At 71.7% G+C, this 109,842-nt stretch carries 99 protein-coding genes and 7 pseudogenes (1 of these 106 cut by a window edge); 38 read left to right on the plus strand and 68 right to left on the minus strand.

Features of this window, described 5'->3' with window-relative positions; translation table 11 throughout:
- On the minus strand, positions 1-105 hold the beginning of the coding sequence (locus HDC93_RS02305; protein WP_185006609.1) for a 4a-hydroxytetrahydrobiopterin dehydratase. The gene continues 201 nt to the left of window position 1, outside the view; the window shows 105 of its 306 coding nt (coding positions 1-105); the start codon lies at positions 103-105; the stop codon falls past the left edge of the window.
- Positions 106-233: 128 nt separating this feature from the next.
- On the opposite strand from HDC93_RS02305, the gene HDC93_RS02310 reads away from it, so the two are divergent.
- The gene (locus HDC93_RS02310) at positions 234-1,040 is read left to right on the plus strand and encodes a helix-turn-helix domain-containing protein (protein ID WP_185006611.1); all 807 of its coding nucleotides are present in this window, start codon (positions 234-236) and stop codon (positions 1,038-1,040) included.
- Here the strand turns inward: HDC93_RS02310 and HDC93_RS02315 are convergent.
- On the minus strand, positions 1,022-1,447 hold the full coding sequence (locus tag HDC93_RS02315) for a hypothetical protein (protein ID WP_185006613.1): 426 nt from the start codon (positions 1,445-1,447) through the stop codon (positions 1,022-1,024). The genes HDC93_RS02310 and HDC93_RS02315 overlap by 19 nt on opposite strands.
- Positions 1,448-1,686: 239 nt before the next feature.
- Here HDC93_RS02315 and HDC93_RS02320 point away from each other — a divergent pair, with 239 nt between their 5' ends.
- Both HDC93_RS02320 and HDC93_RS02325 read left to right on the plus strand, forming a co-directional pair.
- Positions 1,687-2,550: a helix-turn-helix transcriptional regulator gene (locus HDC93_RS02320; protein WP_185006615.1), complete on the plus strand. Its 864-nt coding sequence runs from the start codon at positions 1,687-1,689 to the stop codon at positions 2,548-2,550.
- A gap of 133 nt (positions 2,551-2,683) precedes the next feature.
- A complete protein-coding gene (locus HDC93_RS02325; RefSeq protein WP_097221858.1) occupies positions 2,684-3,151 on the plus strand; it encodes a nitrate reductase molybdenum cofactor assembly chaperone in 468 nt (155 codons plus the stop codon).
- 161 nt (positions 3,152-3,312) lie between these two features.
- Here the strand turns inward: HDC93_RS02325 and HDC93_RS02330 are convergent, their stop codons facing one another.
- Complete coding sequence (locus tag HDC93_RS02330) at positions 3,313-3,699, minus strand: helix-turn-helix domain-containing protein (RefSeq protein WP_185006617.1); 387 nt, start codon at positions 3,697-3,699, stop codon at positions 3,313-3,315.
- A gap of 103 nt (positions 3,700-3,802) precedes the next feature.
- Between HDC93_RS02330 and HDC93_RS02335 the strand changes: the two genes are divergently transcribed.
- Positions 3,803-4,648, plus strand: a complete 846-nt coding sequence (locus HDC93_RS02335; RefSeq protein ID WP_185006619.1) for an NAD(P)H-binding protein — start codon at positions 3,803-3,805, stop codon at positions 4,646-4,648.
- A gap of 6 nt (positions 4,649-4,654) precedes the next feature.
- Here the strand turns inward: HDC93_RS02335 and dnaK are convergent, their stop codons facing one another.
- The 6 genes from dnaK to HDC93_RS02365 all read right to left on the minus strand — a co-directional run bounded on the left by dnaK (position 4,655) and on the right by HDC93_RS02365 (position 11,312).
- Entirely contained in the window at positions 4,655-6,538 is a 1,884-nt protein-coding gene (gene dnaK, locus HDC93_RS02340; protein ID WP_185006621.1) for a molecular chaperone DnaK, read from the minus strand.
- 67 nt (positions 6,539-6,605) lie between these two features.
- On the minus strand, positions 6,606-7,346 hold the full coding sequence (locus HDC93_RS02345; protein WP_185006623.1) for a glycerophosphodiester phosphodiesterase family protein: 741 nt from the start codon (positions 7,344-7,346) through the stop codon (positions 6,606-6,608).
- The gene (locus tag HDC93_RS38060; protein WP_260419350.1) at positions 7,343-7,720 is read right to left on the minus strand and encodes a hypothetical protein; all 378 of its coding nucleotides are present in this window, start codon (positions 7,718-7,720) and stop codon (positions 7,343-7,345) included. The genes HDC93_RS02345 and HDC93_RS38060 overlap by 4 nt, the downstream gene beginning before the upstream one ends.
- 434 nt (positions 7,721-8,154) lie before the next feature.
- Positions 8,155-8,583: an OsmC family peroxiredoxin gene (locus tag HDC93_RS02355; RefSeq protein WP_030843761.1), complete on the minus strand. Its 429-nt coding sequence runs from the start codon at positions 8,581-8,583 to the stop codon at positions 8,155-8,157.
- A 139-nt stretch (positions 8,584-8,722) separates the two neighbouring features.
- On the minus strand, positions 8,723-10,798 hold the full coding sequence (locus HDC93_RS02360; RefSeq protein ID WP_185006625.1) for a phage holin family protein: 2,076 nt from the start codon (positions 10,796-10,798) through the stop codon (positions 8,723-8,725).
- Positions 10,799-10,910: 112 nt separating this feature from the next.
- Complete coding sequence (locus tag HDC93_RS02365) at positions 10,911-11,312, minus strand: hypothetical protein (RefSeq protein WP_185006627.1); 402 nt, start codon at positions 11,310-11,312, stop codon at positions 10,911-10,913.
- Positions 11,313-11,395: 83 nt separating this feature from the next.
- Here HDC93_RS02365 and HDC93_RS02370 point away from each other — a divergent pair, with 83 nt between their 5' ends.
- Together HDC93_RS02370 and HDC93_RS02375 are read left to right on the plus strand one after the other, a co-directional pair.
- Positions 11,396-12,169, plus strand: a complete 774-nt coding sequence (locus HDC93_RS02370) for an MBL fold metallo-hydrolase (protein WP_185006629.1) — start codon at positions 11,396-11,398, stop codon at positions 12,167-12,169.
- Complete coding sequence (locus tag HDC93_RS02375; RefSeq protein WP_185006630.1) at positions 12,166-12,828, plus strand: VTT domain-containing protein; 663 nt, start codon at positions 12,166-12,168, stop codon at positions 12,826-12,828. The genes HDC93_RS02370 and HDC93_RS02375 overlap by 4 nt, the downstream gene beginning before the upstream one ends.
- Before the next feature lie 2 nt (positions 12,829-12,830).
- Here HDC93_RS02375 and HDC93_RS02380 read toward each other — a convergent pair whose 3' ends face one another.
- The 4 genes from HDC93_RS02380 to HDC93_RS02395 form a co-directional block, all read right to left on the minus strand.
- Positions 12,831-13,892, minus strand: a complete 1,062-nt coding sequence (locus tag HDC93_RS02380; RefSeq protein ID WP_185006633.1) for an MBL fold metallo-hydrolase — start codon at positions 13,890-13,892, stop codon at positions 12,831-12,833.
- Positions 13,889-15,136, minus strand: coding sequence for an aminotransferase class I/II-fold pyridoxal phosphate-dependent enzyme (locus tag HDC93_RS02385; protein ID WP_185006635.1), 1,248 nt, complete (start codon positions 15,134-15,136; stop codon positions 13,889-13,891). Before HDC93_RS02385 ends, HDC93_RS02380 begins: the two co-directional genes overlap by 4 nt.
- Before the next feature lie 211 nt (positions 15,137-15,347).
- Positions 15,348-16,049 carry a hypothetical protein gene (locus HDC93_RS02390; protein WP_185006637.1) on the minus strand — a complete coding sequence of 234 codons (702 nt, stop codon included), beginning with the start codon at positions 16,047-16,049 and terminating at the stop codon, positions 15,348-15,350.
- A 460-nt stretch (positions 16,050-16,509) separates the two neighbouring features.
- A complete protein-coding gene (locus HDC93_RS02395) occupies positions 16,510-17,304 on the minus strand; it encodes an RNA polymerase sigma factor SigF (RefSeq protein WP_185006639.1) in 795 nt (264 codons plus the stop codon).
- Between the two features lie 240 nt (positions 17,305-17,544).
- Here HDC93_RS02395 and HDC93_RS02400 point away from each other — a divergent pair.
- The 4 genes and pseudogenes from HDC93_RS02400 to HDC93_RS02415 all read left to right on the plus strand — a co-directional run.
- Positions 17,545-18,171 (plus strand): annotated as a pseudogene (locus HDC93_RS02400) (thiamine pyrophosphate-binding protein); the annotation flags it as partial.
- A gap of 262 nt (positions 18,172-18,433) precedes the next feature.
- Positions 18,434-18,835 (plus strand): DUF2795 domain-containing protein, encoded by a 402-nt coding sequence (locus HDC93_RS02405; protein ID WP_185006641.1) that lies wholly within the window; start codon positions 18,434-18,436, stop codon positions 18,833-18,835.
- Positions 18,836-18,907: 72 nt separating this feature from the next.
- Entirely contained in the window at positions 18,908-19,339 is a 432-nt protein-coding gene (locus HDC93_RS02410; protein ID WP_185006643.1) for a CBS domain-containing protein, read from the plus strand.
- A gap of 246 nt (positions 19,340-19,585) precedes the next feature.
- The gene (locus tag HDC93_RS02415; RefSeq protein WP_185006645.1) at positions 19,586-20,128 is read left to right on the plus strand and encodes a type 1 glutamine amidotransferase domain-containing protein; all 543 of its coding nucleotides are present in this window, start codon (positions 19,586-19,588) and stop codon (positions 20,126-20,128) included.
- Positions 20,129-20,220: 92 nt separating this feature from the next.
- Here the strand turns inward: HDC93_RS02415 and HDC93_RS02420 are convergent, their stop codons facing one another.
- Positions 20,221-20,508 carry a DUF6158 family protein gene (locus tag HDC93_RS02420; RefSeq protein ID WP_185006647.1) on the minus strand — a complete coding sequence of 96 codons (288 nt, stop codon included), beginning with the start codon at positions 20,506-20,508 and terminating at the stop codon, positions 20,221-20,223.
- 119 nt (positions 20,509-20,627) lie between these two features.
- Here HDC93_RS02420 and HDC93_RS02425 point away from each other — a divergent pair.
- Positions 20,628-20,834, plus strand: a pseudogene (locus HDC93_RS02425) (hypothetical protein); the annotation flags it as partial.
- A gap of 127 nt (positions 20,835-20,961) precedes the next feature.
- Here the strand turns inward: HDC93_RS02425 and HDC93_RS02430 are convergent.
- Both HDC93_RS02430 and HDC93_RS02435 read right to left on the minus strand, forming a co-directional pair.
- Complete coding sequence (locus HDC93_RS02430) at positions 20,962-22,626, minus strand: ATP-binding cassette domain-containing protein (protein ID WP_185006648.1); 1,665 nt, start codon at positions 22,624-22,626, stop codon at positions 20,962-20,964.
- A 63-nt stretch (positions 22,627-22,689) separates the two neighbouring features.
- On the minus strand, positions 22,690-23,208 hold the full coding sequence (locus HDC93_RS02435; RefSeq protein WP_221516115.1) for an MOSC domain-containing protein: 519 nt from the start codon (positions 23,206-23,208) through the stop codon (positions 22,690-22,692).
- On the opposite strand from HDC93_RS02435, the gene HDC93_RS02440 reads away from it, so the two are divergent.
- Positions 23,207-24,028 carry a methyltransferase domain-containing protein gene (locus HDC93_RS02440; RefSeq protein ID WP_185006650.1) on the plus strand — a complete coding sequence of 274 codons (822 nt, stop codon included), beginning with the start codon at positions 23,207-23,209 and terminating at the stop codon, positions 24,026-24,028. The genes HDC93_RS02435 and HDC93_RS02440 overlap by 2 nt on opposite strands.
- Positions 24,029-24,069: 41 nt before the next feature.
- Positions 24,070-24,240: a hydrophobic protein gene (locus HDC93_RS02445; RefSeq protein WP_185006652.1), complete on the plus strand. Its 171-nt coding sequence runs from the start codon at positions 24,070-24,072 to the stop codon at positions 24,238-24,240.
- Positions 24,241-24,295: 55 nt separating this feature from the next.
- Here HDC93_RS02445 and HDC93_RS02450 read toward each other — a convergent pair whose 3' ends face one another.
- From HDC93_RS02450 to HDC93_RS02510, 13 genes are all read right to left on the minus strand, one after another.
- Complete coding sequence (locus HDC93_RS02450; protein WP_030843810.1) at positions 24,296-24,559, minus strand: gas vesicle protein K; 264 nt, start codon at positions 24,557-24,559, stop codon at positions 24,296-24,298.
- A gap of 38 nt (positions 24,560-24,597) precedes the next feature.
- Positions 24,598-24,786, minus strand: a complete 189-nt coding sequence (locus tag HDC93_RS02455) for a gas vesicle protein (RefSeq protein WP_103813386.1) — start codon at positions 24,784-24,786, stop codon at positions 24,598-24,600.
- 16 nt (positions 24,787-24,802) lie between these two features.
- Positions 24,803-25,558: a GvpL/GvpF family gas vesicle protein gene (locus HDC93_RS02460; protein ID WP_185006654.1), complete on the minus strand. Its 756-nt coding sequence runs from the start codon at positions 25,556-25,558 to the stop codon at positions 24,803-24,805.
- A complete protein-coding gene (locus tag HDC93_RS02465; RefSeq protein WP_185006656.1) occupies positions 25,555-25,893 on the minus strand; it encodes a gas vesicle protein in 339 nt (112 codons plus the stop codon). The genes HDC93_RS02460 and HDC93_RS02465 overlap by 4 nt, the downstream gene beginning before the upstream one ends.
- Positions 25,890-26,999 (minus strand): SRPBCC family protein, encoded by a 1,110-nt coding sequence (locus HDC93_RS02470; protein ID WP_185006658.1) that lies wholly within the window; start codon positions 26,997-26,999, stop codon positions 25,890-25,892. Before HDC93_RS02470 ends, HDC93_RS02465 begins: the two co-directional genes overlap by 4 nt.
- On the minus strand, positions 26,996-27,811 hold the full coding sequence (locus HDC93_RS02475; protein ID WP_185006660.1) for a histone H1-like repetitive region-containing protein: 816 nt from the start codon (positions 27,809-27,811) through the stop codon (positions 26,996-26,998). Before HDC93_RS02475 ends, HDC93_RS02470 begins: the two co-directional genes overlap by 4 nt.
- Positions 27,808-28,071 (minus strand): gas vesicle protein GvpG, encoded by a 264-nt coding sequence (locus tag HDC93_RS02480; RefSeq protein WP_185006661.1) that lies wholly within the window; start codon positions 28,069-28,071, stop codon positions 27,808-27,810. The genes HDC93_RS02475 and HDC93_RS02480 overlap by 4 nt, the downstream gene beginning before the upstream one ends.
- Before the next feature lie 4 nt (positions 28,072-28,075).
- The gene (locus HDC93_RS02485) at positions 28,076-28,849 is read right to left on the minus strand and encodes a GvpL/GvpF family gas vesicle protein (RefSeq protein ID WP_185006663.1); all 774 of its coding nucleotides are present in this window, start codon (positions 28,847-28,849) and stop codon (positions 28,076-28,078) included.
- On the minus strand, positions 28,846-29,280 hold the full coding sequence (locus HDC93_RS02490) for a gas vesicle structural protein GvpA (RefSeq protein ID WP_184851842.1): 435 nt from the start codon (positions 29,278-29,280) through the stop codon (positions 28,846-28,848). Before HDC93_RS02490 ends, HDC93_RS02485 begins: the two co-directional genes overlap by 4 nt.
- Before the next feature lie 105 nt (positions 29,281-29,385).
- Complete coding sequence (locus HDC93_RS02495) at positions 29,386-29,757, minus strand: gas vesicle protein (RefSeq protein ID WP_185006665.1); 372 nt, start codon at positions 29,755-29,757, stop codon at positions 29,386-29,388.
- Positions 29,758-29,851: 94 nt separating this feature from the next.
- Positions 29,852-30,811, minus strand: coding sequence for a non-homologous end-joining DNA ligase (gene ligD / locus HDC93_RS02500; RefSeq protein WP_185006667.1), 960 nt, complete (start codon positions 30,809-30,811; stop codon positions 29,852-29,854).
- The gene (locus HDC93_RS02505; protein WP_185006669.1) at positions 30,808-32,655 is read right to left on the minus strand and encodes a transketolase; all 1,848 of its coding nucleotides are present in this window, start codon (positions 32,653-32,655) and stop codon (positions 30,808-30,810) included. The genes ligD and HDC93_RS02505 overlap by 4 nt, the downstream gene beginning before the upstream one ends.
- Positions 32,652-34,625, minus strand: a complete 1,974-nt coding sequence (locus tag HDC93_RS02510) for an FAD-dependent oxidoreductase (RefSeq protein WP_185006672.1) — start codon at positions 34,623-34,625, stop codon at positions 32,652-32,654. The genes HDC93_RS02505 and HDC93_RS02510 overlap by 4 nt, the downstream gene beginning before the upstream one ends.
- A gap of 170 nt (positions 34,626-34,795) precedes the next feature.
- Here HDC93_RS02510 and HDC93_RS02515 point away from each other — a divergent pair, with 170 nt between their 5' ends.
- Together HDC93_RS02515 and HDC93_RS02520 are read left to right on the plus strand one after the other, a co-directional pair.
- Positions 34,796-35,749 (plus strand): LLM class F420-dependent oxidoreductase, encoded by a 954-nt coding sequence (locus HDC93_RS02515; RefSeq protein ID WP_185006674.1) that lies wholly within the window; start codon positions 34,796-34,798, stop codon positions 35,747-35,749.
- 132 nt (positions 35,750-35,881) lie between these two features.
- Positions 35,882-36,232: a hypothetical protein gene (locus HDC93_RS02520; protein ID WP_185006955.1), complete on the plus strand. Its 351-nt coding sequence runs from the start codon at positions 35,882-35,884 to the stop codon at positions 36,230-36,232.
- Here HDC93_RS02520 and HDC93_RS02525 read toward each other — a convergent pair.
- A pseudogene (locus tag HDC93_RS02525) lies at positions 36,215-36,696 on the minus strand (SDR family NAD(P)-dependent oxidoreductase); the annotation flags it as partial. The gene HDC93_RS02520 and the pseudogene HDC93_RS02525 sit on opposite strands and share 18 nt — an antisense overlap.
- A 48-nt stretch (positions 36,697-36,744) precedes the next feature.
- Positions 36,745-37,233: a phage holin family protein gene (locus tag HDC93_RS02530; protein ID WP_185006676.1), complete on the minus strand. Its 489-nt coding sequence runs from the start codon at positions 37,231-37,233 to the stop codon at positions 36,745-36,747.
- A gap of 48 nt (positions 37,234-37,281) precedes the next feature.
- Between HDC93_RS02530 and HDC93_RS02535 the strand changes: the two genes are divergently transcribed.
- A complete protein-coding gene (locus tag HDC93_RS02535; protein ID WP_185006678.1) occupies positions 37,282-37,629 on the plus strand; it encodes a VOC family protein in 348 nt (115 codons plus the stop codon).
- Between the two features lie 16 nt (positions 37,630-37,645).
- On the opposite strand, the gene HDC93_RS02540 is transcribed toward HDC93_RS02535, so the two are convergent.
- The 11 genes from HDC93_RS02540 to HDC93_RS02590 all read right to left on the minus strand — a co-directional run bounded on the left by HDC93_RS02540 (position 37,646) and on the right by HDC93_RS02590 (position 52,923).
- The gene (locus tag HDC93_RS02540; protein ID WP_185006680.1) at positions 37,646-38,206 is read right to left on the minus strand and encodes a GNAT family N-acetyltransferase; all 561 of its coding nucleotides are present in this window, start codon (positions 38,204-38,206) and stop codon (positions 37,646-37,648) included.
- Positions 38,207-38,250: 44 nt separating this feature from the next.
- The gene (locus HDC93_RS02545; protein ID WP_185006682.1) at positions 38,251-40,092 is read right to left on the minus strand and encodes a CocE/NonD family hydrolase; all 1,842 of its coding nucleotides are present in this window, start codon (positions 40,090-40,092) and stop codon (positions 38,251-38,253) included.
- 72 nt (positions 40,093-40,164) lie between these two features.
- Positions 40,165-41,097 (minus strand): LD-carboxypeptidase, encoded by a 933-nt coding sequence (locus HDC93_RS02550; RefSeq protein WP_185006684.1) that lies wholly within the window; start codon positions 41,095-41,097, stop codon positions 40,165-40,167.
- Entirely contained in the window at positions 41,094-43,058 is a 1,965-nt protein-coding gene (locus HDC93_RS02555; protein ID WP_185006686.1) for a prolyl oligopeptidase family serine peptidase, read from the minus strand. Before HDC93_RS02555 ends, HDC93_RS02550 begins: the two co-directional genes overlap by 4 nt.
- 4 nt (positions 43,059-43,062) lie before the next feature.
- Positions 43,063-44,376: a M20/M25/M40 family metallo-hydrolase gene (locus HDC93_RS02560; protein ID WP_185006688.1), complete on the minus strand. Its 1,314-nt coding sequence runs from the start codon at positions 44,374-44,376 to the stop codon at positions 43,063-43,065.
- A complete protein-coding gene (locus tag HDC93_RS02565) occupies positions 44,369-45,202 on the minus strand; it encodes a M55 family metallopeptidase (protein WP_185006690.1) in 834 nt (277 codons plus the stop codon). Before HDC93_RS02565 ends, HDC93_RS02560 begins: the two co-directional genes overlap by 8 nt.
- 74 nt (positions 45,203-45,276) lie before the next feature.
- A complete protein-coding gene (locus tag HDC93_RS02570) occupies positions 45,277-46,374 on the minus strand; it encodes an SGNH/GDSL hydrolase family protein (protein ID WP_185006692.1) in 1,098 nt (365 codons plus the stop codon).
- A 116-nt stretch (positions 46,375-46,490) separates the two neighbouring features.
- Entirely contained in the window at positions 46,491-47,213 is a 723-nt protein-coding gene (locus HDC93_RS02575) for a class I SAM-dependent methyltransferase (protein ID WP_185006694.1), read from the minus strand.
- A 122-nt stretch (positions 47,214-47,335) separates the two neighbouring features.
- On the minus strand, positions 47,336-49,774 hold the full coding sequence (locus HDC93_RS02580) for a SpoIIE family protein phosphatase (RefSeq protein WP_185006696.1): 2,439 nt from the start codon (positions 49,772-49,774) through the stop codon (positions 47,336-47,338).
- A 164-nt stretch (positions 49,775-49,938) separates the two neighbouring features.
- Positions 49,939-52,323 (minus strand): MFS transporter, encoded by a 2,385-nt coding sequence (locus HDC93_RS02585; protein ID WP_185006698.1) that lies wholly within the window; start codon positions 52,321-52,323, stop codon positions 49,939-49,941.
- A gap of 156 nt (positions 52,324-52,479) precedes the next feature.
- Positions 52,480-52,923 (minus strand): SRPBCC family protein, encoded by a 444-nt coding sequence (locus tag HDC93_RS02590; protein ID WP_185006700.1) that lies wholly within the window; start codon positions 52,921-52,923, stop codon positions 52,480-52,482.
- A gap of 169 nt (positions 52,924-53,092) precedes the next feature.
- Between HDC93_RS02590 and HDC93_RS02595 the strand changes: the two genes are divergently transcribed.
- From HDC93_RS02595 to HDC93_RS02610, 4 genes are all read left to right on the plus strand, one after another.
- A complete protein-coding gene (locus HDC93_RS02595; RefSeq protein WP_185006702.1) occupies positions 53,093-54,133 on the plus strand; it encodes an Rv2578c family radical SAM protein in 1,041 nt (346 codons plus the stop codon).
- A 184-nt stretch (positions 54,134-54,317) separates the two neighbouring features.
- Positions 54,318-55,913, plus strand: coding sequence for an alpha/beta hydrolase (locus HDC93_RS02600; protein ID WP_185006704.1), 1,596 nt, complete (start codon positions 54,318-54,320; stop codon positions 55,911-55,913).
- 56 nt (positions 55,914-55,969) lie between these two features.
- Positions 55,970-56,407: a RidA family protein gene (locus HDC93_RS02605; RefSeq protein ID WP_185006706.1), complete on the plus strand. Its 438-nt coding sequence runs from the start codon at positions 55,970-55,972 to the stop codon at positions 56,405-56,407.
- Positions 56,408-56,427: 20 nt separating this feature from the next.
- Complete coding sequence (locus tag HDC93_RS02610) at positions 56,428-56,931, plus strand: GNAT family N-acetyltransferase (protein ID WP_260419353.1); 504 nt, start codon at positions 56,428-56,430, stop codon at positions 56,929-56,931.
- 67 nt (positions 56,932-56,998) lie between these two features.
- On the opposite strand, the gene HDC93_RS02615 is transcribed toward HDC93_RS02610, so the two are convergent.
- Positions 56,999-57,574, minus strand: a complete 576-nt coding sequence (locus tag HDC93_RS02615; RefSeq protein ID WP_185006711.1) for an adenylosuccinate lyase — start codon at positions 57,572-57,574, stop codon at positions 56,999-57,001.
- A gap of 396 nt (positions 57,575-57,970) precedes the next feature.
- Between HDC93_RS02615 and HDC93_RS02620 the strand changes: the two genes are divergently transcribed.
- The 9 genes from HDC93_RS02620 (at position 57,971) to pssA (ending at position 69,065) form a co-directional block, all read left to right on the plus strand.
- Positions 57,971-59,776 carry a 3-hydroxyacyl-CoA dehydrogenase family protein gene (locus tag HDC93_RS02620; RefSeq protein WP_185006713.1) on the plus strand — a complete coding sequence of 602 codons (1,806 nt, stop codon included), beginning with the start codon at positions 57,971-57,973 and terminating at the stop codon, positions 59,774-59,776.
- A gap of 142 nt (positions 59,777-59,918) precedes the next feature.
- A complete protein-coding gene (locus tag HDC93_RS02625) occupies positions 59,919-60,746 on the plus strand; it encodes a TetR family transcriptional regulator (RefSeq protein WP_185006715.1) in 828 nt (275 codons plus the stop codon).
- 382 nt (positions 60,747-61,128) lie between these two features.
- A complete protein-coding gene (gene ccrA, locus HDC93_RS02630; RefSeq protein WP_185006717.1) occupies positions 61,129-62,472 on the plus strand; it encodes a crotonyl-CoA carboxylase/reductase in 1,344 nt (447 codons plus the stop codon).
- 122 nt (positions 62,473-62,594) lie between these two features.
- Positions 62,595-64,661: a protein meaA gene (locus HDC93_RS02635; RefSeq protein ID WP_260419384.1), complete on the plus strand. Its 2,067-nt coding sequence runs from the start codon at positions 62,595-62,597 to the stop codon at positions 64,659-64,661.
- Positions 64,658-65,671, plus strand: coding sequence for a CoA ester lyase (locus HDC93_RS02640; protein WP_260419354.1), 1,014 nt, complete (start codon positions 64,658-64,660; stop codon positions 65,669-65,671). Before HDC93_RS02635 ends, HDC93_RS02640 begins: the two co-directional genes overlap by 4 nt.
- 5 nt (positions 65,672-65,676) lie before the next feature.
- Positions 65,677-66,189 carry a MaoC family dehydratase gene (locus tag HDC93_RS02645; protein ID WP_185006721.1) on the plus strand — a complete coding sequence of 171 codons (513 nt, stop codon included), beginning with the start codon at positions 65,677-65,679 and terminating at the stop codon, positions 66,187-66,189.
- A 2-nt stretch (positions 66,190-66,191) separates the two neighbouring features.
- Complete coding sequence (locus tag HDC93_RS02650) at positions 66,192-67,397, plus strand: acyl-CoA dehydrogenase family protein (protein ID WP_185006723.1); 1,206 nt, start codon at positions 66,192-66,194, stop codon at positions 67,395-67,397.
- Positions 67,398-67,567: 170 nt separating this feature from the next.
- The gene (locus HDC93_RS02655) at positions 67,568-68,224 is read left to right on the plus strand and encodes a phosphatidylserine decarboxylase (RefSeq protein ID WP_030843916.1); all 657 of its coding nucleotides are present in this window, start codon (positions 67,568-67,570) and stop codon (positions 68,222-68,224) included.
- Positions 68,225-68,282: 58 nt separating this feature from the next.
- Positions 68,283-69,065: a CDP-diacylglycerol--serine O-phosphatidyltransferase gene (gene pssA, locus HDC93_RS02660; protein WP_185006959.1), complete on the plus strand. Its 783-nt coding sequence runs from the start codon at positions 68,283-68,285 to the stop codon at positions 69,063-69,065.
- Positions 69,066-69,145: 80 nt separating this feature from the next.
- On the opposite strand, the gene HDC93_RS02665 is transcribed toward pssA, so the two are convergent.
- Positions 69,146-70,264 carry a glycerate kinase gene (locus HDC93_RS02665; protein WP_185006961.1) on the minus strand — a complete coding sequence of 373 codons (1,119 nt, stop codon included), beginning with the start codon at positions 70,262-70,264 and terminating at the stop codon, positions 69,146-69,148.
- A gap of 213 nt (positions 70,265-70,477) precedes the next feature.
- On the opposite strand from HDC93_RS02665, the pseudogene HDC93_RS02670 reads away from it, so the two are divergent.
- A pseudogene (locus tag HDC93_RS02670) lies at positions 70,478-70,642 on the plus strand (ATP-binding protein); the annotation flags it as partial.
- Between the two features lie 67 nt (positions 70,643-70,709).
- Here HDC93_RS02670 and HDC93_RS38065 read toward each other — a convergent pair.
- From HDC93_RS38065 to HDC93_RS02695, 6 genes and pseudogenes are all read right to left on the minus strand, one after another.
- Entirely contained in the window at positions 70,710-71,222 is a 513-nt protein-coding gene (locus HDC93_RS38065; RefSeq protein WP_398983615.1) for an RICIN domain-containing protein, read from the minus strand.
- Positions 71,199-72,800, minus strand: a pseudogene (locus HDC93_RS02675) (glycoside hydrolase 43 family protein); the annotation flags it as partial. The gene HDC93_RS38065 and the pseudogene HDC93_RS02675, both read right to left, overlap by 24 nt.
- Positions 72,801-72,865: 65 nt before the next feature.
- Positions 72,866-73,006 (minus strand): annotated as a pseudogene (locus HDC93_RS02680) (IS701 family transposase); the annotation flags it as partial.
- A 40-nt stretch (positions 73,007-73,046) separates the two neighbouring features.
- On the minus strand, positions 73,047-74,153 hold the full coding sequence (locus HDC93_RS02685; protein ID WP_185006727.1) for a ricin-type beta-trefoil lectin domain protein: 1,107 nt from the start codon (positions 74,151-74,153) through the stop codon (positions 73,047-73,049).
- Between the two features lie 364 nt (positions 74,154-74,517).
- Positions 74,518-75,987 carry a non-reducing end alpha-L-arabinofuranosidase family hydrolase gene (locus HDC93_RS02690; RefSeq protein ID WP_221516118.1) on the minus strand — a complete coding sequence of 490 codons (1,470 nt, stop codon included), beginning with the start codon at positions 75,985-75,987 and terminating at the stop codon, positions 74,518-74,520.
- A 189-nt stretch (positions 75,988-76,176) separates the two neighbouring features.
- Positions 76,177-77,601 (minus strand): non-reducing end alpha-L-arabinofuranosidase family hydrolase, encoded by a 1,425-nt coding sequence (locus HDC93_RS02695; protein WP_185006730.1) that lies wholly within the window; start codon positions 77,599-77,601, stop codon positions 76,177-76,179.
- Positions 77,602-77,963: 362 nt separating this feature from the next.
- Here HDC93_RS02695 and HDC93_RS02700 point away from each other — a divergent pair, with 362 nt between their 5' ends.
- Together HDC93_RS02700 and HDC93_RS02705 are read left to right on the plus strand one after the other, a co-directional pair.
- Positions 77,964-78,458, plus strand: coding sequence for an NUDIX hydrolase (locus HDC93_RS02700; protein ID WP_185006732.1), 495 nt, complete (start codon positions 77,964-77,966; stop codon positions 78,456-78,458).
- An 80-nt stretch (positions 78,459-78,538) separates the two neighbouring features.
- Complete coding sequence (locus tag HDC93_RS02705; RefSeq protein WP_185006734.1) at positions 78,539-79,270, plus strand: Sir2 family NAD-dependent protein deacetylase; 732 nt, start codon at positions 78,539-78,541, stop codon at positions 79,268-79,270.
- On the opposite strand, the gene HDC93_RS02710 is transcribed toward HDC93_RS02705, so the two are convergent.
- The gene (locus HDC93_RS02710; RefSeq protein ID WP_185006736.1) at positions 79,267-79,770 is read right to left on the minus strand and encodes a methylated-DNA--[protein]-cysteine S-methyltransferase; all 504 of its coding nucleotides are present in this window, start codon (positions 79,768-79,770) and stop codon (positions 79,267-79,269) included. The two genes, HDC93_RS02705 and HDC93_RS02710, sit on opposite strands and share 4 nt — an antisense overlap.
- Positions 79,771-79,779: 9 nt before the next feature.
- Positions 79,780-81,249 carry an AlkA N-terminal domain-containing protein gene (locus HDC93_RS02715; protein WP_185006965.1) on the minus strand — a complete coding sequence of 490 codons (1,470 nt, stop codon included), beginning with the start codon at positions 81,247-81,249 and terminating at the stop codon, positions 79,780-79,782.
- A 142-nt stretch (positions 81,250-81,391) separates the two neighbouring features.
- On the opposite strand from HDC93_RS02715, the gene HDC93_RS02720 reads away from it, so the two are divergent.
- Positions 81,392-81,754 carry a metalloregulator ArsR/SmtB family transcription factor gene (locus tag HDC93_RS02720; RefSeq protein WP_142157517.1) on the plus strand — a complete coding sequence of 121 codons (363 nt, stop codon included), beginning with the start codon at positions 81,392-81,394 and terminating at the stop codon, positions 81,752-81,754.
- A 27-nt stretch (positions 81,755-81,781) separates the two neighbouring features.
- Here the strand turns inward: HDC93_RS02720 and HDC93_RS02725 are convergent, their stop codons facing one another.
- Positions 81,782-85,678, minus strand: a complete 3,897-nt coding sequence (locus tag HDC93_RS02725) for a glycoside hydrolase family 2 TIM barrel-domain containing protein (protein WP_185006738.1) — start codon at positions 85,676-85,678, stop codon at positions 81,782-81,784.
- Between the two features lie 224 nt (positions 85,679-85,902).
- On the minus strand, positions 85,903-86,733 hold the full coding sequence (locus tag HDC93_RS02730) for an alpha/beta fold hydrolase (protein ID WP_260419355.1): 831 nt from the start codon (positions 86,731-86,733) through the stop codon (positions 85,903-85,905).
- A 153-nt stretch (positions 86,734-86,886) separates the two neighbouring features.
- Here HDC93_RS02730 and HDC93_RS02735 point away from each other — a divergent pair, with 153 nt between their 5' ends.
- Entirely contained in the window at positions 86,887-88,932 is a 2,046-nt protein-coding gene (locus tag HDC93_RS02735) for a SpoIIE family protein phosphatase (protein ID WP_185006742.1), read from the plus strand.
- 67 nt (positions 88,933-88,999) lie between these two features.
- On the opposite strand, the gene HDC93_RS02740 is transcribed toward HDC93_RS02735, so the two are convergent.
- Together HDC93_RS02740 and HDC93_RS02745 are read right to left on the minus strand one after the other, a co-directional pair.
- Positions 89,000-89,419, minus strand: a complete 420-nt coding sequence (locus HDC93_RS02740) for a hypothetical protein (RefSeq protein WP_185006744.1) — start codon at positions 89,417-89,419, stop codon at positions 89,000-89,002.
- 32 nt (positions 89,420-89,451) lie between these two features.
- The gene (locus HDC93_RS02745) at positions 89,452-89,922 is read right to left on the minus strand and encodes an SHOCT domain-containing protein (RefSeq protein ID WP_185006746.1); all 471 of its coding nucleotides are present in this window, start codon (positions 89,920-89,922) and stop codon (positions 89,452-89,454) included.
- Between the two features lie 188 nt (positions 89,923-90,110).
- Here HDC93_RS02745 and HDC93_RS02750 point away from each other — a divergent pair, with 188 nt between their 5' ends.
- The 3 genes from HDC93_RS02750 (at position 90,111) to HDC93_RS02760 (ending at position 93,592) form a co-directional block, all read left to right on the plus strand.
- Positions 90,111-90,686, plus strand: a complete 576-nt coding sequence (locus HDC93_RS02750; protein WP_185006748.1) for a potassium channel family protein — start codon at positions 90,111-90,113, stop codon at positions 90,684-90,686.
- A gap of 3 nt (positions 90,687-90,689) precedes the next feature.
- Positions 90,690-92,099 carry a DUF2252 domain-containing protein gene (locus HDC93_RS02755; RefSeq protein ID WP_185006750.1) on the plus strand — a complete coding sequence of 470 codons (1,410 nt, stop codon included), beginning with the start codon at positions 90,690-90,692 and terminating at the stop codon, positions 92,097-92,099.
- 659 nt (positions 92,100-92,758) lie between these two features.
- On the plus strand, positions 92,759-93,592 hold the full coding sequence (locus HDC93_RS02760; RefSeq protein ID WP_185006752.1) for a class II glutamine amidotransferase: 834 nt from the start codon (positions 92,759-92,761) through the stop codon (positions 93,590-93,592).
- Between the two features lie 19 nt (positions 93,593-93,611).
- On the opposite strand, the gene HDC93_RS02765 is transcribed toward HDC93_RS02760, so the two are convergent.
- The 4 genes from HDC93_RS02765 to HDC93_RS02780 all read right to left on the minus strand — a co-directional run bounded on the left by HDC93_RS02765 (position 93,612) and on the right by HDC93_RS02780 (position 98,463).
- The gene (locus HDC93_RS02765) at positions 93,612-94,121 is read right to left on the minus strand and encodes an O-acetyl-ADP-ribose deacetylase (protein WP_185006754.1); all 510 of its coding nucleotides are present in this window, start codon (positions 94,119-94,121) and stop codon (positions 93,612-93,614) included.
- On the minus strand, positions 94,118-95,527 hold the full coding sequence (locus HDC93_RS02770) for an NAD(P)/FAD-dependent oxidoreductase (protein ID WP_185006756.1): 1,410 nt from the start codon (positions 95,525-95,527) through the stop codon (positions 94,118-94,120). Before HDC93_RS02770 ends, HDC93_RS02765 begins: the two co-directional genes overlap by 4 nt.
- Before the next feature lie 178 nt (positions 95,528-95,705).
- On the minus strand, positions 95,706-96,551 hold the full coding sequence (locus HDC93_RS02775; protein WP_185006758.1) for an inositol monophosphatase family protein: 846 nt from the start codon (positions 96,549-96,551) through the stop codon (positions 95,706-95,708).
- An 85-nt stretch (positions 96,552-96,636) separates the two neighbouring features.
- The gene (locus HDC93_RS02780) at positions 96,637-98,463 is read right to left on the minus strand and encodes a gamma-glutamyltransferase family protein (RefSeq protein WP_185006760.1); all 1,827 of its coding nucleotides are present in this window, start codon (positions 98,461-98,463) and stop codon (positions 96,637-96,639) included.
- A 334-nt stretch (positions 98,464-98,797) separates the two neighbouring features.
- Between HDC93_RS02780 and HDC93_RS02785 the strand changes: the two genes are divergently transcribed.
- Positions 98,798-99,466, plus strand: coding sequence for a hypothetical protein (locus HDC93_RS02785; protein ID WP_185006762.1), 669 nt, complete (start codon positions 98,798-98,800; stop codon positions 99,464-99,466).
- Between the two features lie 24 nt (positions 99,467-99,490).
- Here HDC93_RS02785 and HDC93_RS02790 read toward each other — a convergent pair whose 3' ends face one another.
- The 8 genes and pseudogenes from HDC93_RS02790 to HDC93_RS38070 form a co-directional block, all read right to left on the minus strand.
- Positions 99,491-101,011 (minus strand): NCS1 family nucleobase:cation symporter-1, encoded by a 1,521-nt coding sequence (locus HDC93_RS02790; protein ID WP_185006764.1) that lies wholly within the window; start codon positions 101,009-101,011, stop codon positions 99,491-99,493.
- 147 nt (positions 101,012-101,158) lie between these two features.
- Positions 101,159-102,181, minus strand: coding sequence for a TIGR03842 family LLM class F420-dependent oxidoreductase (locus HDC93_RS02795; RefSeq protein WP_185006766.1), 1,023 nt, complete (start codon positions 102,179-102,181; stop codon positions 101,159-101,161).
- Positions 102,182-102,192: 11 nt separating this feature from the next.
- Entirely contained in the window at positions 102,193-103,596 is a 1,404-nt protein-coding gene (gene hydA, locus HDC93_RS02800; RefSeq protein WP_185006768.1) for a dihydropyrimidinase, read from the minus strand.
- A 94-nt stretch (positions 103,597-103,690) separates the two neighbouring features.
- Positions 103,691-104,533, minus strand: a complete 843-nt coding sequence (locus HDC93_RS02805; protein WP_031109741.1) for a nitrilase-related carbon-nitrogen hydrolase — start codon at positions 104,531-104,533, stop codon at positions 103,691-103,693.
- A gap of 155 nt (positions 104,534-104,688) precedes the next feature.
- Positions 104,689-106,254 carry a PucR family transcriptional regulator gene (locus HDC93_RS02810; RefSeq protein ID WP_185006770.1) on the minus strand — a complete coding sequence of 522 codons (1,566 nt, stop codon included), beginning with the start codon at positions 106,252-106,254 and terminating at the stop codon, positions 104,689-104,691.
- A 28-nt stretch (positions 106,255-106,282) separates the two neighbouring features.
- On the minus strand, positions 106,283-107,569 hold the full coding sequence (locus tag HDC93_RS02815) for an aspartate aminotransferase family protein (RefSeq protein WP_185006772.1): 1,287 nt from the start codon (positions 107,567-107,569) through the stop codon (positions 106,283-106,285).
- Positions 107,566-108,408 (minus strand): nitrilase-related carbon-nitrogen hydrolase, encoded by an 843-nt coding sequence (locus HDC93_RS02820; protein WP_031111208.1) that lies wholly within the window; start codon positions 108,406-108,408, stop codon positions 107,566-107,568. Before HDC93_RS02820 ends, HDC93_RS02815 begins: the two co-directional genes overlap by 4 nt.
- 170 nt (positions 108,409-108,578) lie before the next feature.
- Positions 108,579-109,842, minus strand: a pseudogene (locus HDC93_RS38070) (hypothetical protein); the annotation flags it as partial.

Genomic DNA, 109,842 nt, shown 5'->3' on the forward strand with positions numbered 1-109,842 from the left:
GCCCAGCCGGTAGGAGCGGATGAGGTGGTCCTTGTCGAGCGACCAGCCCGGCAGCTCGGCCAGCCGGTCCTCGACCTCCTTGTGCGACAGCGGTTCGACGGGCATGGGCTGCGCTCCTCTCCGTGGCCGCGGTGTCCTCGGTGTCTTCTCAGCCTGCCACAGAGGAGCGGCCGAAGCCCTGGTCAGAGGGGTGCGTCTGTCCGGGACGACCGGTTCTCGACTACGGTCCCGGCATGACCACTCACCCGTCCACCGCCGGGCAGGGCGTGGGCCCGCTGCTGCGGGCCTGGCGGGAGCAGCGGCGGGTCAGCCAGCTGGAGCTGGCCCTGCGCGCGGACTCCTCGGCCCGCCACATCAGCTTCGTCGAGACCGGCCGCTCCCGGCCCAGCGAGGAGATGGTGCTGCGGCTGGCCGAGCATCTGGACGTCCCCGTGCGGGAGCGCAACGCGCTGCTGCTGGCGGCCGGTTACGCCCCTCGCTATCCGGAGACCCCGCTGGACGACCCGGCGCTGGGCGCGCTGCGCGAGGGCATCGAGCGGCTGATCGGCGGCTACGAGCCGTATCCGGCGCTGGTGGTGGACGCGCTGTACAACGTGGCGGCCGCCAACCGGGGGATCATGACGCTGGTCGACGGTGTCGCCGAGTCGCTGCTGGAGCCGCCGCTGAACGCGATGCGGCTGGCCCTGCACCCGCAGGGCCTCGCGCCCCGGATCCGCAATCTGCGCGCCTGGCGGGGGCATCTGCTGGAGCAGATGGAGCGGCAGATCGCGCTGCACCGCTCGGAGCCGCTGCGGGCGCTGTACGAGGAGGTGGCGGCGTATCCGGTGCCCGACGCGGATCCGGCGCAGGAGCCGTCGGAGCCGGTGCCGTACTTCGCGCTGCCGCTGCGGATCGAGCACGAGGGGCGGACGCTGTCGTTCATCTCCTCGATCTCCACGTTCAACACCCCGATGGACGTGACGGTCGCCGAGCTGGCCATCGAGACGCTGCTCCCGGCCGACCCGGCAACGGTCAAGTACCTTCAGGCGATCATGCCCTGACGGGCCTTCAGGGACATGTGCTGGAGGCCGGCGAATCCGGCCACGACCAGCGCCTGGAGCACCGTCCAGACGGCGCCCGGCGTGCTCGGCGTGAGCCACACCGCCAGGGCCACGAGGCTCACCGCCGCCCAGGCGATGTTGGCCTCGACGACGGCCCGCACGCCGAGCACCGGCGGCTGCCTGCGGGCGGCCAGCAGGCCCACGCCCGCCGCGTAGAGGGCGAGGAACGCGCCGAGGGCGAGCAGCAGCGTGGCGTCGGTTCCGAGGAATCGCCCCAGCGGGCCGGAGAACGCCAGGTAGGCGAGCGCGTTGCCGCCGGTCACGACGGCGTCCAGGGCGAGGAAGCGGCGCAGCATCGACTGCGGCTCGGTGGTCCGGGCGAGTGCGGCGAGCTGGATCGCGGACATGGGGAATCACCCTCCGTCGGGTCGGGGTGCGGGGCTGGGGCCGGTTCCCGGGGCGGAGTGCGCCGCCCGGGAACCGGTGGGTTCACGATCCCGTTCCGGCGGCGTCCGGTCGATTACCCGAGGGGTAATGCCCGGCCCGCTCCTCCGTTTCCGGGGATCTTCTTGGGTTGAGCCCTGTGATGCCGCCGACCGGACGTGACAGACTGATCACAGGCGTGGGCGCGTTGGGGAGGCGTGGCGTGAGTGAACGGCGGGCCGCACCCACCGTGGGCCAGGTGGTCCTGGGCAAGCGGTTGCAGGAGTTGCGCGAGGCCGCGGGCCTCAGCCGTGACGAGGCCGCCAAGGTGCTGCGGGTCGCCCCCGCGACCGTCCGGCGGATGGAGACGGCCGACGTCGCGTTGAAGATCCCGTACGTGCAGATCCTGCTGACGGCGTACGGGGTGGCCGAGGACGAGGTGACCGCGTTCGTCGACCTCACCGAGGAGGCGAACCGGCCGGGCTGGTGGCAGCGGTTCCACGACGTGCTGCCGGAGTGGTTCAGCCTGTACGTGAGCCTGGAGGGCGCCGCCCGGATCATCCGGTCGTACGAGCCGCACTTCGTGCCGGGGCTGCTGCAGACCGAGGGGTACGCGCGGGCCGTGATGCAGTCCGGCACCATCGCGAACGCCGGGCCGGAGGCCGTGGACCGGCATGTGTCACTGCGCATGGAGCGGCAGCGGCTCCTGGACCGCCCGGACCCGCCGCACCTGTGGGTCATCATGGACGAGACGGTGCTGCGCCGCCCGGTGAGCGTGGACGGCCGGGTGATGCGCGACCAGCTGGACAAGCTGCTGGAGTACGCCGCGCGCGACCGGGTCACCCTCCAGATCGCCGAGTTCGCCGACGGCCCGCATCCGGGGACCTACGCCCCCTTCTCGCTGTTCCGCTTCGCCGAGCCGGAACTGCCCGACATGGTCTTCACCGAGTATCTGACCGGCGCGCTGTACCTGGACTCCCGCAAGGAGGTCTCGGCGCATCTGGAGGTGCTGGACCACATGACGGCCGGGGCGGGCTCCGCGCAGCGCACGGAGGAGCTGCTGCGGGAGTACCGCGAGCGCTACTGAGCCGCTCCCCCGCGCCCTGACGTCATGGCACGGGTTCTGACCCGTACGGGCGCCGTCGGCAGGTGTGCTCCCCGGGCCACCCCTAGCGTCGGGATGACGTGGCAGGCAAGGGAGCGCACGCGAAGGAGGTCCGATGCCCGGATTCGAGGTGCTGTACCAGGCGGCGGCGCTGTGCCTGATGTACCCCGACGACGACTTCCGCGCCCGGCTGCCGCTGCTGCGCGAAGCGGCCCCGCAGCTGCGGGAGTTCGCCGACCACGCGGCCGTCACCCCGCCGATGGAACTGGCCGCGCACTACGTCGAGGTGTTCGAGGCCGGGCACGACCACAGCCTGTACCTGAGCGTCTGGCGCGAGGCCGCCCCGGCGCCCTCCGAGGAGCTGTACCGCGCGCACGGCCTGGAGACCACCGGCGAGGAGCCACCGGACTTCCTGCCCGCGGTCCTGGAGTTCGCGTCCCGCACCGGCAACACCGGACTGCTGGCGGAGCACCGGGACGGCCTGGACCAGCTCCGCTCGAAGCTCACCGACTTCGGCACGCCGTACGCGACGGTCCTGGACGCGGTGTGCGCGACGCTGCCGCCGGTCGCCACGGGACGCTAGTGCCGCGGCAGGCAACGTTTGCCCGTCAAGGAGCGGCGTCCGGTGCGTGCTCTCGGCGTGCCGGGTGCATGCCCTCGTACTGGATGTACTTGGGTTTGTGCCCGGTGCGGCGAGAGTGCGTGCCGGGCGTCGCGACGGGGCGAACGTTGCCTGCCGCAGCACTAGCTCTCGCTGTCGTAGGTCTGGCGGGCCTGCTCGACCTCGCCCAGGTGAGTGGCCGACCAGTCGGCGAGGTGGGCGAAGAGCGGGGCGAGGCTGCGGCCGAGCTCGCTGATCTCGTACTCGACCCGCGGCGGGACCTCCGGGTGGTAGGTGCGCACGACCAGGCCGTCGCGCTCCAGTTGCCTGAGGCGCTGGGTCAGCACCTTCGGCGTGATGGTGCCGATGCGTCGCTCCAGCTCGACGAAGCGCTGCCGGCCGTGGGTGTGGAGCGTCCACAGGATCGGCGTGGTCCACCGGCTGAACACGATGTCCACGACCGCGCTGATCGGGCAGGCGAGTTCCGGGACGGTGGCGGCGGACGCCGCCCGGGTCGTCTCCACACCCATGCGCACCCCTTCGGGATAGTCACTTTCCTCTAGGTACCTACTATACCGACGGTGTTAGCGTCCACGGCATCGTCAACAAGGCCGCAAACCAGAGGAGTTGCTCATGATCGTGGTGACCGGTGCTACCGGGAACGTGGGCCGAGCGCTCGTCCATGCCCTCGCCGGGGCCGGGGAGAAGGTGACGGCGACATCGAGGAGAGTCTCGGACTCGGACCTGCCGGACGGGGGCCAGGCCCGCCCGGCGGACCTGACCGACGCCGGCAGCCTCCGACCCGTGCTGGACGGCGCCGACGCGCTGTTCCTGCAGAACGGCGGGGCCGACGCCCATCTGCTGGACCCCGGTCGGATCCTCGACGCGGCCCGGGACGGCGGGGTCCGGCGTGTCGTGCTGCTCTCCTCCCAGGCAGTCGCGACCCGGCCGGAGTCGGCCTCCCACGGAGGTGTCGGACGGGCCATCGAGGAGGCCGTGCGGGGGTCGGGCCTGGACTGGGTGATCCTGCGCCCCGGGGGTTTCGACTCCAACGCCTACGCCTGGGCCGAGTCCGTCCGCGCCCTGCGGACCGTCGCCGCGCCGTTCGGTGACGTCGGGCTGCCCACCGTCGACCCGGACGACATCGCCGAGGTCGCCGCGGCGACGCTGCGGGAGAACGGGCACACCGGACAATTCTACGAGCTGACCGGACCCGCCCTGAGCACGCCCCGGCAGCGCGCCGGGGCGCTGGCGGATGCGCTCGGCGAACCGGTCCGCTTCGTGGAGCAGACCCGGGACGAGGCCCGGGCGCAGCTGCTGCGGTTCATGCCCGAACCTTTGGCGGAGACGACGCTGGCCATCCTGGGTGAGCCCACTCCCGCCGAGCGGCGCATCAGCCCCGACATCGAGCGGGTCCTCGGCCGCGCGCCGCGCACCTTCGCCGACTGGGCCCACCGCCACGTCGCCGCGTTCCGCTAGGGCCGGTCAGCCCTGGCCCGGCCCGCTCTTCCCGTCCCGCCCGGCGCCCTGATCCTTCTCCTCGTCCACGATCTCCGCGTCGACCACGCCCTCCTCGTCCTGCGGGGTGCCGTGGGATTCCTCGGCGGGGGTCTGCTGGGACGCCTGGGCGTACATCGCCTGGCCCATCTTCTGGCTGACGGAGGCGAGTTTTTCGACGCCGGTGCGCAGGGCGGCGGTGTCCGCCTGCTGTTCGAGATGCTCCTTCACCTCGGCGACGGCCGACTCGACCTCCAACTTCGTGTCGGCCGGGACCCGGTCGCCGTTCTCGCGGAGGAAGCTCTCGGTCTGGTAGACGAGCTGCTCGGCCTGGTTGCGGGTCTCGGCGGCCTCGCGCCGCTTGCGGTCCTCGTCGGCGTACTGCTCGGCATCGCGCATCATGCGGTCGATGTCGTCCTTGGGCAGGGCCGAGCCGCCGGTGACGGTCATCTTCTGCTCCCGGCCGGTCGCCAGGTCCTTGGCGGAGACATGCATGATGCCGTTGGCGTCGATGTCGAACGCCACCTCGATCTGCGGCACACCGCGCGGCGCCGGCGGCAGCCCGGTCAGGTCGAAGACGCCCAGCTTCTTGTTGTACGCGGCGATCTCGCGTTCGCCCTGGTAGACCTGGATGCCGACGGAGGGCTGGTTGTCGGCCGCCGTGGTGAAGATCTCCGAACGCCGGGTCGGGATGGTGGTGTTGCGCTCGATGAGCTTGGTCATGATGCCGCCCTTGGTCTCGATGCCCAGGGACAGCGGGGTGACGTCGAGCAGCAGCACGTCCTTCACGTCGCCGCGGATGACGCCCGCCTGGAGCGCCGCGCCCACGGCCACGACCTCGTCGGGGTTGACGCCCTTGTGCGGCTCCTTGCCGGTCAGTTCCTTGACCAGGTCCGTCACCGCGGGCATCCGTGTGGAGCCGCCGACGAGGATCACGTGGTCGATCGCCGAGAGCTGCACGCCGGCGTCCTTCACCGCCTGGTGGAAGGGCGCCTTGCAGCGGTCCAGCAGATCGGCGGTGAGCTCCTGGAACTGGGCCCGGGTCAGCTTCTCGTCGAGATGCAGGGGCCCTTCTGCGGAGGCCGTGATGTAGGGCAGGTTGATCGTCGTCTCGGTCGAGCTGGACAGCTCGATCTTGGCCCGCTCGGCCCCTTCGCGCAGCCGCTGCACCGCCATCTTGTCGGTGCTGAGATCGACGCCGTTCTGGCCCTTGAAGCGCTTGATCAGGTACTCGACGATCCGCTGGTCCCAGTCGTCGCCGCCGAGGTGCGTGTCGCCGTTGGTGGCCTTCACCTCGATGACGCCCTCACCCATCTCCAGCAGCGACACGTCGAAGGTGCCGCCGCCGAGGTCGAAGACGAGGACCGTCTGGTCGTTCTCCTTGTCCAGGCCGTAGGCGAGGGCCGCGGCCGTCGGCTCGTTGATGATCCGCAGGACCTTCAGGCCCGCGATCTCACCGGCCTCCTTCGTCGCCTGCCGCTGGGAGTCGTCGAAGTAGGCGGGCACGGTGATCACCGCGTCGGTGACGTCCTCGCCCAGGTAGGACTCCGCGTCCCGCTTCAGCTTCTGCAGCACCCGCGCGGACAGCTCCTGCGCCCGGTACCGGGTGCCGTCCACGTCGCCCTCGTCGGGGAAGCGCCAGTGCGCGTCGCCCATGTACCGCTTGACCGAGCGGGCGGTGCGCTCCACGTTGGTCACGGCCTGCCGTTTGGCCACCTCTCCGACCAGCACCTCGCCGTTCTTGGCGAACGCCACGACCGAGGGTGTGGTTCTGGCACCCTCCGCGTTGGCGATGACGGTGGGCTCGCCGCCTTCCAGCACGGCGACCACCGAGTTCGTGGTTCCGAGGTCGATCCCGACCGCTCGTCCCATCGCTGTCCCCTTCCGCCAGGGCGACGACTCGTCCCACTCTCCAGCACAAAACTTGAGTGCGCTGTTGTCAATGCCGCGAGAGGGTGATCGGGCCGCGCAGGGCCACCGCGCGCCGGGGCCGGTCGGTGACGAGCACGTCGACGCGCGGGTGGGCGAGGAAGGCCCGCATGAGGGCGTCGTCGTTGACGGTCCAGACCATGGTGAACAGGCCGTGCCTGGTCGCCTCACGCAGCACGTTCGTCCTGGCCAGCCGCTGGTGCACGGCGACGCCGTGCGCCCCGCAGGCCCGGATGCGGCGGGCCGGGAACAACTCGCTCAGCCGGGTCCCGGGCAGCCGGGCCAGGGCCAGCTCCCTGCGGTCGCGCCCGAGGGACAGGGCGGTGCGCACGCCGGGGAAGACCCGGGTGACGGCGGCGACGGAACGGTCCTCCAGCGTGGTCACGACCAGCCCGTCCGCGCCGAGCAGGGCGACCGCCCGGTCGACCATCTCCCGCTCGTAGCCGCTCTCCTTGAGGTCCAGGTGGGCCACGAGTTTCCCGGCGATCAGCGCCATGACCTCGTCCACCACGGGCACGGCGTACCCGGCCCGCTCGCACAGCTCGGCATGCGTGAGCACGGACAGCGGCGGCCCGGCGGGGCCGACCCGGGGGTCGTGGTAGACGACGAGGACCCCGTCCCTGGTACGGCGGATGTCGAACTCGACGTACTCGGCGCCCGACTTGATCGCGTCCTCGTACGCCTCCCAGGTGGCGGGACCGGCGTGCTCGGAACCGCCCCGGTGGGCGGAGACGGCGGGGTGTGGCGTCATGGTCGTGGGTTCCCGGAGGGCGAGCGGGGAGGCGGGACGGGGGCGAAGGTGCCGTCGGGCGCGGGCAGCAGCGATCCGGAGCGGGTGCGGACCCGTCCGAGGAGGACCCGGCCGATCACCACGAGGACGACGAAGGGCAGCCAGGCCAGCGAGGCCGTGCCGTAGGCGCTCAGGTCGAGGATGGAGCGGTGCTCGTCGACGTTCGTGCCGTTCACGCCACAGAATGCCAGCAGCAGCGTCGGCGCCAGGGCGATCAGCGTGGCCGCGGCGACCAGGCCGGAGACGGTGCGCTCACGGCGGTCGTCGCGCTCGGCGAGTTCGGCGTCCAGGGCGGCGGAGCGGGCGCTGATCACCGAGGTCAGGCGCTCGACCATGCGGGCCGAGTTCTCCAGGCTGTCGCGGATGACCAGGGCGTCGCCCAGCGAGGACTGGAAGGCCTCGGTCGCCGTGCGGCAGCCGCAGCCGCCGGGGCGCGACCTGCTCGTCGAGGACCGGGACGGGCAGTACGTCCTGGCTGGTCATCAGGTGGGAGGTGAAGCGACCGTAGGGGTAGCGGTCGACCAGGGCGCCGAGGGCGGTGTCCCGGGGGCGCAGCCGTCCGGAGAGGCTGAACAGCAGCAGGAGGCGGGTCCGGTCACGGGTGGCGGAGTCGAGCACCGTCGCGTTCGGGGACGTTCCCGGCAGCATCGCGTTCCTTCCGGCCCGGCGGTTCGAGGCGTCTGGTTCATACCCCGGCCGGGGGTGGTGAACCGACGACGACGCGCGGGCCGCCCTGGTGGGCGGGCCCGCGCGACGGGCGTGCGGCAGATCAGGCGAGCTTGGCGGTCAGCGTGATGGGCGTGGCCTTGAGGGCCTGGCTGACCGGGCAGCCGGTCTTGGCCTCGTCGGCGGCGGCCTGGAAGGCAGCCTCGTCGATGCCGGGGACGGTGCCCTCGACGGTGAGGTGGATGCCGGTGATGCCCTCACCGGGCTGGAAGGAGACGTCGGCCGAGGTGATGAGCTTGGTGGGCGGCGTCCCGGCCTTGTTGAGGATGTTGGAGAAGGCCATGGAGAAGCAGCTGGAGTGGGCGGCCGCGATCAGCTCCTCGGGGCTGGTCTTGCCGTTCGCCTCCTGGGCGCGCGAGGCCCACGTGACCGGCTGCTCGCCGATGGCGCCGGAGGAGTCGAAGGTGACGACACCGTTGCCCTCGAGCAGGTTGCCTTCCCAGACCGTGTGTGCGGAGCGCGTGGTAGCCACGAGTTCTTCCTTTCGCGTGCGGACTCGCGTGCGGGCCCGTCTCCGGGCCCCGGTGTCCCCCATCCGATCACACTACGGCTCAACTCACGCGGAGGACCTGCCCTCTGGCAGCCTGCGGCAAGGCTGGCGCAGCCGGATGTCAGGCGGCCTGCTCCTCCTCGGTGGCCTCCAGCGGCACCTGCGGTCCGTTCGCCTCGCGCAGCCAGCGCCGCAAAACCCGGTGCACGTGTTCGGCGCCGACGAGCTCCTCGCCCTCGGCGACCGGTGCGGAGACGCCCAGCGGGGACAGCAGGAAGGGTCTGCCCTGGGCGCCGCCGAGGCCGCCGTGGGAGCCGATCTGCTCCTCGAAGGCGAGGACTTCGCCGTCGGCCGGGTCGTGGATGGAGTTGACCATGATGTCGGCGGTGTGCGGGAACGCGTGCGTACGCCGTATCGCGTCGGCGGCGCCCGGGCCGAACGGGGCGAGCGGGCCCGGGTCGTCGTCGAGGTCGGCCAGCGGGATCTCGGCGCCGTACGCGCCGAGGACGACTCCGCCGTGCCGTTCGCTGCGGACCAGCAGGAAGCCGATGCCGGGGTGGTTGGCGAGGGTCGGCAGCAGCGCGGGGTGACGGGCGTCGATCTCCTCCTTGCTCATCCGGTGCGTGACGTCCGGGAAGGAGACCAGGCCGAGGTTGCCGGACGCCAGCACGATCGGCTCCGAGCCGGGCTCGGGGCGGTGCTGGCCGCCGCCCTCCGCGACCGGGAAGCGCAGCGCGGCGCGCACGGCGGCGCGGGCCTCCGCCCCGCTGCGGGTGTGCTCCGCCTTGCGCGACACGGGCATGCCGCAGCCGGCCCGCACCAGGTCGCCGAGCGTGAGGCCGTAGCGGGAGCGGAAGGTCTCGCCGGGGCTCTGGCCGTGATCGGACAGCACGACGATCCGGTACGGGCGCGGGGCGTGCTCGGCGACGTTCTCGATCAGGGCCAGCGAGCGGTCGAGGCGTTCGAGGACCTTCTGCGCGTCGCGGCTCGCCGGGCCGGAGTGGTGGGCGACCTCGTCGTAGGCCACCAGGTCGGCGAAGACGGCAGTGCGGCCGACGAGCATGTCGCCCGTCACCGCGGCGACGACGACGTCCCGTTCGACGACCGTCGCGAAGGCCCGGACGAGGGGGTACAGGCCGCCTCGGGAGACGCGCGGGCGTTGCTTGCGCAGGCGCCCCCGGGTGGACTGGCCGATCTCCCGGCCGACCTCGGCGAAGAAGGACAGTGCGGTGCGCACCGCGTTGGCCGGGTCGGAGAAGTAGGCGAAGTAGCCCGCGCGGGAGCGGTTCTCGCGGCTGCGGCGGCGGGCCGCTATGGACAGGACGAGGGCCTGCTGTTCGGCGCCGCCGCTGAACAGGTTGCCGCGGCTGGCGCCGTCGACGGTGAGCAGCCCGCCGTGCCCCGCGTACTCGACGGCGCGGCGCTGGAGTTCGGCCGCGCTGGTCGGGCGGTTGCAGACGACCACCTCGCCGGTGTCCTTCTCGTACCAGCGGAAGGCGGGGACGTCGTGGTTGCTGCCGTGCAGGATGCCGAGCTGGCTGGCGCCGGTCTGGCTGGACCAGTCGGTGCGCCAGGGGGTGAGCCGGTGAGTGGGGCGGCCGCCGTCACCGATGTCGAGCCAGCGCGCGACGGTGGGCATCAGGCCCGTGCCGACCGCGTCGAGCAGGGTGTCGTGGCCGACGCCGTCGAGCTGCACGAAGACCATGCCCGGGCCGGCGGGGGCCGGCGGCCCGGAGCGGCGGCGGCGGTCGGAGAGGCGGTACAGCCTGCGGCGGTAGGCGTCGTCGTCCCGCACGGCCAGGGCGGCACCGGTCGCGGACGCCACGGCGGACATCACGGCGGCGACCACGACGGCGGTCTCGGGCGCGGCGGCGCCGCGCTCGGCGGGGTTGAGGTGCAGGGCGAGCAGCAGCAGGGCGCCGTTGAGGAAGAACACCAGCAGCCCCAGCACGAGCGCCGGTACGAGCAGCAGCAGCCGGACGAGCAGCGGCCACACCACGGCCGACAGCAGACCGAAGGCGCCGGCACCGAAGGCCGCCGTGACGGCTATGTCCGTGGCGCTGTCGCCGTTCTCCGAGCGGAGCCGGAAGTCCGGGAGGATCCCGGCGAGCACGAGCATGGTGACGGTGGAGACCGCCCACACGGCGACGCTGCGCCCCACCTGACTCGCGACCCGCCGCCACCGCACGCCCCGCACGCCCAGCCACCTCACGTCCCTGGCCCGCAGCCGTCGCGGGTCCTCCCCCACAGTGTCTCAACGCCCGGCCTGGCGGTTTCGTCCCCAGGTCACACCCCGGTGAGGGAGGACGTCAGCGGCCGTCGTAGCCGGCCGTCGGCATCGACAGCCGCCGATGCACGCAGGCCTTCATCGCCGCGTCGTACGCAGGTTCCGCATGCCCCACCGTCTCGACGCGTACACCACGCCGCGCGCACTCGGCGGTGAACTCCTCGACGGAGGCGAGCGCGCTCTCCAGCACCCGCCGGCTGGGCGCGACGAACAGGTCGAGGCCGGGCCGGACGCCGTCCCACAGGGCGTCGTGGTCGGGCCGCAGTCCCCGGACCAGTAACTCCCGGCTGACCACGTAGCCCCGCTCGGCGGCCCAGCGGGCGCACATCGCGTGCTGACTGCGGGAGTCGACCAGGAACGGATCGTCGTCCAGCTCCTCGAGCGGCGTCAGACTCGCGATCGCCGTGACCCGCACCGGCACCATGGCGTCCCCCTCACCTCCGGTTTCGCCGCCGACCCTACTCCTGCACGTAGGCTTCGGGGGAGTCGCGCGAAGGGGGCAGAGAAGTGCCGGTGGAGATCACCTGGTGGGGTCACGCCACTTGCACCGTCGAGGATTCGAACGTGCGCGTGCTCACGGATCCCCTGTTCGCACGCCGGCTCGCGCACCTGCGGCGCCGGCGCGGAGCGCTGCCGCCCCCGGGCGCCCCGCACGCCGACGTGGCGCTGGTGTCGCATCTGCACGCCGACCACCTGCACGTGCCGTCGCTGATGCGGCTCGCTCCGGGCACGCGCCTGCTCGTGCCCCGGGGCGCGCGCCGGGCGGTGCCGGGTCTGCGCCGGCTCTCGCACCTGCGGGTGAGCGAGGTGGCCCCCGGGGACGAGACCCCGGTCGGCGACATCGTCGTACGGGCCGTGCCCGCGCGGCACGACGGGCGGCGGCTGCCGTTCGGACCGCACCGCTCCCCCGCCCTCGGCTATGTCATAGCCGGCGAGGCCCGGACGTACTTCGCCGGGGACACCGGGCTGTTCGACGACATGGCGAAGGAGGTCGGGCCGGTCGAGGTGGCGCTGCTGCCGGTGGGCGGCTGGGGGCCCTACCTGGGCGAGGGGCACCTCGACGCGGGCCGGGCGGCGCAGGCACTGGCGCGGCTTGCGCCGCACAGCGCGGTGCCGGTGCACTACGGCACGTACTGGCCGATCGGCATGGACGCCGTGCGCCCCCACGAGTTCCACGCGCCGGGGGAGGAGTTCGTCCGGCTGGCGGCCCGCGAGGCGCCCGGCGTGGCGGTGCACCGGCTCGGGCACGGGGAGAGCGTGCGCGTGAAGGCCGCGCGGTGAGCTGGTCCGCGCCTCTGGCGCCGGCGTTCCTGCTCGCGGCGTCGGCCGTCACACCGGCGTCAGTGGTTCCGGAGTCCACGCAGCAGGCGATCGGGTATCCGACGCTCTTCGTGCTGGTGCTGGCCGGGGCGCTGGTGCCGGTGATTCCGACGGGGGCGCTGGTGAGTTCGGCGGCGGTGGTCGCCGTGCACCGGACGGCTCCCTTCTCCCTGGTGATGGTGTTCGTGACGGCGTCGCTGGCGGCGTTCCTGGGCGATGCGGCGCTGTACTGGCTGGGGCGTCGCGGGCTGACGTCGAAGAACGGGTCGCGGTGGCTGGAGGCGATCCGGTCGCGGGCGCCGGAGGACCGGCTGGAGCAGGCGCAGGCGAAGCTCTCCGCCCACGGGGTGGCGGTGCTGGTGCTGTCCCGGCTGGTGCCGGCGGGGCGCATCCCGGTGATGCTGGCCTGTCTGCTGGCCGAGTGGCCGCTGCGTAGGTTCTCCCGGGGGAACCTGCCGGCCTGTCTGGCCTGGGCCGGCACGTACCAGTTGATCGGGATCCTCGGGGGGTCGCTGTTCGCCGAGCCGTGGCAGGGCGTGGTGGCGGCGATCGCGTTGACCCTGTTGCTCAGCGTGGTGCCGGCGGTGTGGCGGCGGGTGCGCAGTTCCTCCCGCTCCTGAGGTCAGTCCCCGGTCAGCACCCGGGAGGCGCCCACCGGCATGTCCCAGAGGTTTTCGCGGGGCAGCCCCGCCCTCTCCCATGCCGCTCGCACCCGCGTCAGGGGCTCCATGACCGGTTCCGCCGACAGGACGAACGTCGCCCAGTGCATGGGGGCCATCCGGCGTGCGCCCAGGTCCTGGGCCGCGCGGACCGCCTCCTCCGGGTCGCAGTGGACGTCGCGGAGCCACCAGCGCGGGTCGTAGGCGCCGATGGGCAGCAGGGCCAGGTCGATGCCCGGGTAGCGGCGGCCGATGCGGGAGAACCAGTGGCCGTAGCCGGTGTCGCCCGCGAAGTAGACGCGTTGGCCGCCTCGGTCGGTGAGAACCCAGCCGCCCCACAGGCTGTGGCAGGTGTCGGTGAGGCTGCGCTTGGACCAGTGGTGGGAGGGGACGAAGTCGAAGCGGACGCCGTCCAGTTCGGCCGCCTCCCACCAGTCGAGCTCCGTCACGCGCGTGAAGCGGCGGCGGTGGAACCAGCGGGCGAGCCCGGCCGGGACGAACACCGGGGTGTCGCGCGGGAGGCGGCGCAGCGTGGGGGCGTCGAGGTGGTCGTAGTGGTTGTGGCTGATGACGACGGCGTCGACGCCCGGCAGGTCCTCCCAGGGGACGCCCACGGGCGTGATCCGGGCCGGGGTGCCGAGGATGCGGCGGGACCACACCGGGTCGGTGAGGACGGTCAGTCCGCCGATGCGCAGCACCCAACTGGCGTGCCCCGCCCATGTGACGGCGACGGTGCGGGCGTCGACGCGGGGCAGCGGGGCGGGGGCGTAGGGCAGCCGGGGGATGTCGGCGAGGCCCTCCGGGCCCGGTCTCACCGCGCCCTCCCGGGCGAAGCGGGCCATGGCCTTCAGGCCGGGGAGCGGCGCGGTCAGCCGGTCGTGGAAGGTGCGCGGCCACACCCGCCGCTCGGCCAGCGGCCGGGGTTCGGCCAGGGGCGGGTACGGGGGCGCGAGGGGTGACGGGATCCCGGGCTCGTCGGCTTCCCGGGTGGTCGGGCCGGTAATCGACTCGGACTGCTGCGTCATCGAGGAGGCTCCCATCGCCGAGCTTCGTCGCGGAGATCGTCGAAGACCGACTTCAGCCGGCTCGACGCGCGGTGCACCTGCGGCAGTTCCAACGGTGTGGGTGAGGTGAGGCATTCCGCGCGTTCCGTGTCCGAACCGGCCACCAGTGCGCCGGTGGAGAGCCGCACGCGCGGGGCTTCGAGGTCGTCGCCGAAGCGGTGCCCGCCCGGGGCGGGCATGCCGAGGCGGGCGCTGAGGAAGTCCTCCAGTTCCTGTGCGTCGCCGACGCCGTGCGCGGTCAGCGCGGGGCGCAGCGGCGCCAGGTCCACGTACAGGTGGCGGCCGGAGCGCGGGGGCCGGGCGAGGGCTCCCGCGGCGACGACGGCGGCGTGCGCCTCGGCGGCCAGGAGCGCGTGCAGCCGCACGGTGGCCGCCACGCGCGCGGTGACCGCTTCCGGCTCCCCCAGGGCGTATCCGGACGCCGCGGCGATGGGCGCGGCGACCCGGGCGTCGAGGGCGGTGAGGATGTCGAGCACGCGCGCGTGGAGGTCCTCGCCGTCCGCACCGGCCGGGAAGCGGGCGACGGCGGCCGGCCAGCCGGGCGGGAGCAGGGCACCGGCCAGGTCGGTGACGACGGTGACCCGGTCGGGCACCATCTCGGCGGGGCTGAGCAGCACGGTGTCGTGGGGGTCGTGCAGCGTGTCGCGCCAGGTCTCGTCGCTGACGAGGTGCAGGCCCTCCCCCTGGGCGGCCTCGACGGTCTCGTGGAGCAGTTCGGGAGGGGCGACGGTCGCGGTGGGGTCGTCGGCGACGGACAGTACGAGCAGCCGCGGGTCACCGCCCTCGGCGCGGACCCGGCGCACGGTCTCCAGCAGGGCGTACGGGTCCGGAACGCCGCCGCTCTCCGGCGGGGTCGGCACATGGAAGACGGGGCGCCCCAGCAGGCGTGCGTACGGCGCCCACCAGGCGGCGCAGGGTCTCGGTACGAGGACGTCGCCGCCGAGAGCGGCGGTCAGCGCGAGCAGCAGGGCGTGCGAGCCGGGGGCGGCGGCCACCCGGTCCGGGTCGCAGTGCAGTCCGCGCCGGTCCCAGTGGCCGCAGGCGGCTTCGCGCAGGGCCCGGCCGCCGCCGACGGGCTCGTGGGCGCCGCGGGACGCCGCGGCGGCGAGCACCGCGGACAGTTCCGGCAGGACGGGCAGCCCGTCCTCGGGGAGCGGCGGCCCGAACCGGACGGGGCCGTGACCTTCCGGGGCCGTCCGCCGCATCCGTACCTCCGCAGTGCCAGTGCCTGGTGCCGCCGTGTGATGTCTCCCTCGGCGCGTGTGCCGTACGGTGCGGCTCGTGCCCTCGGGCACTGAGTACCCAGGGTGCCGCCGCCCCATGGGCGCCCGGCCGGGTTGTGACGGTCACAGCATGAGCGGGCCGGGCCGGGGGAAGCCAGGGCCCCTCCGGGGGCGGTGGAACGGGCCCGGAGGGTCAGCGGTGGGGGTCGCTCTCCCGGTGGCGCAGCCGGTGCGCGGCGGCACCGAACGCGCCCGCGATCAGCACCCCGCCCGCGACCAGGGCGGGCACGGAGTCGGTGAAGGCACCGCCGTCACCGGCCCGCACACCGCGCGGCGGTCCGCCGCACTCGGTGTCGTGCGATTCGCGGTGCTGCGAGGGCTCGGGGCACGGCTTGTGGGTGGGTGGGGGTGGGTACGTGGGGTCGTACGGGGGCTCGTGGGTGGGCTTGTGCGACGGCTTGTGGGGCCCGGAGCCGTGGGCCACGGTGAACGTCGCGCTCCAGGTCGCGCCCTCGCCGCCGGGAGCGGCCGGGCAGGTGCCCTCGACGCTCCAGGCCGAGTCCTCCCCCGGGGCGTCCGGGTCGCCCTCGAAGTTCTCGGCGGAGGCGATCCGGGCCGTGCCGCGGTAGGCGGGGCCGGACACCTCGTCGTCGTTGCCGATGACCCGTTGCAGCGGCACCGTGCCCTCGTCGAAGGCCTGCGAGGTGGCGTCGATGGTGTCGGGCGGCGGTCCCCCGGTCGGATCGCAGCTGACCGAGACGGTGAGTGTGCCGCCGGGCTGGACGGTGGCGGGACTGACCTCGGCGGCCGGTTCGGCGAACCCGGCCGGCGCGAAGCCCACCAGGGCTGAGCCGGCCAGGACGGCGACGGACAGGGTGTGCAGGCTGCGGCGCATCGAGGGGACTCCTTCGGTAGTCATACCCCTCTGCCATGACAGCCCGCCGCCGACGGGCCCGCGCGGGACCGGACCCCATTAGCGGGACGGCGCCCTCCAACCGGGTGAACGTCCCTGGACCCCGTGCCGGGCCGCGACGCCGGCCCAGGGCTGTGTGTCGGACCGCGTCGCGCAGACCCCGGAGGGTGCGTCGGGCCGCGTCCCGGAGGACCGGGGTCGTGCGTCAGGCCGCGCCGCGCAGGCCGCGGGGACGTGCGCCAGACAGGGTCCCCCGGGCCCAGGGCCGTGGGTCAGGCCGCGCCCCACAGACCCAGGACCCCGTGCACCAGGCCGCGCCCCACAGACCCAAAACCCGTGCACCAGGCCGCGCCCCACAGACCCAAAACCCGTGCACCAGGCCGCGCCCCACAGACCCAAAACCCGTGCACCAGGCCGCGCCCCACAGGCCCAGGGCCGTGGGTCAGGCCGCGTCCCGCATGACCTGCTCCCGCACCCGCCCGCAGCACCGGCTGATCAGCCGGGACACGTGCATCTGCGAGATCCCCAGTTCCTCGGCTATCCGGCTCTGCGTCATGTCCCCGAAGAACCGCATGTACAGGATCGCCCGCTCCCGCTCGGGCAGCGCCGCCAGCCGGGCCTTGACGGCCTCGCGGTCGACGACCGTGTCCAGCGCCGGGTCGTAGGACCCCAGCGCGTCGCTCAGGGAGTAGCCGTCCTCGCTGCCGGGCAGTTCCGCGTCCAGGGACAGCGCCGTGAAGCTCTCCAGTGCCTCCTGGCCGGCCCGCACGTCCTCCTCGCTCAGGTTCGCGTGCTCGGCGATCTCGGCCACGGTGGGCCGGCGTCCGGAGATGGTCTGGGACAGGTCCTGGCCGGCGGAGCGCACGCGGTTGCGCAGGTCCTGGACGCGGCGGGGTACGTGCAGGGTCCACATGTGGTCGCGGAAATGCCGCTTGATCTCGCCGGTGATGGTCGGTACGGCGTAGCTCTCGAAGGCGTTGCCCAGCTCTGGGTCGTACCGGTCGACAGCCTTGACCAGGCCGAGGGCCGCGACCTGGCGCAGGTCATCGGCGTTCTCGCCACGGTTGCGGAAGCGTCCGGCGAGGCGGTCCGCCATGGGCAGCCATGCCTCGACGATCCCGTCGCGGAGCGCGTCGCGCTCCGGGCCGGCGGGCATGGAGGCGATCCTGCGGAAGGCCTCGGCGGTGTCGGGGGCGTCGTCGTGGGGGTGCTTCTTCGTACTGGATCGTGTCGGCATGATACGTCGCAATTCCCTTGAAAGGACTTCGGGTTGGACGGGCACCGTGGAAGCGCGATCACTGTGGACAGGGGCGCCGGTGCGGCTCGCTCGCCGCTCCCACGGACGTGCCTCCTGTCCGAAGCACTCATGTGCGCCTGCCCCCGGCCCCCACCCGCAAACCCGGAGAGGTCTTCCGCTGTCGCGCAGGGTGACTCGTACTGCCGGCTCTGTCCCCCCCCTACGTCCGGGCGGTCGTACATGGGCACCAAGGTCGCCGACCATGTCCTGCAGAGGCTGCGTGAATGGGAGTGGAGCAGGATTTCGGCTATCCCGGTGACGGCATCAACGGCCTGCTCGCCGCGTGGGGCAGGGCGGAGAACGAGCCGCGTTTCGTGCAGGCGCGGCACGAGGAGATGTCCGCGTTCCAGGCGGTCGGCTACGCCAAGTTCAGCGGCCGGCTCGGGGTGTGCGCCGCGACGTCGGGACCGGGTGCCATCCATCTGCTGAACGGCCTGTACGACGCCAAGCTGGACCAGGTGCCGGTGCTGGCGATCGTCGGCCAGACCCACCGCACCGCGATGGGCGGCTCCTACCAGCGGGAAGTCGATCTGCACACGCTGTACAAGGACGTCGCCTCACGAGTTCGTGGAGACGGTGACGGTGCCGGAGCAGCTGCCGAACGTGCTGGACCGGGCGGTCCGCACGGCGTATGCGCGCCGCTGCCCGACCGCGATCATCATCCCCGGCGACGTCCAGGAGCTCGACTACGCGCCGCCGACGCACGAGTTCAAGATGGCGCCCTCCAGTCTGGACCGCAGCGCGTGGACCGCCGTGCCGTCCGACGAGTCGGTGCGGCGGGCCGCCGAGATCCTCAAATCCGGTGACCCCGGTCGGCGTCCTCCTGCGGCAGCAGCAACTCCTCGTATCGGCCCAGCACCAGCACCACTCCGAGCATGAGCAGCGGGATGAGCACAGCGAGCATCGCCATGACGTGTCCTTCCCCAGAGAGGTGTGGGGGGTGGGAACCGGGTCACCCGCAGGGCATGGCGCAAACCAGTGCGGACGGCGGCGATCGGGCCGGCGGAACCTGTGTCGCCCTCCGGTGTACGGGTACGCGGTCCGGGCCCCCGAACGTCTGGAGGGAGACATGCAGCGAGGCAGCGACCGGCTGAGCGTCCACCGGGACGACGAGATGAAGCACGAACTGCAGGGCCTGCTCAGGTCAGGGCACCCGACGCGCAGTGAGGAGTGGCACGACCCGGAGCCGGCCGCCGAGGACGATCCCGAGGTCGCCCACGGGCCGGTGACGCCGAGCCGTGCGCCGACGTCCCTGGAGTCGGTGCGGCTGGAGCTGGCCCGGATCCTGGGCCGCAGGGCGTTCCCCGCGAACGCGCGCGCACTGGCCCACGAGCTGCGCGGCCACCAGGCGCCCGACGTCCTCGTCGAGGCCTTGGAGGACCTGCCGCGCCAGGAGCGCTACGGCAATGTCCAGGAACTGGCCCAGGCCCTGATCCGGGCCCGTGAGACCGGGCCGGAGGAGTACGCGTAGGGACCGTGTCGGGGGCGTCGCGGGATGCCGCGGCGCCCCCACCGGCCTGGGAACGGAGGGAAGGCCCCAGTGATGGCCGAGTACGTCAGGGACGTGATGACAGCGGGTGTGGTCGCCGTGCGCCCGGACGCCTCGCTCGTCGAGGCGGCGCTGCTGATGCGCACGCAGAACATCGGCGACGTGGTGGTGGCCGAGGGGCAGGACGTGATCGGCGTGCTCACCGACCGTGACATCACCGTGCGGGCCGTCGCGGACGGCGTCGACCCGATGACGGTCAGCGCGCAGGCGGCGTGTACCCGCAATCCCGTGACGGTGACGCCGGACGACCGGGTGGCGACCGCGGTGACGCTGATGCGCGAGCACGCGGTGCGCCGGCTGCCGGTGGTGGAGAACGGCCTGCCGGTGGGGATCGTGAGCCTCGGCGACGTGGCAGAGGCCGAGGACCCCGCGTCCGCGCTCGCCGACATCAGCCGGGCCGATCCCGACGCCCGCGGTGCTGCGTGAGCGCGGACCGGGCGGGCGGATCGGCGCCACGGGCGTCACCGTCGACATCGGTGATGCACCGGCGGACCCGCATCGAGGACACCGCGGGGACCAGGAGCCCCTGATCCACTCGTTGACGGCGGTCACCTGACGGGCATCGCCGCCGCGATCGGCACAGCCTGCTGCCGCCGTACGGCGAGGAACTGCTGCGGTGCGTGCGCGCGGGCCGCGAGAAGGACAAACGCAACAGGAAGGACATCGAACATCATGCGTATCGCGTTTCTGGTCGCTCCCGAGGGCGTCGAGCAGGTCGAGCTGACCGATCCGTGGCAGGCCGCGAAGGACGCGGGTCACGAGCCGGTCCTGGTGTCGACGCAAGCGGGCGAGATCCAGGCCTTCAACCACCTCGACAAGGCGGACACGTTCCCCGTGGACGAGGTCGTGGGCGAGACCTCGCCGGACTCGTTCGGTGCTCTCGTGCTGCCGGGCGGCGTCGCCAACCCGGACTTCCTGCGGATGGACGACAAGGCCGTCGCGTTCGTCCGGGACTTCTTCGAGCACGGTCGGCCCGTGGCGGCGATCTGTCACGCGCCGTGGACGCTGGTCGAGGCGGACGTCGTACGCGGCCGGGAGCTCACGTCCTGGCCGAGCCTGCGGACGGACATCCGCAACGCGGGCGGCACCTGGGTCGACAAGCAGGTCAAGGTGTGTGACCACGGGGCGAACAAGCTGGTCACCAGCCGTAAGCCGGACGACCTGAAGGCGTTCTGCGAGACCCTCCTGGACGTCTTCGCCCAGGAGGCCGCGTGAGCGCGAGGAACCTCGCGCTCAAGGACGCCTGAAGGCATCCCCGCCGGCCACGGGGCGCGTCGGTTCCGTTCCGGTCGTGTCCCTCCAGGGGCTCAGGTGCCGGGGGCCGTGGGAGTCGCCGACTCCCCGCTCCCCCGCTCCCGGGCCCCTTCGCGTGTGCGGCCCGCGGCCACGGGGCGGCGCGGATTGCGGCGCAGGAATTCGCCCTCGAGCTGCGCCATGCGTTCGTTGTGGGCGCGCAGCGCGTCGTTCGAGCCGTAGAGCAGCGTGTCATGGCGCGTGCGGTGGATGGTCTCCAGCTCTTTCATGAGCTGCTGGTCGTCCAGCCGGTCAGGGTCCACTCCGGTCATCGTGTCGCCCCGCTCCTCGTGTTCGTCCATGCGGTCCGGGTACCCGCCCCCGGAGCACCTGAGCACTACCCCGAGCGGCATCCGGGAGGAACCATAAATCTCGCCTTTCTGCACCCACTGTACGAACACCCCGGGCCTTGGGCCTCCCTCACCGCGAGGTGTGGATCGGGGAGGATCCCGACCAGCTCGCGGTGCGCCGCACGGACCTGAAGGTCCTGGGCGAGCAGCACTCGTGGCCGGCCCGGGCGGACGACGCGCTGATCCGCTCCGCGGTGGCCACGGACGCGCCCGCGCTGTCGGTCGCCGAGCGGGAGGTCCCGGTGGGGGGCCTCGGAGCGCTGCTGCGCTGGAAGTGACCGGGAGCGGGCCCTTGGGGTGTCCCCCTGGCGGGCCCGTCCCAAGGGTGTCCCCCTAGGAGTGTCCTGAAGATCTTGGAATTGCGCCCGGCTTGCACCGGTTCGTGGCGATGGGAATTTGCCGGCGCTACGGGGCGATCCCGGTGGCCGGAGAGAGATCTTCATCGGTCTTCCAGCGGGCCCGCTCCACCCGTCGTTCGTCCCAGACCGGGTCCGGGGTCTCCCGGACCCGGCCGTCGCTGCCGAAGACCAGGAAGCGGTCGAAGGAACGGGCGAACCAGCGGTCGTGGGTGACCGCGAGGACTGTGCCGTCGAAGGCCTCCAGGCCCTCCTGGAGCGCCTCGGCGGACTCCAGGTCGAGGTTGTCGGTCGGCTCGTCCAGCAGCAGCGCCGTCACGCCCTGGAGCTCCAGCAGCAGGATCTGGAAACGGGCCTGCTGGCCGCCGGAGAGACGCTCGAACGTCTGCTCCGCCTGCTGGGTCAGCTCGTAGCGGCGCAGGCGGGACATCGCGGCGCCGCGGTCCTGCGCGTGCTCCTTCCACAGGATGTCGAGGAGCGTGCGGTCCTCCAGCTCCGGGTGCGCGTGGGTCTGCGCGAAGTGACCGGGCACGACCCGCGCCCCCAGCTTCCAGTCCCCCGTGTGCGCCACGTCGTCACCGGCGAGCAGGCGCAGGAAGTGGGACTTGCCGGAGCCGTTGGAGCCGAGGACGGCGACGCGCTCGCCGTAGAAGACCTCCAGGTCGAAGGGGGTCATCAGGCCGGTGAGCTCCAGGTTCGCGCAGGTGACGGCCCGGACGCCGGTGCGGCCGCCCTTGATCCGCATCCTGATGTCCTGCTCGCGCGGCGGCTCCGGGGGCGGTCCGGCCTCCTCGAACTTGCGCAGGCGCGTCTGTGCGGCCGCATAGCGGGAGGCCATCTCATGGCTGACCGCGGCAGCCTGACGAAGTGTCAGCACCAGCTTCTTCAGCTGGGCGTGCTTCTCGTCCCAGCGCCTGCGCAGCTCCTCGAAGCGGGCGAAGCGCTCCCGCCGGGCCTCGTGGAAGGTGGCGAAGCCGCCGCCGTGCACCCAGGCGTCGGCACCCGCCGGCCCGGGCTCCAGAGAGATGATCTTCTCGGCGGCGCGGGCGAGGAGTTCACGGTCGTGGGAGACGAACAGAACCGTCTTGCGGGTCTCCTTCAGCCGTTCCTCCAGCCACCGCTTGCCGGGGACGTCGAGGTAGTTGTCGGGTTCGTCGAGGAGCAGCACCTCGTCGGTGCCGCGCAGCAGCGCCTCCAGGACGAGCCGCTTCTGCTCGCCGCCGGAGAGGGTGCGGACCTCCCGGAACTGCGCCTTGTCGTACGGCACCCCGAGCGCGGCCGTGGTGCACATGTCCCACAGCGTCTCGGCCTCGTAGCCGCGGACCTCGGCCCAGTCGGCGAGGGCCTGCGCGTACTTCAGCTGGGCTGCCTCGTCGTCGACGGTCATGATGGCGTGCTCGGCCTCGTCGACGGCCTTGGCGGCCTCGCGGATGCGGGGCGTCGCGACGGACACGAGCAGGTCCCGCACGGTCGTCTCGTCGCGTACGGATCCCACGAACTGCCGCATGACCCCGAGCCCGCCGCCGACGACCACGGACCCGCCGTGCGGCTTGAGCTCACCGGCGAGCATCCGCAGCAGGGTGGTCTTCCCGGCGCCGTTGGGCCCCACGAGGGCCGCCACGGCCCCCTCCCCCACCCGGAACGAGACATCACCCAGCAGCGCCCTCCCGTCGGGCAGGTAGTACTCCAGGTGCGCGGCTTCGAGATGTCCCATGGGCGCGATTCTGTGGGGGCGGGGGGGTCCGGGGCAAACGGGTTTCGGGTACGGGGGTGCCGGTCAGACCCGTTCCAGCGGCCGGTGCGGCTCGCTGGGAAGCTCCGCCCGGATCGTGTCGCCGGGGCGGACCACGCCACCCTCGCGCACCACGCTCATGATCCCGGCCTTGCGCACGATGTTCCCCGCCTCGTCACGTCCGACGACCTGCTTCAGCAGCCCGTCCTGGAAGAGGTCGATCTGGAGGCAGGGGTTGCGCAGCCCGGTGACCTCCAGGACCGCGCTGTCGCCGAGGCGCGGCAGTGTGCCGGTCGGCAGGGCCGGCAGGTCGACGCCCCGGGTGGTGATGTTCTCGCCGAGTTCGCCGGGCGCCACCTCGAACCCTTCCTCGCCGACCTCGGTGAAGAGCTCCTCGTGCATGAGGTGGACCTGCCGGAGGTTCGGCCGGGTGGGGTCCTGCGCCATGCGTGAGCAATACTGACATACCGTCAGTCCACATGGCAGGATCCGGGTCTCACGATGCGGCGATTCTGCGTACGGTGATCCCACGCCGACCCGACCGGAAGGGGTGGGATCCGCCATGCCGGAACCCCGGGAGACCGCCGTCTACACCCACGGGCACCACGAGTCCGTCCTGCGCTCGCACACCTGGCGCACGGCCGCCAACTCCGCCGCGTACCTGCTGCCGTCGCTCAAGCCCCGTATGAGGATCCTGGACATCGGCTGCGGGCCCGGCACGATCACCGCCGACCTGGCCGAACTCGTGCCCGACGGGCGGGTCACCGGCGTCGACCGGGCGCCGGGGATCCTGGAGCAGGCGCGGGCCACGGCGGCCGGACGGGGCCTGGCCAACGTCGACTTCGCGGTCGCCGACGCGCACGCCCTGGACTACCCGGACGACACGTTCTGCGTGGTCCACGCCCACCAGGTGCTCCAGCACGTGGGCGACCCGGTGCGGGCGCTGCGCGAGATGAAGCGCGTCGTCAGGCCGGGCGGTCTCATCGCCGTACGGGATGCCGACTACCAGGCCATGACCTGGTACCCGGCGTCCGAGGGTCTCGACGCCTGGCTGGATCTCTACCGCCGGGTGGCCCGGGCCAACGGCGGCGAACCGGACGCCGGGCGACGACTGAAGGCCTGGGCGCTGCGGGCCGGCCTCACGGACATCACGGCGACCTCCGGCACCTGGACCTTCGCCACGCCGCAGGAGCGGGCTTGGTGGAGCGGGCTGTGGGCCGACCGCACCCTGGCCTCGGCCTACGCGGACCGGGCCGTCGAGGGCGGGCACACCGACGAGGCGGGGCTGCGGGGCGTGGCCGAGGCCTGGCGGGAGTGGGGCACACGCGAGGACGGGTGGTTCAGCGTGCTGCACGGAGAAATCCTCTGCCGCAAGGAAGCCTGAATCGCGTTTTCCGGGACACCCTGAAAGCAGGAGGTTCAATTATGGTTCCCATCCTGCTGGTGCTGCTTCTGGCTTTGGTTCTGTTCGGCGCCGGATTTGCAGTAAAGATTCTCTGGTGGGTCGCGCTCGCGGTTCTCGTCCTGTGGCTGCTGGGATTCTTCGTCCGCGGCACGTCGGCAGCCGGCGGCAGGGGCCGTTGGTACAGGTGGTGAAAACACACGCCTCGCCCAGGGTCTGGATCAGGACCCTGGGCGAGGCGTGTGGGAGTCAGTCCCGCGGAAGCAGCGGTCCGAGCGGCCCGAGGTCCAGGTTGAGGTCCTCGGGCCGCAGTCCGTAGCGGTCGCGCAGTTCCGTCATCCGCTCGTCGAGCAGCATGAGCGTGAGCCCGATCCGCTCCTCCTGCTCCTCGCTCAGGTCTCCCACGTCGAACCGGCGCAGCGCCTGGCGCTCCATGAGCTGGCGCAGCAGCTCCACCACCGTCAGCACAAGTTTGACCAGGTCGCGCTCGACCGTGTCGGGCTCCAGGTCCATGTGCTTGCGGCGCGGCCGGCCATGGTCGTCGGGGGTGGTCACAGCAGCTCCTCGAACGGTGAGGGCACCTGGGCGTTCACCGAGCTGATGAGCGCGTTGAGGTCGATACGGACGAGGTCGACGTCGGCGATGCGCAGGGTGATGTCCCCCGTGATCACGACGCCGCCGGCGAGCAGCCGGTCGAGCAGGTCCACGAGGGCGATCTCGCGGCGTTCCACTACGGTCACGGATTCTCCCCGCTGTTCATGTGGTCTCCCCGGCGAACGAATAGGCCGCCCAGGGGCCGGTGAGTTCGATCCGCATTCCGGGCACCTCACCCTTGTTGCGGTCGACCAGCTCCACGAATTCCTCAGAGTTCACACGCGGAACGAGATAGGCGGCATTCAGCACGTTCCGCCCGCTCACCTTGGAAAGCTGGGGGTTCTGCGGGGGATGTGTCCGGGAATCCTCCGCAAATGCGGAAAGCTCCCCGTGCAGTCGGGTCGAGAAGGCCTCGGCCTTCTGCCACATTTCCTCGTGGGACCTGGTCTGCATACGCCGTTGCCGCAGGTAGTCCCGGCCCGACGCGGGCTTCTGCGCGGGCCGGGCGCTCTCCTGCGGTTCGGACTCGGCGTACACCTTCACACCCCACTCGACCCGCCCCTCCAGCCGGTCGAGGGTGCGCTGGAAGTCCTCTTCGCGCAACTCCATCATCATCCGTACACCGCTGTCGTCGTGGAAGACGGTGCCGAGCCGCAGCGGCAGCGGTGTGGTGACGGTGGTGAGGGCGTCGATCACGCCCTGGTGGGCGCGGGCGGTCTCGGTGAGCCAGTCCAGGTCCTCCAGATGGGCCCGGAGCGGCTCCTCCGCGAAGTCCCGCTCCGGCACGTGACTCACCACGGCCACCAGGCCGTGGTGAGTCAGCGCCCTGGGCGGATCGCCCGCCACACCCGTCAACTGGGCCTGGAGCGGGTTCCCGAAGGGGCGGCAGACGGCGTAGACGTACCGCAGTCCGGTCACGGGGCCTCCTTCTTCTCCGCGCGGCCCGGCTCCAGTTCCTCCAGCCGGGCCAGCCTCTCTCGCAACTCGGCGTTCTCACGGGCCAGTTCGTCCCGGCGCGCCCGCGAGCTCAGGGCCGGATCGGTCTCCCACCAGTCGATGCCCATCTCCTTCGCCTTGTCCACCGAGGCGACGATCAACCGCAGTTTGATGGTGAGGAGTTCGATGTCGAGCAGATTGATCCGGATGTCGCCCGCGATCACGATGCCCTTGTCCAGGACCCGTTCAAGGATGTCGGCGAGGTTGGCGCCGCCACCCTGGCCGTAGGGCTCGGGCATCCTGCTGGGCGTCGTCATCGCCGGCTCCCCGCCTCGACTTCCTCATCCTCGTCCTCGTACTCGTCGTCCTCGTACTCAGCCTCGGGCTCCTCTTCGTCCTCGGGCTCCTCGTCCTCGGCCTCCTCGTCGTACTCGGCCTCGGAGTCGTCCTCGTACTCGCCCTCGAGCTCCTCTTCGCCCTCCTCTTCCGTCTCCTCCTCGTCGTACTCGCCCTCGGGCTCCTCGCCCTCGGGGCTCTCCTCCTCGGACTCCGCCTCCTCTTCGGCGACGGCGTCCTCGTGGCTGCGGACGACCTCGCCGTCGCGGATCTCACCGCGCCAGCCGTCCTCCGCCTCGCCCTTGATCGTGATATAGCGGACGAAGTTCTTGAGGTCGAGCCGGGTCCGGCGGCCCTGGGCTCGCCAGATGTTGCCGGTCTTCTCGAAAAAGCCGGAGGGGTAGTACTCGATGACCAGCAGGACGCGGGTCAGGTTGTCGGTGAGCCGGTGGAAGGAGACGACGCCCTTCGTGGTGCCCTTGGCACCCTCGGAGGTCCAGGAGATGCGGTCGTCGGGGACCTGCTCGGTCGTGGTCGCCTTCCAGCTGCGGTTGGACCACCAGACCTTCGACTGCCAGTCGGACGTGGTGTCGTCGGACTTGCTCGCAGCCTTGACACCCTTCGCGAAGGTGCTGAAGTCCTGGTACTGGGTCCACTGGTCGTACGCCGTGCGCAGGGGTACGCCGACATCGATGTGCTCGATGATGACGGTGGGCTTGTTGCCGGAACGGCCCTTGCCCTTGCCGCCCAGGCCCTTGAAGGCGTCCGTGACCTTGTCCTTGATGCGCGAGCCGCCCATCTCCAGCGCGGAACGCAGCGGCCCCTTGCCCTCGGTGACCTTGCGGCCGCCTTCGAGGGCGAGCTTGGCGAAGCCGGGACTGTTGCCCTCGGCGATGTCGTTCAGCTTGCCGGTGGTCTCGCCGAGCTTGTGGCCCACGCCGGTCAGCATGCGCGTGGCCTGAGCGGCGAGGTACTCCTGCAGTTCGGCCTTCAGCCGGTCGGCGGCCTCGCTGTGAGCCAGATCCGTGAGCGGGTTCTTCCCCGCTCCGTTGGCGGCGGACTTCTCCGAGCCGAGAGTGTCACTCATCCCTCACCGCCTCCCTTCGGCAGCCGGGACCGGGCGCTGCCGCCCCTGCTCCCGGAGGTCGCCTTCTTGGCGGGCGTGGTCTTCTTCGCCGTCGCCTTGCGGCCCGCAGTCTTCTTCGCCGGAGCCTTCTTGGCGGGGGCCTTCTTGGCGGGGGCCTTCTTCGCCGCCGCCTTCTTCGCTGGGGCCTTCTTGGCGGGGGCCTTCTTCGGTGGAGCCTTCTTGGCGGGGGCCTTCTTGGCGGGAGCCTTCTTCGCCTCGGGCTCCTCGGACTCCTCGTCCTCTTCCGCTTCTTCCTCTTCCTCGTCGGAGGCCTCGGGCTCCTCCTCCTCTTCTTCCTCTTCCTCCTCCTCGTCGGAGGCCTCGGGCTCCTCTTCCTCTTCTTCCTCTTCTTCCTCTTCCTCCTCGTCGAAGGCCTCAGGCTCCTCCTCCTCGGGCTCCTCGTCCTCGGCATCCTCGTACTCGGCGTCCTCGGCGTCGTCCTCCTGGCCGGGCACGACGCCCGCCAGCTGGTCGCGCACCTTGGCGGTACGACTGTGCAGCCGGTCGGCGAGGGCGTCGATCTGCCGCTCGACCATGGCACCGGACGCGGCCTTGCCGACACCGCGCAGATCCTGCCGCAGCTGGTCGCCGATCTCCTTGAACTGCGGGTTGTTCCGCAGCTGTTGCTGGACCAGATCCGCGACCATGCGCGGGCTCAGGTTCAGCTTCTTCCCGGCGACCAGGCCGCCGACGGCCGCCGCCGTCTTCAGCTTTTTGGTACGCCCCAGGAGGTATCCGGCCCCTATGGCGAGACCCAGTCCCACTCGGTTCATGGTGTTGTCCCGTTGCCCGTTCCCGCGCTACCGCGCGAAGCGATCTCCAACCGGTCGAGGAGTTCGTCCTCGAGACGGTCGAACTCGTCCTCCGTGATCTCTCCGGCCTCCATCTGCCCCTCGAGCCGGGCCAGTTCGGCCCGGATCGTGGCGGGGTCGTAGTAGATCCGCTCGGCCTCCTGCACCACCTGTTTGATGGCCCAGGCGCTGCCGCGTACCGGTGCGAACGGCAGCAGCAGCACCTCAGAGATCAGGCCCACGTCATCACCCCGCCCCGGTGTCCGTTCCGCTCGCCACGGTGCCCGCGGGCTCGGCCGGGCCGGGCTCGACGAAGCTGTACGGCGGCAGCGGTCCGTTGACCCGCACTTCCAGGTGCGGCATGTCCTCGCGGAGCTGCTCGACCGCGGCCAGGAAGGACTCGGCCGAGTCCCGGTCCACCAGGAACGAGGTGTTGGCCAGCCAGCCCGTGGACTCGGGACCGGTGCTCACGTCGTCGGCGGCCGACGCAAGGGCGCGCTGCACGGCGGCGCCGTCGTCGGCCTCCTTGGCCTTGACCGCGGCCGCGACCAGCTCGCCGAGCCGGATCTTGTCGTCGTAACTGCCGCCGCCCGCCTGCCGGTTGGCCTCCGCGAGCCCACGGATGTCGGGGCTCTCGGCCATCACCTGGTGCAGGACGGCCTCTTCGACGTGGTTGGCCTTCACGTTGTACTCGACCCGGTTGTCCAGGGCCTGCAGCCGCTCCTTGTAGTGCTCGGCGCGCTCGGCGAGCACCGCGGTGATGGAGTTGTCGTCCGGGGCCACGCTGCCGAACCGCATGGGCAGCACACAGCCGGCCGCGCCGGCCTCGCTGAGCACGTTCTGGTGGGCGAGCAGCTCCTTGCGCTTGGGCCGCAGACCGTCGGGCGCCTCGCTGACGACAGCCGCCAGGTCACCCTCGCGCAGGATGCGCACCGGGCGGGGCGGGTCGCCGACACCGCTCATGCCCTCGGGGAGGCCGGGGTGCGAACTCGCGGCGATGCCATAGACGTAGGTGCTCACTCCTGCTCCTCCTTACGACGGGACGACGTGCTCTTGCGGGCGCGCGGACGGGACTCGCCCTGGCGCTCGGAGCCGTCGTCACGCGCCTGCTTGAAGGCGTCGGAGATGGTCTCGGCGGCGCCGGACAGGGCCCCCTTGGACTTGCCGCGAGCGCCGGACTCGGTCATCTCCCCGACGAGATCGGGCAGGCCCGGATCCTTGCGCGGCCCGGCCTCCAGATCGAGCCGGTTGCACGCCTCGGCGAAGCGCAGATAGGTGTCGACGCTGGCGACGACGACGCGTACGTCGATCTTGAGGATCTCGATGCCGACCAGGGAGACTCGGACGAATGCGTCGATGACGAGCCCCCTGTCCAGGACGAGCTCAAGCACGTCGTAGAGACCGCTGCTGCCGCCTCCACCGCCGGACTGCTGTGCCGGTACGACTGTCATGCCGGGTGTTCCTCCTCGTGTGTGGGTGCGGGTCCGGTCGGGCGGCCTAGCGGCCGCCGGACCTGCGCGCCTCGGACCGCCCGCGCGCGGGTCCGGTCGGGCGGCCTAGCGGCCGCCGGACCTGCGCGCCTCGGACCGCCCGCGTTCGTAGCGGCGGACGCGCCGGTAACCCGTGAGCTGCCCCTCTGCGTCGAGCTCCACCTGGTAGCTCGCCATCAGGCTCATCGTGTCGGGCACGCGCTCGAGTTCGAGGACCTCGACCTCAAGCGCCCAGCCCTCCTCCGTCTGCTCGAAGGACGACACGGACTCGGCCTCCATGCCGGTGAGCTCCGCGAGCTGGCCGCGCGCCTGACGCAGCACTTCCATCGGGCTCGGCCGGTTCTTGGCCGTCTGCTTGTCGTTCGTCTTGCTCGAGCTCCGGGAGTTCTGGGACTCCTGTGAATCCTGTGACTCTTGCGTGTTTTTTGTGTTCGACATGGCCACCTCCCCCTCCGTGTGGCCGCAAGAGTGTTCGCCAAACCTCTACGGGCCCATGCATCTGCCGACCCACCGGGAGACCGCCGGCGGGGTCTCAGCCGCGCAGGGCGTTCAGTCGCCGCCTGGCCGGTCCCAGCGCCCGGCCGCGGCCGAGCAGGCCCGACCAGGGGTTGGTGCGGGCCTGCTCGACGGCGTCGGCGACGGTCCAGCGGCGGGCGTGCAGCTCCGGGTCGTCCAGGCGGTCCCAGGTGATGGGGGTGGCCACGGGCGCGCCCGGGCGGGGCCGGACCGTGTAGGGCGCGACGGCGGTCTGGGCGTAGGCGTTGCGCTGGATGTCGAGGTAGAGCCGATCGCCGCGCTCCTTCTTGCGGGCGGCGGTGGTGAGCCGGTCGGGGTGGGCGCCGGCGAGGCTGTCGGCGACGTCCCGGGCGAAGGCGCGCACCTCGCCGAAGTCGTGCCGCCCGTTCAGCGGCACGATGACGTGCAGCCCGCGCGAGCCGGTGGTCATCAGCGCCGAGGGCAGCTCCAGCTCGTCGAGCAGCTCCCCGAGCAGCCGGGCGGCCTCGCGTGCGGCCTCGAAGTCGTCCCTGGGGGTCCCCCCAGGCCCTTCAGGCACTGGGGGAGGGTCGAGGTCGAAGACCAGCCGGTCGGGGTGGTCGGTCCTGTCGGAGCGGGACAGCCAGCGGTGCAGGGTGATGCTCGCCTGGTCGGCCAGGTAGAGGAGGGTGGCGGTGTCGTCGCAGACGGTGTGCAGGACGGTGCCGCCCTCCTTGGCCAGCTCGACGCGCTCGATCCACCCGGGGTAGTGGTCCGGGGTGTTCTTCTGCATGAACGTGGGGCCGTCGATGCCGTCCGGGTGCCTCTCCAGCATCAGCGGCCGGCCGCGCAGGTGCGGCAGCATGAAGGGCGCGACGGCCCGGTAGTAGTCCACCAGGTCGGCCTTGGTGTACTCCTTGGCCCCGCCGCCGCCGGGGAAGAGCACCTTGTCCGGCCGGTGCACCTCCACCGTGCGGCGGCCCGCCCGCACCCTGCGCGTGCCGTCGCCGCCGCTCACCGCACGACCGCCTCCTCCACCAGCAGCCGCCCGGCCGCCGCGATGGACTCCGCGTCGATGCCCACGGCGCGCAGCTGCTCCTCCGGGGACGCCGAGCCCGGCATGCTCCGCACGCCGAGCCGCACCAGGCGCGGTACGGGGCGTCCGTCGGTGAAGGCGTCGAGGACCGCGTCCCCGATGCCGCCCTCGGGGTGGTGGTCCTCCACGGTCACCAGGCAGCCGGTCTCCTCGGCGGCCCGGCGCAGGGTGGCCCGGTCGACGGGCTTCACCGAGTACAGGTCGATCACCCGCACCGCGATGCCCTCCTGTTCCAGGGCCTCGGCCGCGGCCAGCGCCTCGTGCACGGTGACGCCCGCCGCGACGAGGGTCAGCCGGTCCCGGCCGGAGGAACGCAGCACCTTGCTGCCGCCGACCGGGAACTCCTCGTCGGGGGCGTAGATCACCGGGCTCTCGCCGCGCGAGGTGCGCAGGTAGCGGACGCCCTCCAGGCCGGCCATGGCGCCGACGAGCCGGGCGGTCTGGTTGGCGTCGCACGGGTACAGCACGGTCGAGCCGTGCACCGCCCGCATCATCGCCAGGTCCTCCAGGCCCATCTGGCTGGGCCCGTCCTGGCCGATGGCGACGCCCGCGTGGGAGCCGACGAGGTTGATGCCGGAGCCGCTGACGGACGCCATCCTGATGAAGTCGTACGCGCGGGTGAGGAAGGCCGCGAACGTGGCGGCGTACGGCACCCAGCCGCGGGACGCGAGGCCGACGGCCGAGGCGACCAGCTGCTGCTCGGCGATGTAGCACTCGAAGTAGCGGTCGGGGTGCTCCTTGGCGAAGAACTCGGCGCGGGTGGAGTCGCCGACCTCGCCGTCCAGGGCGACGATGTCGCCGCGGCCGGTGCCGAGGGCGGCGAGCGCCTCCCCGAAGGCGTTGCGGGTGGCGACCTCCTCGCCCTTGTCCCACTTCGGGAGTTCGAAGTTCCCGGTGTGGACGGAGTGCAGCATGCGGGCGGCGGGCGGCTCCTGCACCTGAACCCGGATGTCGCGCTGACCGCCGAGTTCGGTGATCGCCTCCTCGGCCTCCGGCAGCGGCTTGCCGTGCAGGCCCTCACGGTCCTGGACGCCCTCGACGCCCTTGCCCTTGAGGGTGCGGGCGAGGATAGCGGTGGGCTGGCCCTTGGTGGAGGCGGCCTCTCCGTACGCGCGGTCGATGGCGTCCACGTCGTGGCCGTCGACCTCGACGGTGTGCCAGCCGAAGGCCTGGAAGCGGCGGGCGTAGGCGTCCAGGTCGTGGCCGTGCCGGGTGGGGCCGCGCTGGCCGAGCCGGTTGACGTCGACGATCACGGTGAGGTTGTCCAGGTGCTCGTACCCGGCGTGCTCGGCGGCCTCCCACACGGATCCCTCGGCCAGTTCGCTGTCGCCGCACAGCACCCACGTGCGGTAGCCGGTGCGGTCGAGCCGCTTGCCGGCCATCGCGATGCCGACCCCGACGGGCAGGCCCTGCCCGAGCGAGCCGGTGGCCGTCTCGACCCACGGCAGGCGCTGCGGGGTGGGGTGTCCTTCGAGGCGGCTGCCCAGCTTGCGGAAGGTGAGCAGCTCTTCGTCGTCGATGGCGCCGGCCGCCTTGTACGCGGAGTACAGCAGCGGGGAGGCGTGGCCCTTGGAGAGGACGAAGCGGTCGTTGCCGGGGTGGGCGGGGCGGTCGAAGTCGTAGCGCAGGTGGTGCGCGAGCAGGACGGCCATCAGATCGGCCGCCGACATCGAGGACGTCGGGTGCCCGGAGCCCGCCGCGGCGGCGGCGCGGACACTGTCCACCCGCAGCTGCTGTCCGAGGTCGGTGAGTTCACCGGTGTTCATGAGTCTCCTTTCGCGGAGTCGTCGTCCGGGACGTCGGTTCGTTTGACGGGGCCGGGAGCGGGGTGGCCAGGAGGTGGTTGGCCGGGCGGGGGTGCGGGGGCGGGCTGGTTCCTGGCGGGCTCACCACCGGGCTGGTTCCTGGCGGGCTCACCACCGGGCTGGTTCCTGGCGGGCTCACCACCGGGCTGGTTCCTGGCGGGTTCGCCACCCGGCTGGTTCCTGGCGGGTTCGCCACCCGGCTGGTTCCGCGCCGGCTCACCGCCCGCCTGGTTCCTGCCCGGCTCACCGCCCGCCTGGTTCCTGCCCGGCTCACCGCCCGCCTGGTTCCTGCCCGGCTCACCGCCCGCCTGGTTCCTGCCCGGTTCGCCGCCGGGTCCCGTGGCCGGGCGGCCCTTCGCCGTCTCGGCCTCCGACCGCAACTCCACGGGCCCAAAGACGGGTCGGCCAGGGCGGCCCTTGTCCGTTTCCCACTCGGAGCGGGGTTCCGCGGCCCCGGATCCGGGCCGTACCTGCGTCGGTCCGGATCCGGGCTGCCCCTTCGCGGGCTCATCGTGGGGCCGGGCACGGCCCGGCCCTCCGGCGCCGGTGCCCCCGTCGCCGGTGTCGGCTGCCAGCGCCGCCCCCGGCCCGGACCGGGCGCTCGCGTCCTGCCGCTGCCCGGGCCCGCCCGGCACCCGGGCCACCTCGGGCGACGACGTGTCCAGGGGCACCGACCAGGACCGCACGAGCCCCAACTGCACGGCCTGGCGCGGCAGTACGGCGTCCAGCAGCCAGTCGGCGGCGACCCGGACGCGGTTGCCGGGCATCGCGGCGAGGTGGTAGCCCCGTGTCACGGCGCCGGCCGGTACGCCGGACAGGGTCACGCCGAGCGGATTGGCGGCGGCCTTCGCCCCGCCCAGGTCGACGACGAAGCCCAGATCGCGGTGACGGTAGGGCGTGCGCACACCGCCGAGACCGAGTGACGCGGCGACGTTCTCCGCCGCGACCTTGCCGTGCCGCCAGGCGTGCTGCGCGGTCATCGGCGTATAGCTCCCGGGGTTGTCCAGGTCGGGTACGGCGGCCACGTCCCCGCAGGCGAACAGCTCCGGCCGGCCCGGCACCCGCAGATGCGGGTCGACCAGCAGCCGCCCCTTCTCCATGGGCAGCCCGAGGGACTCGACCAGCGGGTCGGGGCGCACGCCCACGCACCACACCAGGGTCCGGGTCTCGACGAACTCGCCGTCGGTCAGCAGGACCCCGTCGTGCGTGGCCTCCTTCACGGAGGTCCCCATGCGCACGTCCACGCCCCGCTGCCGCAGCACCCGGTCGGCGGTGGCGGACAGCTTCTCGTCCATCTCGGGCAGCACCCGCGGCGCCACGTCCAGCAGCATCCAGCGCGGCCGCATGCCCCGCCGCAACGGGTGCTTGCGCACCTGCGCGTCGGTGAACATCTGCCCGTGCGCGGCGACCTCCGTGCCGGTGTACCCCGCACCGACCACGACGAAGGTGCACCGCGCCGCGCACGTCCCGGGATCGTCCGAGGACGCCGCGAGTTCCACCTGCCGGGTCACGTGGTCGCGCAGGTACAGCGCCTCGGGAAGACCGCGGAAGCCGTGCGCGTGCTCGGCGACGCCGGGGATCGGCAGCAGTTTGTTGACGCTGCCCGCGGCGAGCACCAGCCGGTCGTAGGCGAGGGTGCCGCCCTCGCCCTCGGGGCCGGTGTAGTGCAGGCTGCGGTCGTCGAGGTCGATCCGGTCGGCCTCGCCCAGCACCAGCCGGGCGTCCGGCAGCGAGTCCGAGAGGGAGACCGTGACCCGGCGAGGCTCCAGGATGCCGGCGGCGACCTGGGGCAGCAGGGGCAGGTACAGGAAGTAGTCGGTCGGGTTCAGCAGGGTGATGTGGGCCCGGCCCCGGGTGAGCCGGGACAGGGTGCGGGCGGTGCGGTACCCGGCGAAGCCGGCACCGACGATCAGGATGCGGGGTCGACTCACGGTCGCTCGCCTCCGGCGCTGTCGCGTGGCTCGGGAGCCTTCCGCGTCCCCCTGGCCAGGGCACCCAAACGTCGGCCGGGCCCGCTCGCCCGCCCGCCGCCGGTTTCCGGCCGCGCGCCCGGGTACCCGGCGCGGGACACGGACCGCCGACGTCGCGGAGGCACTCCCCCATGCCCGAATACGGATACTTCCTCTCGTGCGAGCAGTACGGACCCGCCGAGCTGATCGAGCAGGCGCGGATGGCCGAGCAGGCCGGTTTCCAGGCGCTGTGGATCTCGGACCACTACCACCCGTGGAACGACGAGCAGGGTCAGAGCCCGTTCGTGTGGTCGGTGATCGGCGCGCTGTCCGAGGCGGTGTCCCTGCCGATCGAGACGGCGGTCACCTGCCCCACCGTGCGCATGCACCCGGCGGTGGTGGCTCAGGCCGCGGCGACCAGTGCGGTGATGACCGGCAACCGCTTCCGGCTCGGCGTCGGCTCCGGCGAGGCGCTCAACGAGCACATCCTGGGCGACCACTGGCCGCCCGCCCACATCCGGCTGGACATGCTGGAGGAGGCCGTGCAGGTGATGCGCCGGCTGTTCACCGGCGAGGAGGTGAACCACCACGGGCCGCACTACACGGTCGACAACGCCCGGCTGTACACCGTCCCGGACGAGCCCATCCCGATCGACATCTCCGGCTTCGGTCCCGCCGCGACGCAGCTCGCCTCCCGGGTCGGCGACGGCTACATCACCGTGACGCCGGACGAGGCGATGGTGGAGCAGTACCGCAAGGGCGGGGGCGGCGGGAAGCTCGTCAGCGGCGGCACCAAGGTCTGCTACGGCACCGACAAGGACGGGGCCGTACGGACCGTCCACCGGCTCTGGGCCAACGAGCAGCTGCCGGGCGAGCTCGGCCAGGTGCTGCCCTCCCCCAAGCACTTCGAGCAGGCGCAGCAGCTCGTCACCGAGGACATGGTGCGTGGGAACCGGGTGTGCGGCGACGACCTGGACGAGCACGTGGCGGAGCTGAAGCAGTTCGCCGACGCGGGTTTCGACCGGGTCTACGTGAACCAGATCGGTCCGGACCTGCGCGGCTTCTTCGACTTCTACCGCACGAAGGTGCTGCCGCAGCTGCAGTAGGCCCTCTGACGAACCAGTAGGCCCTCTGACGAAGGCGTGCGCGCCGAAATCAAGAGGTGGAGGGGTACGGGGTCGCCTAGAGTCGCCCGCATGTCTGTACGCCGTCGAATGCGTGATGCCCTGCCGGATGCGATGCGGGCCCGGGACAAGGCCGCGGTGAGTGCCCTGCGCGGCACCCTGGCAGCGCTGGACAACGCCGAGGCGGTACCCGCCGAGGCAGTCCCCCGCGCCGGCGCCCTGGAAGCCTCCCCGGTCGGTGCCGGTGCCACCGAGGCGGCCCGGCGCGAGCTCGGTGAGCATGACGTGGTGGGCATCGTGCGTGCCGAGGCGTCCGAACGACTGGAGGCGGCCGCGCAGTTGACCGTGCCGGCACATGCCGCCCGGGCCGAACGGCTCCGGGCGGAGGCGGCCGTGCTGCTCCGGTTCCTCGACGTCGCCGACGACACTCCCGACGACGTCGCCGCCGACGCGTGGACTCGTTGAACCCCTGGATCGCGTGCTCGGCCCCGCAGTACGCCGACTGCGGCGGAACGCCCCGGTAGGCGAGCGCGGATCCGACCTGCACGATCGTGCCGCGGTCGCGCGGCATCATGTGCCGCGGGCGGCTCGGGTGCCGAACACATAGCCCAGGTACGTCACTTCGGTCACGCGCCGGAACTCGTCCGGTTCGACCTCCGTGAACGGCGCGAACACTCCGGTGAAGGCGTTGTTGACCCAGACGTCGATGTGGCCGTACGCGTCGACGACCTGCTGGGCGGCGGCGTCGACGGCCTTGGCGTCGGAGGCGTCCACGGGGACGACGAGCGCCTCGCCCCGGCGCGCTCCACCTCGTCCGCCGCCGCGGCGAGCCCCTCACGCCCGCGGGCGAGCAGGGCGCCCCTGTCGCCACGGGTGGCGAAGGCCCGGACGGTGGCCCGTCCGACCCCGCCGCCGGCACCGGTCACCACGACCACACGGCCGCGCTTGCGCGGGGTTCCTGCCGTGGGCCCCCGGCATCACGCCCCGCGGTGGGGTACGTCCGGGGCGTCCGTCGGCCGCGGGGGCACGGGGCCGGGGGCGGCCGATTCGGCCGGCGGGACCGACGGGGCCGGCGGCACGGGCGGATAGGGCATGGTGCCGACGGCCCCGGCCGCGGTCTGGCGGGCGCTGTCCCCGCCGGGTGCCATGCCGGCCGCGCTGTCCGCCCCCGGCCGGGACGGCCGGGCCATGCCGCGCAGCACATAGGCCAGGGCTCCCAGGATCACGGCGGTGATCAGCGCGGCCGCCCAGTCGGGCAGGCCGAGGGCGAGAGCCAGTCCCACGGCGAGCGCGAGGGCCGCGCCCGCGTACAGGGCGAGCGCGCCGGACGCGGCGTACAGTGCGGCCTTGCGGCGCTGCTTGCGCGTCTGCTCACGCAGTTCGTCCCGCACGGTCTCGCGCGCCACCTGTGCCAGCTCGTCGACGAGATGCTTGTCCAGATGCTCCAGGTGATCCAACGGCTTCATGCCCGGCCGGGTACCCTCACCCCCCTGCGCGTAACTAGGCTCGGTGGCATGGAGATTCTGGGTGCCACACTGCGCGTCTGCGTCGACGACCTCGAGACCGCGATCCCCTTCTACGAGCGGCTGGCGGGCGGCAGAGCCCAGCGCTTCGAGCGGGGAGGTGTCCAGGTGGCGGCGATCGGCTGCTTCCTGCTGATGAGCGGTCCCCCGGCCGAACTCGAGGTGCTGCGCAAGGTCGCCGCGACGATCGCCGTGACGGACATCGAGGAGACCCACAAGGTGCTGACCGAACTGGGGGCCCACATCGTGGCGGGCCCGATCGCCTCACCGGCGGGCCGCAACCTGATCGCCCTGCATCCGGACGGCTCGATCTACGAGTACGTGGACCGCCAGGCGTAGGTGTCGCCCCCGGGGCTCAGTGCCGGCCCGGCGGGGTGATCATCTCGGTGGTGATCGCCCAGCGTTCGTGGTCGCGCCAGGCCCCGTCGACGAAGAGCATCTTCGGCGAGAAGCCCTCCAGGCGGAACCCGCAGGCGCGGGCCAGGGCGACCGACGCGGCGTTCCCCGGCTGGACGTTGATCTCCAGCCGGTGCAGCCGCATCGGGCCCAACGCGTATCCCACGACGAGTTCCAGCCCTTCGCGCATCAGCCCCCGCCCGGCGGCGTGCGCGAAGGCCCCGTATCCCAGGGCGCCGGACTGGAAGCCGCCCTCGACGATGTTGTTGATGTTGATGAACCCGCCGATGGCCCCGTCGCTCTTCTCGCAGACCAGGAAGCCGGCCTTGGACGGGTCCTCGATCAGCCGGCCCGCGTAGGCGGTGTAGGCCTGCGCCGTGGTGGGCGGGAAGAGCCACGGCTGGTGCAGGTCCTTGCTCTCCCGGGCGCGGGCGGTGAACTCGGCACCGTCCTCGTAGGTGAAGTGGCGTATCCCCACCCGGGGGCCTTCGGCGAGGTGGCGGGATGCATGGTGCGGCACCCCGCCACAGTAACCGCACTGCCGGTGTGTCCCCAGTCGGGGCGTCAGGAGCCGGCGACCGGCAGCCGGAGCACTCCGGTGTCGCCCGGCTCGCTGACCACGGTCACCGGCTTGATCCCCCGGTTGCCGAAGTACGCGTCGTCGCTCGCGGCGATCACGAACCGCAGCCGGTGCCCGGTCTCGTACCGGTGCACGATGCCGGGCAGGGTGACGGTGAAGCTCTTGGTGACGTCCGGGACGCGCACCGGCGCGACCAGGCGGCGCACCAGGGTGCGGGTGCCGTCGGGGGCGACGTCGTAGAGCTTGGCGAACAGGACGAGCTTGTCGGCCGCGTCGGCAAAGTTCTGGGTGCGCTCGGCTTTCGGGGAGACGACCTTGAGCGTGGCCCGGGGTGCGCCGACGACATCGAGTGGCTGCTCGAGCGGCGCGCTCGTCCAGTCGAGGTGGGTACCCTCGGTGTCGCGCGGCGGTGTGTCCGGCAGGCCGATGAGGCCGGAGAGCGAGCTCTCCGAATGGCTCGTGGGGATCAGCCAGTTGGTGTAGCCGCGGCTGCCGCGGGCCACGTCGCCCCGGCGGTCGACGAGTTTCCCGTCGCCGGAGAGGTACAGGGTGCGGCCGATGGCGGGGAGGCGGCTCGCGGTGGCGTAGGTGCGGCCGGGGTCGGTGATCCAGTCGCGGCGGTAGGCGAAGGCCGGCCCGGTGTCGACGTGGGTCTGCTTGCGCAGATGGCGGTCGAACCAGGCGAGGACGCGCCGGCCGACGTAGCTGGTCTCCAGGTTGCCCTGGGACAGGTCGAGTTCACCGGTGGCCGGGTCGGTGAGGCCGCCGCTGTGCCCCCAGGACTGCCAGATCATCTTGACGGGCGTGCCCTGGGCCTTGAGCGTCCGGTACGTCGCCGTGGCCTCGTTGAGGTTGAACAGGGTGTCGGCCTGCCCCTGGACCAGCAGGGTGGGCGTGCGAACGCGGTGGAGGTACGACACCGGGGAGACGCGGTGCGCGTAGGCCAGCAGCTCGGCGGTCCGGTCGGCGGGGTAGCTCCCGGAGTTGAGGGTGCGGACGGTCCGGCAGGCCTCGGTGACGAAGTGCAGGCACGCCAGGGAGTTGATGCGGGACGGGTCGAGGCTCGGCTCCAGCAGCGGCTGGCCCTCGCCGATCAGATAGAAGCCGTTCGTCCACTGCCATTTGAAGACGCCCGGGACAGCGCCGCTGCCGACGGCGTTGTTGGGGTCGAGCGAGTACGCCAGGTCGTTCCAGGTGATCATCGGGACGAGCGCGTCGAGGCGGTGGTCGACGGCGGCGGTGGCGAGCTGGACGGCGCCGCCGTAGGAGCCGCCGATCATGCCGACGCTCGGGTCGCCCGGTGCGTCACGGGTGACGAAGTCGGCGGTGGTGCCGTCGTCGGCGGCGCGGGTGCCTCCCAGGAAGTCGACCAGTCGCGAGGCGGCGGCGCCGTCGATGTCCGGGTCGTCGAGGGAGACGAGGCAGCCGCTGCGGCCGAAGCCGAGCCCGGAGTAGACGAGCGAGACGTAGCCGCGCTGGGCGAAGGCCTTGCCGATGGTGTCGGTCGAGCCGTCCGCCTTGCTGCCGCCGAAGCCGTTCGTGCCGAGCACGGCGGGCGCCGGGTGGTCGCGGTCCACGCCGGCGGGACGGTAGAGATCGGCGTCGACGGTGCAGGCGCGGCCACCCGCCCGCACGGTGAACTTCAGCGGCGTGACGGTGTAGGCGTCGGCGGCGGTCGCGGGTGGGGTGAGGGTGAGGGGCACGGCCAGGGCGGCGCCCAGAGCGAGAGCGAGGAGTGCGCGGGTTCTGGGCACGCGTCGGGACACACGGACCTCCACGGTGAGGGCAACCCGGATACCGACCAGTAGGTACCGGCCGGTTGTCATGGTGTGACACGTGTCAGGAGCCGTCAATCACCGAAACGAAGGTTTCTTGACAGGGTTTCAGTAGCGGCCCGCTCAGCTCAGGGCCGGTTCGTCCAGCGTCAACGTGCCTGCCTCGGCGTCCAGTTCGGCCCGGACCCCGAGCGGCATGGTCAGCGCGCCCTCACCGTGCCCGAACCCGAACTCCTCCACGACCGGGACGCCCAGGCCGCCGAGCCGGTCGGCGAGGACCGTACGCAACTCCTCGTACGGGCCGCACCCCGCCCAGGACCCGAGAACGATCCCGGCGACCCCGTCGAGCCAGCCGGTGCGCAGGAGTTGGGTGAGGTATCGGTCCAGGCGGTACGGGCTCTCGCCGATGTCCTCCACCAGCAACAGCCCGCCCCCCGCCCCCGGATGGGTGTGCGGGGTGCCGAGGTCGCTCGCGAGCAGGCTGAGGCAGCCGCCCAGGGTGACGCCCCCGGCGCGGCCGGGGACCAGCGCGGTGCCGCCCGGGGGCACGGCCGCGACGGTCCGCACGGACTCCGGCTCGAAGAGGGTGGCCCGCAGGTGCTCCTGGGCGCGGGCGTTCTTGAGGAAGTCGACACCGGCGGCCGCGGGTCCGTACAGGGTGACCAGGCCCAGGCGGGTGGCGAAGGCCTGGTGCAGGACGGTGACGTCGCTGAACCCGGCGAACACCTTCGGGCCCGCCGCCCGCATCGCCGCCCAGTCGAGCAGGTCGACCATGCGCTGCGCCCCGTAGCCGCCCCGGGCGCACAGCACGGCGGCGACGGACGGATCGCACCAGGCGTTCTGGAGGTCGGCGGCACGCTGCTCGTCCGTGCCTGCGAGGTAGTCCAACGCCCGGTGTCCGCTCAGCACATGCGGTGTCACCACGGGGTCGAGGTCCCAGCCGCGCAGGATGTCGAGCCCGGCCTGGAGCCGCTCCTCGGGCACCGGCCCGCTGGGCGCGACGACGGCGACGCGGGCGCCGGGGGCGAGCCGGGGCGGTCGGACGAGCTGGTTCACTTGCTGAGCTCCAGAGTGGGGGTGCCGGGCGAGTCCAGGCGGAACACCTGCGCGTAGAGGGAGAGTTCGGCCTCCAGGGCGCGCACCATGGTCTCCGCCCTGCGGAAACCGTGCCCCTCCCCCTCGAAGGCGAGATACGCGTGCGGCACCTTCCGGCCCTCCAGCCGGGCCAGGAACCGCTCGCACTGGACGGGCGGGCAGATCACGTCGTCGAGGCCCTGGAGCAGCAGGAACGGCACGGTGAGGCGGTCGGCGTGGGCGGCGGGCGAGCGCTCCGCGTACCGGGCGGGGACCTCGTCGAGCGGCCCGATCAGGCCCTCCAGGTACCGCGACTCGAAGTCGTGGGTCTCCCCCGTGCCCCAGCCGGCCAGGTCCAGGATCGGGTACTTGATGGTGCCGCAGGCGTAGACGTCGGTGGTGGTGAGCGAGGCGGCGGCGGTCCAGCCGCCCGCGCTGCCGCCCCGGACGGCGAGCCGGCCCCGGTCGGCGGTGCCCTCGTCGGCGAGGGCCAGGGCGACGGCGGCGCAGTCCTCGACGTCGACCACGCCCCACTGCTCGCGCAGCCGCTCGCGGTAGGGGCGGCCGTACCCCGTGGAGCCGCCGTAGTTCACTTCGGCGACGCCGATGCCGCGCGAGGTGAAGTAGGCGATCTCCAGGTCGAGCACGAGCGGCGCGCGGCCGGTGGGCCCGCCGTGCGCCCAGACGACGTAGGGCGGCAGCTCGTCGCCGGGCGCGACGCAGCCGGGGTGGTGCGGCGGGTAGACGTGGGCGTGGATGTCGCGCCCGTCGGGGCCGGTGAAGGTGCGGATCTGCGGCTCAGGGTAGTACGCGGGATCGACGGCGTCGTCGTGCTCGGCGCCGACCACACGGGCCCGGCCGGTGCGGGCGTCCAGCTCGACGACCTCGTAGGCGCTGCGCGGGCTGGCGCCCACGGCCACGACCCGTTCGCCGTGGGCGGCGAGGGTGGGGGCGAACTCGGTCCAGGGTCCGGCCGCGTCGACGACCTCGCCCGTCTCGGGGTCGAGTACGCCGAGGGCGGTGGCGCCCCGGCCGTGCACGACGGCGATCAGACCGCTCTGCAGCGGCGTGAACCATCTCGAACCCAGCTTCCACAGGGCCCCGCCGAACTCCTCCTCGCGCGGGCACACCGGTTCCCCGTCCAGGTAGAGGTTCCACCAGCCGGTGCGGTCGCTCGCGTGCAGCAGGCGGCCGTCGTGGGTCCAGTCGGCCTGGGCGATGGCCTCGCCCGGCCCGCCGGCCACGGTCCGGGCGTCGCGCAGGGTGCCGTCGGGGGTGAGGTCGGCGAGGAGCAGTTCGGTGCCGTCCCACGGCATGCGGGGGTGGTCCCAGGCGAGCCAGGCGGCCCGCCGTCCGTCGGGTGAGAGCTTCGGTCCGGTCACGAACCGGTGCCGCCCGTCGGTGAGTTCGCGTACGGCGTCCCGGTCCTCGGCGGCGGATCCGTCCAGCGGGACGGCGGCCAGGACACGGCGCACGTCGGTGGGTCCGTCACCGGTGAACTCCTCCAGCACGCACCACACTTCGCCCCGCTCGGGCAACGCCAGCGGCTCGGCCCAGCGCAGACCCGCGCCGACGGAGGACACGGGGGTGAGCGGTCGGGGTTCACCGCCCGGGTCGCAGCGGTACAGCCGCTGGTCGGCGAAGTTCACGAACACCACCAGCGGACCGGTGTCCCTGGCGACGGCGGCCCACGGGTGCCCACCGTACTCGATGACCCGGCTGCGCACGTTCCACGGCGCGGGCAGCAGCGACTCCTCCCTGCCGTCGGCGTGCCGCCGCACCAGGGTGCGCCGGCCGCCCTCGGCGGGGCGCGGCTCGGTCCACCACGCCTCGTCGCCGACGAAGCCCACGTACTCCGGGTGCCCGTCGTGCGCGGCGGTCAGGGCCGCGTCGATGGGCGAGGGCCACGCCCCGTAGGCCAGCGTCCGCACCGTCTCCCCCACTCTCCTAGGCCGTCCGCAGGAACCGGTCGAGTACGCGGACACCGAAGTGCAGCGCCTCGACCGGTACCCGTTCGTCGACCCCGTGGAACATGGCCGCGTAGTCATAGCCGTCCGGCAGCTTCAGCGGGGTGAAGCCGTAGCCGGTGATGCCGAGGCGGGAGAACTGCTTGGCGTCGGTGCCGCCCGACATGCAGAACGGCACCACGTGCCCCTCGGGCGCGAACTCCTCGATGGCGGCCCGCATGCCCGCGAAGGTCGCCGAGTCCACCGGCGACTGAAGGGCGACCTCGCGGTGGTGGAACTCCCAGTCCACGTCCGGCCCGGTGAGCCGGTCGAGGGTGCTGCGGAACTCCTCCTCGCCGCCGGGCATGTACCGGCCGTCCACGTGCGCCACGGCCTCGCCGGGAATGACGTTGATCTTGTAACCGGCGTCCAGCATGGTCGGGTTGGTGCTGTTGCGCAGGGTCGGCTCGACGAGCTTCGCGGCCGGGCCGAGCTTCTCCAGCAGCGCGTCCACGTCGGTGAGGTCGCTCTCGATGCCGTACAGCGCGGCGAGCTCGGTCAGGGCGGCGCGCACGGTCGGGGTCAGCCTGAGCGGCCACTCGTGCGCGCCGATCCGCGCGATCGCGCCGGCGAGACGGGTCACGGCGTTGTCGCGGTTGACCTTGGAGCCGTGCCCGGCGCGTCCGCGGGCGGTGAGCTTCAGCCAGGCGGTGCCGCGTTCCCCGGCCGCGATCGGGTAGATCTGCCGCCCGTCGCCGTCGTGGAAGGTGAAGGCGCCCGACTCGCTGATGCCTTCGGTGCAGCCCTCGAACAGGCCGGGGTGCCGGTCGGCGAGGAACCCGGAGCCGTCCTCGGCGCTGGCCTCCTCGTCGGCGGTGAACGCGATGACGATGTCCCGGCGGGGCCGGACGCCCCGCCGTGCCCAGCCGCGCACGACGGCCAGGATCATCGCGTCCATGTTCTTCATGTCGACGGCGCCGCGCCCCCAGACGACCCCGTCGCGGATCTCCCCGGAGAACGGATGCACGCTCCAGTCGGCGGCCGCCGCGGGCACGACGTCCAGATGCCCGTGGAGCAGCAGGGCACCGGCCGAGGGGTCGGTGCCCTCGATGCGGGCGACGACGTTGGTCCGCCCCTCGGTGCGCTCCAGCAGGGTCGGCTCGATCCCGGCGTCGGCGAGCCGGGCGGCGGCGTACTCGGCGGCGGGCCGCTCCCGGCAGTCGCCCCCGCCCCGGTTGGTGGTGTCGATGCGGATGAGGTCGGACGTGTACGTCACGACCTCCTCCAGCGCCTGCTCGTCCACCCGCTCAGCCATACTGCTCCTCCACCGCGGCCGAGACGATCGTGGTGACCGCCTTGAAGACGCGGATGCCCTCGTACATGGTCCCGCTCGTGTACGCCACCTTCCGCTCCCCGATCCGTTCCACACCCGGGACGACGGTGGCGGCCATCGCGAGGTGCTCGGCGTCGAACTCGACGGCCACGGTGAACGGGCCGCCGTGCACGGGTTCGTGACGCACCGCCAGCGCGGCGGCCTCCTTGGCCGCCGCCCGGATGTCGGCCGCGGTGCGACCGGGCGTGCGGCACACGGCCGCGTAGCGCGACACGTGGTCCTTCACCGCGACCTTCAGCGCCTCGGGCGCGTACCCGAGCGCGTCCTCGCAGGCGACGTCGTCCCCGGTGACCAGCACGACCGGCACGCCGTACTCGGCGACGACATGCGCGTTGAGCAGCCCCTCGCTCGCCCTCACGTCGTTCAGCCACACGCCCGTGATCGAGTTGGCGAGATAGGTGTGCGCGAGGACGCCCTCCATGCCGGCGCCCGCGTGGTAGCCGACGAACGCGATGCCGTCGACGTCTCCGTGCTGCACGCCCTCCACCATGGACAGCGTCTTGTGCCGGCCGGTGAGCAGTTGGGCGCGGTCGTCGAGCTGCTCCAGCAGCAGGTTGCGCATCGACCAGTGCGCCTCGTTGATGATCACCTCGTCGGCGCCGCCGTCGTGGAAGCCGAGGACGGCGGCGTTGACGTCGGAGGTGAACAGCGACCGGCAGCGCTCCCACTGGGAGGCGCCCGGCACCACGTCGTCGGGCCAGGTGACGCCGGTGGCGCCCTCCATGTCGGCGCTGATGAGGATTCTCATGACGAGCCGTCCAGGGCGGAGATCTTCATGGTTCGTCACGTTACGCGCTGCGGGCGGAACGGGCTACGAGGTGGTCACCAACGGATCGGCAGGTCGGCGAGGAACGCGGTGAGGCGGTCGGCGAGGAGGCGGTGGTCACGGGCCGAGTAGTGCCAGTGGCAGCCCGTGTGGTCGAGGCCGGTGGTGTCGAGGGACCAGTAGCGTACCTGCCGGTCGCCCGCGTCGGTGCGTTCCCGGACGACGTGCTCGACATGGCCGGCGAACGGGCCCGTGCCGACGGCCAGGAGGGTGGTCGCCGCCCCGTAGCGCTTCCGCAGTTTCGTGAGGAAGCCGCTGTAGGCGCTGCGGTAGGCGGCCGCGAGGCTCTCGTCCGTCCAGGGCTCGCCCGGGTTGAGCGGGGTGGAGAAGTCGTTCGTGCCGAGGTGGACCACCACGAGCTGCGGCCGCCAGGTGCCGGGGTTCTGCCAGACGTCGCCGGGCACGTTCAGCAGCGCACGGTCGTAGAAGGTGCGGTAGTTCACCTCCGGCGAGCCTCCGTTGTAGTTGCGCACCATGCCCTGCCCCGCATACGCGTTGAGCTGGTAGTCGGCGCGCAGCCGCCGGGCGGTGTGGGCGCCGTAGCTCACGTCGGCGTTCGTGGTGCGCCTCAACTGCTCGCCGTCGCAGTCGCGGGAGGTGGAGAGGTTGCCGTAGCCGGCCGTGAGGGAGTCGCCGATGAACTCGATCTGGCGGCTGCGGGCGGCGGGGCGGGCCAGGACGGCACCGCCGGGTGCGGCGACGAAGCCGCCGAAGGAGCTGGTGCTCCACGGGGTGTCGTTGCGTTTGACGAGCCGGACGGTGTGCACGCCGTCGCGCAGACCCCTGACCCAGTGGGTGGTCTTCCCCGGCGTGACGAGGGTCGCGACGGTGGCCCCGTCGACCTGGACGTCGTAGTCGGCGGCCGGATCGTCGAGCACGAGGCCCACGCCGGTGCCCCGGATCCGGCCCTCGAAGTAGACGCCGGGCCAGCTGTACTGCAGCACGTCACCGGCGTCCTTGACCCGGCCCGCGGTGTGCACGCCGTCCCGTACGGCGCGGGGTTCCGGTGCGGCGACGGTCGTGACGGCAGCCGTGCCGACCAGCACCGTCGAGACCGCTGACGCGATCAGTATCCGTGACCAGGGCATCGGCATGGCTGTCCTCCGCGAGGGCGAGGCAGGTGCACGGGACGGGGCAGAGTGACCGTACACCGACAAATCCGTCGCTCACCAGACCACGTCCCGGCCCCCGCGGCTCCCGGCCGCTCGCCTCAGGCCGTGCGCCCCGCCACCAGCCAGGTGGAGGGCAGCTCGATGCGCGTGCCGTCCGGGCGGTACTCCGTGGTCCTCAGCGGCAGTCGACCGCTCGCCAGGACGGTGAGACCGGCCGAGCGCAGGTACTCGGGCACGGCCTCGTCCGAGACCTCGCCGGGAGTGAGGCCGTGCCGGAAGACCGGCGCGAGCTTGGGCGGCGGACCGTCCGGGCCGCCCGCCAGACCCGCCAGGACCTGTTTGGCGGCGCCCGAGAGCTCCACCAGACAGGCCCGGCCCCGGTCGCCGACCAGCGTGGCGATCCCGTCGACAAAAGACTGCCGGTCGTCCGGCTCGCACTGGTGCAGGACGCCCCGCACATAGACGTTGGTGTCGCCGAGCTCCGCGTGCAGGGCCTGGGCCTCGTCCTTCCCGGCGTCCAGCTGACGGTAGGCGGCCCGCCCCGCCGGGTCGGAGCGCCGGGCGTGGTCGAGGGCCGCGGCCGACAGGTCGACGCCCAGGACCCGCGGGAAACGGTCGGCGAGATAACGCGTCTGGGTGCCGTTGCCGCAGCCGAGGTCCACCATCGGCAGTGCGGGATCGGCCAGGTACGGCTCGAACAGGGCGAGATGCGGACCCACGGTCAGGACCGGTTCCGCGTCCCAGAACACCGCGCCCGGTTCTGCGGACGCCTCCCGCCAGAACGCCTCCCACGCCTCCCGGTACCGACTCGTCACGCTCATGGCCCACTCCCCAGCGTGCGAACGGATCCCGCCCTACGGCGGTCGAGTACGGTGTATCGCGCCCCGGCCCCGGCCACAAGAACGCGGCACGTACCTTCACGCCCCTTTCGAACCGGGGGTGTTCAGCGGCGCGGCAGCGTCAGCTCGAACCACACCGTCTTGCCGCTCTTGGTCCGGCTGGTCCCCCACTCGCGGGACAGCGTGCTGACGACGCGCAGACCGCGACCCGCCTCGTCGAGCGGGCCCGCGCTGAGCAGGGTCGGCAGCTCGTGGTCGTCGTCCTCCACCTCGCACAGCAGGGTGTCACCGCGGACCAGGCGCAGTGCGACGGGCCGGGCGTGCGAGTGCCGTACGGCGTTGGTGACGAGTTCGCCGGCCATCAGCCCGGCGGGCGCGACGAGTTTCGCCAGGCCCCAGTCGTGCAGTTGCCCGCGCACCACCGCGCGGGCCCGGCTCACCTCGGACGGGTCGAGGGCGAGGCGCCATTCGGCCACGTCGTCCGGCTCGATGCCGCCCAGGCGGGCCATCAGCAGCGCCACGTCGTCCTTGCGGCCGCCACGGCCCGCTTTCGAAAATGTCACGGCCAGGGCGCGGATGATGGTGTCGCAGGCGTCGTCCATGGACGCGGCCGGGTGCGCGGCCGACTCGCAGAGCGTCGCGAGGCCCACGCCGATGTCCTCGCCGCGCACCTCGACCAGTCCGTCGGTGCACATCACCAGCCGGTCGCCGGGCTCGACGCGCACCCGGATCGCCTCGAAGGGCACTCCCCCGACGCCGATGGGCGCGCCCGTGGGCAGGTCCAGCAGTTCGCTGCGGCCGTCACGGGCGCGGACCAGGACGGGCGGTATGTGCCCGGCGTTGGCGAGGTGGAGTTCGCTCGCGATCGGGTCGTAGACGGCGTAGAGGCAGGTCGCGAGGTAGCTGTCTCCGAGGCGCTGGGCGAGGTCGTCGAGGTTGCGCAGCAGCTGGGCGGGCGGCAGGTCGAGCCCGGCCATGGTCTGCACGGCCGTCCGCAACTGGCCCATCATCGCGGCCGAGTTCAGGCCGTGGCCCATGACGTCGCCGACGACGAGGGCCGTGCGCCCGCCGTGCAGCTTCACCGCGTCGAACCAGTCGCCGCCGACCCGCCCGAGCAGGGTGCCCGGCAGATAGCGCGTGGCGATGTCGCAGCCGGTCATGCGGGGCGGGATGTGCGGGAGCATGCTGTCCTGGAGCGTCTCGGCGACGTTCTCCTGGAAGGTGTACATGCGCGCGTTGTCCAGCACGAGGCCCGCGCGGGCGGCGAGTTCGGCGCCGGTGACGCGGTCCATGTCGTTGAAGACGGGCCGCTCCGGGTGCCGCAGCAGGATCATGAAGCCGAGGACGACGTTGCGGGCCTTCAGCGGCACGACCAGCATCGAGCGGCCGGTGATGAGGGGCCGGATGTCGCGCTTGTCGAACTGCGCGGCGACGGCGTGCCCCATCTCCTCGCTGATGCGCGGCACGAGGACGGGTTCGCCGCTGGTCATGCACTGGAAGAACGGCGTGTGCGCCGGGAACGGCATGGCCTCGCCGACGGGGACGACGTCGTCCCAGCGGCCCGGTTCGTCGGTGTGCTCCAGGGCGACCCGGTGCCACATCGTGGTGGTGTCGGGCACGCCGTCCTCGAACCCCTCGCCGGCGACGACCTGTTCCCGCAGGTACGTCCCGGCGACATCGCTGAAGCGGGGCACGACGGCCCTGCTGACCTCGACGATCGTCCGGGACAGGTCGAGGGAGGTGCCGATGCGGCCGCTGACCTCGTTGAGGAACTCCAGGCGCTCACGGACGGCGGCGTACTCGAGGTCCTCGCCCTCGTCCCGCACATCCGCCGGCGGGGGTTCGCCGGCGGCCAGGGCCCGCGCGGCCCGTTCGCGGCGTGCCTTGCGTTCGGCACGCCGGGCCACGCCCCAGTCGGGGGTGACGGGCACCCGGTCGTTCTGGCTGAACTCCAGTACGGGATAGCCGAGTTCTAGGATCTGCGCGACGATGCGGGCGCTCTCACCGACGCTCATGCTGGGCAGGATCTCGGGGAGCCGGCGAGCGAGGTCCTCCGCCCCGGGGAAGTCGGTGTGCAGCGCGAAGCCGGGCGCGATCCGCTCGAACGCCCCGTCGCCCGCCCGCAGTCCCTCGGCGTCGGCGGCCAGCACGAGCAGCCGCTCGGGCCCGGGGCCCACCAGCGGGTAGGCCCACCACAGGACGTCGACGCGGCCGTCCCCGGAGGCGGTGAGCCGGGCGCGGCCCGCGGCCGGGTAGGAGAGCCCGCCGTCGAGGGAGGATTCGAGGTCGGGGCCGAGACCGTCACCGGCGGCGTACGGGGTGGTGTCCCGTCCGTCGGGCAGGGCGCCCGAGACGGGGAGCAGGTCGAGGGCGGTGCGGCCGATCGCCTCGTCCTTGGGGACACCGAACAGGCGCCGTGCGCCGCGGCTCCAGTGGGACACGAGGCCGTCGCGGTCGACCACGACGACGGCCAGGGGGACGCGGCCGAGCTCGGCGGGTTCGGTCACCGTGCCCTGCCCAGCCCTGTCGGTGCCATGGTCCATGGCCAGGCCCTCTCTCCCCACGGACGCAAGATCTGTGCCGGTGTCTCCACCGTACGGCTCCCGCCGGTGGCGATGTGAGGCAATGCGGGAATTGCCCGCGCGGGGTTCGCACCGGCGTACGACCCCGCGCGCCGCTGCTCGTTCAGCCTGCGGCCGGTGCCCGGTCAGTCCTCGTGGCTGAGCTGGAGATCCCGCTCGGTACGGCCCCCTCCGGCGACCTGGAGAACGGTGGCGACGGGCGGGTAGCCGGCGGCGATGACGGTGTACTCGCCGGAGGACAAGTCGACGAAGCGGAACGTGCCGTCGGTGCCCGTGGTGAGGGTGTCGACGACGTTGCCCGCCACGTCGAGCAGCGTCACGCGCGCGTCCTCCACGGGTCTGCCGCCGCCCGCCCGGACGGTGCCGCGCAGCACGGCTCCGCCGGCCAGTTCGATGTCCCGGCGGGTCTCGCGGGCGGCCTGGACGGTGACGGGGAGCGCGGCCGGGCGGAAGGCGGGCGCACTGGCGGCGAGGGTGTACTCGCCGGCGACGAGCTCGGTGATGACGTAGCCGCCCTCCCGGCCGCTGCGGGTGGTGGCGACGACCTCGCCGTGCACGTTGGTGAGCGTGACGGTGGCGTCCCGCACGGGCGTGCCGTCGGCGGTGACCACGGTGCCGATCAGGTTTCCGGCGCCGCCGAGGACGATGTCGAGCTCGACGGGGCGTTCGCCGACGGTCACGGTGACCGCCTGCGGCTGGTGGCCCCCTGCCGCGGCGATCAGCACGTACGAGCCCGGGCCCGGGGTGGCGAGCGCGTAGCGCCCGTCCTCGCCGCTCGCGCCGCGCCCGGTCTGCTGGCCGGTGACGTCGATGAGCGTGAGGGCCGCGCGGGGCACGGCGGTCCCGTCAGGGTGCTGCACCGAGCCGCACACGGGCACGCCCGCGGTGTGCCCGGCGCGGGCCTGCGGGACCGGGGCGCTCCCCGGCGCCGTGCCCGGGTCGGTGACGGAGGCGTTGTGGGACACCAGGGGTTTCTCCTTGAGGAAGAGGGCGATGACCAGTCCGAGGACGAGCACCGGCACCAGGTAGAGGAAGATCCGCGGCATGGCGTCGGCGTACGCCCGGATGTAGTCGTCGCGCAGGGCCGGCGGCAGCGCGTGCACGAGCTGCGGGGTGAGGGACTCGGGGTCCGGCAGCCCGGCCCGCGCGGGGAGCCTGTCGGCGAGGGCGTCGGCGAGCCGGTCGGCGAACAGGGTGCCGAAGACGGCGGCTCCGACGCTGCCGCCGATCTGCCGGAAGTAGTTGTTGGCGCTGGTGGCGGTGCCGAGGTCGGCGGGGCGCACGGAGTTCTGCACGGCGAGGATCAGCACCGGCATCACCATGCCGATGCCGGCGCCGAGGACGGCCATCCAGATGCTGTAGTGCAGCCGGGGCGTGCCGACCTCCAGGCGCGACAGCAGCCACATGCCGGTGGCGGAGAGGGCGCCGCCGAGGATCGGGTAGGCCTTGTAGCGGCCGGTGTGGCTGATGAGCTGGCCGGTGATGATCGAGGCGCCGACGATGCCCGCCATCATCGGCAGCATGAGCAGGCCCGACTCGGTGGCGGAGGCCCCGTCGACCATCTGCAGGTAGGTCGGCAGGTAGCTGGCGGCGCCGAACAGGCCCACCCCGATCACCAGGCCGACCAGGCCGGTGACGTTGAAGACGGAGTCCCTGAACAGCCTGAGGGGGATGAGGGGTTCGACGGAGAAGTGCTCGGTGACGAGGAAGAGGACGGTCGCCGCCGCCGCTCCGGCCGCGAGGCCGAGGATCGTGCGCGAGTCCCAGGCGTACTCGGTGCCGCCCCAGCTGGTCAGCAGGACCAGGCAGGTGGAGGCGGCGGTCAGCAGCAGCGCGCCGAGGACGTCCGGCCGGGCCCGGGCGGCCGGCTTGGGGAGTTTCAGCGTGACGGCCACGACGGCCAGGGTGACCAGGCCGAAGGGGACGTTGACGTAGAAGCACCAGCGCCAGGAGAGATGGTCCGTGAAGTAGCCGCCGAGCAGCGGTCCGGCCACGGAGGCGAGGCCGAACGCGGCGCCGATCAGGCCCATGTAGCGGCCGCGCTGCCGGGGCGGCACGATGTCCGCGATGATCGCCTGGACGCCGATCATGAGGCCGCCGGCGCCGACGCCCTGCAGGGCGCGGAAGGCGATCAACTGGTCCATGGTCTGGGCCCGGCCCGCGAGCGCGGAGCCGGCGACGAAGACGGCGATCGCGACCTGGAAGACGCCCTTGCGGCCCAGCAGATCGCCGAGCTTGCCGTAGATCGGCAGTCCGACGGTGGCGGTGAGCAGGTAGGCGGTGATCGCCCAGGACATCCGGTCCAGGCCGTGCAGTTCACCGACGATCTCCGGCAGCGCGGTGGCGACGATCATCTGCTCCAGGGCGGCCAGGAGAAGGGCCGGCATGAGAGCGAAGAAGACCAGTCGCACCCGGCGCGGGCTCGGTCCGGTGTCCGGATCCGGCGGGGGTGCGGGGGTGTCGGGAGGCGCTACCGCCGGTTCGTCCTGCGCCAGAGTGATCCCGCCCACTCATCGCTCCCCTCGTCGCGCTGCCGCACAATTCCCGCGTAAAAGCGACAACTACGAGCAAGCGCGACGAGTTACGGCACAGGAGCGAGCCGTACGGAGATCACTCGAACCGGTGAGGGAAGCAACAGCCCCTGAGACTTTGAGTCTTGGGGCGGGCTACTTCTCGACCTCGGCGGCGAGCTTGGCGAGCATCGCGTCGTAGATCCGGCCGAGGCCCTTGGGCGCGAAGGTCTTCTCGAAGAAGCCGCCGATGCCGCCGGCGCCGGTCCAGGTGGTGGTGACGACGACCCGGGACTTGCCCTCGCCCGCCGAAGTGACCCGCCAGGTGGTGACCATGGAGGAGTTGCGGTCCTTCTCGACCAGCTCGCCGTCGGTGGGCTCGCTCACCTCCAGGAGGCAGTCGCGCACGCGCTTGCTGGTGGCCTGCAGTTTCCAGTGGACGAGGGAGCCCTCGCCGTCACCGCCCTCCCGGACCTCGTACTCGCTGAACTGCTCGGGCAGCAGCTTCGCGCGCGTGCCGCTGTAGTCGGCGAGGGCGTCGAACACCGTCTCCGCGTCCGCCGCGACGATCCGCTCCGTAGTGGCCTCGACCTGCGCCATCGCTTTCCTCCAGGACTGGTTGCTCGGGGGTCGGGGCAAGCCAACCACCCCGCTGCCCGGCCCCCCAAATCGGGGTGGCGCAACCCGGTCGAACACGTTCGGAAAACACCCTCGCACAATCAAGGGAACATGTGTTCTATTCTGTGGTCAGTGCTACCGAGGAGGCGTCATGCGCTGGGAGAACCTCACACCGGACTCCGAACACAGCCGGGCCGATGCCGCGCTGTTCGGCGCGGACGCGGTCACGACCCGCACGTTCGACACCCCGGAGTTCCGCGGGATCACCTTCCACGAGGTCCGGGCCCGTTCGATCATCAACCGGGTGCCGGCGGTCTCACGGATGTCGTTCCAGTGGACGGTCAATCCCTATCGGGGCTGCTCGCACGCGTGCGTGTACTGCTTCGCGCGCAAGACGCACAGCTATCTGGACCTCGACACGGGCCTCGGCTTCGACAGCCAGATCGTCGTCAAGACCAACGCGCCGGAGCTGCTGCGCCGGCAGCTCGGCTCGCGCCGCTGGCAGGGCGAGCACATCGCGATGGGCACCAACGTCGACTGCTACCAGCGCGCCGAGGGCCGCTACCGCCTGATGCCGGGCATCATCGCGGCGCTGCGCGACCACGCGAACCCCTTCTCGATCCTGACCAAGGGCACGCTCATCCTGCGCGACCTGGACCTGATCACACAGGCGGCGCAGGTGACCGACGTCGGCATCTCCGTGTCGGTCGGCTTCACCGAGCAGGAGCTCTGGCGCACCGTCGAGCCCGGCACGCCCGCGCCGGAGCGACGCCTGGAGGTCGTGCGCACCCTGGCCGAACACGGCATCGGCTGCGGGGTGCTGATGGCGCCGGTGATCCCGTTCCTGAGCGACACGCCCGCCCAACTCCGCGCCACCGTACGGGCGATCGCGGCGTCCGGCGCCACGTCCGTGACGCCGCTGGTGCTGCATCTGCGGCCCGGCGCCCGCGAGTGGTTCATGGCCTGGCTGGAGCAGCACCACCCGTACCTGGTGGCCCGTTACGAGCGGTTGTACGCGGAGGGCTCCTACGCCCCGAAGTGGTACCAGCGGCACATCACCCGTCAGGTGCACGAGCTGGCCGAGGAGTACGGCATCGGGCCCACGCGCGCGGGGATGCCTCGGCGGATCCGGCCCGCCGAGGCGGCCGAGGAGCCGCCGGTGACGGGACCGACCCAACTCTCGCTCCTCTAAAAGGCTTCGCGCTCCTCCAGGAGCATGCGAGACCTGCGCCCCCACGGCGGGCATTCGAGCGCATCTGAGATCCAATCGGGTCATGAGCTTTACCGAATGAGTTCTTCCAGGACCGGTTTCCGGGACGATGCGGCGAGGACGGCGACCCTCGCGGTCCTGCATCCCGCCGTCCTGGGAGGACTCCGTGAGAAAACGGGCAGCCGCGCTGTGCGGTGCCGCCGTCGTCATGGCCGGGACCTTCACGGCCGTTCCCGCCGAGGCCGGCGCACCCAGCACCGCGACCACCACCACGCAGACCGCGAAGCTCACCTGGAAGAGCTGCGCCACCAAGAAGTACCCGACGCTGCAGTGCGCGTCCCTGAAAGTGCCGCTCGACCACCGCAGGCCGCACGGGGAGAAGATCACCCTCGCCCTGTCCCGCGTCCCGCACACCGCCCGGGCCTACCAGGGCCCGCTGCTGGTCAACCCCGGCGGCCCCGGCGGCAGCGGCCTGACGCTCGCCGGGTTCGTCGCGCGCTCGCTGCCCGCGAAGGTCGCGGCCCGCTACGACGTCATCGGCTTCGACCCGCGCGGCGTCGGAGCGAGCAAGCCCGCCCTGGACTGCCGGCCGGGCCACTTCGACCCGGTCCGCCCGAACTCCCTGCCGACGACACCCGCGATCGAGAAGGCCAACCTCGCCCGCGCCGAATCCTTCGCCGCCGCCTGCGGCAGGAAGTACGCGCACCTGCTGCCGTACATCGACACCGTCGGCGCCGTCCGCGACATGGACGCGATCCGGCAGGCGCTGGGCGCGAAGAAGATCAACTACTTCGGCTACTCGTACGGCACCTACCTCGGCGCGGTCTACGCCAAGCTGTTCCCCGAGCGGGTGCGGCGCCTGGTCCTGGACTCCGTCGTCGACCCGACGGACGTCTGGTACGAGGCCAACCTCAACCAGGACGTGGCCTTCAACGACCGCCACCGCGCCTTCCTGGCCTGGGTCGCCGAGTACGACACCACGTACGGGCTGGGCACCGATCCGGAGAAGATCGAGGCCACGTGGTACGCGATGCGCGCGGCCCTCGCCAAGAAGCCGGCCGGCGGCACGGTGGGCGCCTCGGAGCTGGAGGACACCTTCATCCCGGGCGGCTACTACAACGGCTACTGGCCGATCCTCGCGGAGGCGTTCGCGGCGTACGTCCACGACAAGGACCCCGAGCCGCTGGTCGAGGCGTACGAGGACTTCGGCGCGGTCGACTCCTCCGGTGACAACGGCTACAGCGTCTACACCTCGGTGCAGTGCCGGGACGCCGACTGGCCGCGCGACTGGCGGCGGTGGCGTGAGGACAACTGGGCGGTGCACGAGAAGGCGCCGTTCATGACCTGGAACAACGCCTGGTACAACGCGCCGTGCGCGTTCTGGCCGACGGACTCGCTGCGCCCGGTGAACGTGGCCAACGGCAAGCTGCCGCCGGTCCTGCTGTTCCAGGCGACCGACGACGCGGCCACGCCGTACGCGGGCGGTGTCACCGTGCATCGCCTGCTGGCCCGTTCCAGCCTGGTGGTCGAGCAGGGCGGCGGCAACCACGGCATCACCCTGAGCGGCAACGCCTGCCTGGACGAACACCTGGCGGCGTATCTGACGGACGGCACCGTGCCGCGCGGGTACGGCGAGGCGGACGCGGTGTGCGAGGCGCTGCCCGATCCGAAGCCCGCGGCGGCGGGGACGGGGTCGGCGAAGGCGGTGTCGGCCCCGTCGAACGGCTCGGCGCTGCACGGCCTGCTCGGCTTCCGGCACTGAGCGGCTGACCAGACGCCGGGGCGGGGAGTGTCAGTCCCGTGGTCCACCATGAACCCATGAGTGAGCTGACGAGAACCCCCGCCCCCGAGGGCGTCGCCGCCGCGGCCCAGTACAGCCTCCCCCAAGCTCTCGGCTTCGCTCGAGCAGGGGGTACCCCCACCGTCCTTTGCACCGGCCGTTTCGTGGCGATCGCCGGTCAGCTCGCATTCGACGGGCGCGGGCGGCTGGTCGGCGAGGGCGATCCGGCGGCGCAGGCGCGCCAGGTCTTCGAGAACCTCCGGCGCTGTCCGGTGGCCGTCGGCGCGACCTTCGACGACGTCGTCGAACTCACCTGCTTCGTCACGGACATGGTCCATTTGCCGGCCGTCCGCGCGGCGCGCGGCGAACACATATCCGACGACCGGCTGCCCGCCGCTTCGGCGGTGCAGGTCGCCGCGCCGGTCCGGCCCGAGTGCCTGATCGAGGTCGAGGCGTTCGCGGTGGTCGCGCCATGAGGAGCCCGCGGATACGGGAGATGACGCCCGCCGACTGCGAGGGCGTCGCGGAGGTCCGTGTCGGCGGCTGGCGCAGCGCCTACCGTGGCCTGATGCCGCAGTCCTACCTGGACCGGCTCAGCGTCGAGGAGGACGCCGAGTGGCGTCGTGCGCACCTCGCGCAGGGCGACGGCAGTGTGGTGAACCTGGTCGCCGAGGACACCGGTGGCGAGATCGTCGGCTGGGCGTGCCACGGCCCGTACCGGGACGGGGAAGTCCGCACCGAGGACGCCGAGTTGTACGCCATCTACGTGCACCCGGATCAGGTGGGGCGGGGCGTGGGGCGGGCGCTGCTCGCGGAGTCGGTCGCACGCTGTTCCGCCGCGGGCCACGGCCGTCTCCTGCTGTGGGTGCTCAAGGAGAACGACCGGGCCCGCCTCTTCTACGAACGGGCCGGCTTCCGGGCGGACGGCGCCGAGGAGCCCTTCGAGGTGGACGGGGTCGCGGTCCCCGAGGTGCGGTACACCAGGCCCCTCGCCCGCTGACGTCGCGGTACGGCGGGCCCCTCCCCCCGCTGACGTTCCGGTACGGCGGGCCCCTCCCGCGCTGTCGTCACCTCTGCTTCGGGATCCGCCCCAGCGCCCGCACCGCCGCCTCGGCCAGCGTCGGATGCGCGAGCGCCTCGTTCAGGACGGGTCTGGCCCGGGCGTCGCCCAGCGCCCCGAGTCCGTCCACGCAGGCCAGCGCCACGCGGCGGTACGGGTCGTGCGGGCGCAGCCGCCGCTGGAGCGTGGTGATCAGCGCGGGCACCGCTTCCGGGGCACGCAGTTCGACAAGGAGCCGCACCGGGTGCAGGGCGTAGGCGACGCGCAGTTCGTTGGTGGCGAGGGCGGCGGCCGCGCGGGCGGTGCGCGAATCCCCCAGCCGGGCCAGGGCATGGGCGGCGGAGGCGCAGCGCGAGGGGTCACGGTGGTTGAGCAGCAGCACCAGGGCCTCGAAGGCCCGCGGGTCCCGCGCGAGCCCCAGCCGGAACGCGGCCAGCTCCCTCGCCCACAGGTGCTGACCGGGTTCGGTCAGCACCGCCGCCAGGGCGTCGAGGTCGTCGGTCGCCACGAGCCGCTCGAACGCGGGCGGCGCCCCCGACTCCTGCCGTAAGCGCTCCGTGAGTGATCGCAACTCTTCGTCCATGACTCAGAGGTTAGGGGCGGGTCGAGCTGCGCGGGACGTACATCACAAACCCGGGGGCTGGCGCGCTCGTTACCCGCCGGTTAAGCTCAGACGAGCGAGTTACCCACTCGCAGTTCCTCGCGGCGGTCTGGTGACGCGGCTGCCGCGGGAGCAGTCGGTTCGGTGCCTCAGGTACCGCAGTACGGCTCGGCCCCGGGACAGGGCCGGTCGGAACCGCCGTTTCTTCCGGGCGTGTGCACGCCCGGGGCGCGGCACCGGGCGTGTGCGCTTCGCAGCCCGGCCAACACCCGCACTTCACCACGCACCCGGTGCGCCCGTGGTCCGGTCCCTTGCCGGACCGACTCCGGCGCACCCGGAGTGCGTTCCCCGTCGTCACCCTCATCCTGGAGTCCCGCGATGGCCACTCCCCTGTCCGACCCGTCCCGATCCCCGCTGCAGACCATCGCCGTCGTCGGCCTCGGCACGATGGGCACCGGCATCGCCGAGGTCCTCGCCAAGGCCGGCCGCACGGTCGTCGGCATCGACATCAGCGAGACCCAGGCCGCGAAGTGCGTCGCCGCCCTGGAGGCCTCCACCGCCCGCGGCGTCGAGCGCGGCCGGCTGACCGAGCAGGAGCGCGCCGAGATCCTCGGCCGTGTCCGCACCTCCGCCGACCTGCGCACCGCGGCCGACGCGGACCTGGTCATCGAGGTGGCCCCGGAGTCGTACGAGATCAAGCACCAGATCTTCCGGGAGCTGGACGGGATCGTGCGCCCGGAGACGATCCTGGCGACCGGAACCAACGCCCTGTCCGTGACCCGGCTGGCCGCCGACTCCTCCCGTCCGGAGCGAGTGCTGGGCCTGCACTTCTTCAACCCCGCGCCGGCCATGAAGCTGGTCGAGGTGGTCTCCTCGGTGCTGACCGCGCCGGCGGCCGTCACCGCGGTCACCGACCTCGCGCTCGACCTGGGCAAGGAGCCCGTCGCGGTCGGCGACCGGCCCGGTTTCGTCGCGGACGGCCTGCTGTTCGGCTACCTCAATCAGGCCGCCGCGATGTACGAGGCGAAGTACGCCTCCCGCGAGGACATCGACGCCGCGATGCGACTGGGCTGCGGACTGCCCATGGGCCCGCTGGCGCTGCTCGACCTGATCGGCGTCGACACCGCGCGCACGGTCCTGGAGGCCATGTACACCTCCTCCCGCGACCGGCTGCACGCCCCCGCGCCGATCCTCAAGCAGCTGAGCGAGGCGGGTCTGACCGGCCGCAAGGCGGGGCGCGGCTTCTACACCTACGAGGCGCCGGGCAGCCCGGTCGTCGTGCGGGACGCGCTGACCCCGCTGGAGGGCGGCGACCTGGTTCCCGGCCGGGAGATCCGCTCGGTCGGTGTCGCGGGCTCGGGCACCATGGCCTCCGGTATCGCCGAGGTGTTCGCCAAGGGCGGGTACGAGGTGGTCGTCGCCGCCCGCAGCGCGGAGAAGGCGCAGAACGCGAAGGCCCGGATCGGCAAGTCCCTGGCCCGCTCGGTCGACAAGGGCCGGATGACCGCGGAGGCGGCCGCGGAGACCCTGGACCGCATCACCGCCACGGGCACCTACGACGACTTCGCCGGCGTCGACCTGGCCGTGGAGGCGGTCGCCGAGGACCTGGAGGTCAAGCGGCAGCTGTTCGCGGCCCTGGACAAGGTCTGCAAGCCGGGCGCGATCCTGGCCACCACGACCTCGTCGCTGCCGGTCGTCGCCTGCGCCCGGGCCACCTCGCGCCCGCAGGACGTGATCGGCATGCACTTCTTCAACCCGGCGCCGGCCATGAAGCTGGTCGAGGTCGTCCGTACGGTGCTGACCGCCGACGACGTCCACGCGACGGTCCGCGAGGTGTGCGGCCGGATCAGGAAGCACGCGGTCGACTGCGGTGACCGGGCCGGTTTCATCGTGAACGCGCTGCTGTTCCCGTACCTGAACAACGCGATCAAGATGGTCGAGGAGCACTACGCCTCGCTCGACGACATCGACGCCGCGATGAAGCTGGGTGGCGGTTACCCGATGGGCCCGTTCGAGCTGCTGGACGTCGTCGGGCTGGACGTCTCGCTCGCCATCGAGAAGGTCCTGCACCGCGAGTTCCGCGACCCGGGGCTCGCTCCGGCGCCGCTGCTGGAGCACCTGGTGGCCGCGGGCTGCCTCGGCCGCAAGACCGGCCGTGGCTTCCGCGAATATGCCAAGCGCTGAGCGTCCCGGCGACTGGTTCCGGTCCGGCGCGGAGTGGGGCGGCCTGCTCGGCCCGGACCGGTTCCACCCGGCCGGCCGGGCCGCCCCCGGCCCGCCCTTTGGCGGCGGGGGAGAACCGGGCCACGCGCGGCGAGCTGCGCACATGCAGTACGTTCAGGGCATGCCCCAGCCCGCCAAGTCCTCTCGTACACCCGCCACGGCCGACGCGCCGGAGAGTGCCGCCGGCTCTCGCGCCGCCGCCCAGCGGCTCAAGATGCGCCGGGAACTGGCGGCCGCCGCGATGGAGCTGTTCGCGACCAAGGGGTACGAGGCGACCACCGTCGACGAGATCGCGGCCCAGGCCGGGGTCGCCCGCCGCACGTTCTTCCGCCACTTCCGCTCCAAGGAAGAGGCGATCTTCCCCGACCACGACGACACCCTGATCCGCGCCGAGGCGGTGCTCAACGCCGCGCCGGCGCACGAGCATCCGCTCGACACGGTGTGCCGCGGCATCAAGGAAGTCATGCGGATGTACGCGGCCCGGCCGGAGATCTCCGTCGCCCGCTACAAGCTGACGCGCGAGGTGCCCACCCTGCGCGAGGCGGAGATCGCCTCGGTGGCACGCTACGAGCGCCTCTTCACCCGCTATCTCCTCGGCCATTTCGACGAGCGCGCGCACGCCGACGACGCCAACGACGACCCGCTGCTGGCGGAGGTCGCCGCGTCCGCGGTCGTCACGGCCCACAACCACGTCCTGCGGCGCTGGCTGCGCGCGGGCGGCCAGGGGGACGTGGAGGCGCAGCTGGACCACGCCTTCGCGATCGTGCGCAAGACCTTCGGCTCGGGCATCGGGGCCGGCCGCTCGACGGAGCCGCAGCCGGCCGTGGCCACGGCTTCCACGCAGGGCGAGGTGCTGGTGACCGTCGCCCGCACCGACGCACCGCTCGACGAGGTCATGCGGACGATCGAGCAGGCCCTCAAGGAGCGCTGAGCGCCCCTTCCGCCCGTGTGATGACGGCCACCCCTCGGGGTGGCCGTTTTGGCATGTCAGGGGCCGTTTTGCAGGCCCCTGAAGAGCCCGTTCGATCGATCATCGCTCATGTGTTACGCAAAGATTTCATCTGAGATCAAGTTCTGGCACTCAGTGCCTTGCGGGGTGACACGCGGTGTCATACGTTGAAGAGGTCCGAGCGACGTCCCGGCAAGCTCACCCGCTTGCCCGCCCGGGCGCCTGCGTCACAGGCAACCTCCCGCGCCAACCAGCGCTGCCGATCAGCACCACCGCCGAACCGACGGCACACCCTCAACCTCAGCAGCACCGACGTAACCATCGGCGCCCCTCCCTCAGGGCGCTCACCGCCGGAGGCAACACCGTGACCGTTAAGGACATCCTGGCCGCGATCCAGTCGCCCGACTCCACGTCGGAGGACTTCGCCGCCCTCCAGATCCCCGAGTCGTACCGCGCGATCACCGTGCACAAGGACGAGACGGAGATGTTCGCCGGACTCGCCACGCGCGACAAGGACCCCCGCAAGTCGATCCACCTGGACGAGGTTCCGGTGCCCGAGCTCGGCCCGGGCGAGGCGCTGGTGGCCGTCATGGCCTCCTCGGTCAACTACAACTCCGTGTGGACGTCGATCTTCGAGCCGCTGTCCACCTTCGGCTTCCTGGAGCGCTACGGCCGCACCAACGAGCTGGCCAAGCGCCACGACCTGCCGTACCACATCATCGGCTCCGACCTCGCGGGCGTCGTCCTGCGCACCGGCCCGGGCGTCAACGCCTGGCGGCCCGGTGACGAGGTCGTCGCGCACTGTCTGTCCGTCGAGCTGGAGTCCAGCGACGGCCACAACGACACGATGCTCGACCCCGAGCAGCGCATCTGGGGCTTCGAGACCAACTTCGGAGGCCTCGCCGAGATCGCCCTGGTCAAGTCCAACCAGCTGATGCCCAAGCCCGACCACCTGTCGTGGGAGGAGGCCGCCGCCCCCGGCCTGGTCAACTCCACCGCCTACCGGCAGCTGGTCTCCCGCAACGGCGCCGGCATGAAGCAGGGCGACAACGTCCTGATCTGGGGCGCGAGCGGCGGACTCGGCAGCTACGCCACCCAGTTCGCGCTGGCCGGCGGCGCCAACCCGATCTGTGTCGTCTCCAGCGAGCAGAAGGCGGAGATCTGCCGCTCGATGGGCGCCGAGGCGATCATCGACCGCAGCGCCGAGGGCTACAAGTTCTGGAAGGACGAGACCACCCAGGACCCGAAGGAGTGGAAGCGCTTCGGCAAGCGCATCCGCGAGTTCACCGGCGGCGAGGACATCGACATCGTCTTCGAGCACCCCGGCCGCGAGACCTTCGGCGCGAGCGTCTACGTCACGCGCAAGGGCGGCACCATCACCACCTGCGCCTCGACCTCGGGCTACATGCACGAGTACGACAACCGCTACCTGTGGATGTCGCTGAAGCGGATCATCGGCTCGCACTTCGCCAACTACCGCGAGGCCTGGGAGGCCAACCGGCTCATCGCGAAGGGCAAGATCCACCCCACCCTGTCGAAGGTGTACTCCCTCGAGGACACCGGCCAGGCCGCGTTCGACGTGCACCGCAACCTCCACCAGGGCAAGGTCGGCGTGCTCTGCATGGCCCCCGAGGAGGGCCTGGGCGTGCGCGACCACGAGAAGCGCGCCAAGCACATCGACGCCATCAACCGCTTCCGCAACATCTGAGACACCCGGGGTCATAGATGACTGAGCGTCAGCCCGCCGAAGGTGTGCGGGAGCCCGTGCCTGCGTCTGAGGGCGCGTCGGAGCCGAAAGAGACGAAGACGAGGGAGCGAAGCGACCGCGGGCTGAGGAACGTCGGCTCCGGCACAGAGCGCCCTCAGACGCAGGCACAAAAGGAAAAGGACCGGCCGTGGCTCATGCGCACGTACGCCGGTCACTCCACGGCCGAGGCGTCCAACGAGCTGTACCGGCGCAACCTCGCCAAGGGCCAGACAGGTCTGTCGGTGGCGTTCGACCTGCCGACGCAGACCGGCTACGACTCCGACCACATCCTCGCCCGCGGCGAGGTCGGCCGGGTCGGCGTGCCGATCGCGCACGTCGGTGACATGCGCCGGCTGTTCCAGGACATCCCCCTGGAGCAGATGAACACCTCGATGACGATCAACGCCACCGCCATGTGGCTGCTGGCGCTCTACCAGGTTGTCGCCGAGGAGCAGGGCGCGGACATCACCAAGCTCCAGGGCACGACCCAGAACGACATCGTCAAGGAGTACCTGTCCCGCGGGACGCACGTCTTCCCGCCGGGGCCGAGCCTCCGCCTGACGACGGACATGATCGCGTACACGGTCTCCCACATCCCGAAGTGGAACCCGATCAACATCTGCAGCTACCACCTGCAGGAGGCGGGCGCCACGCCGGTCCAGGAGATCGCGTACGCGATGTCCACCGCGATCGCCGTCCTCGACGCCGTGCGCGACTCCGGCCAGGTGCCGCAGGAGCGCATGGGCGACGTCGTGGCACGCATCTCGTTCTTCGTGAACGCGGGCGTCCGCTTCGTCGAGGAGATGTGCAAGATGCGGGCGTTCGGCCGCATCTGGGACCGCATCACCCGCGAGCGCTACGGCATCGAGAACGCCAAGCAGCGCCGCTTCCGCTACGGCGTCCAGGTCAACTCCCTGGGCCTGACGGAGGCGCAGCCGGAGAACAACGTCCAGCGGATCGTGCTGGAGATGCTGGCCGTCACCCTCTCCAAGGACGCCCGCGCGCGTGCCGTGCAGCTCCCCGCCTGGAACGAGGCCCTCGGGCTGCCCCGCCCCTGGGACCAGCAGTGGTCGCTGCGCATCCAGCAGGTGCTGGCGTACGAGAGCGACCTGCTGGAGTACGAGGACATCTTCGAGGGCTCGAAGGTGATCGAGGCGAAGGTGGAGCAGCTGGTCGAGGCGTCGTTCGCCGAGATCGACCGCATCCAGGAGATGGGCGGCGCGATGGCGGCCGTCGAGTCCGGCTACCTCAAGTCGCAACTGGTCGCCTCGCACGCCGAGCGCCGCGGGCGGATCGAGTCGGGCCAGGAGAAGATCATCGGTGTGAACGCCTTCGAGGGCACCGAGCCGAACCCGCTGACCGCCGACCTGGACACCGCGATCCAGACGGTGGACCCGGCGGTCGAGGCCCGGGTCATCGCCGGGCTGGAGCAGTGGCGCGACAGCCGCTACCAGCCGCCCTTCAACCACCCGCGGCCGTGCAAGGCCCTGGAGCGGCTGAAGGAGGCCGCGCGCGGCGACGAGAACCTCATGGAGGCCACCCTGGAGTGCGCGCGCGCCGGGGCGACGACCGGCGAGTGGGCCGGGGCCCTGCGCGAGGTGTTCGGCGAGTTCCGGGCGCCCACGGGTGTCTCCTCGGCGCCGGTGGCCGTTCCGGTCGAGGAGGGCAGCGCGCTGGCCGTGGTCCGCCGCAAGGTCGAGCTCACGGCCAAGGACCTGAACGTGGGCAAGCTGCGCTTCCTGGTCGGCAAGCCGGGCCTGGACGGGCACTCCAACGGCGCCGAGCAGATAGCGGTGCGCGCCCGGGACGCCGGCTTCGAGGTGGTCTACCAGGGCATCCGGCTGACGCCGGAGCAGATCGTGGACGCGGCCCTCGCCGAGGACGTGCACGCGGTGGGCCTGTCCATCCTGTCCGGCTCGCACGCCCAACTGGTGCCGGACGTCCTCGAACGGCTGCGTGTGGCCGGTGCCACAGACATCCCCGTGATCGCCGGTGGCATCATCCCGAATGGTGACGCCGAGCAGCTCAGGGCAGCCGGAGTGGCCGCGGTCTTCACCCCGAAGGACTTCGACATCACCGGAATCATCGGCCGCATCGTCGACGAGATCCGGAAAGCGAACAAGCTCGACCCCCTGGAGGTCCCCGCATGACCGCCCACCCGTCTCCCACCGCCGCCCTTCCAGCGAGCGGCTCCGCCGCACACCCTTTTGACCGTCTGCGTCCCCGCCGCTCGTGTCTCGCGGTGCCGGGAAGCAACCCCCGCTTCCTGGAGAAGGCGCAGGGCCTCCCGGCGGACCAGGTCTTCCTGGACCTGGAGGACGCGTGCGCGCCGCTCGCCAAGCCCGAGGCGCGGCACACCATCGTGAAGTTCCTCAACGAGGGCGACTGGACGGGCAAGACGCGGGTCGTGCGCGTCAACGACTGGACGACCGAGTGGACCTACCGCGACGTCGTCACGGTCGTCGAGGGCGCCGGCCAGAACCTCGACTGCATCATGCTGCCCAAGGTGCAGACGGCCCAGCAGGTCGTCGCCCTGGACCTGCTGCTGACGCAGATCGAGAAGACGATGGGTTTCGAGGTCGGCAAGATCGGCATCGAAGCGCAGATCGAGAACGCGCAGGGCCTGAACAACGTCAACGAGATCGCGCAGGCCTCCCCGCGCGTCGAGACCATCATCTTCGGCCCGGCCGACTTCATGGCGTCCATCAACATGAAGTCGCTGGTCGTGGGCGAGCAGCCGCCCGGCTACCCGGCGGACGCCTACCACTACATCCTGATGAAGATCCTGATGGCCGCCCGCGCCAACAACCTCCAGGCGATCGACGGCCCCTACCTGCAGATCCGCAACATCGACGGCTACCGCGAGGTCGCCCAGCGCGCCGCCGCGCTCGGCTTCGACGGCAAGTGGGTGCTGCACCCGGGCCAGGTCGAGGCGTCCAACGAGATCTTCTCGCCGTCGCAGGAGGACTACGACCACGCCGAGCTGATCCTGGACGCGTACGACTACTACACGTCCGAGGCGGGCGGCAAGAAGGGCTCGGCGATGCTCGGCGACGAGATGATCGACGAGGCCAGCCGCAAGATGGCGCTCGTCATCTCCGGCAAGGGCCGCGCGGCGGGCATGCAGCGCACCAGCAAGTTCGAGATTCCGGAGGGCTGAGCGCGATGCAGTTCGGGCGCACCTACGAGGAGTTCGAGGTCGGGGCGACGTACAAGCACTGGCCGGGAAAGACGGTCACCGAGTACGACGACCACCTGTTCTGTCTCCTCACCATGAACCACCACCCGCTCCACATGGACACGAACTATGCGGAGAAGACGACGGACTTCGGCAAGAACGTCGTCGTGGGCAACTACATCTACTCGCTGCTGCTCGGCATGTCCGTGCCGGACATCTCCGGTAAGGCGATCGCCAACCTGGAGATCGAGTCGCTGAAGCACGTGGCGCCGACCTTCCACGGCGACACGGTCTACGGCCAGACCACCGTGCTCGACAAGTGGCCGTCGAAGTCCAAGAACGACCGCGGAATCGTCTACGTCGAGACCCAGGGCTACAAGCAGGACGGCACGCTGGTCTGCGTGTTCCGCCGCAAGGTGATGGTGCCGACCGAGACGTACATCAAGGAGCGCGGCGGCGAGCAGCCCGGCCGCCCCGAGCTCAGGGAGCAGGAGAAGTAGCCATGGCGCGACTCGCCCAGACCGCCGGTCTGACCGACATCCAGCAGGAGATCCTGTCCACCGTCCGGGACTTCGTGGACAAGGAGATCATTCCGGTCGCCACGGAGCTGGAGCACCGCGACGAGTACCCGCAGCAGATCGTCGACGGACTGAAGGAGTTGGGCCTCTTCGGCCTGATGATCCCCGAGGAGTACGGGGGTCTTGGCGAGTCGCTCCTGACCTACGCGCTGTGCGTGGAGGAGATCGCCCGCGGGTGGATGTCGGTGTCCGGCATCATCAACACCCACTTCATCGTGGCGTACATGCTCAAGCAGCACGGCACGCAGGAGCAGAAGGACCACTTCCTGCCGAGGATGGCGGCCGGCGACATCCGGGGCGCGTTCTCGATGTCGGAGCCGGGCCTGGGCTCGGACGTCTCGGCCATCACGTCGAAGGCGGTGAAGGACGGCGAGGAGTACGTCCTGAACGGCCAGAAGATGTGGCTGACGAACGGCGGAACGTCGTCTCTGGTGGCCGTTCTGGTCAGAAGTGACGAAGGTCACCCCGAGGGCACCGCGCCGCACAAGTCGATGACGACCTTCCTCGTCGAGAAGGAGCCCGGCTTCGGCGAGGTGCGCCCCGGCCTCACGATCCCCGGCAAGATCGACAAGATGGGCTACAAGGGGGTCGACACCACCGAGCTCATCATGGATGGCCTGCGGATTCCGGCCGATCGCGTGCTCGGCGGGGTCACCGGCCGCGGTTTCTACCAGATGATGGACGGCGTCGAGGTCGGCCGCGTCAACGTGGCGGCGCGTGGCTGTGGCGTCGCTCAGCGTGCGTTCGAACTGGGCGTCCAGTACGCGCAGCAGCGTCACACCTTCGGCAAGGCGATCGCCCAGCACCAGGCGATCCAGTTCAAGCTGGCCGAGATGGCTACCAAGGTCGAGGCCGCCCATGCGATGATGGTGAACGCAGCACGCAAAAAGGACTCCGGGGAGCGAAACGACCTCGAGGCCGGGATGGCGAAGTACCTCGCCTCCGAGTACTGCAAGGAGGTCGTCGAAGACGCCTTCCGTATCCACGGCGGCTACGGCTTCTCCAAGGAGTACGAGATCGAGCGCCTCTACCGTGAGGCTCCGATGCTGCTCATCGGTGAAGGTACCGCCGAGATCCAGAAAATGATCATCGGCAGGCGGCTGCTCGAAGAGTATCGATTCCAGGGCTAGATGTCCGGATACGGGGTGTTTTCTTGGAGAAGAAGATCACACCCCGTGAACACTCTTCTGCCGCCGACTCGGCAGCCTGGCTTACCCAGTTACGGCTCCGAGCCGCTACGATCGCCGGAAAGCCGCCGTCCCCCGTCAGAGTGCGGCATCATCCGCTACGAAGGTCATCCATGCCCCACAGCCAAACCTCTGCACCACGCGACAGCCGGGCCGGCGTACGCCTCGCGCGCGGAGCATCGCCGTGGCTCCTTCCGACCGTCGCCACCGCAGCCCTCAGTCTGGCCCGGGCCCGGCGCTCCGGCGCCGCCAAGGCCGTCGCCGTTCCCGCCACCGCGCTCGCGGCGGGAATGCTGTGGTTCTTCCGCGACCCCGAGCGCGAGATCACCCAGGGCCGGGTCATCTCGCCCGCCGACGGTGTGGTGCAGAGCATCATGCCGTGGAAGGACGGCCGCACGCGCGTCGCGATTTTCATGAGCCCGCTGAACGTCCATGTCAACCGCGCGCCCCTCGCGGGCACGGTGACGTCGGTCGAGCACGTACCCGGTGGCTTCGTTCCCGCCTTCAACAAGGAGAGCGAGAACAACGAGCGTGTCGTCTGGCACTTCGACACCGAGCTCGGCGACATCGAGATGATCCAGATCGCCGGCGCGGTCGCCCGTCGCATCGTCCCCTACCTGCCCCAGGGCACGAAGGTCGAGCAGGGCGAGCGGATCGGCCTGATCCGCTTCGGCTCGCGTGTCGACCTCTACCTGCCCGAGGGCGTGGAGGTCGCGGTCGAGGTGGGTCAGAAGACCGTGGCTGGGGTGACTCGCATTGACCGTGATTGATCCTGATACCAAGGCCGGCTGGGTCCCGGAGGCCGACGAGGTCGACGAAGAAGAGGAGATGCCTCTCTCTCTTCGTCTGTCGATAGCGGACACGCTGACGCTCGGCAACGCCACGTGCGGCTTCATGGCGGTGTACTTCACCACCACCGGCATCCTGATCCCCGACCTCATGGGCAGCCAGGAGTCCGGCATGGCGCGCAGCAGCGCGGCCACGGCGGTCATCCTGATGCTGTGCGCGGCGGTCTTCGACCTGTTCGACGGCCTGGTGGCGCGCAAGCTGCGCTCCTCCCCCATGGGCGCCGAGCTGGACAACCTCTCCGACCTGATCAGCTTCGGCCTGGCGCCGGCGTACTTCGTCCTCGTCTACGGCATGGTGGCGGAGGGCGCGTACCAGCGGGTCGCGGCGGTCGGGGCGATCGTGGTGCTGCTGGCGGTGGTGCTACGGCTTGCCCGGTTCTCGTGCGTCACGGTCAAGGACGGCACCTTCCAGGGCATGCCGTCGCCGTTCGGCGCACTGACGGTCGTGTCCATCGTGCTGCTGGAGCTGCCCTTCGTGGCGACGCTGCTGGCGATCCTGGGGACGGCGTGGCTGATGGTGAGCCGCGTGGAGTACCCGAAGCCGCGGGGCCGGCTCGCCGTGGCGATGCTGTCGTGGATCGTGCTGGGCATGGGTCTGATGGCCGCCTGGGCCTTCGACGCGCCGAGCGGCCAGCTGCTGCTCCAGACGGGGTGTGCGCTCCAGCTGGTCATGGGCGCGGTGATCCCGCTGTTCGCGACGGCTCGCCGGGTGAACAACTTCCGCGGCAACCGCCGCGAGGCACGGGCGGCGCAGCTGCCGTAGTAGCGGCCGTACCACCAGGAAGAAGGCCCCGAGCCGAGAGCTCGGGGCCTTTTTCGTGCCTGGGACGACCGGCGCGCGGCTCAGGTCAGGAAGTCCCTGGCGATCCGCTCCGCGACCCGCTCCAGGATGGGACCCGCCTCGGCGATGCACTTCGCCACGTCCGGTTCCGCGTCCGTGAGGGGGTAGGCCCGGCGGAAGCCGGCCCGGCCCAGGATCTGGGGCGGCAGTGCGAGGCGGCCGCAGACCGCCACGACGTCCTTGTCCGCGGCACGGGCCGCCGCGGCGACGCCGGCCGGGGCCTTGCCGTGCAGGGTCTGCTCGTCGAGGGAGCCCTCGCCGGTGATGACCAGGTCGGCGCGGTCCAGCGCGGGTGCGAAGCCCAGGACGTCGAGCATCACCTCGATGCCGGGGCGGAACCGGGCGCCCAGCAGCAGGGCGCCGTAGCCGATGCCGCCCGCCGCGCCGGCACCCGGCGACGCCGCGTACTCGGCGGCCTTGGGGCCCGTCGCGCCCTCCAGCACCTTCGCGAAGTGCGCGAGGGCGGTGTCCAGGGCCGCCACGTCGTCGGGCGAGGCGCCCTTCTGCGGACCGTAGACCGCGGGTGCACCCTTCGGGCCGGTCAGCGGGTTGTCGACGTCGCTCGCGAGGACCAGCTCGACCTCGCTGAGGCGCGGGTCCAGTCCCGACAGGTCGGCCGTGGCCAGTTCGGCCAGTCCGCCGCCGCCCGGAGGCACCGGCTCACCCTCGGCGTCCAGGAACCGGGCGCCCAGCGCGGACAGCATCCCGGCGCCGCCGTCGGTGGTGGCGCTGCCGCCGACCCCGAAGACGATCGTGCGGGCGCCCGCGTCCAGCGCGGCCCGCAGCAGCTCGCCGGAGCCGTACGTGGACGCCGTGAGCGGGGCGAAGACCCCGGCGGGCAGCCGTTGCAGCCCGCTCGCCTCGGCCATCTCCACGACCGCGGTGCCCTCGCGCAGCGCGTACGCCGCCGTCACCTCGTCGCCGAGGGGACCGGCGACCCGTACCTCCCGGCGCTCGAATCCGGCCGCGACGGCCGCGGCAACGGTCCCGTCGCCGCCGTCGGCCACGGGCAGCGCCTCGACTTCGAGGCCGGGCAGGACCCGGCGCAGTCCGGCCGTGACCCGCTCGGCGACCTCGACGGCCGTCAGCGACCCCTTGAACTTGTCCGCGGCGACGAGCACCCGCTGTGTCGTCCGGGTGCCGCTCACTGCAGCGTCCGCCACTTGCACTCCCCTTGCTCTCCGGGCCCTCACGCATGTCAAGGCCAGTCGCGCCGCTGCGACCTTAACCGGCGCACGCCCCGGCCGTCAGTATTTGCCCAACCCGCGGACGACGCGCCCCCGGCCGCCGGAGCGGGTAGACGTAACCATGGCCCCCGCGCACACCGGTCGGTCCAGGCCGCCGACCCGGACCGGATCGGCCAACACGGCCTGGAGATCGTCATGGCGGTGTCCCAGACCTTCTGCGTCCACCGAGCGCCCGTGGGCAAGAAGATCACCGCATCCGTCGTACTCGCCGACGACCCCGGCGGGGATGCCGCCGGCCGTCAGGTCATGTGAAGCAGGGTTGTTCATTGTTCTTCGGACCTCGCTGTCGGCCGTGCGGCCTCGGGCGCGAATACCGGTGTCAGCAGGAGCGCGAGCCCACGAAGCCGACGCGGACGAGCTTCCACTGCTGGTTCACGCCGCCCCAGTCCGAGTACTGGACGATGCCGGTCCCGTCGGCGGAGGAGAAGCCCGGTACCTCGACGGCCTTCCCGCTGTTGCGGTTGATCAACCGGACGTATCCGTCCGGTGAGTCCGCCAACCGGAACTGCTGGTTCGCGCCACCGTGGTCGCTCCACTGGTGAATGGCGGCGTTGTCGGCCGTCGACCAGCCGGAGACGTCCAGCACCTTACCGGAGTGCCTCGCCTTCAACCGGTAGTAGCCGTCACCGGAGTCCACGAACTGGAACTGCTGGTTGGTCCCGTCGTACCGGCCCCACTGCGTGACCGCGGCGCCGTCCTCGGAGCTCACGCCCGCCACGTCCAGGGTCTTGCCGCTGTTGCGGTTGACCACGACGTACCAGGCGTTCGTGTCCACAGGGCCCGCTTGCGCCGCCGGCGGGCACGCGCGCAACTCGAAGCGTTCCACCCGCACTTTGCCGCCGAGGGCCTTGGTGGCGTGGTTGAAGACGGCGAAGCGGTAGCCCATGAAGAAGTGAGGTCTCTCGTTCATGGTGAAAGCCGGGCCCAGCCGGGTGAAGGTGGTGCCGTCGGTGCTGTAGGAGAACGTCGCCTGGCGGCCCGGCCCCGGGCTGATGTCGGCGGCGGCGCGCAGCCAGACGCGGCTGCCGGACGCGGGGAGGTCGGCGCGGGCCTGCTCGGTGCCGGTGCTGCTGGTGTTCCAGCTGGTGTCCATGGTCAGGCCGTCGAACATCACCAGCCGGCTGACGCCGTTTAGCCGCGTGACGCCGATCCAGGCGGAGGAGTCCCGCAGCATCGCCAGCCCGGCCCGGTCGCCGTCCGCCATTCCGGAGCAGTCGAGTACCACGGTCGCGGTGGAGGCGGGGCCCTGGATGCGGCGGGTGAGGGTGTTACGGGCGCTGTAGAGGTCGTCGGTGACGGTGGCGGTCCTGAGGGTGAGACCGTTTTTGACGGTGAACGCGCCGGTGTCGGGGTTGTGGTTCCACTCCCAGTGTGGCGCCAGCGCCGTACCCTCGAAAGTGTCGGCGCCGGTCATCGGCGGGAGCGGGTGCGGGGGGAGAGGGTAGGGGTATGTCTCGCCCCACGTGCCGTCGACGGTCTGGAGCTCGGGCCAGCCGGCGGCGTCCCAGGTGACCGGGGCCAGGGCTGGGACACGGCCGCCGGGATAGGCGTCGATGAAGCCCATGTAGTACCAGTCGCCGTTCGGTGTGTCGACCAGCGAGCCCTGGTGCGGTATGCCCCCGCCGGGGATCGGGCCGGGCAGGTTCAACAGCACCTCCCGCATCTCGTACGGACCGAGGGGGCCTGAGGTCGACTTCCAGATGTACTGTCCGTTGGGCGGGCGGGTGACGAAGATATAGAAGTTCCCGTTGATCTTGTAGAAGCGGGAGCCCTCCATCAGGTGCATGTCGTCGGGCTTGGTGAGCACGTGCTCGGACCTGACCTCGGTGCGCATGTCCGGGGAGAGCTGCGCGACGCGGATCTCGTTGGCGCCGTACGCCACGTACGGGGTGCCGTCGTCGTCGAAGAGCAGCCCCGCGTCGTAGTAGATGCTGCCGATCTCGGCGTGCCGGGTCCAGGGGCCCGCCGCGTTGGTGGCCCTGTATACGTACGACCGCTGCCAGCCGATCTGGCCCACCCAGTAGAAGGTCTTGTCGCTGGGGCGGTAGCGCATCGAGGACGCGTAGATGCCCTGGACATACGCCCGTCCGCCCTTGAGGTCGTACGCGTCGCCGAAGTCGAGGACCGGCACCGAGTGGCCGATGAACTCCCAGTTGACCAGGTCGTAGGAGCGCAGGACGGGCGCGCCCGGCGAGAAGTGCATGGTCGAGCCGGTGTAGTAGTACGTGTCGCCGACGCGGATGACCTCGAGGTCGGCGAAGTCCTGCCAGATCACCGGGTTGCTGAACCGCTCCTGCCGGGCCGTCGTGGCCGCCGCCGCGCGCATCGCCGGCAGCGTGGCGCCCGCGACCAGGCCGGCGGTGACCGCCATGACTCTCCGGCGGCTGTGGGGGTGTTGGAGCCAGGACATACGAGATCAACTTCCTCACTGGTAAGGGGACCGAGAGTCGAAAGTCCGATGTATCGGACGTCATTCTTGGATGGCGTGGAGGATCTGGTAGGGGGTGAGTTCGCTGTATCGGCTTTTGGGGTCAGGCGCTGCTCGGTCAGGAACGCGTGGGCGGCGGTGACCAGGGTGATGTGGTGATGCCGGCCGGTCCAGGAGCGGCCCTCGAATCCCGGGACCGGGGCGGGGCTCCGGTCCCGGTAGTGGGGGTCATCCTGCGGTCAGCGTGGTCCACTTCTGGTTGGAGCCGCCGTGGCAGTCCCAGAGGTGGAGTTGTGTGCCGTCGGTGGTGGCGAAGCCGGGATCGTCGAGGCAGCGGCCGGAGGCGGGGTTGCGGTAGCCGCCGTTGTAGGGCTGCCAGATCTGGTTGGAGCCGCCGTGGCAGGCCCAGAGCTGCACCTTGGTGCCGTTGGCCGTGCCGAAGCCGGCGGCGTCGAGGCATTTGCCCATGGAGCGCAGGGTGCCGTCGGTGTAGGCGGACCAGTACTGGTTGATGCTGTCGCCGCAGCTCCAGATCTGGACGGCGGTCCCGTTGGCAGTGCCGAAGCCGCTGACATCCATGCACTTGCCGGCGGTGCCGGACTGCACGTGTGCGGGGGCGGGGGCGGGGTTCCTCAGCCACCCGGCGCTGTCCGCGGACTGGATGCCGCGGTGGAAGGCGTCGGCCATCTTCTGGTAGCCCGCGTCGTTGGGATGCAGGGCGTCGGCAAGGTCGGCCGTGGTCAGGCTGCTCATGTCCACGTATGCGACGTGCTTGCCCGCTGACTGCGCCTCGCTCACGATCTGGGGGATGGCCTGGTTGTACGCGGCACGGTACTGCTCCTCCGAGCCGCTGGTGGACACGACCAGGGAGGCCACGAGGACGGTCGCGTCGGGGACGTCGGCGGTGATCTGGTTGACCAGCGACTTCAGCCGGTCGGCGGCGGTGGAGACCTGATAGCTCCCGGCCAGGTCGTTGGTGCCGATCATCAGCGTCACGACGTTGGGCCGGTAGCGGGTCAGCGAGGCGTCGGCGAGTTCGGCGATCTGGTGGATCCTGTATCCCTGGTGACCTTGGTTGTCGGGGTCGGACATCGAGCCGCCCCGCAACGTGCCGACGAAGTCCAGCGGATGGCCGTCCGCCGCGAGCATGTCCCACAACGGACCCCGGTAGCCGTTACCCGTGCTGCTTCCCACGCCCCAGGTGATGGAGTCGCCCAACGGCATGACCCGCAAGGGCGTGTTCGAGGCGGCGGAGGCAGGTGCCACACCTGCTGCCGTCATCCCGAGCGCGGCCATGACCAGCGTGATGAGGGACAGTATCCAAGGCTTTCTCATGCAGTCGTCCTCTTCTGCGAGTGAGTGCTGAATCTGGCGGGGCTGGTCGCCGTTCGGGTCGGCAACTCGGCTGCCGTGTCGCCCCGTTGGCATCGGCGGGCACATGACCTACTGGCGGAACGGCGTGGTGAGGAACCTGTACGCAGCCGGCTGTCCGCGACCGCTCCCACAGCGGGCGGGCATGCCCGGCCCTCTCGCAGTGAAAGCACTGGCCGGCCACGGGTGGACGTAGTCACGTTGTCGGGTGGGCAGGGCCTGACGGTGTGTCGAGGCATGGTTCAGCCAGGCTCCGGGCCCGGTTCGGTGTGCGTCGTTGCCCGCGGACGTCAGGAACACCGGAGCCGGACCTGTGTCACGCCACCGGCTAGCGCTGCAGTGTCAGCACGCCCGGCCGGTACGGCAGGAGACCGTAGTCCCCGCCGTCGGTGCTGGGGTCGCGCCCCTGGTAGAGGAACTGCAGATTGCAAGGGTCGATGGTCTTGGTCTGGTCGGGGTTGGTGCGAACCAGATCCCCGTGGCTGATGTCCTTGGTCCAGGCCGTCGCGCCGCTGTTGGCACTGCCGGCGAAGGGGTTGGTCACGGTGTCGGCCCCGGCCTGCGGTGTCCACGTGCCGTCGAGGCCGGTGGCCGTGAACGCGCGGAAGTAGCGGCCATACCCCGTGTAGTTCTGGGCCTCGACGATCATGAGGTACTGGTTCTGACCCCGGACCTTGTAGACCTCCGGCGCCTCGAACAGGTTGAGCGGCGTGTCGCTCATGATCTTCGTGAACGAACCGAAGGTGCCCGGGAAGTTGCCGATCGGCATGCTGGCGCGGTAGATGCCGCCCTCATCGTCGGCGAAGAACATGTACATGTTCGTGTCGTCGCCGATGAGAGTCACGTCGAGGGGGCCGCCCTTCGGGAGGGTGCCCGTGAACAGCTCCTGCTGCGCGGACCAGCCGTTGGGGTTGGTGGGGTCGCTCGAAGTGCGGTAGCCGAAGCTGTATGGCCAAGCCCCGTTGTAGGCGAGCACCCAGAGGTTCTTCGGGGCGAAGTAGAACAGCGTCGGCGCGATGCCATCGAAAGGAATCGTGTTCTGGGTGGCGGTGGCCATGTCGGACCAGTTCGTGAAGGGGCTGAAGGTCGTCAATCCCCAGCGCCCATCGTCACCGGCGAGGGTGTTGTGCGTCGTGGCATAGACGACGTGCTTGCCGTTGTGGACGACGCTGGTGAAGTCCTTGAGCGAGGCCCACCCCGCCTTCGGCTCCGCCAGCGGGCCGGTCGATGTCCACCGGTACTTCGACGGCAGCGTGCATGTGCCGGTGCCCGCATCCGCCTGGACGAGTTGCCACTGCTGGTTGGTGCCACCCCCGTCGCTGTACTGCACGACGTCGGCGCCGTCGTCGGTCGCCGCGCTCTGCACCTCGACCGCCTTGTTGCTGTTGCGGTTGATCAGCCGGACGTAGCCGCTGTCGGAGTCGGCCAACCGGAACTGCTGGTTGGCGCCGCCGTGGTCGGTCCACTGGTGGATGGCGGCACCGTCGGCTGTCGACCAGCTGGACACGTCGATCACCTTGCCCGAGTGCCGCGCCTTGATCCGGTAGTAGCCGTCGCCGGAGTCCACGAACCGGAACTGCTGGTTGTTGGCGCTGGTGCGGGTCCACTGGACGACGCTGGCGCCGTCGGCGGTGGAGGAGTTGTAGACGTCGAGGGCCTTGCCGCTGCTGCGGTTCATCAGTACGTACCAGGCGTTCGTGTCCACAGTGGCGGCTTGCGCCGCCGGCGCTCCGATCACGATCAGTAAACCGGCCATGAGGACGGTGACCATGCCGATCACCGTTGTTCGACTGCCCATTTCACCATCTTTCTCATTCGTCGGCCCGAGTGGGCTCAGCGCTGGACGCGCCCGAAATCGTGGCACCGCTTGGTTGCGGTGGTCAGGATGACTCGACTGTGGAGTGCCGGTGGTATCGCCCACGCGGTGAACAGCTCGTCAACGCGTCGGCGGACCGCACCACGTCGCGATCACCGTGTCCCAGGCGGGTCAGCGCTGCAGGGTGAGCAGGCCCGGCCGGTACGGCAGGCTCGGGTAGTCGGTGCCCGCCGGTATGTCTTTGGGGAGGCCCTGGTAGAGGAACTGCAGGTTGCAGGGATCGATGGCCTTGTTCTGGTCGGGGTTGACGCGGACCAGGTCACCGTGGCTGACGCCCTGGGCCCAGGTGGAACCGCTGTTGGCCTGGCCCGCGAAGGGGCTGCTCTCGCTGCCGGCCTGGACGGTCCACGGACCGTTCAGGCCGGAGGCGGTGAACGAGCGGAAGTAGCGGTTCGAACCCTGCGCCTCAACGATCATGAGGTACTGGTTCTGGCCCTGAACCTTGTAGACCTCCGGTGCCTCGAACAGAAGGTCCTTGTTTGCGTCGCTCATGATCGTCGTGTACGAGGAGCCGAAGTTGCCCGGGAAGTTCCCGATCGGCATGCTCGCCCGATAGATCTTGCCGTTGTCACCGGCGAAGAACAGGTACATGTTCTGGTCGTCGCCGATCATGGTCGGGTCGATCGGGCCGCCGCCGTCACCGGCGGGGAGGCTGCCGGTGAACAGGGGCTGCCTGGCGGACCAGCCGTTGGGGTTGGTGGGGTCGCTGGACGTGCGGTAGTAGAACGGCCACTGACCCCACTGGTCCACCAGCACCCAGACGTTCTTGGGCGCGAAGTAGAACAGTTGGGGCGCCACCCCGGTCTCGTTCATCTGGGTCTGGCCGGCCGTCGCCATGTCCGACCAGTTCGTGAAGGGACTGAACCCCATCGAGCCCCACGACGTTCCGTTGGAGGTGGTCGCGTAGACCAGGTGCTTGCCGTTGTACATGGTGGTGGTGAAGTCCTTCAGCGCGACCTGCCCGTTCGACGGCTGCGCCAGCGGAGCCGACGAGGTCCACCGGTAGGCCGACGGAAGGGCACACGCGTTGCTCGCCCCGGACAGGCCGGTCCACTTCTGGTTGGCGCCGCCGGTGCACGACCAGAGCCGCGCCTCCGTGCCGTTGGCTTTGCCCCAGCCCGAGACCTCCAGGCACAGCCCGGACCGCACGCCGACGATCGTGCCGTCGGGGTTGACCCGCCACTGCTGGTTGTCAGTGCCGGTACACGTCCAGATCTGGACCTGGGTCCCGGCCGTGGTGCCGCCACCCCGGGCATCCAGGCACTTGTTGCCGTACACGGTCAGCTGGCTGCTGTCCGTCAGCGTCCACTGCTGGTTGGTTCCGCCGTGGCAGTCCCAGATCTGCACGTTCGCGCCGTCGGTCTGGCTGACGCCCGACACATCGAGACACTTGCCGGAAGCGACACCGCGCACGGCGCGGGTGGTGGCCGCCTGGGCCGGGCCGGCGACAAGCAGCGCCGCCAACGCGGCCAGGGCCGCGACCACGGCGGCGAGCACCACCGACGGGCGCCTGCGGTTGGAACTACGTCCGCGCATAAGGACCTCGTCATCCTTGAGCAAGCGACTCCGGCCTTCCCCGCCAGGGGCCGCCCGGATCTGTCCGGCATGTCGAACACGGGTCGAAGTATCGATCGAGGGAATGCTAGACATCCCATGAATGACGTCAATACTTCTCACACGATTGGCAACCAGAAACGTTCGCAGGCTGAAACCAGGCGGCTTCAAGTCCCGTGCTTGTACGGGACTTTGACGCCAGGGTCAGGTAGCGGTGCGGGCGCGGGTTTGGACAGGCACCGTTGCAGTACTGCTTGCCGCGGAACGGACGCTGCGGCTGGCGGAGGCGCCGCCGGCCTGACGCACGGGGGGATGCGGCGGGCCCCGGTGGATACCCTGCACCGATGACCACCTCTCCTGACTACGCCGCCTACATCGCCTCCCTGCCCCGCGTCCTGGCCGGCGCCGCCACGCTCTTCCGGGACGGCGAGGGCCGTGTGCTGCTCGTCGAGCCCAACTACCGGGAGGGCTTGGTGCTGCCCGGCGGCACCGTCGAGTCCGACACCGGCGAGACCCCGCGGCAGGGTGCGCGACGCGAGACGGCCGAGGAGATCGGCCTGGACCGGGAACCCGGCCGGCTCCTGGCGGTGGACTGGGTCCACGGCACGGGCCGCCCGCCGCTGGTGGCGTACCTGTACGACGGCGGGGTGCTGAGCGAGAACGAGTTCAAGGCGATCCGCCTCCAGGAGGAGGAGCTGCTGTCCTGGCGCCTGGTCCCGCGCGAGGAGCTGGCCGAGTATCTGCCGGGCACCCTCGGCGGCCGTGTCCTGGCCGCACTGGACGTGCTGGCGGACGGGTCGGGCACGGCGGAGCTGGAGAACGGCCGGCGGGTGTTCTGACCGGTCCGGCCGCTCACCCCTCCGCGTCCCGTTCGGCAACCGCTCGTCGCCGCCCCGTGGCCTGTCCTACTGTCGGTCGCATGACCAAACCGCTCGTCGCCCTGCTCACCGGTGCCGGCATCAGCACGGACTCCGGGATCCCGGACTACCGCGGGCCGAACGGGCTGTGGCGGCGGGATCCCGAGGCCGAGAAGCTCGTCACGTACGAGTACTACATGGGCGATGCCGAGATCCGCCGCCGCTCCTGGCTGATGCGGCGCGAGACGGGGGCGCTGCGGGCCGAGCCCAACGCCGCGCACCGGGCGGTGGCGGAACTGGAGCGGTCCGGGGTGCCGGTGCGGGTGATCACGCAGAACGTGGACGGGCTGCACCAGCTCGCCGGGATGCCGGCCCGCAAGGTGTTCGAGCTGCACGGGTCGGCCCGCGGTGTCGTGTGCACCGGCTGCCACGCCCGCGGTCCGATGGCGGACGCGCTGGCCCGGGTCGAGGCCGGTGAGGAGGACCCGCCGTGCCTGGAGTGCGGCGGGATCCTGAAGCCGGCGACGGTGGTGTTCGGTGAGCGGCTCGACCCCGTCGTCCTCGGTGAGGCAGCCGCCGTCAGCAAGGCCTGCCAGGTCTTCGTCGCCGTCGGCACGAGCCTTCAGGTACAGCCCGCCGCCGGTCTCGCCGGTGTGGCCGCCGACCACGGCGCCCGTCTGGTCATCGTCAACGCCGAGCCGACCCCGTACGACGACCGTGCCGACGAGATCGTCCGCGATCCCATCGGCACGGCGCTGCCGGAGCTGCTGCGGGGCCTCGTGGGCACCCCCTAGAACAAGGCCGCGCCCCGCTGGAACAAGGCCGCCCCGCGCTCGAAGTCCAGCAGGCGCTGCTTGCGTTCCAGGCCACCGCCGTAGCCGGTCAGGCTGCCGTTGGCGCCGATGACGCGGTGGCAGGGGACGATGATGCCGATGGGGTTGCGGCCGTTGGCGAGGCCGACCGCGCGGGAGGCGGTGGGGGTGCCGAGGGTGTCGGCGAGCCGGCCGTAGGTGCGGGTTTCGCCGTAGGGGATGCGGCGCAGTTCCTCCCAGACGGCGCGCTGGAACGGGGTGCCGGTCAGGCGCAGTTCGACGGTGAACTCCTCGAGCTCGCCCGCGAAGTAGGCCTTCAGCTGCTCCTCCGTCTCCGCGAAGAGGGTGTCGTCGCGGGTGCCGAAGGTCTCCTGCTGCGGGCGGTGGCGCTGGTCGGTCATGTAGAGGCCGCACAGGACGCCGTCCTCGGCGACGAGGGTGAGCGGGCCGTACGGGCTGTCGGTCACGGTGTGCTGCTTCATCGGACGTCCCTATACCGGAAGGAAGTTGATCGGGTGGCTGTCGGTCGCCCAGAGGTACTGGGCCGCGTAGGCCCGCCAGGGGCGCCAGGCGGCGGCGCGTGCGGTGAGCGCGGCGGGTGTGGACGGCAGGCCCAGTTCCCGGGCGGCGCGGCGGATGCCGAGGTCGGTGGGGAGGAAGGCGTCGGGGTCGCCCAGGGCCCGCATGGCGATGACGTCCACCGTCCAGGGGCCGAAGCCGGGCAGCGCGAGGAGCTGGGCGCGGGTCTGCGGCCAGTCGCTCTCGACGCCGAGGCGCAGCTCGCCGTCGGCGAGCCGGTGGACCAGCGTGGTGAAGGTGGTGCGGCGGGTGCGGGGCATCGCCAGCGACTCGGGGTCCAGCGCCGCGAGGGCCTCGGGGGCCGGGAAGAGGTGGGTGAGGCCGCCCTCGGGGTCCTCGACCGGTTCGCCGTGCGCGGTGACCAGGCGGGCCGCGTGGGTGCGCGCGGCGGCCGTGGAGACCTGCTGCCCGAGCACGGCCCGGACGGCGAACTCGGCCTCGTCGACCGTGCGCGGCACGCGCCGGCCGGGCGCCTTGTCGACCAGTGGTGCGAGGACCGGGTCGGTGCGGAGCTGGTCGTCGATGGCGACGGGGTCGGCGTCCAGGTCGAGCAGGCGGCGGCAGCGGCTGATGGCGACGGTCAGATCGCGCAGGTCGCTGAGGGTGAGGCGGCAGGCGATGTGGTCCGGGTTCGGGGTGAGGGCCGCGATGCCGTGGCCGTACGGCAGGCGCAGGGTGCGGCGGTAGGAGCCGTCGCGCCACTCCTCCACCCCGGGTACGGCCGTCGCGGCGAGGTGGCCGAAGAGGTTGTCGGGGTTGAGCGGGGCGCGGAACGGCAACCGCAGGGAGAGCGCTCCGGGGGTGCCGGCGCCCTGCCGTTTCGGGGCGCGGGCGCGCAGCTCGCTCGGGGGCAGGGCGAAGACCTCGCGGACCGTGTCGTTGAAGGTGCGGATCGAGGCGAAGCCGGCGGCGAAGGCGATCTGCGCCATGGGCAGGGCGGTCGTCTCGATGAGCAGCCGGGCCGTCTGGGCGCGCTGGGCGCGGGCGAGCGCGAGGGGGCCCGCGCCCAGCTCGGCGAGGAGCTGCCGCTCGACCTGCCGGGTGCTGTAGCCGAGCCGTCCGGCGAGGCCGGGCACGCCCTCGCGGTCCACGACGCCGTCGGCGATCAGCCGCATGGCGCGGGCCACGAGGTCGGCTCGCTGGTTCCACTGCGGGGAGCCGGGGCTGGTGTCGGGCCGACAGCGCTTGCAGGCCCGGAACCCGGCCTGCTGACAGGCCGCCGCGCTGGGGTGGAAGACCATGTTCTCCGGCTTGGGCGGCACCACCGGGCAGCTGGGACGGCAGTAGATGCCGGTGGTCAGGACGGCCGTGAAGAACCAGCCGTCGAACCGCGCGTCCTTGGACCGGACGGCGCGTACGCAGCGCTCGGTGTCGGTGTGCATCCCCATCTGCATGGGTCCAGCATCCGGCACGGGACGGTGCGGGGCTGGCGAGAATCCGACATCGACGTGCCCCTCCCCGCCGCCGGACCGGTATAGATGAAGATTCATTCATGTGTTCGCACGGGGCCGGTACGATGACGGCATGGGTCATGGAGCCGTCACCCCCGTGCAGGAAGCCGCCGAGCGCGTACGCCTGGACGCGGACAACGTCGCGAAGGTAGCCACCACGCTCCAGGCCCTGTCCACGCCCTCCCGGCTGCTGATCCTGGCGCGGCTGCGCGAAGGCCCGCTGCCGGCCACGGAGTTGGCCGCCGAGGTGGGCATGGAGCAGTCGGCCTGCTCGCACCAGCTGCGGCTGCTGCGCAATCTGGGCCTGGTCGTGGGCGAGCGGCGGGGCCGTTCAGTGGTCTACGCGCTGCACGACCATCATGTCGCCGAGCTGCTCGACCAGGCCGTGTACCACGTGGAGCATCTGCGGCTGGGCATCAGCGACGCCGCCGACTGAGGCGGCGCCGCTGATCCGCCGCTCGCGCTATGCGGTGGCGGTCGGCCGTCGCGAGGCCGCCATCGCCTCGCTCACGCGCGTGAGCGGACGCAGCCGGTAGGTGTACGCGTAGTCGCGACTCGCGGGCAGCTTGAACTCGTCGTGCGTGTGCGCGCCCCAGCTGTTGTCACCGCCGACGCCCATCTGGCGGTGGTTGAGCCGCAGGACCACCGCGTCCCTCGGGGTGAGCTGGTAGTCGTGCCGGGCCCCGACGGACAGGTCCTCGGGGGTGAAGTGCGAGGCGTTGACCTCCAGCAGCGGCTCACCGGTCACGAGCAGTCCGCGCCCCCTGCCGTCGGTCAGCGCGGCCCACCGCACATCGGTCTTGTTGCCGTTCTCCTGGGGGCGCAGGTAGGGGGTCCACTGCCCGGAGACGGTGCCGGAGTGCAGGCCCACGTCGGTGGCGTTGTTGCGGTCCCACATGTTCTCCTCGGGACCCCGGCCGTAGTAGTGCAGCCGGTCCAGGCTCCGCGGCAGGAACAGCAGGGTGCCGACCTCCGGGATGTACGGCAGGCCGGCCGCGCCCGGGTGCAGGGTGTTGTCGACCTTGATCTCGCCGTTGCCGAAGACCGTGTAGGTCGTGCTGTACGTCGACTCGGTTGCGGTGGGCAGCGTGCCGGTGACGGTGACCTCGACGGCCCGGTCGTCGAGGGGCCGTACCCGCACGTCGGTGATCTCCCGCTTCGCTCCGGCGTCGCGCCACGTCTGGTTGCGGGTGTGCTGGCCGTTGCCGCGGTCGTTGTCGGTGGGCGCCCGCCAGAAGTTCGGGACGGGGCCGCAGGTGAGGAGACGGGTGCCGCCCGCCTCGTAGGACGTGATGGTCCCGGTGCCCTTGTCGACGGTGACGGCGAAGCCCCTGCCCTTCACGCTGACGGTCTTGTCCCCGTCGGTGTGGCTCAGGGCGGGCACGCCGCGCAGGGGCGCGGGCTTCACGGCCGGGCTGCCCGCGTCGAGGGCGAGTTGCTGCTTGGCCACCTCGAAACCGGCCTTGGCCCACGGGGTGGCTTCCTTGGTGGTGAAGGAGAGCTGGAGGAAGTACTCCGTGCCGGGCGCGGGCTTCGCCGGGAGCCGCACCGGGATCCTGATGTCCTTGCTGCCGAGCGGGGCGACGTTGAGCTGGTCGCGGGTCAGCCGGCCGCGCTGGACGACCTCGCCGTCGGCGAGGAGGGACCAACGGCCTCCGAACTCGCGGAGGTTGGTGAACAGGTACTCGTTGGTGAGGGTGACGGCACCGGGGCCGCCGGAGGCTGCGGTGGCGTTGACGGCCTGGTAGATCTGCTTGACCTCGGCGGACTTGCCGGTGAGGGTGCGGTCGGGCAGGAGGAGGCCGTCGGCGGCGAAGGCACCGTCGTTGGGGTTGTCGCCCCAGTCGCCGCCGTAGGCGTGGAACGTCTTGTCGCGCGAACGCTTCTCGGTGAAGCCGGCGGTGGCGGCGTCGAACCAGAAGCGCACGCCCTCGTCGCCCGGCGTGCGGGTGTCCGAGGCCAGTTCGGCGGCACCGAGCGCGCGGGCGTACACGCGGGCCCGGCGGATGGTGCCGCTGAACTCCCGGGTCGGATTGTCGATGTCGGTGGCGAGCGACAGGGACGCGGTGTTGTTCGCGGGGCGCCGGGTGGTCGTCCTGGTGCCGCGCACCTGGCCGTCGACATACAGGGTGAGCGTGCCCGCGTCCGCGTCGAAGACGCCGGCGATGTGGTGCTCCTCGCCCCTCCAGCCGTCGGGCAGCGCCCAGCTCGCGGTGACCCACTGACCGCCGCCGTGGATGAAGAACTCCAGGTTCTCGTCCGTCTGCTTGAGGGCGTACTGGGTGTCGCCCTTGGCGAGGATCGGCTGGTGGAAGCCGGTCACGTGCGGGGTGACCCAGGCCTCCAGTGTGAGGGAGCCCGTGAGGTCGAGGCCGGCGTCGCGGGGGAAGACGGTGCCGCCGGAGACGCCCTTGGCCCGGTCGAAGGTGCCGGCGGGCGCCATGACCTCGCCGCGCAGCGCGCCCGGGCCGGACTCGGTCAGCAGCTTGCGCGACGGCGTGGGCCAGGCCAGCGCCTGGTCGACGAAATCCCAGATCCAGCCGCCCTGGAGGACGTCGTAGCGCCGGACGACGTCCCAGTACTTCTTGAAGTTGCCGCTGGAGTTCCCCATCGCGTGGGAGTACTCGATCATCACGTACGGCCGGGTGTCGCCGGTGTCCTTGGCGCGCTGCTCGACCCGCTGCGGGCTGTCGTACATCTCGGAGCGGATGTCGCTGACGCCCGGCCGGTCGTCGCCCTCGTACTGGATGACGCGGGTGGAGTCGTAGGAGCGGATCCAGTCGTGCATGGCGTTGAAGGTGGTACCGCCGCCCGCCTCGTTGCCGAGCGACCAGATGACCACCGAGGCGTGGTTCTTGTCGCGGTGGACCATGTTCTGGGCGCGGACCACGCACGCCTCGGTCCACTCCGGGTGGCCGCTGCCGGGGAACTTGTCGCGGATGCCGTGGGTCTCGAGGTTGGTCTCGCCGACGAGGTACAGGCCGTACTCGTCGGCGAGTTCGAGCCAGAGCGGGTTGTTGGGGTAGTGCGAGGTGCGGACGCTGTTGATGTTGAGCCGCTTGATGATTCCGATGTCCTCGACCATCTGCGCGCGGGTGAGCGCCGAGCCGGTGACCGGGTGCATCTCGTGCCGGTTGGTGCCGCGGAAGGAGACCGGTTTGCCGTTGATGCGCATCAGGCCGTCCTTGAGCGCGAACTCACGGAAGCCGACCCGGTGCGAGAGGGTCTCGACCACCTTGCCGGCCGGGTCGCGCAGGCGGAGCACGGCGGTGTAGAGGTTCGGGTGCTCGGCCGACCACAGCTTCGGCGAGGGGACGGCTCTGGACGCCTCGACGGTGACCTCGTCGCCGTCGGGGACGTCGACGGGCCGGTTCAGGGGCCGCGACCAGACCTCGTGGCCGCGCGCGTCGTACAGCCGGGTCTCGACGGTGTAGCGGCCGGCGCCCTTGCCGCCGTAGTCGCGGACGTGCGCGGTGACCTTGAGTTCGGCGGTGGTGTAGCCGTCGCCGAGGGGGGTGTCCAGGCGGAAGTCGCGCAGGTGCACGCTCGGCGTGGAGTAGAGGTGGACCGAACGGAAGATGCCGCTCAGCCGGATCATGTCCTGGTCCTCCAGCCACTCCGCGTCGGAGTAGCGGTACACCTCGACGGCGATCTGGTTGGTGCCCGGCTTGAGATGGGGCGTGATGTCGTACTCGGCGGAGGTGTAGGAGTCCTCGTGGTAGCCCACCAGTTCGCCGTTGATCCACACGTAGTGGGCGGACTTGACGCCCTCGAAGTGCAGGAAGGTGCGGCGGCCGGACCAGCTGCGGGGCACGGTGAACGTGCGGCGGTACTGGCCGACGGGGTTGTAGCGGGTCGGGGCGGCCGGCGGCTGGGCGTCCTCGCCACCGCCGTTGGGACCCCACCAGGGGTAGGTGATGTTGACGTAGATCGGGAAGTCGTAGCCGTGCATCTGCCAGGCCGAGGGCACGGGGATGGTGTCCCAGCCGGAGTCGTCGACGTCGGTGCCGTGGAAGTCCTTGTCCCGGTCGTCGGGACGGTCCGCGTAGGCGAACTTCCAGGTGCCGTCGAGGCTCAGCCGGTACGGCGAGCGCTCGCGGTCGCCCTTCAGGGCCTGTCCGAGGTCCGCGTAGGGCATGAGGGTGGTGTGCGGCGGCTCGGTGCCGACCCGGTAGACGCTCAGGCCGTCGTTCCACTCGGGCGGGCCGTCCGCCGCCGGGCGCCGGCCGGCCGCGTGCGCCGCGGCGGGCGACGCGGACAGGGCGAGCGCGCCGAGCACGGCGGCTCCTGACTCCAGCAGTCGGCGACGGCTGACGACCGGCCGGTCGGCGGGAGAGGGGTGCGGGTGCGGGTACGGCATGACCGTGGCCTTCCTCGGTTCGACAGGGTGCTGCACGGACTGAGGGCACGTCAGAGGGGATCCCCAACCGCCCATCCGTGATGGGCTGTTCTGTTGGGACACGTGCAACTGACGGTGACTGAGCAACTGCTGAGCAGGCACACCCTAGGACTCGAACACAATCGAAGCAATGACCCCGTCGGACTTTGTGCGGTCCTGATGGTTCCCCGGTGCCGGACGGGTTCTCAGGCCGTGAGGAAGGCGAGCAGCTCGCTCGTCAGCCGGGCGGGCGCGTCCAGCGGGACGAGATGCCCGGCCTCCGGGACGGGCACCAGCCGCGCCCCCGGGATCAGCGCGGCGAGCTCCTGTCCCCTGGCGAACGGGATCCAGGTGTCCTCGGTGCCCCAGCAGACCGTGACGGGCAGGTCGATCGACGGGTAGAGCGGCTGGATCTCGTCGGTGTAGCGCTGGTCGGCCTGCGCGATCTGCCGGTAGAAGGCGGCCCGGCCCTCTTCGGTCGTCCACGGCCCGACCAGCGCGTCGAGCGTGGCGGGGCGCAGACCGGCATGGCTCGCGGAGGAGACGTACTCGCGCACCAGGGCCTCGTGGAGCGCCGCCGGAAGCTGTTCGAAGACCCGGCTGTGCTCCCCGACCAGGCGGAAGAAGGGGGAACCCCAGGGCCGCAGGGCCACCGGATCGACCAGGGCGAGCCGCCGGTAGCGGGCCCCGTGCAGGAGGTGGGCCCGCAGTGCCACGCAACCGCCGAAGTCGTGCGCGATCACGGACGGCTCCCGAAGCCCCCAGTGCGCGAGCAGCTCGGTGAGGATCCCGCCCTGGGCGCCCAGTGAGACGTCCTGGCCGGGGTGCATGGCGGAGGCGCCGTAACCGGGCATGTCCCAGACGTGCACCTGATACCCGACCGCGGCGAGGGCGGAGGCGATCTCGTGCCACACGTACGACGAGAAGGGCGTCCCGTGCAGCAGCACGACCGGCTCGCCGTCCGGCTCGCCGATCCGGTCCCAGCGCACGGCCCCCGACGCGGTGACCAGGCTCTCCCGCAAGGTCCAGTCCTCCAAGACGCCACTCCCTCCCGCCACGGGCACCGACCCGCGGTTTTTTGTCATTTCGGCGCGACAGTGCCGCTCCTCCGACCGTAATGTGACCTTATCGGACAGCCCGCGCAACAGATCATGGCGGTACCTTTTGCCGCGCCGGAAGGAGCGGCTCGCATGAACGGGTATGCGACCTCGGACCGCGACGCCGTCACGGCCGCGCCCGGCGGGCTGCTGGATCTGCTGAAGGTCGCGGCGGTGGTCCTGGACGCCGGCGGGCACATCGCGCTGTGGAGCCCGGAGATCGAGCAGCTGCTGGGCTGGACCGCGGAGGAGGCCCTGCGCCGACGCGCCGACACCCTCCTGGTCTCCCCCGAGAACCGGCCCCGGGGCAGGGAGCTGTTCGCCCAGGTCAGTACGGGTGCCCGCTGGGCCGGTGTCTTTCCGCTGCGGCACCGCGACGGCACGGAACGCGCCGTGGAGTTCCGCACGATGCGCCTCCGCGACCCCGAGGGGCAGCCCCACCTGCTGGGACTCGCCACGGACGCGACGACCGTACGGCAGGTCGAGCGCGACCTCGCCCTCTCGCACAGCCTCGTCAACCAGACCCCGCTCGGCATCGCCGTCTTCGACAACGACCTGCGCTGGGTCGGGGTCAACCCCGCGCTGGAGCGGATCAACGGCCTGCCCGAGGAGGCGGTGCTGGGGCGCCGGGTCGGGGAGGTGCTGCCCGACCTCGATGTGGGGGCCATCGAGGCCCGGATGCGGCACGTCCTGGAGACCGGCGCGTCCCTGCTCGACCAGCAGACCGTCGGGCGGACGGCGGCGGACGCGCAGGACCGCGCCTACTCGGAGTCCTACCACCGCATCGAGGACACCGACGGCCGGGTGCTCGGGCTCGCGATGGCCGTCCTGGACGTCACCGAGCGCCAGCAGGCCGCCGCCGAGGTCGCGCAGGCACGCCAGCACCTGTCGGTGATCGCCGACGCGGGCATGAAGATCGGCACCACGCTGGACCTCCAGCAGACGGCCCGGGAGCTGGCCGACGTGGTCGTGCCGCACCTCGCGGACCTGGCCGCCGTGGACGTCCTGGAGTCGGTCGTGGCCCGCGGCACCATCACGCCCGTGTCGGGCGGCGCACCGGCCGAGTTCCGGGCGCTGGCCGTCGCGTCCGGCTACCCCACCGACGCCATCCACGCCGCCGACCCGGTGGGCGAGCTGGCCACGTACGGCTCGTCGCGGATCATCACGCAGTGTGTGCGCAGCGCCCGCCCGGTCCTGATCGAGCGCGTGGACGGCAAGATGCTGCGGCGGCTGGCCAGGGACTCCCGGGCCGCCCAGGCCCTGCACGAGGCCGGCGCCCACTCCTACCTGGCGCTGCCGCTGGTGGCCCGGGGCAAGGTGCTCGGCACGCTCTCGCTGTACCGCACGGTCAACGAGCGCCCCTTCGACGACCGGGACCAGGTGCTCGCCTCGGAACTCGCCGCCCGCGCCGCGATCTGCATAGACAACGCCCGCCTCTACGGCCGTGAGCGCGGCACCGCCCTCACCCTGCAGCGCAGCCTGCTGCCGAGCACGCCCGCCGAGCGGGAGGGGCTGGACATCGCCGCCCGCTACCGCCCGGCCCTCAGCGAGGTCGGCGGCGACTGGTACGACGTGCTGCCGCTGGGCCCGGGGCGCACCGGGCTGGTCGTCGGGGACGTCATGGGCAAGGGCGTCCAGGCCGCGGCGATCATGGGGCAGCTGAGCACGGCGACGCGGGCGCTGGCCCGGCTGGACCTGCCGCCCGCCCAGCTGCTGCGGCACCTCGACGACATCGCCGGCTCCCTCGGCGACGCGATCGCCACCTGCGTGTACGCGGTGTGCGATCTGCGCCGCGGCACCTGCGAGCTGTCCAGCGCCGGGCATCTGCCGCCGGTGCTCGCCGGGGCGGACGGCCGGGCCGCGCTGGTCGAGGTGCCGGGCGGGGTCCCGCTCGGGGTCGGCGGCGTGGAGTTCGGCACGGTGGAGGTGGAACTCGCCCCCGGTTCCCTGCTCGCCCTGTACACGGACGGGCTGGTCGAGACCCGTGGCGAGTCGATCGACACCGGCCTGGACACCCTGACCCGGCTGCTCGGGAACGCGGGGCCCAGCCTGCAGCGCGCCAGCGACAGCCTGCTCAGCGCGCTGAGCCCGGAACCGGACGACGACGTCGCCCTGCTGCTGGTCCGCACCCGCGCCTGAGCCCGGTGACCGAGGGCGCGGCGAGGCCGTGCCCGGCCCTTGCGGGCGGGGCACGGCCTGCGGGCTCTCAGACGTCGCCCTTCTTCACGGTGCACAGGGCCCAGATGATGAACGCGGTCATCGCAATCATCACCACGGACCAGACCGGGTAGGAGGGCAGAGAGAGGAAGTTGGCGATGAGGACGAGTCCGGCGATCCCCACGCCGAGGACGCGCGCCCAGGTGGAGGCCTGGAACAGCCCCAGGCTGATGAGCACGGCGACCACGCCCAGGGCGAGGTGGATCCAGCCCCAGCCGGTGGTGTCGAAGGCGAAGACGTAGTTGGGGGTCGCGACGAAGACCTCGTCCTCGGCGATCGCCGAGATGCCGCGCATGATGCCGAGAATTCCGGCGAGCATGAGCATCACGGCCGCGAAGATCATCAGGCCTGCGGCGGCGGTTCCGTGCCTCGTCCTCGATGTCCCGTGCGTCGGGTGTGTGGCGGTCATCCTGATCCTCGATTCTGCTGAGTCCGGCGCGGTCAGCGACCGGAGGTGGGGGTACCGGCGGCCGGGGCGCCCGATGCCCCGGAGCCGCTGAGCACCAGTTCCTTCGCCCTTCGGAACTCCTCGTCCGTGATGTCGCCACGGGAACGGATCTCGGACAGCCTGGCGAGCTCGTCGACGCTGCTGGACCGGTCCTCGCCGCCCCGGGCGGTCTCCCTGATGTAGCTGTCGAAGGCCTGCTGCTGGGCACGGGCCCGGTCCGTCTCCCGGCGGCCCATGTTCCGGCCACGGGCGACGACGTAGACGAACACGCCCAGGAAGGGCAGCACGACGCAGAAGACCAGCCAGCCGGCCTTGGCCCCGCCGCTCAGGGAATCGTCGCGGAAGATGTCGAGGACCACCCGGAAGAGCAGGACGAACCACATGATCCAGAGGAAGAACCACAGCATCGACCAGAAGGCGCTCAGCAGCGGAAAGTCGTACGCCAGGTAGTTCTGCGCGCTCATGTCAGTCCTCCGTCCCGGGCGCACGCCCGGCAGTCGTCCCCGTCTGCACCAGCGTGCCCGGGCCGGAGCCGGGCTGCCTCACCCGTGGCGGGTGATCCGTATGGGGCGCCCGGACGCTGAGGTGGTAGGGCAAGCCTTGTGGGACGACGCCCCGGCACCGGGGCGGGACCGAGACCGGAAGACACGCGATGGACGATCCAGCGGAGGTTCCCGGCCGGCGGCCGGAGCGTCGCCGGCGGGCGGCGGTCACGGCCCTCGTACGCGCCGCGCTCATCGCGGCCGGGCTCGTCACGGTCTACTACGTGCTGCCCCTGGACGGGCGCGGCACGAGCGGCGATTCGGTACTGCTGGCCTGCGGTCTGCTGCTGGTGATCGTGGTCTTCTGGTGGGAGGTGCGGGCCGTGGTGACCTCGCCCTACCCCCGGCTGAAGGCCGTCGAGACCCTGGCCACGACGCTGGCGCTGTTCCTGCTGCTCTTCGCGGGCACCTACTTCCTGCTGGAGCACACCACCCCTGGCTCGTTCAGCGAGCCGTTGACCAAGACGGACTCCCTGTACTTCACGCTCACCACGTTCACCACCGTCGGCTACGGCGACATCACGGCCCGCTCCCAGACCGGGCGGGTGCTGACGATGGTGCAGATGGCGGGCGGGCTCATGCTGGTGGGCGTGGCGGCGCGAGTCCTCGCCGGCGCGGTGCAGGCGGGGCTGCGCCGGCAGGGCCGGGAGCCCTCGGACGACTTCCCCTCGCGGCCGGAGCGCTGAACCATGACCGTACCTAGTCCCTTCACCACCTTCATGTCACCGGCCGAGCGGGCCGCCGCGGGCCGGAACGCCCGGCGGCGGGTGCCGCGTTCCTCACACGCCGGGTTCGAGGCGGGGCCTGACCGTTTCGACCCCGTCGAGGTGGTGGAGCGCCAGTCCGCCACCCGTGTACCGGAGTTGGTGCCGATCCGCTACGGCCGCATGCTGGAGTCCCCGTTCCGCTTCTACCGCGGCGCGGCGGCGATCATGGCGGCGGATCTCGGGGCCACCACCGACACCGGGCTGCGGGTGCAGCTGTGCGGGGACGCCCATCTGCTGAACTTCCGGCTGCTGGCCTCGCCGGAGCGCCATCTGGTCTTCGACATCAACGACTTCGACGAGACGCTGGCCGGGCCGTTCGAGTGGGACGTCAAACGGCTCGCGGCCAGCTTCGCCATCGCGGGCCGCGCCAACGACTTCTCGGCGGCGGAGCAGAACAGCGCGGTGGAGACGTGCGTCAAGGCCTACCGGCGGCGGATGCGGGACTTCGCCGGGATGCGCACTCTGGACATCTGGTACGCCCAGGACGACGCCGACCACATACGGGAGCTGATGGCCGCGTCGATGTCCAAGGAGGCGCGGCGCCGCACCATGAAGGCCACGGCGAAGGCGCGGACCCGCACCCATATGCAGGCCTACGAGAAGCTCACCCGGGACACGGCCGTGGGGCGGCGGATCACACCGGACCCGCCGCTGATCACCCCGCTGCGGGACCTGCTGGAGGACGACTCGGCGCACTTCCGGGAGAAGGAGCTGCGGGCCGTCCTGGAGGGCTACGCCCGGACTCTGTCGTCCGAGCGGCGCCACCTGCTGCGCCGCTACCGCCTGGTGGACATCGCCCGCAAGGTGGTGGGGGTCGGCAGTGTCGGCACCCGCTGCTGGATCGTGCTGCTGCTCGGCCGGGACGACGACGATCCGCTGCTGCTCCAGGCCAAGGAGGCGCAGGAGTCGGTGCTCGCCGCCCACTGCGGCGGCGACCGCTACGACAATCAGGGCCGGCGCGTGGTGGCGGGGCAGCGATTGATCCAGACGACCAGCGACATCCTGCTGGGCTGGACGCACGCGGTGGGCCTCGACGGGCACGAGCGGGACTTCTACGTCCGGCAGCTGCGGGACTGGAAGGGCATCGCCCGGCCGGAGACCATGGACCCCGGCCTGCTCCGGTTGTTCGCGCGGCTGTGCGGTGCGAGCCTGGCGCGGGCCCACGCCCGCTCCGGCGATCCCGTCGCCATCGCCGCCTACCTGGGCGGCGGCGACCGCTTCGACCGGGCGCTCACCGTGTTCGCCCAGGCGTACGCCGACCAGAACGAACGGGACTTCGAGGCACTGGGCACGGCGGCCCGCTCGGGCCGGATCCACGCGGCGACGGAGTGATCGCCCGGGACGGCGGGGCCGGCGAGGGGTCGGCATCCGTCGCCGGGACCGGCAAGGCGGGCCGGCGTCCGCCGCCGGGACCGGTGAGGTGAGCCCGCGTCCGCCGCCGGGACCGGTGAGGTGAGCCCGCGTCCGCCGCCGGGACCGGTGAGGTGAGCCCGCGTCCGCCGCCGGGACCGGTGAAGTGAGCCCGCACCCGCCGCCGGGACCGGTGAAGTGAGCCCGCACCCGCCGCCGGGACCGGTGAAGTGAGCCCGCATCCGCCGCCGGGACCGGTGAAGTGAGCCCGCATCCGCCGCCGGGACCGGTGAAGTGAGCCCGCACCCGCCGCCGGGACCGGTGAGGTGAGCCCGCGTCCGCCGCCGGTCCACGCGAGGCGCCTCCGCAGGGCGGCGGTCACCCCGCCGGCCTGGGGCACTCCGGCGGCGCGCGGCGCCCGCACGAGACGTGGCCCGTCGTCCGCCGTCCGCTCCACCACGCGTGGCGCTCGCCCCGCTCCGGGTCTCGGCGCTCCTCACCCGCGCACGGCCGGCCCGGGTCCGTAACCACCCGCGGCGGGCGATGCGTGCCGGGCGCGAGGGAGGTTCGCTGGGGTCCACGCACATCACCTACGGAGCCGCGCGGCCCGGCCGGGGCGGCTCGGAACAGGGGTATCGGCCATGTGCCGCTGGCTCGCCTACTCGGGCACTCCCGTGATCCTCGACGATGTCCTCTACCGCCCGGAGCACTCGCTGATCGACCAGAGCCTGCACGCGCGGATGGGGGTCGAGACCACCAACGGCGACGGCTTCGGCGTCGGCTGGTACGCGTGGCACCTGCGCACCCCCGCCGTCATCCGCGACACCGGCCCGGCCTGGAGCAACCGCAATCTGCGGGAGATCGCCGACCACGTCCGCTCGCCGCTGTTCTTCGCGCATGTGCGCGCCTCGACCGGCTCGGCCGTGCAGCAGACGAACTGCCATCCGTTCCGCCACGGGCGGTGGATGTGGATGCACAACGGGGCGATCGACGGATTCCACGAGCTGCGCCGGGATCTCATGCTGGCCGTGGACCCGGGGCTGTTCCCGTCGATGGAGGGCACGACGGACTCGGAGGTGATGTTCCACGTGGCGCTCACCTTCGGGCTGGACGGCGATCCGCCGGGTGCGGTGGCCCGGATGACGGGGCTCATCGAGCGCCTGGGCCACGAGCACGGGGTGCCGCAGCCGCTGCAGATGACGGTCGCGGTGAGCGACGGAGAGCGGGTGTGGTTCTTCCGCTACTCCAGCGCGGGGAAGTCGCGGTCGCTCTACTACAGCAGCCGGGTGGAGGACGTGCGGGCGCTCCACCCCGACCTGGGGTTCCTGAACCATGTCTCCGACGAGACGCGGCTGGTCGTGTCGGAGCCGCTGGGTGATCTCCCCGGTGTGTGGAACGCCGTCCCGGAGAGCACCTACGGAGTCGTCCAGCCCGGCCGGGATCTGCTGCGGCACTTCGAGCCGGAGCCCGCCTGAGCCCCCGCCGTGCCGTGGCTCAGCGCAGCTGCGCGGCGAACGCCTCGTAGGCCCGTTCGTCGAAGAGGACGAACCTGACCTCCTCGACCGTCGTGTCCGCCGCCCGTACGGTCTCGACCGCGATGCGGGATCCGTCGTCCATCGGCCAGCCGTAGACGCCGGTGGAGATCGCGGGGAACGCGACCGTACGGGCGCCGAGTTCGCCGGCGACGCGGAGCGACTCGCGGTAGCAGGACGCGAGGAGGCCGGAGCGGTCCTCGGTCGCGCTGAACACCGGGCCGACGGTGTGGACGACCCAGCGGGCGTCCAGGTCGCCGGCGGTGGTGGCGACCGCCCGGCCGGTGGGCAGGCCCTTGCCGAGGTGCGCGGCGCGGAGCCGGCGGCAGTCCTCCAGGATCGCGGGTCCGCCGCGGCGGTGGATCGCCCCGTCGACCCCTCCCCCGCCCATCAGTGAGGAGTTGGCCGCGTTGACGATCACGTCGACGCTCTCGCGGGTGATGTCGCCCCGGACCAGTTCGATGGCGGTCATGTCTGCCTCAGCCGCTTCCAGACGGCCTTCGCCGCGTTGTGCCCCGACATGCCGTGCACTCCGGGCCCCGGCGGGGTCGCCGACGAGCAGATGAAGACGGCCGGGTGCGGGGTGTTGTAGGGGAACAGGGTGGCCCTTGGGCGCAGCAGCAGCTGGAGGCCGGAGGCGGCGCCGGAGGCGATGTCCCCGCCGACGTAGTTGGCGTTGCGGGCGGCGAGTTCGGGCGGGCCCGCCGTGGCGCGGGCCAGGACGCGGTCGCGGAACCCCGGTGCGAAGCGCTCCAGTTGGCGCTCGATGGTGTCGGTGAGGTCACCGGTCCAGCCGTGCGGGACGTGCCCGTAGGCCCAGAAGACGTGCTTGCCGTCCGGGGCCCGGGTGGGGTCGACGACGCTCGGCTGGACCGTGATCAGGAACGGCCTGTCGGGGGCCCGGCCCTCCCGGGAGACCGCGCGCAGGGCGGCGCCGATCTCCGCGCTGCTCGCGCCGACCTGCACCGTGCCGGCGGCGCGGGCCTCCTTCGCGGTCCAGGGCACGGGGCCGTCGAGCGCGTAGTCGACCTTGAAGACGCCCGGCCCGTAGCGGTAGCCGGCGTAGTGGTTGCCGAAGCCGGCGATGCGGGCCAGGGCGGTGGGCGAGGTGTCGAAGACGTACGCCCGGGCCGGCGGCAGATCGTCGAGGCGCTTGACCTCGTAGTCGGTGTGGACGCTGCCGCCGAGGTCCTTCAGGTAGGCGGCGAGGGCGTCGGAGAGGGACTGGGAGCCGCCGCGGGCGACGGGCCAGCCGCGGGCGTGCGCCGCGAGGGCGAAGACCAGGCCGATCGCGCCGGTGGCGAAGCCACCGAGCGGTGCCATGACATGGGCCACGAGCCCGGAGAACAGGGCCTTGGCCGGTTCGTCGCGGAAGCGGCGCATCAGCAGTGTCGACGGGGGCAGCCCGGCCAGGCCGAAGCGGGCGAGGGTCACCGGGTCGCGGGGCAGCGCGGTCATCGGCAGGGACATGAAGTCCCGGGCGAGGGTGTCCCACTTGGGCAGGAAGGGCTCGATGAGCCTGCGGTACGCGCCGGCGTCGCGCGGGCCGAAGGAGGCGGCCGTCTCGCCGACCGTCCGGGCCAGGACGGCCGCCGTGCCGTCCGGGAAGGGATGCGCCATGGGCAGTTCGGCGTGCAGCCACTCCAGGCCGTACCGCTCGAGCGGCAGGGCGCGGAACGCCGGTGAGTTGATGGCGAGCGGGTGGGCCGCGGCGCACGGGTCGTGCCGGAAGCCGGGGAGGGTGAGCTCCTCGGTGCGGGCACCACCGCCCACGGTGCCCCGGGCCTCGAAGACGGCGACGGAGAAGCCGCGGCGGGCCAGCTCCACGGCCGCGGTCAGTCCGTTCGGCCCCGCACCCACTACGACGGCATCGAGCATCGACGGCACCTTCGGACCCCTTCGTCAGCCGACGGCCACTGGGGATCAGGATATGCCCGGAGACTGACAGTCACCGGCCGCCGGTGATTTCCGGTGTGGAAGACCGCTTTGCGGCGGCTGGAATCCGCCCGCGCACACTTTGGGTGATCACCTGTGTGCGCCACGCAACGGATCGGGTCTATGCCTCGCCCGACAGCAGGCCCACCACCCGGCGGGCCGTGGCCGCGTCGCGGGCGGCGGTGAAGGGCAGGGTGTTGCCGCCCGCGATGCGGAACGGCTCCCCCGCGAGTGTCAGGTGGGCGCCGCCGGCCTCCTCGACCAGGAGCAGACCGGCCGCGTGGTCCCAGGCGGCCTCCCAGGAGAACGCGACGGCGTCCAACTCGCCCCGGGCGATGGCCAGGTACTCCAGACCGGCCGAGCCGCACGGGCGCGGTGCCACCCCGTCGGCGCGCAGGCCGAGCAGGGCGTGCTTCTCCTCGTCCGTCGTGTAGTCGGGGTGGGAGGTGGCCACGCGCAGGTCCCGGCCGGGCTCCGGCACCCCGGCGAACAGCCGCTCCCCGTCGAGGTGGGCGCCCTTGCCCCGCCGGGCGGTGGCGAGCCGGTCGCGGGCGGGCGCGTACGTCCAGGACGCGAGCAGGGTGCCGCGGTGGGCCAGCGCGACCAGGGTGCAGAACCCGGCCTCGCCGCGCACGAACTGGCGCGTCCCGTCGACCGGGTCGACGATCCAGACCGGGGCGTGCGCGCGTATCCCCGCGTACGACGCTGGGTTGGCGTGGACCGCCTCCTCGCCGACCACGACCGAACCGGGCAGCAGGGCGGCCAGGGCCTCGGTCAGGTACAGCTCGGCCTTGCGGTCGGCGTCGGTCACCAGGTCGTGCGGGCCGCTCTTCTGGTCGACCTCGTGCGCTGCGAGCTGGCGCCAGCGCGGCATGATCTCGGTGGCGGCGGCCTTGCGGATCGCCTCTTCGACGTCGGAGGCGTGCTCTGCGAGAAACTCTTCGATGGTTTCGTTGATGTCGATCACTCCTCCATGACAACACGTGCCACTGACAACGCCCGCCCGCCGGGTGCACTCCGGGTGGCATCGCGATGAACAGCGGCCCGCCTGATCACCTGCCCACCGCGTACCCCTGCATCCCGCGCGGATTCGCCGCCGCCGACAGCACGCCCGTCTCCGGGTCCCGGGCGACCGCGCACAGCCGGCCCTCCGACCAGGGGCCGCCCACGGTCACGTCGTGGCCGCGGCGCCGCAGGTCCGCGACGACGGCCGGGTCGGTGCGGGACTCCACGGTCACGCTGCCCGGGCGCATGCCGCGCGGGTAGAAGGAGCCGGGGAAGCTGTCGTTGTGCCAGTTCGGGGCGTCGATGGCGCCCTGGAGGTCGAGGCCGCCGCGCACCCGGGCGCGCAACGCGACGGCGAGGAGGAAGTGCAGCTGCCACTGGTCCTGCTGGTCCCCGCCGGGGGTGCCGAAGGCCATGACGGGCACGCCGTCGCGCAGGGCGATCGAGGGCGTCAGGGTGGTGCGGGGGCGCCGGCCGGGGGTGAGGGAGTTCGGCAGGCCTTCCTCCAGCCAGGTCATCTGGAGCCGGGTGCCGAGCGGGAAGCCGAGTTCGGGCACGACCGGGTTGGACTGGAGCCAGCCGCCGCTGGGCGTGGCCGAGACCATGTTGCCCCAGCGGTCGACGACGTCGAGGTGGCAGGTGTCGCCACGGGTGGTCCCGTCGGCCAGGATCTCCGGCTCGCCCGGCACGGGGGACGCCGGGCTCTTGGCGACGGTCGGTTCGCCGGCGCCCAGGGCGGCGTAGCTCTCCTGGGCGCCGGCCGCCCCGCGCGCGTGCGCGCACAGCCGCGGTATGCGTCCGCCGGGGCTGCCGGGCCGCAGGCCGTTCTCGGCCCGCTCGCCGACGAGGGCGCGGCGGGCCGTGTTGTACGCGTCGGACAGCAGGTCGTCGAGGGGCACGTCGGCGGCGTCGCCGTACCAGGCCTCCCGGTCGGCCATGGCGAGCTTGCAGTTCTCGACGAGGAGGTGGACGTAGTCGGCCGAGCCGTAACGGGGCAGTTCGGGCGGGAGCAGGGCGAGTTGCTGGAGGAGGACCGGGCCCTGGCTCCAGGGGCCGGGCTTGCACACGGTCCAGCCGTTCCAGTCGTACGTCGCCGGTGTCTCGTAGGTCGCGGACCAGGTGGCGAGGTCGGCGGCCGTGAGGGTGCCGGTGTGGCGTTCTCCGCTGGTGTCCCTGGTGGGGCGACCGGCCTGGCGGACGAGGGCGTCGGCGATGAACCCGGTGCGCCAGACCTGCCGGGCGGCCTCGATCCGCGCCTCCCTGCCGCCCGCGCCGGCGGTCTCGGCGAGCAGGCGCTTCCAGGTGGCGGCGAGTGCGGGGTTGGCGAAAAGCCCGCCGGGGCGCGGTGCCTTGCCGCCGGGCAGGTAGACATCCGCCGACGAGGTCCACTCCGTCTCGAACAGCTCGCGCACGGTCTCGACGGTCTCGCCGACGCGTTCCACGGGCGCGTGTCCGTGCCCGGCGTATCCGATGGCGTACTTCAGGACGTCCTCGAGGGACCGGGTGCCGTGGTCGCGCAGCAGCAGCATCCAGGCGTCGAACGCTCCCGGGACGGCGGCGGCGAGCGGCCCGGTGCCAGGGACGAGGTCCAGGCCGAGGCCCCGGTAGTGCGCGACGGTCGCGCCGGCCGGGGCGACACCCTGCCCGCACAGCACCCGCACCTCGCCGCCGGCCGGGGCGAGCAGGATCGGCACCTCGCCGGCCGGGCCGTTGAGGTGCGGCTCGACGACGTGCAGCACGAAGGCGCCCGCCACGGCCGCGTCGTAGGCGTTGCCGTCGCTCTCCAGGACGGCCATCGCGGACTGCGAGGCGAGCCAGTGGGTGGAGGACACCATGCCGAAGGTGCCCTGGAGGGTCGGGCGGGACGTGAACATTCGGCCCTCTCATCTCTCGTCGTCGTATGCGCTCATGGGCACGCCACCCGTCCCCCTCCCCCTGCCGGAGGTCTGGCAAAACCTCGCAAGATCGCAGGCGAGCGGTCACTTCTCGGCAGGAACCACCCCAGCCCAGCGGCTACGGGCGCACCTGGCGCAAACCACCCACCGGCCGTCCAACTGGCCGAATCCGGACGGTGAACGGTGGGCCCCCGTCACCGCGCGGCCACGGAGCGAGTTCGCACTTCCGCACCACAGACACTCGTGTGACACTGTCGTTCCGTCCGCCGTGCGGACCCGCTCCGCACCTTCCGTCCCCCACGAGAAGGGCGCCGTGCGTTCCCTACCTCTGCCCCTCGCCCTGACCGCCCGTCTGTCCCCGGTGGTGGTGCTCGCCGCGGCGGGCTGGGCCCTGTCGTCCGGCCCGTTCGCCGCGCCGCAGGCCGCCGAGCACAAGCCGGCCGAGGAGAGGACCGAGAACCGGTCCGCGTCCGCCCCGTCGACGTCGACGGTGTCGAAGGCGTACCCGGCTGCGCCCGCCCCGTGCGAGAGCGTCGCCAAGAAGACGATCGAGTCGCTGGTGCCGGGCGCCAAGACGGCCGGCAAGGAGATCCCGTCCACGGACTCCAAGCTGCGCCGCACCTGCTCCTGGAACGCGCTCAAGGGGTACGACTACCGCTGGCTCGACGTGTCCTACGAGGTGATGGAGTCGGACGACGCCGCGCAGAAGTCGTACGAGTCGCACCTCGACAAGAAGAGCGGCGGCGGGGCCGTCCCCGGTCTGGGCGACAGCGCGTACTCGGTCGTGAACCTCACCACCGAGGACAAGCAGCAGACCCGCGAGGGCGTCGTGATCGCCCGGGCCTCCAACGCGCTGGTGATGATCACCTACAACGGCAGTGACTTCGAGTCGAAGACGGCGCCCAGCACGGACACGATCAACAAGGGCGCCATCAAAGCCGCGAAGGAAGCGGTGGCCGCGCTGGAGAGCGACAAGGGCTGAGCGCCCTCCAGCGCGCCGCCTGCGTCAGAGGGTGCTCCGGCCCCGCGTGGCCATCAGCACCAGGTACAGGACCATCGACGTGCCCAGGCCCACCGCCCAGCCGTAGTCGGCCAGATCGGCCAGCGCCGGGATCGGGCGGCCGTCGATCAGCGGCTTGAAGCTCGCGCCGCCGACGGCGAGGACTCCGCCGACCGCGAAGGCGACGACGGCCCGCCAGTTCCAGCCGCCCTCGTACCAGTAGCGGCCGCCCGGACGGTACAGGTCGGCGAGGTCGAGCCGGGCACGGCGCAGGATCCAGTAGTCGGCGATGAGGATGCCCGCGACGGTGCCGAGCAGGCCGCCGACCAGCCCGAGCCAGGTGAAGATGTAGCCCTGCGGGTCGGAGTACAGCTTCCACGGGAAGATCAGCACACCGAGGACGCAGGTCGCGAGGGCTCCGGCCCGGAAACTGATCCTGCGGGGCGCGATGTTGGAGAAGTCGAACGCCGGTGAGACCAGGTTGGCCGCGACGTTGACGGAGAGCGTCGCCACCAGGACGGTGACCAGCGCGAAGAGCAGACCCACCGTGCTGTCGGTCTTGGCCGCGAGCTGCACCGGGTCCCAGATGGCCTCGCCGTAGACGGCCTGGGAGCCGGAGGTGACCATCACCGACAGGAAGGCGAAGAGAGTCATGGTGGTCGGCAGGCCGAGCGCCTGGCCCCGGGTCTGCGCCTTCTGGCTCTTGCCGTAGCGGGTGAAGTCGGGGATGTTCAGCGACAGCGTGGACCAGAAGCCGATCATGCCCATCAGGGCGGGGGCGAACAGCTTCCAGAAGTCGGCGCCCCAGCCGAGCTTGGAGGGCTGGTCGAACAGCGGGCCGAAGCCGCCCGCCTTGTCGCTCATCCACCACAGCATCACGAACGCACCGACGAGCACGAAGGGCGCCGCCCAGTTCTCGAAGCGGCGGATGGTCTCCATGCCTCGGTAGATGATGACGACCTGCAGCGCCCAGAAGATCGCGAACGACAGCCACATGGTCCAGGCGTAGCCGCCGACCTTCGCCGCGTCCGTCCAGCCGGTGCCGATGAGCTTGCCGGCCAGGAAGTAGATGGCCTCGCCGCCGATCCAGGTCTGGATGCCGAACCAGCCGCACGCCACCAACGCCCGTACCACGGCGGGCAGGTTGGCGCCGCGGATGCCGAAGGAGGCCCGGGCGAAGACCGGGAAGGGTATGCCGTACTTGGGTCCGGCGTGTCCGGTGAGCAGCATCGGTATCAGCACGATGACGTTGGCCAGGGCGATGGTGAGCACCGCCTGCTTCCAGTCCATGCCGACGGCGATGAGGCCGGAGGCCAGGGTCCAGGAGGCCGTGTTGTGGGCCATGCCGACCCAGAGTGCGGAGAAGTTGTACGTGGTCCAGGTGCGCTTCTCGACCGGGACCGGCAGCAGGTCCTCGTTGGCGTAGGGGCCGGTCGGTGCGGGGGCGCCCGGGGCGATCTCCACCCGGCCGTCGGCGAGGGTGACTTGGGTGGGCGGCGGTGGGGCCGTGGGAGCGGTATCGGTCATGGGCCGGGCCAATCAGGGGAGGTGGGACGGGAAAGGCCGTGCGGGGCGCCGATGGGGGGTGCGCTCCGGGTGCGCCGGGGAGCGTCCTGGGCCCCCTTCCCGAGCCGCTGGGAAGGGGGAGTTCACAGGGGGGTGGGGCGGCGGAGGTCAGCCGCCCACGGCCGGGATCACCCGGGATCCGTAGGCCTCGATCACGGCCTCCTGCGCGTCGTGCATGGCGTAGACGGCGAACTGGTCCACGCCGAGGGCGCGCAGCGCGTCCAGCTTCTCGATGTGCTTCTCGACCGGGCCGATCAGGCAGAACCGCTCGACGATCTCGTCGGGCACGAACTGGGCGTCGGGGTTCCCGCTGCGCCCGTGGTGGGAGTAGTCGTAGCCCTCGCGGGCCTTGATGTACTCGGTGAGTTCGTCGGGGACCTGGGCGGAGTGCTCGCCGTACTTGGAGACGAGGTCGGCGACGTGGTTGCCGACCATGCCGCCGAACCAGCGGCACTGCTCGCGCGCGTGGGCGAGCGCCTCGGGCGAGTCGTCCTCGGTGACGTACGCCGGTGCGGCCACGCAGATGGTCACCTCGGCGGGGTCCCGGCCGGCGGCGACGGCCGCGTCCTTCACGGCCTTGACCATGTACTCGGTGAGGTAGAGGTCGGCCAGCTGGAGGATGAACCCGTCCGCCTCCTCACCGGCCATCTTCAGGGCCTTGGGGCCGTACGCGGCCATCCACACGGGCAGTTCGGCGCCCTCGCCGATCCACGGGAAGCGGACGACGGTGCCGCCGCCGAGGTCGGCCTCCCGTCCGCTGCCGAGGTCCCGGATGACCTTCATGGCCTCGCTGATCCGGGCCAGGGTGTTGGGCTTGCGGCCGGCCACGCGCATCGCGGAGTCACCGCGGCCGATGCCGCAGACCGTGCGGTTGCCGAACATGTCGTTGAGGGTGGCGAAGGTGGAGGCGGTGACCTCCCAGGTGCGGGTGCCCGGGTTGGTCACCATCGGCCCGACCTTCAGGGTCGTGGTGTTGGCGAGGATCTGGCTGTAGATCACGAACGGTTCCTGCCACAGCACGGCGGAGTCGAAGGTCCAGCCGTAGGTGAAGCCGTTGCGTTCCGCCCGCTTCATCAGGCTGATCACCCGCGAGGCCGGCGGGTCGGCCTGCAGCACGAGTCCGAAGTCCATCTGCGCCACTCCTAGTTGAGGTACTGACAGGTGGATCGCGGGGTGAACACGCCGTGCCCGGCGTGCCCGGTGTACTCCCGCTCGGTGATGACGGGTTCGCCGCGCGAGAGGACCGTCTCGACCCGGCCGGTGGTGCGTTTGCCCTCGTACGCCGAGTAGTCGACGTTCATGTGGTGGGTCTCGGCGGACATGACCTGCTCGGCGTGCGGGTCGTAGATGACGACGTCGGCGTCGGCGCCCGGCGCGATGGTGCCCTTCTTCGGATAGAGACCGAACATCCGGGCCGGGGTCGCGCAGGCGATCTCGATCCAGCGGCGGCGCGAGATGTGCCCGTCGACGACCGCCTGGTGGAGGAGGTCCATACGGTTCTCCACGCCCGGCAGGCCGTTGGGGATCTTGGAGAAGTCGCCGCGGCCCAGGTCCTTCTGACCGGTGAAGCAGAAGGGGCAGTGGTCGGTGGAGACGACCTGGAGGTCGTTCGTCCGCAGCCCCCGCCACAGTGCGGCCTGGTGCTCCTTCGGCCTGAGCGGGGTGCTGCACACGTACTTCGCGCCCTCGAAGTCGGGCTCGGCGAGGTTGTCGGTGGACAGGAACAGGTACTGCGGGCAGGTCTCGCCGAAGACGTTCAGTCCTTCGTCCCGGGCCCGGGCGAGCTCGGCGACCGCCTCCGTCGCCGAGACGTGCACGACGTACAGGGGCGCGCCGGCCACCTGCGCGAGTCTGATGGCGCGGTGGGTGGCCTCGGCCTCCAGCAGGGCCTTGCGGACCTCGCCGTGGTAGCGCGGGTCGGTCTCGCCCCGGGCGAGTGCCTGCTCGACCAGGACGTCGATCGCGATGCCGTTCTCGGCGTGCATCATGATCAGGCCGCCGTTGTCGGCGGAGCGCTGCATGGCGCGCAGGATCTGGCCGTCGTCGCTGTAGAAGACGCCCGGGTAGGCCATGAACTGCTTGAAGGAGGTGATGCCCTCCTCGACCAGGTGGTCCATCTCCTTGAGCGTGTGCTCGTTGACGTCGGAGACGATCATGTGGAAGCCGTAGTCGATGGCGCAGTTGCCGTCGGCCTTGGCGTGCCAGGCGTCGAGGCCCTCGCGAAGGCTGTGGCCGACGCTCTGCACGGCGAAGTCGATGATGGTCGTCGTGCCGCCCCAGGCGGCGGCGCGGGTGCCGGTCTCGAAGGTGTCGGAGGCGAAGGTACCGCCGAAGGGCAGCTCCATGTGGGTGTGGGCGTCGACGCCGCCGGGGATGACGTACTTTCCGGTGGCGTCGATGGTGCGGTCGGCCGTGAAGGCCTCTGCGGCGGGGGTGTGGGAGGTTGCGAGGGCGGCGATGCGGCCGTCCTCGATCAGGACGTCGGCGTGGATCTCGTCGGATGCGGTGATGACGAGGCCGCCGCGGATGACGGTACGGCTGCTCATGTCGTGGTCGCTCCTCGCAGTGGGTCGGTGCGGGCTGTATGTGGCTGGTCGCGCAGTTCCCCGCGCCCCCGAGGGCACGTCCCCCTGGGACGTATCAAGGTGCCGTCAGCGGCCCGTACGCGCCCGGTGCCCGGTCCCGGTAGAACTGCCAGCGGTCGCGGACCTCTCGGAGTTTGGCCATGTCCAGGTCGCGGACGACCAGTTCGGGCTCCTTGTCGCTCGCCACCTCGCCGACGAACTGGGCCTCGGGGTCCACGAAGTACGAGGTGCCGTAGAAGTCGTTGTCGCCGTACTCCTCGACGCCGACCCGGTTGATGGCGCCGACGAAGTACTCGTTGGCGACGGCCGCCGCCGGCTGTTCCAGCTGCCAGAGGTAGCCGGACAGGCCGCGGGAGGTCGCCGAGGGGTTGAAGACGATCTCGGCACCCGCGAGGCCCAGTGCGCGCCAGCCCTCCGGGAAGTGGCGGTCGTAGCAGATGTAGACGCCGACCCTGCCCACCTTCGTGTCGAAGACGGGCCAGCCGCTGTTGCCGGGGCGGAAGTAGAACTTCTCCCAGAATCCCCTGACCTGGGGGATGTGGGTCTTGCGGTACTTGCCGAGGTAGGAGCCGTCCGCGTCGATCACGGCGGCGGTGTTGTAGAGGACGCCGGGCTGCTCCTCCTCGTACATCGGCAGCACCAGGACGATGCCCAGTTCCTTCGCGAGGGCCTGGAAGCGGCGGACGATGGGGCCCTCGGGGATCTGCTCGGCGTACTCGTAGAAGGCCGGGTCCTGGACCTGGCAGAAGTACGGTCCGTAGAACAGCTCCTGGAAGCACAGGACTTGGGCGCCCTGCGCGGCGGCGTCGCGGGCCGCCTGTTCGTGGACCTGGATCATCGATTCCTTGTCGCCCGTCCAGGCGGTCTGGAAGACGGCGGCGCGGATCACTCGGCTCATCGGGACCTCCGGTCGCTCGGTGTGCCGTGAGCCTAGGGAGGGCGAGGGGCGTCTTTGAGTTGCAGCGTGTCACGTCAAAGGGCGTGTGGCGTGCCACCGTGTCACTCTTTCGTGGACCCATGTTTCACCGCCGTTTTCCCAGGTGGTCGCGTGTTTCACTGCTGTTGCGCGTCGTGCGCGAGGAGTGCGATGTGCACCGAGGCGGCCTGCTCGAAGTCGTCGAGGTCCACCCCGAGGCGGACCTGTATGGACTCCAGGCGGCGGTAGAGGGCCGGCCGGGAGACGTGGTGGAGCTGGGCGGTGCGGGACTTGTTGCGGCCGGTGGCGAGGTAGGTGCGCAGGACCGACAGCAGGTCCTCGTCGGTGTCGCGCAGCAGCCCGTCCAGCTCCCGCTCCGCGAACGACTGCACGTGCGGGTCGTCGCGCAGCAGCCGGACCAGGCCCCGCAGATGGACGTCCTTCAGGCGTACGACCGGCGGGAGGTCGAGGACGGTGGAGGAGTCGGCGACGGCGTCCGCGACGTGCTGGGCCTCGCGCAGTCCGGTGGGTACGTCGTCCCAGGCGGCGCGGGGTTCGGCCGCCGCCACGACCGTGTGGTCCGGGCCGGTCTCGGTGCGCAGCCGGGTCGCGAAGTGCGCGGCGAGGGCGCCCGCGTCCTGATCCCGGGGCAGGCTGAGCAGCACGGCGGTGGCCCCGTCGGCGAGTTCGGCGACCAGCCCGGGCAGGCCCAGCAGCCGCAGGAGCCGTTCGAGGCGGGCCGGGTCGCCGTCGCGGACGGCCAGCGGCACGAAGGTGCGCCGGTTGACCGGCAGCCCGGCCGCGCGGGCCCGGGGCAGCAGTTGCCGTGCCGGTACGACGCCGCTGACCAGGTCGGTGAGCAGGCTCTGCGCCGACTGCTCCTCCCAGGAGCACGCGGCGCCGCCGCCGAGCATGCGGTGCAGGACGAGGGCCTCGGCGGCGCGGTCGGCCAGCAGCCGTCCGGTGGCGGTGTCGCCGCGGTAGCCGCACAGCACGATCCGGCCCCAGCGCTCCCCGCGCCCGCCCAGTTCGGCCCGGATCCAGCCGTCGCCCTCGGTGCCGCCGGCCTGTCGGGCGATGCGCTCCCAGTCGCGCAGCACGTCGTCCACCGCGGGGCGCTCCCCCGCGGTGCCGAGGACGCGGTGGGCGAGGTTGGTGACGACGACGGGGCAGCCGCTGTGCCGGGCGACCTCGTCGAGCAGGCGTTGCAGCGGGGCGCCGGCGGTGATGAGGGCGGTGAGTTCGGTGCGGACGGCCTCGGAGAGGCTGACGGCGGCGAACTTGCGGCGCACCAGCCGGGACTGGACCTCCTCGGTCAGTTCGGCGAAGGGGAACGGCCGGTGCAGCACGACCATCGGCAGTCCGCACCGCTCGGCCGCCCGGCGCATCACGTCCGGCGCCGCGGGGAAGGCGCGGCCGAGTCCGAGGACGACGGCGGCGGCCTCCGCGCGGTGCAGCGACCGGACGTACTCGGCCTGCTTGTCCTCGTCGCCGGCGAGCAGCACACCGGTGGTGAGGACCATCTCGCCGCCGGTGAGCATCACTCCGACATCGGCGGCCTCGGCGACGTGCACCCAGCGCACCGGCCGGTCGAGGTGGCTCGCACCGGCCACCACCTCGGGCTCCCCGGCGAGCACCCGCTCCAGGGTGAGGACCTGCCGCACCGACAGCGCGGGCTGCAGGGAATCCAGGGTGATGGTCATGGCGCCGTATCCCTTGCTCAGTGCACTGCTACTGGATGCTCCTCAGAGCGTTCTCGAGGATCGCGGCGCCCTCCTCGGCCTCCGCGACGTTGAGGGACAGCGGCGGCGCGACGCGCAGCGAACTGGTGTTGTGCCCGCCGCCCTTGCCGATCAGCAGGCCGCCCTGGCGGGCCGCCTCCAGCACGGCCGCCGCGGTCTGCGGATCGGCCTCGTCGGTCCCCGGTTTCGTGATCTCGATGCCGATCATCAGCCCGCGTCCGCGTACCTCGCGTACGGCCGGGACCTGCGCGGCGACGGCCCGCAGCCGCTCGATGAGCAGGCCGCCGACGCGCCGGGCGTTGCCCTGGAGGTCGTGTTCCAGCAGGTAGTTGAGGTTGGCGAGGCCCGCCGCCATGGTGATCTGGGTGCCGCCGAAGGTGGAGATGCTGTTGGAGTCCAGGCAGTTCATGATCGCGGAGCGGGCGACGACCCCGCCGATGGACATGCCGTTGCCGATGCCCTTGGCGAAGGTCATGATGTCGGGCGGTCCGCTCTGCCCGTGGGCCTGCCAGCCCCAGAAGTGCTCGCCGGTGCGGCCCCAGCCGGTCTGCACCTCGTCGGCGATCCACAGGATGCCGCGCTCGTGCAACACCTCGCGGAAGGCGGCGTACAGCCCGTCCGGCGGTGCCGTGAAGCCGCCGACGCCCTGGACGGGTTCGGCGATCAGCGCGGCCGGCGCGCGGGTGTGGCCGAGCAGGTCCTTCAGGTCCTCGACGCAGGCGGCGATGTAGGCCTTGTCGCTGAGGGAGGCGAACGGGCCGCGGGTGCGCACGCCGCCGTGGACGTACAGCGTCTGGAGCGGGGAGAGCGAGGTCGGCGACCAGCCGCTGTTGCCGGTGATGCCGACGGCGCTGAAGGAACGGCCGTGGTAGCTGTTGCGCATCGCGAGAATCGTGTTGCTGCGCCGGTACGCCGTGGCCAGCAGCAGGGCGGTGTCGTTGGCCTCGGTGCCGGACGTGGTGAAGAAGACGCGGGCGTCCGGGATGCCGCTCAACTGGGCGATGCGCTCGGCGAGTTCGACCATCGGGCGGTTGAGGTACAGGGTCGAGGAGTGGATGATCCGCCCGGCCTGCTCGCTCACCGCCTTGGTCACCTCGGGCAGCGCGTGCGCCGTCATGGTGGTGAGGATGCCGCCGAAGAAGTCGAGGTACCGGTTGCCCTGGGCGTCCCAGACGTGGCGGCCCTCGCCGTGGGTGAGCTCGAGGGGCTCCTCGTAGTAGAGGGCGAGCCAGTCGGGGAGCACGGCCCGGTGGCGGCCCAGGAGGTCGTTGGTCACGGCTGCACCAGCCCTTCGTAGGCGTCGGGGCGGCGGTCGCGGTAGAAGGCCCACGTCTGCCGTACCTCTTCGATGAGGTCGAGGTCGATGTCCCGGATCACGAGTTCCTCCTCGCTGTCGCTGGCGACGTCCCCCACGAACTGCCCGCGCGGGTCGACGAAGTAGCTCGTGCCGTAGAAGTCGTTGTCCCCGTACTCCTCCTGCCCGACGCGGTTGATCGCGGCGATGTAGTACCCGTTGGCGACGGCCGCGGCGGGCTGCTCCAGCCGCCACAGGTGGGAGGACAGGCTCCGGTGGGTGGCCGAGGGGTTGTAGACCAGCTGGGCCCCGGCGAGGCCGAGCTGGCGCCAGCCCTCCGGGAAGTGGCGGTCGTAGCAGATGTACACGCCGACCCTGCCCGCCGCGGTGTCGAAGACGGGCCAGCCGAGGTTCCCGGGCTTGAAGTAGAACTTCTCGCGGAAACCTTTGAGCTGCGGAATGTGGTGCTTGCGATACTTGCCGAGGTAGGTGCCGTCGGCGTCGATCACGGCCGCGGTGTTGTAGTAGAAGCCGGGCTGCTCCGCCTCGAACACCGGCGCGACGATCACCATGCCGGTCTCGCGCGCGAGCGCCCGCATGCGCCGTACGGTCGGCCCGTCGGGGACGGGCTCGGCCCAGCGGTAGTGCTCCGGCTCCTCGACCTGACAGAAGTAGGGGCTGTTGAAGACCTCCTGGAAACCGATGATCTTCGCGCCCCGGCGGGCCGCCTCGCGGGCGTGCTCCTCGTGTTTCGCCACCATGGACTCGGTGTCGCCGGTCCAGGTGGCCTGGACCAGGGCGGCACGTACGACGTTGGCCATGAGCTGCTCCTTCGACGCGACATCTGCGCCTCTACGCCCGTAGAAGCGGGCCGTAGAGCCACGAACGTAAGCCTCCGGCACGGGGTTGCCAAGACCATCGTCGCCAACCCGCGGGGCATCGCGCGATTCACACTCCTGTGGGTGAGTCGCCCGGGGCTCGGTCTCGCCGGTCAGGCGGCGAATCCTGCGACCCGCAGGGCGTGCACGAGATCCCAGCGCCGCTCGTCCGACACGCCCTGGGCGGCCTCCAGCAGGAGCGGCACGAGGCGCCGCGGATCGGGCTCGGCGCTGCGGGCGGCCTCCTCGGGGGTACGGGCCCTGACGTACGCGTCGAGCAGGACGCGCACCTCGCGGTGGCGCCGCTCGGCGGCCAGGCCGAGGACGGCCTCTGCGACCTCGCCCGGGGGCCGCGCGACCCCCTGCCGCAGCATCTGCTGCCCGTCCCCCGCCCACCCGGCCTCGACGAGCGCGTCGGCGGCGGCGACCAGCCGCCCGGCGGGCAGCGAGGCGGCTTCCCACAGCAGCGTCTGCCAGTCGGCGTCCAGCCCGGCGCGGTGCAGCCGCTCCGCGAGCAGCGGAAACCGGCCGGGCTCCCACGAGGCGACCTCGGCGAGCAGCGCGTGGGCCTCCCCGCTGCGCCCCTCGCTCCGCAGCCGGGCCAACACGTCGACGGTCCTGCCGACCTCGGCCAGGTCAGCGGCCCCGACCGCACCGCCCTCCCGCACCGGCGGCTCCACCTCGTCCTCCTCGCCGGCCCCGGCGAAACGCGCACCCCGGGGAGTACGGCCGGTGGCCACGGGGGCGGGTGCGGGAGCGGGCAGGGTCGGTACGACAGCGGGCGGCACGACGACGGGTACGTCCTCCTCATCGACCATCCCGGCGAAACGAGCACTGCCGCGCCGGCGTTTGCGGGGTTGGGAGGGTTTGGGGGCGGAGGGTTCAGGGGCTGGGGCGCTCACCGCGTCGGACACGCCCTCCGCGAGGACTCCCCCGGGCACACCCGGGCCGCCGGAGCGCTCCAGGACGCGCCGCCCGGCCTCGTCGCCGTCCAGGACGGTGAATGGGTCAGGGACGGCCCCGGCGACGACGTCACCGGGGCCGGACCGCGCCGCCTCGATCCCGTCCGGGGCGGTGAACCCCTCGGGGACGGCCCCCGCGGCGGCCTCACCAGGGCCGGACCGGCTCGCCGGGTGCTGCCGGCCGGGCCGCGCCGCCTCGGTCCCGGCGGGGGCGGTGAACCCCTCGGATGTCGCCCCGGCGGCGGACTCACCGGAGCCGGACCGGCTTGCCGAGAACTGTCGTGCCTGCCACCCCGCGCCGGAACCGGCCGGGTGGGAGAACCCCTCGGATGTCGCCCCGGCGGCGGACTCACCGGAGCCGGACCGGCTTGCCGAGAACTGTCGTGCCTGCCACCCCGCGCCGGAACCGGCCGGG

The organism is Streptomyces sp. AK010 (genome assembly GCF_014207295.1).
Taxonomy (GTDB): Bacteria; Actinomycetota; Actinomycetes; order Streptomycetales; family Streptomycetaceae; genus Streptomyces; species Streptomyces massasporeus.

What these genes read in the sequence shown, in the direction of transcription:
- HDC93_RS02310 (WP_185006611.1), top strand. Translation starts at nt 234, where the DNA reads ATGACCACTCACCCGTCCACCGCCGGGCAGGGCGTGGGCCCGCTGCTG.
- HDC93_RS02315 (WP_185006613.1), bottom strand. Translation starts at nt 1,447, where the DNA reads ATGTCCGCGATCCAGCTCGCCGCACTCGCCCGGACCACCGAGCCGCAG.
- HDC93_RS02325 (WP_097221858.1), top strand. Translation starts at nt 2,684, where the DNA reads ATGCCCGGATTCGAGGTGCTGTACCAGGCGGCGGCGCTGTGCCTGATG.
- HDC93_RS02330 (WP_185006617.1), bottom strand. Translation starts at nt 3,699, where the DNA reads ATGGGTGTGGAGACGACCCGGGCGGCGTCCGCCGCCACCGTCCCGGAA.
- HDC93_RS02335 (WP_185006619.1), top strand. Translation starts at nt 3,803, where the DNA reads ATGATCGTGGTGACCGGTGCTACCGGGAACGTGGGCCGAGCGCTCGTC.
- dnaK (WP_185006621.1), bottom strand. Translation starts at nt 6,538, where the DNA reads ATGGGACGAGCGGTCGGGATCGACCTCGGAACCACGAACTCGGTGGTC.
- HDC93_RS02345 (WP_185006623.1), bottom strand. Translation starts at nt 7,346, where the DNA reads ATGACGCCACACCCCGCCGTCTCCGCCCACCGGGGCGGTTCCGAGCAC.
- HDC93_RS38060 (WP_260419350.1), bottom strand. Translation starts at nt 7,720, where the DNA reads ATGGTCGAGCGCCTGACCTCGGTGATCAGCGCCCGCTCCGCCGCCCTG.
- HDC93_RS02365 (WP_185006627.1), bottom strand. Translation starts at nt 11,312, where the DNA reads ATGGTGCCGGTGCGGGTCACGGCGATCGCGAGTCTGACGCCGCTCGAG.
- HDC93_RS02380 (WP_185006633.1), bottom strand. Translation starts at nt 13,892, where the DNA reads ATGACGCAGCAGTCCGAGTCGATTACCGGCCCGACCACCCGGGAAGCC.
- HDC93_RS02385 (WP_185006635.1), bottom strand. Translation starts at nt 15,136, where the DNA reads ATGCGGCGGACGGCCCCGGAAGGTCACGGCCCCGTCCGGTTCGGGCCG.
- HDC93_RS02390 (WP_185006637.1), bottom strand. Translation starts at nt 16,049, where the DNA reads ATGCGCCGCAGCCTGCACACCCTGTCCGTCGCCGTCCTGGCCGGCTCA.
- HDC93_RS02395 (WP_185006639.1), bottom strand. Translation starts at nt 17,304, where the DNA reads ATGCCGACACGATCCAGTACGAAGAAGCACCCCCACGACGACGCCCCC.
- HDC93_RS02405 (WP_185006641.1), top strand. Translation starts at nt 18,434, where the DNA reads ATGCAGCGAGGCAGCGACCGGCTGAGCGTCCACCGGGACGACGAGATG.
- HDC93_RS02410 (WP_185006643.1), top strand. Translation starts at nt 18,908, where the DNA reads ATGGCCGAGTACGTCAGGGACGTGATGACAGCGGGTGTGGTCGCCGTG.
- HDC93_RS02415 (WP_185006645.1), top strand. Translation starts at nt 19,586, where the DNA reads ATGCGTATCGCGTTTCTGGTCGCTCCCGAGGGCGTCGAGCAGGTCGAG.
- HDC93_RS02420 (WP_185006647.1), bottom strand. Translation starts at nt 20,508, where the DNA reads ATGGACGAACACGAGGAGCGGGGCGACACGATGACCGGAGTGGACCCT.
- HDC93_RS02430 (WP_185006648.1), bottom strand. Translation starts at nt 22,626, where the DNA reads ATGGGACATCTCGAAGCCGCGCACCTGGAGTACTACCTGCCCGACGGG.
- HDC93_RS02440 (WP_185006650.1), top strand. Translation starts at nt 23,207, where the DNA reads ATGCCGGAACCCCGGGAGACCGCCGTCTACACCCACGGGCACCACGAG.
- HDC93_RS02435 (WP_221516115.1), bottom strand. Translation starts at nt 23,208, where the DNA reads ATGGCGGATCCCACCCCTTCCGGTCGGGTCGGCGTGGGATCACCGTAC.
- HDC93_RS02445 (WP_185006652.1), top strand. Translation starts at nt 24,070, where the DNA reads ATGGTTCCCATCCTGCTGGTGCTGCTTCTGGCTTTGGTTCTGTTCGGC.
- HDC93_RS02450 (WP_030843810.1), bottom strand. Translation starts at nt 24,559, where the DNA reads ATGGACCTGGAGCCCGACACGGTCGAGCGCGACCTGGTCAAACTTGTG.
- HDC93_RS02465 (WP_185006656.1), bottom strand. Translation starts at nt 25,893, where the DNA reads ATGACGACGCCCAGCAGGATGCCCGAGCCCTACGGCCAGGGTGGCGGC.
- HDC93_RS02470 (WP_185006658.1), bottom strand. Translation starts at nt 26,999, where the DNA reads ATGAGTGACACTCTCGGCTCGGAGAAGTCCGCCGCCAACGGAGCGGGG.
- HDC93_RS02475 (WP_185006660.1), bottom strand. Translation starts at nt 27,811, where the DNA reads ATGAACCGAGTGGGACTGGGTCTCGCCATAGGGGCCGGATACCTCCTG.
- HDC93_RS02490 (WP_184851842.1), bottom strand. Translation starts at nt 29,280, where the DNA reads ATGACAGTCGTACCGGCACAGCAGTCCGGCGGTGGAGGCGGCAGCAGC.
- HDC93_RS02495 (WP_185006665.1), bottom strand. Translation starts at nt 29,757, where the DNA reads ATGTCGAACACAAAAAACACGCAAGAGTCACAGGATTCACAGGAGTCC.
- HDC93_RS02505 (WP_185006669.1), bottom strand. Translation starts at nt 32,655, where the DNA reads ATGAACACCGGTGAACTCACCGACCTCGGACAGCAGCTGCGGGTGGAC.
- HDC93_RS02515 (WP_185006674.1), top strand. Translation starts at nt 34,796, where the DNA reads ATGCCCGAATACGGATACTTCCTCTCGTGCGAGCAGTACGGACCCGCC.
- HDC93_RS02520 (WP_185006955.1), top strand. Translation starts at nt 35,882, where the DNA reads ATGCGGGCCCGGGACAAGGCCGCGGTGAGTGCCCTGCGCGGCACCCTG.
- HDC93_RS02530 (WP_185006676.1), bottom strand. Translation starts at nt 37,233, where the DNA reads ATGAAGCCGTTGGATCACCTGGAGCATCTGGACAAGCATCTCGTCGAC.
- HDC93_RS02535 (WP_185006678.1), top strand. Translation starts at nt 37,282, where the DNA reads ATGGAGATTCTGGGTGCCACACTGCGCGTCTGCGTCGACGACCTCGAG.
- HDC93_RS02545 (WP_185006682.1), bottom strand. Translation starts at nt 40,092, where the DNA reads ATGACAACCGGCCGGTACCTACTGGTCGGTATCCGGGTTGCCCTCACC.
- HDC93_RS02560 (WP_185006688.1), bottom strand. Translation starts at nt 44,376, where the DNA reads ATGGCTGAGCGGGTGGACGAGCAGGCGCTGGAGGAGGTCGTGACGTAC.
- HDC93_RS02565 (WP_185006690.1), bottom strand. Translation starts at nt 45,202, where the DNA reads ATGAGAATCCTCATCAGCGCCGACATGGAGGGCGCCACCGGCGTCACC.
- HDC93_RS02570 (WP_185006692.1), bottom strand. Translation starts at nt 46,374, where the DNA reads ATGCCGATGCCCTGGTCACGGATACTGATCGCGTCAGCGGTCTCGACG.
- HDC93_RS02575 (WP_185006694.1), bottom strand. Translation starts at nt 47,213, where the DNA reads ATGAGCGTGACGAGTCGGTACCGGGAGGCGTGGGAGGCGTTCTGGCGG.
- HDC93_RS02580 (WP_185006696.1), bottom strand. Translation starts at nt 49,774, where the DNA reads ATGGACCATGGCACCGACAGGGCTGGGCAGGGCACGGTGACCGAACCC.
- HDC93_RS02590 (WP_185006700.1), bottom strand. Translation starts at nt 52,923, where the DNA reads ATGGCGCAGGTCGAGGCCACTACGGAGCGGATCGTCGCGGCGGACGCG.
- HDC93_RS02595 (WP_185006702.1), top strand. Translation starts at nt 53,093, where the DNA reads ATGCGCTGGGAGAACCTCACACCGGACTCCGAACACAGCCGGGCCGAT.
- HDC93_RS02605 (WP_185006706.1), top strand. Translation starts at nt 55,970, where the DNA reads ATGAGTGAGCTGACGAGAACCCCCGCCCCCGAGGGCGTCGCCGCCGCG.
- HDC93_RS02610 (WP_260419353.1), top strand. Translation starts at nt 56,428, where the DNA reads ATGACGCCCGCCGACTGCGAGGGCGTCGCGGAGGTCCGTGTCGGCGGC.
- HDC93_RS02615 (WP_185006711.1), bottom strand. Translation starts at nt 57,574, where the DNA reads ATGGACGAAGAGTTGCGATCACTCACGGAGCGCTTACGGCAGGAGTCG.
- HDC93_RS02620 (WP_185006713.1), top strand. Translation starts at nt 57,971, where the DNA reads ATGGCCACTCCCCTGTCCGACCCGTCCCGATCCCCGCTGCAGACCATC.
- HDC93_RS02625 (WP_185006715.1), top strand. Translation starts at nt 59,919, where the DNA reads ATGCAGTACGTTCAGGGCATGCCCCAGCCCGCCAAGTCCTCTCGTACA.
- HDC93_RS02640 (WP_260419354.1), top strand. Translation starts at nt 64,658, where the DNA reads ATGACCGCCCACCCGTCTCCCACCGCCGCCCTTCCAGCGAGCGGCTCC.
- HDC93_RS02645 (WP_185006721.1), top strand. Translation starts at nt 65,677, where the DNA reads ATGCAGTTCGGGCGCACCTACGAGGAGTTCGAGGTCGGGGCGACGTAC.
- HDC93_RS02650 (WP_185006723.1), top strand. Translation starts at nt 66,192, where the DNA reads ATGGCGCGACTCGCCCAGACCGCCGGTCTGACCGACATCCAGCAGGAG.
- HDC93_RS02655 (WP_030843916.1), top strand. Translation starts at nt 67,568, where the DNA reads ATGCCCCACAGCCAAACCTCTGCACCACGCGACAGCCGGGCCGGCGTA.
- pssA (WP_185006959.1), top strand. Translation starts at nt 68,283, where the DNA reads ATGCCTCTCTCTCTTCGTCTGTCGATAGCGGACACGCTGACGCTCGGC.
- HDC93_RS02685 (WP_185006727.1), bottom strand. Translation starts at nt 74,153, where the DNA reads ATGAGAAAGCCTTGGATACTGTCCCTCATCACGCTGGTCATGGCCGCG.
- HDC93_RS02690 (WP_221516118.1), bottom strand. Translation starts at nt 75,987, where the DNA reads ATGGGCAGTCGAACAACGGTGATCGGCATGGTCACCGTCCTCATGGCC.
- HDC93_RS02695 (WP_185006730.1), bottom strand. Translation starts at nt 77,601, where the DNA reads ATGCGCGGACGTAGTTCCAACCGCAGGCGCCCGTCGGTGGTGCTCGCC.
- HDC93_RS02700 (WP_185006732.1), top strand. Translation starts at nt 77,964, where the DNA reads ATGACCACCTCTCCTGACTACGCCGCCTACATCGCCTCCCTGCCCCGC.
- HDC93_RS02705 (WP_185006734.1), top strand. Translation starts at nt 78,539, where the DNA reads ATGACCAAACCGCTCGTCGCCCTGCTCACCGGTGCCGGCATCAGCACG.
- HDC93_RS02710 (WP_185006736.1), bottom strand. Translation starts at nt 79,770, where the DNA reads ATGAAGCAGCACACCGTGACCGACAGCCCGTACGGCCCGCTCACCCTC.
- HDC93_RS02715 (WP_185006965.1), bottom strand. Translation starts at nt 81,249, where the DNA reads ATGCACACCGACACCGAGCGCTGCGTACGCGCCGTCCGGTCCAAGGAC.
- HDC93_RS02720 (WP_142157517.1), top strand. Translation starts at nt 81,392, where the DNA reads ATGGGTCATGGAGCCGTCACCCCCGTGCAGGAAGCCGCCGAGCGCGTA.
- HDC93_RS02725 (WP_185006738.1), bottom strand. Translation starts at nt 85,678, where the DNA reads ATGCCGTACCCGCACCCGCACCCCTCTCCCGCCGACCGGCCGGTCGTC.
- HDC93_RS02735 (WP_185006742.1), top strand. Translation starts at nt 86,887, where the DNA reads ATGAACGGGTATGCGACCTCGGACCGCGACGCCGTCACGGCCGCGCCC.
- HDC93_RS02740 (WP_185006744.1), bottom strand. Translation starts at nt 89,419, where the DNA reads ATGACCGCCACACACCCGACGCACGGGACATCGAGGACGAGGCACGGA.
- HDC93_RS02745 (WP_185006746.1), bottom strand. Translation starts at nt 89,922, where the DNA reads ATGAGCGCGCAGAACTACCTGGCGTACGACTTTCCGCTGCTGAGCGCC.
- HDC93_RS02750 (WP_185006748.1), top strand. Translation starts at nt 90,111, where the DNA reads ATGGACGATCCAGCGGAGGTTCCCGGCCGGCGGCCGGAGCGTCGCCGG.
- HDC93_RS02755 (WP_185006750.1), top strand. Translation starts at nt 90,690, where the DNA reads ATGACCGTACCTAGTCCCTTCACCACCTTCATGTCACCGGCCGAGCGG.
- HDC93_RS02760 (WP_185006752.1), top strand. Translation starts at nt 92,759, where the DNA reads ATGTGCCGCTGGCTCGCCTACTCGGGCACTCCCGTGATCCTCGACGAT.
- HDC93_RS02765 (WP_185006754.1), bottom strand. Translation starts at nt 94,121, where the DNA reads ATGACCGCCATCGAACTGGTCCGGGGCGACATCACCCGCGAGAGCGTC.
- HDC93_RS02770 (WP_185006756.1), bottom strand. Translation starts at nt 95,527, where the DNA reads ATGCTCGATGCCGTCGTAGTGGGTGCGGGGCCGAACGGACTGACCGCG.
- HDC93_RS02780 (WP_185006760.1), bottom strand. Translation starts at nt 98,463, where the DNA reads ATGTTCACGTCCCGCCCGACCCTCCAGGGCACCTTCGGCATGGTGTCC.
- HDC93_RS02790 (WP_185006764.1), bottom strand. Translation starts at nt 101,011, where the DNA reads ATGACCGATACCGCTCCCACGGCCCCACCGCCGCCCACCCAAGTCACC.
- HDC93_RS02795 (WP_185006766.1), bottom strand. Translation starts at nt 102,181, where the DNA reads ATGGACTTCGGACTCGTGCTGCAGGCCGACCCGCCGGCCTCGCGGGTG.
- hydA (WP_185006768.1), bottom strand. Translation starts at nt 103,596, where the DNA reads ATGAGCAGCCGTACCGTCATCCGCGGCGGCCTCGTCATCACCGCATCC.
- HDC93_RS02805 (WP_031109741.1), bottom strand. Translation starts at nt 104,533, where the DNA reads ATGAGCCGAGTGATCCGCGCCGCCGTCTTCCAGACCGCCTGGACGGGC.
- HDC93_RS02810 (WP_185006770.1), bottom strand. Translation starts at nt 106,254, where the DNA reads ATGACCATCACCCTGGATTCCCTGCAGCCCGCGCTGTCGGTGCGGCAG.
- HDC93_RS02820 (WP_031111208.1), bottom strand. Translation starts at nt 108,408, where the DNA reads ATGGCCAACGTCGTACGTGCCGCCCTGGTCCAGGCCACCTGGACCGGC.